Origin of the sequence: Salmonella sp. SJTUF15591 (assembly GCF_043356435.1) — a bacterium.
GTDB classification, from domain to species: Bacteria; Pseudomonadota; Gammaproteobacteria; order Enterobacterales; family Enterobacteriaceae; genus Salmonella; species Salmonella enterica.
This window is the reverse complement of the sequence record NZ_JBEUJO010000001.1, coordinates 401,507-515,590: the sequence shown is the minus strand read 5'-3', so window position 1 is coordinate 515,590 and position 114,084 is coordinate 401,507. Positions and strand designations below refer to the sequence as shown.

Below are 114,084 nucleotides of genomic sequence, written 5' to 3'. Positions count from 1 at the left end.
TGATGTGTTGGCAGCCCTGTCTTTGGTACGACGCGCGCGTTAATCCCCCATGAGGAAACGTGGGCCAATACCTGGTGGTTGTCTGCGGGGGTTGCGATACAAGAACGTTTTTGGGTGATGGGGATATAAGCGTGGCGGAATAGCGGCTGGAGAGACGTGGTTTCGCTTCCCATCTTCCGGTTCATTCGTTAGCATACTGTTTCGCAGCTAAGCGTAAATGTTTTCAGGAAGAGGTTAATGTGTTCGCGGAGTATGGTGTTCTGAATTATTGGACGTACCTGGTCGGGGCGATTTTTATCGTTCTGGTGCCGGGGCCGAATACGCTTTTTGTGCTTAAAAACAGCGTAGGACGCGGGGTTAAAGGAGGATATCTTGCCGCATGCGGCGTGTTTATCGGCGATGCGATATTAATGTTTCTGGCGTATGCGGGCGTGGCGACGCTGATCAAAACAACGCCGGTTCTGTTTAACATTGTTCGCTATCTCGGCGCGTTTTATCTGCTCTACCTTGGCGCAAAAATCCTTTACGCTACGCTGACCTCAAAGGGGCGTGCGGCGACGGAAACGGTAGTTCCTTTTGGCGCTATTTTTAAGCGTGCTTTAATTCTTAGCCTGACGAATCCTAAAGCTATACTTTTTTATGTTTCCTTTTTTGTGCAATTTATTGACGTTACTGCGCCGCATACTGGGGTGTCATTTTTTATTTTGGCCACCACCCTTGAAATCGTCAGTTTTTGCTATCTGAGCTTTTTAATTCTTTCTGGCGCTTTTGTAACCCACTATATTGGTACCAAAAAGAAACTGGCAAAAGTGGGCAATTCTTTGATTGGCCTTCTTTTCGTCGGATTTGCCGCCCGGCTGGCAACGCTCCAGTCTTAACCCCCTGAACCCGTCGACAACGGCGGGTCATTGCTCTCCTTTCGGTTTTATCGCGTGGAAAACAGCAAAATAGTAACCAATAAATGGTATTTAAAATGCTGTTTTTGGAGCGTAACCTTTTTACGACAGCGATGAGATTATCGTTGAGTAACCTGCGGGAAGAGGGAAGCAAATGCGGCAAATTCCACAAAATCATATCCATACACGTTCCACGCCATTCTGGAACAAAGAGACGGCGCCTGCCGGAATTTTCGAACGCCACCTTGATAAGGGAACGCGACCCGGCGTTTATCCTCGTCTCTCGGTGATGCAGGGGGCGGTCAAATATCTCGGATACGCTGATGAACATTGCTCTGAGCCGGAAGAGATCATGGTGATCAATGCCGGCGAGTTTGGCGTGTTTCCTCCGGAAAAGTGGCACAATATTGAGGTCATGACGGATGATACCTATTTTAACATCGACTTTTTTGTCGCGCCGGAAGTACTGATGGAAGGGGCGACCTCACGAAAAGTCATTCATGCCGGGAGAGAATAATAATGGGAAAAGCTACTTATACCGTCACGGTCACGAATAATAGCAACGGCGTCTCTGTGGACTATGAAACGGAAGCACCGATGACGTTGCTGGTACCTGAAGTTGCAGCAGAAGTTGTGAAGGATTTGGTCAATACCGTGCGTTCCTACGATACCGAAAACGAACACGACGTTTGCGGTTGGTAAGGATCTTGTAGTATCTATTTGATATAAAGTGATTCTTTAAATGAGAAGCCGCATCGCGCGTCGCCAGCGTGATGCGGTTTTTGCGTATTGAAAAGCGCTGTTTATTTACATCAGACATGGGTTGAAAAGAAACATTAAGAAAACATTAAGAATATCGCATTGTTTGCTAATGAGAGCGTATTCATAAAACTTATGATTGGGTATTAAAAACCAGAAGAGTCTTATAATCATGAAACTCGATACCCGATTAACTTCGTCAGCACTTACTCTTGCGCTTGCCGCTGTGGTCATCCCGTTTACGGCGGACTGGCAATTGCCTTTGCTTAACGGCGTGGTGGTCCGATGGATTGAAAACGGACAAGCGTTATGGTTACTGTTTGGGGCGCTATTTACCGCCTGGTATATACGGCCACTTTCCCGTCCCGAAGGGGCAAAGCAGTTTTGGCTATGGGCTGTTGTCTGGTGGGTGGTGCTATTGGGTAGAAGCACCAGTTGGGGGCGTGACTATTTCCCTGACGAGCCGCGTATGCTGTTCAGAACGATTTCAGTGCTATTAATTGCTGCGTTGGTATTGCCAGTCCTGTTTTCTGCCGGGCTACGTAAGGAGATTGTTCGTCGCCTACGGGACGCTCCTCTGCCATTGTGGCTGTTTACCGTGACGGCATGTTCATATCTGATTTCCGACACTGTCGAGCATCATCGGTGGTTGTCGCCGATATTCCTGCATAACGCTCGTTACACGGATTTGATTGAAGAGCTTTATGAAGTGCCATTTATGATCGGTTTGTTTATGGTGACCGTGGGGTTTATGCAGCAGGACAAGCAGGATGAATGTACGGCGCTGGAGATGACCCCGTATCACGCAAAATAGCGCGGCTGAAAAAGACCATGAATTCGGCATGGGATAGATAGCGGTTAGCAAAAAAAGCCCGCACTCGGTGAGGCGGGCAAATAATACTGGAAGCAATGTGAGCAATGTCGTACCGAACAGGTGGGTTATAAACTCAACCACTCGGTATTGATAAAGATAATCGTTATCATTAATGATTGCAACCCTGATATTTATGCGCTTTTATCCACGACGCTAAAAGGTGATGGACATCACAAACTTCACTTTCCTGACGATGTGCTATTCTTTTTAACGGCAAATAAACCGCTAACGTTAAGACATAAGTGAGGAAAAAATGGGCATTCTTTCATGGATTATTTTTGGACTTATTGCGGGTATTTTGGCTAAGTGGATCATGCCAGGTAAAGATGGCGGCGGATTCTTTATGACGATCATTCTGGGGATCGTTGGTGCGGTAGTCGGAGGATGGATCAGTACGTTCTTTGGCTTTGGCAAAGTGGATGGTTTCAACTTCGGCAGCTTTGCAGTCGCGGTGATCGGCGCGATTGTCGTGCTGTTAATCTACAGAAAAATCAAAAGCTAAACGCAGAACTTTCAGAGATAATAAAGGCTACGACAGGTAGCCTTTATTATTCAAAATGAATTTACCACCAGCCCAGTTCGGTACCCGCCGCCGCAATTAGCGCGATGCCCATCAACACCATCGTTGTTTTCCTCATGGTTATGCTCCCGGCGCGGCGTAACCGCCAATAAAAAACCATGCCAAAAATAATATTGCCGTAATGAAAATGACGACAGGGAAGAGGATACCCACTCTCATGCTATTACCTTCACTGTTCAGGGGGCGCCAGAATAGCAGGGTTTTCTCAGCGACAAAAGGTCGGTTGCTTTGTGACAGGGCGTGGTTATTACTGACTTAACCCGGGATAAACACCCACTAAAGCGCTGACAGAAAGTATGGAAATAGCGTACCCGCCAGGTTATCCTGGACAAAATATCGCTTTAAGGAGTCGTTATGAAATTTACGTGGATTGCGTTGCCAGGCGTATTGCTGCTGAGCGCTTGTTCATCGTCGCAACCCAACGCCCCCCGACCGCCGCGTATTGGGATGCCTAATCCGGCAGCCGTCTACTGTGAGCAACAGGGCGGTACGCTGATGCCGGTGCAGACCCCACAAGGCGTGCGTTCCGATTGCAAATTGCCCAATGGCGAAATCATTGATGAGTGGACATTATGGCGCAGAGAGCACCCTGATACGAAAAAGTGACAACCTGCGGTCCGACGGGATATGATTAAGAACAATCTGATAATGAGTTTCATGCGGCGCAAGAAAATATGTTTCAGTTAAAGCCGGGCGCGTTGGCAATAGTTATTGGCGCTAAAACACCCGCCGGACGGCAGAATATTGGTAAATCGGTTGAGCTATTTTGCCTGTGTCAACCCGGAGATGAATTCATTAACCCGGTAAATGGACACGTCACCTTACTGCCGAAAGAAGCGCCTCGGGCGCTGTGGCTGGTCACGGGCGATGTAGCCTCCGCCGATGGTCAGCACGGTTTTGCCTGGGTGCGGGCAGAACATTTGATGCCGTTGTCCCCGGACAGACAACCAGGCCAGGCGGCGGCACGACAATCACAGCTCTCGTAGCCACTCTGCCAGCACAATGGCATGGTTCTGGCGAGTATCTTTAGCGGCGTATAGCAACGTTAGCGGTTGGTGTCGGGCAATATCCGCCAGCCGTTTGCCTTCTTGATGCTGTTGCGCAAGTTCTGCCCGGTATTGCTGCGCGAAGTGGTTAAAATCAATCAGTTCGCTATGAAAGGCTTTGCGCAATTCGGTGGAGGGCGTAATGGCCTTATTCCATTCATCATAGACCAGCGCTGCTTTTTTAATGCCGCGCGGCCATAGCCTGTCAACCAATACCCGATAACCATCGTCTTTTTCCGCCGGGAAATAGACGCGCTTACACTGGATTCGCATTTTTCCCTCCTGTGTTGGTGTCGCTTACGGTACTTTTGTCGGATAGCGGTAATGATTTTAATGGATCAGGCCTGATAAACGAAGCGTCATCAGGCATTCAAGTGGGTATCAGGTTTATTTATGACGCTATCTCTCGATCGCGTCCGGCGTAGAGGCCGAAAATCGCCATGATGATAGCCAGAACCGTTACGCCCGATAGCGGCAGATACCAGCTACCGCTGGCATCATGAAGTTTTCCCATGACGGGCGGCCCACATGCCGCCAGTAAATACCCGACCGACTGCGCCATGCCGGAAAGCGCCGCCGCCTGATGCGCCGAACTGGCGCGCAGGCCGATAAACGTCAGGCCGAGGATCATCGTCGCGCCTGAACCGAAGCCGAACAGTAGCGTCCAGATGACAGCCTGGCCCGGCACAAACCAAAGCCCCGCCGCGCCCACTGCGCACAATAGTGAGACCAGCGCGGCAATCCAGCGTTGATCGTTAAAGCGATGCAAAATAAGCGGAATAGCTAACCCAGGCGCTGCGGTCGCCAGTTGCAGCAGGCCATGTAGCGATCCTGCCTGTGCTTCGCTGTAACCGTGGCTGATGAGTATTGTTGGTAACCAGCCGATAATCACATAATAAATCAGTGAGTTAAGTCCCAGAAACAACGTAACTTGCCAGGCTAAAGGCGAACGCCAGATACCACGTTCATGTAATGCCCGGGAGCTACTCAGGTTAGCTGAGCGGGTAGTGCGCCACTGCGGCAACCAGATAAGAAACGCCAACAGCGGAAACAGCATCAGCATTAACAGCGCGCCGCGCCAGCCAAAACCGTGCAACGCCAGCGGAACCACCAGCGCGGACCCCAACGCGGCGGCGGCGCCCATCGTCAATGAATACGCGCCCGTCAGCCTGGCGACATGTTGTGAAAAATCGCGCTTAATCAATCCTGGTAGCAGCACATTACCCAGCGCTATCCCGCACCCAATAATGGCAGTTCCGGCAAACAACAATGCAGCGGAGGGCAGGGAGCGGAGGGCAATACCCGCGCAAATCAGCAGCATTGCGGCAAACAGACTGCGTTCCATCCCAAACCGGCGGGCAATACCGGCCGCCAGCGGCGAAACCAGTGCAAACGCCAGAAGCGGCAAGGTTGTTAGCAGGCCCGTCTGGGCGGTGGAAAGACCGTAATCCGAACGGATTGTCTCCAGCAACGGCGCAGCGCCGGTAAATGTTACGCGCAGCGTAGTGGCTATCATCAAAATACCGGCAATCAGTAAAGCGCCCTGTTTGCCGCGTGGTGAAAGGGCTGTCGTCATCGTTTTCTCATCTCGTCAGGCGAGGCGATACCTTAACAGTTTTTACTGTTTGGATGAATCAAGCTAAAATGACAATTTATCGCTAAAATCGGACAATATAATGATTGGCCTGAGACTGGACGGTTACGATCCCGACCTTCACCACGATGCCGCTGTGGCCTTTTGTATTCGCGCCAGGGATGATGAACTGTTTAGCCCTAGCCATCAGCATCGCAAGGGACAGTTGATTCTCGCTCTGCACGGCGCGATCACCTGTGAGGTGGAAAATGCGATGTGGATGGTTCCGCCCCAGTATGCCGTCTGGCTCCCCGGCTCGCTGCCGCACAGTAATCATGTGACCGCAGGGGCGGAACTGTGCTTTTTATTTATTGAACCTGCAGCGGTCGTCATGCCGGAGCGTTGCTGCACGCTGAAAATTTCGCCGTTATGCCGGGAGTTGATTTTGTCGCTGGCGCGCAGAACCGATTCCGAAAGAGCGCAAATGCCAACGCAGCGCCTTATTCAGGTGTTGTTTGATGAACTGCCGCAGCAGCCGCAGGAACAATTGCAATTACCGGTATCGGGGCATCCGAAAATCCGCCAAATGGTTGAGACAATGGCGCAGGAGCCCGCGCGATGGAATACATTAGGGCAGTGGGCCAGCGTATTCGCGATGAGCGAGCGTAACCTTGCCCGGTTGGTCGTCAAAGAGACGGGACTAAGCTTTCGTCGCTGGCGTCATCAGTTGCAATTAATCCTGGCGCTACAAGCGCTGATCGCGGGACGTAATGTACAGCAGACGGCGCAAATGCTGGGTTATGATTCCACCACGGCATTCATTACCATGTTTAAAAAAGGCCTGGGGCAGACGCCAGGCCAGTATCTGACGGGCGAGTTACTGCTTCCCCACAATTAAAGAGACCAGCCCCGCCGCAATCAGTGGGCCGACCGGCACGCCGCGAAACAGCGCGACGCCAAGTACCGTACCGACCAGCAGCCCGGCGACGAGCTGCGGTTGGTTTCCCATCAGCGTAATGCCGCGGCCGCCCAGCCAGGAGACGAAAACGCCGACGGCAATCGCGACCAGCGATTTCCAGTTCACAAAAGAGTGGATCAATGTGGAGGGCGGTAGGGTTCCGCTGGCGATGGGGGCCATCACGCCGATGGTCAGAATGATAATCCCGACGGTGAGTCCCTGTTTTTCAATCCAGGGAAAAAAGGTATTCAACGGGGTTACGCGGACAATAATCAGCACCAGAATTGAGACGGCGACAGTGGTGTTGTGGCTGATAAATCCCAGAGCTGCCAGTCCGAGCAGGATCAGCAGAGTGACATCAAACATTATGGTTTCCTTGCCAAAAAGTAAGCCTGACTACTTTACGCCCAAACGGCAAAGCGCACAGGCCTTTTTAACGATTGATGCGGATTTCAGGCAACTGCCTGAAAGACAATCTCTACGTGAAAAACGGCGTTGTCATTAAATTGCCATCAACGCCGCGTATTGCTAACAGGTGAACCGTCATTGTTGACTTCCTGAGGATACAATTATGTACGATCCACCGTTTCTTGAAGCGCTGATGATTACGGCGTCGTTTTTCGCCATTTTTATCATTATCGTTGTGTCTGTATTGCTCCTTGAAGGGGAAGGGGACTAAGCCGTTGGCGATGACTGAAAGCGGCGGAAGACTGCCAGTTCTGGTCGGGCGATGCGCAGATAGTCCTGTGTATTCATAATGACTGATTTTTCCAGCAGGCCGGCATTAAAGGCAATTTCATCGAAACGCTCAAACAGGAGCGGATCGGCGATCAGTTTCAGATTGGGGTGAAAACTGAAAGGCGGGATCGCGCCAAAAACGCAGCCGGTCAGCATATCGACTTCCGCCGGGCTGGCAAGGGAAGCGCGTAAGCCGCCCAGATGTGAAGCAAGCTGAGAGAGGTCGGCTTGCTGATCGGCCGCCAGAATAGCAAGAACGTGCTGGTTGACGCCGTTGCCTTTGACTTTACAGACCAGCGCTTTTGCGCCCTGGCCCAGCGCAGTACCGCGTATTTCAGATACCGCTTCGCATTTCCCTACCGCTTCATGGTTCACCACACGATAGCGCGCGTTCTCCTGGGTTAATAAAGCCACTAAACGTTGGTGTGTAGCGACACCCTTCGCGACTTCAGTCATTTCGGCCATTTCTCACTCCTGGTGCAATATGAACATTTACTGCGAAGCACTATGATGAACGATGTTGTTTTTGTTGTTTGTTCAGATAGAGCTGCGCATCGGAAGCCTGGTAGGCATCATTAATCGTATCATTGGGCTGCATATTATAAATCCCGGCAGAAAAATGGACTGTCTTATCCGGTGCGATAATTTGCAGGTTACGAATAATACGCTCCGGCAGATGGATAGCCAAATCCGCCGCGTAATCAACAAGAATAATACAGAACTCATCGCCGCCGAGGCGAATGGCGTAATCGCTTTTACGAATCGATGTTTTAATCGCTTTCGCCAACAGGGTAATAATTCGGTCGCCTTCCTGGTGCCCCTGGGTATCGTTGATCAGTTTTAACCTATCGCAATCAATAGCGACAAATGTCACCGGCGTCCCGGCATTGACCAGGCGTTGCAGTCGCTGTTCCAGCTCCGGTGTTAATATTTTACGGTTGTAAAGCCCGGTCATGGCATCGCTAATATTTTCGCGTGTGACGTTACGATAAAGCCGAAAGTGCATCCGTACCATATTAAGCAGGAGCGCCGTTGCCAGTAAGTAAAAGGCCAGCGCTTTCCAGGACGAGACAAGGAAATAGGTTAAATCAAGGGACAACGAAACGCGCAGTCCACCCGGGATATCATGGCTATAATTCACATATTGAAACAGATTATTTTTGCTTTGATTAATAATAATTTCTTTTCCGGAGTCCATATCCTTTAGTGTTACGTTAAGATAACGCCAAACCAGCGGACGATCCTGGGTATAAAAAATATTTTTTAAATTATCCTGGTTAACATCCACCATCACGATACCTTTTAACGTTCCCGCCAGATAGACTGGCGTTAAAAAGCTCATGACGTTTTCCTGGGTAATATCATCCATGTAAATACTTGAAATAACCGTACGGCCGGTAAAAAGTTTATCTATATCTTTTCTGTTAATACCCATTGTGCCTTTTTGTAAAAAAGTCCAACGATGCATGGCGAAGCGCCGTGAGTTGATTAAATCATAGAAATAGACATAATGTTTATTTAAATCAACGTAATAACGGAATTTAAGCTCCAGTGTGCCCAGCCCGTGACTGTGGTCGTCCTGCGAACGGTTGATGCTTACCGCCTGATCAAACGCAGGCAGTAAAAGGGCGTCATCAAGATTATCGGTACACTGTGTAGCGGCGGTTTGCAGGGTACCATGTAGCGCCGGATAATTATGCCGGGTCAGGTTGACACCGTGCGTACCGTTAATAGCCTCAAAGGCGTCGCAAAACGCGCGGCGTTTTTCTGCAGTGACGGGGTCTCCCGGCGCTTCAAAAGTTCGCATCAAATGTGCGGCGATGCTCTGATTCTGGTACTTATCGTACAAAAACGACGAATCGGCTCTCTCCATGATATAACGCATATAGGCATTCATTGCCCTGTCGCTGGCAATAAGTTCGTAAATCAGGAAGGACGATGTCAAAACGATGACGCTTGCCGAGATAAAGTGCCTGAGCGCTTTATGATGCAAATTCATGATGAACTACAGCCCTGAAAGTCGGATGCGTTAGTTTACCATAGCGATGAGAATTCCTCTAATAGACTGTTTAAAAATAAAACGTGTTGATGTTATGGAATAAAAATCATTCTCGATTTAATAAACCAATTAATACGCTTTGTTTATATTTTCAGGTGTGACTATTGTGATAAAAACTAAATTTTTAACCAACAATACTGATCTATTTGTGACAAAAAGAAAATAACCTTTATTATGATGATGAAAGGAGTGTGAAGTGGTAAGGATAATAATTTACTTCCGTTCTGAGGCTCTATGAAACGATTTAAAGAGATGGCTGTGATTTTATTTTTTGCATTACTGGCAGCAGGTTTTACGTCGTCGGCGATGGCGGATGATCCTTTTTCACATGTTTTGGATCATGTTTTTGATAAAGTCCCTGCCTGTCACATTGTTCCTCCTGGAGTGGGGCAACCAGGACATTTGGGGCCTTGGTCTTGGCCTTGGTGTTATTAACATGATGGAATTCTATTAATGGGTTAAATTACCCGATATGCTGGAATACCTTCATTCAGACTATTCGTGGGTAATTGCTTCAGTCATAAAAACCGAACACCAGGCTTATTAAAACCCGCCCGACATATGAACGGGCGGATTTATTTATGCGCTTTGATTGGCGCTCTGTTTCTGAAACAATTCGCGGAATACCGGATAAATATCCTCCTGATCGCGAATATGCTGCATGGCGAAGTTATCGAACGTCGCCTGCAGATGTTCATACTCGCGCCATAAGGTCTGGTGGGCGCGGCGGGTAATCTCGATATAGCTGTAATAGCGCACTACCGGCAGCAGTTTTTTCGCCAGAATCTCATGACACAGCGGTGAATCGTCGGCCCAGTTATCACCGTCTGACGCTTGCGCCGCATAGATGTTCCACTGCCCCGGGTCGTAGCGCTCTTTAACCACTTCATCCATGAGTTTAAGCGCGCTGGAGACAATCGTCCCGCCGGTCTCTTGCGAATAAAAGAACTCATGTTCGTCCACTTCCTTCGCCTGGGTATGGTGGCGGATATAAACCACTTCTACGTTCTTATATGTTCGGCTCAAAAACAGATAGAGCAGAATGTAAAAACGCTTGGCCATATCTTTGGTTGCCTGGTCCATCGAACCCGAGACGTCCATCAGACAGAACATCACCGCCTGGCTGGAGGGCTCAGGCCGTTTTTCATAATTTTTATAGCGTAAATCAAAGGTGTCGATAAACGGCACTCGCTCGATTTTAGCCCGTAGTTCGGCAATCTCCCGACGTAATCGCTCCTCTTCAAGCAGTTGCGCTGGTTCGCTGTGGCTGATGGTCTCCAGTTCCGTTTCCAGGGCGTGCAGTTCGCGGCGTTTTCCTGCCGTCATTGCTGTACGGCGCGCCAGAGAGTTTTGTAGCGAACGTACCACGCTGATATTGGCCGGTACGCCGTTTGAGGTGAAACCGGCGCGGTGAGTTTTATACTCGTTAAGCTGGCGATGCTGGTTTTTCTTCAGATTAGGCAGCGCTAAATCTTCAAAGAGCAGATCCAGATACTCATCTTTTGAAATCTGAAAAACAAACTCATCCTGGCCTTCGCCGTCCTGGCTGGCCTGACCTTGACCGCTACCGGAACCGCCGCCGCCACCGCCTTGCGGACGCTCAATGCGATCATTCTGGATAAAGTGATCGTTACCCGGATGGACGCGATGGCGCAGACCGCCGCGCCCCTGATGAAACATCGGTTCGCTAATATCATCGGTTGGAATAGAGACGGACTCTCCGCTGTCGACATCGGTCACAGAGCGTTTATTAATCGCTTCGGAAATCGACTGCTTAATTTGTGCTTTATAACGACGCAAAAAGCGCTGGCGATTCACCGTGCTTTTATTTTTGCCGTTAAGACGTCGGTCTATGAACCAGGTCATATGCCCCCCGTACTGCCAACTGAGCGCCTGTTCTGTCAGTGCCGGATAGCGCTAACGCTTAGCCAGTCTACAGAACATTACTTTGTAGGCCCGGTAAGCGCAAGCGCCACCGGGCATTAACATCACGACGATTTACGCACGCGCAGGTACCACTCGCACAGCAAACGAACCTGCTTACGGGTATACCCTTTCTCCATCATCCGATCGACAAAGTCGTCATGCTTTTTCTGCTCGTCAGTCGACGTTTTGGCGTTAAAAGAAATGACCGGCAACAGCTCTTCAGTATTGGAGAACATTTTTTTCTCAATCACCGTGCGCAGCTTCTCGTAACTGGTCCAGTTTGGATTACGGCCGCTATTGTTGGCTCTGGCGCGCAGGACAAAGTTTACTATCTCATTACGGAAATCTTTCGGGTTACTGATACCCGCTGGTTTTTCAATTTTTTCCAGTTCGGCGTTCAGCGACTCGCGATCGAACAGTTGACCGGTATCCGGGTCGCGATACTCCTGATCCTGAATCCAGAAATCCGCATAAGTCACGTAACGATCAAAAATGTTCTGCCCGTACTCAGAATAAGATTCGAGATAGGCCGTCTGGATCTCCTTGCCGATAAATTCGGCGTATTTCGGGATCAGGTAGCCTTTCAGGAACTCCAGATAACGCTCAGCCTGCTCCTGCGGGAACTGCTCGCGCTCGATTTGTTGTTCCAGAACGTAGAACAGATGTACCGGGTTTGCCGCCACTTCCGCATGGTCGAAGTTGAATACGCGGGAGAGGATCTTAAAGGCGAATCGGGTGGAGAGACCGTTCATCCCTTCGTCCACACCCGCATAGTCGCGATACTCCTGGTACGATTTAGCTTTGGGGTCGGTATCTTTCAGGCTTTCACCGTCATAAACGCGCATTTTCGAGTAAATACTGGAATTTTCCGGCTCTTTCAGGCGGGAAAGAATCGAGAAGCGCGAAAGCGTTTCCAACGTGCCCGGCGCGCAGGGCGCATGAGCCAGCTCGCTATGATTAAGCAGTTTCTCGTAGATTTTGATCTCTTCGGAGATTCTCAGGCAATAAGGCACCTTCACAATATAGACACGGTCGAGGAACGCTTCGTTATTTTTATTGTTACGGAAAGTCACCCATTCAGATTCGTTTGAGTGGGCAAGTATGATGCCATTAAAGGGCAGGGCGGAAATACCTTCCGTACCATTGTAGTTACCTTCCTGAGTTGCGGTCAGCAAGGGGTGCAGCACCTTAATAGGCGCTTTAAACATCTCGACGAACTCCATGATCCCCTGGTTAGCGCGGCACAGCGCGCCAGAGTAACCATACGCATCCGGATCGTTCTGGGCGTGATGTTCGAGTTTACGAATATCCACCTTGCCGACCAGCGCCGAAATATCCTGGTTGTTTTCATCGCCGGGTTCCGTTTTGGCGATGGCAATCTGCTCCAGAATGGAGGGCCAGACTTTCACCACGCGGAATTTAGTAATATCGCCGCCAAACTCATGCAGGCGTTTGGCCGCCCACGGGGACATAATCGTACCGAGATAGCGGCGCGGAATACCGTACTCTTTTTCCAGAATCTGCGCGTCTTCCTGCGGATTAAACAGGCATAACGGATGATCGTTGACCGGACTACGCTCGCCGTTGGCGCTTAAAACATAAATTGGCACGCGCTGCATTAGCGATTTCAGCCGTTCAGCGAGCGATGATTTGCCACCCCCCACAGGTCCCAGCAAATAGAGAATTTGCTTCTTCTCTTCCAGCCCTTGCGCCGCATGTTTCAGATAAGAGACAATCTGTTCAATCGCGTCTTCCATGCCGTAAAACTCTTCAAACGCAGGATAGCGAGCAATAACCCGGTTGGAGAAGAGTCGGGAAAGTCGGGGTTCCTGGGCAGTGTCGACCATATTAGGCTCGCCGATAGCCATTAATAGCCGCTCTGCCGCGTTGGCATAAGCACTGCGATCTTGCCGACAAATGGTAAGAAAATCCTGCAGTGTGAACTCTTCGTCCTTGGCAGCTTCGTAACGCTGGCGATAGTGATCGAATATATTCATGATATGCCATCCTTTCGTTTTTTCGCACATGTTAAGAGCCGTTCATATGAATAGTAGAGGCTCCCGGAAGAGGTAGACTGAACGCCGTCTCTGCTAAGGAAAAAAGCAACTCTCATGCCATTTTATTGGTCAGAAGATCAACGTGTCCGGTGATACACCTTCTTAACATTAAGCGTAGATGGCATTTGCAAAACTTGCCTGTACGCGTCAGTGGATTTCGATGACATATCAATAACTCATCAGGTAGAAAAGGCTGGTGGATATCAGAAAAAGCGTTCCCGGTCACATAACGATCATCAGCCGATCATCTGAAAATAATCGGTGGTGGTGATATTAAACGGTTACATTGTGTAAAATAGTTGGGCTTACAGGTATTGGCGGTTACACTTTTGCCGCAGAACATTTGAATAAGGAATTATGGATTGTGACCAAACTTAAACTTCTGGCTCTTGGCGTGTTTATTGCAACATCCGCCAGCGTCGCGCACGCTGAAAGCAACCTGACGTTGGGCGCAGGCGTTGGTGTGGTTGAACACCCTTATAAAGATTACGATAGCGATGTTTATCCGATACCGGTCATCGCTTATGAAAGCGAAAACTTCTGGTTCCGTGGTCTGGGCGGCGGGTACTACTTGTGGAATGACAATGCCGATAAGTTGTCAATCATGGCATACTGGTCCCCGATGTACTTCAAACCGGGCGACAGCGATGACCATCAGTTGCGTCGTCTGGACAGGCGTAAAAGTACTATGATGGCGGGCGTTTCTTACGCGCATCACACCCAGTATGGATTCCTGCGTACCTCACTGGCAGGGGATACGTTAGATAACAGTAACGGTATTGTCTGGGATCTGGCCTGGCTGTATCGGTATACCAATGGCGGGCTGACCTTAACGCCAGGTATCGGGGTTGAATGGAATAGCGAGAACCAGAACGATTACTATTACGGCGTATCACGTAAAGAATCTTCACGTAGCGGCCTGCGCGGCTATAACCCGAACGATAGCTGGAACCCGTATCTTGAACTTAGCGCTAACTATAATTTCGCCGGTAACTGGAGCGTATATGGTACTGCGCGCTACACCCGCCTGTCGGATGAAATTACCGACAGCCCGATGGTGGATAAATCCTGGACCGGTATCCTTTCTACTGGCGTGACCTATAGATTCTGATTGATTGAATTTGCCGGAAAAACCATGACAAAGCCTGCGTTATGCAGGCTTTGTGCTGTCTGAAACGCGAACATGGCGGCTTGCATAAATGCGCTGTTGACCGGGGATGGCGCAGCCTTACGTGATTTATACTTTGTTACATCAATTTAAAAAACTAGCCTTTTATATGAAAAATCCAGGTGATTACAACTGCGCTAACAATTAGCGTAATAATTGTTGCAATGCTGGCTGATATCGCCCTGTCACGTCCCGCTTATGCTATACCCATTCTTCACAGCGAGTAAGACGAATGAGCATAGTATTCAATACCGTAGCCAAGCCCAGCGGCAGTCTGTGTAACTTATCCTGCAAGTACTGTTTCTATCTTGATAAACCCCGGGGCCAGCGCGTCATGTCTGACGATGTGCTGGAGACGTATATCCGCCGGGTAATTGATGATACGCCATCCTCAGAGGTCTCGTTTTGTTGGCAGGGGGGAGAGCCGACGCTATGCGGTCTTTCTTTTTATCAAAAAGTGGTGTGCTTGCAGCAACGCTATGCCAACGGCAAAACTATTTACAACAGTCTGCAAACCAATGGCGTATTAATCAATGAAGAGTGGGCGGCTTTCTTTGCGCAGCACCAGTTCCTGATTGGTATATCGATTGATGGGCCGCAAGTCGTTCATGATAATTACCGGAGAACGCCGTCAGGGCGGGCGTCTTTTTCCCGAGTCGTTAATGCTATCCGCCTTCTGCAGGCAAATGATGTCGAGTTCAACACGCTCACTGTCGTGAATGATGCGTCATGCCGTCATGGCAACGCTATTTATCATTTTTTGACGCAGGAACTGGAAAGTAAACACCTGCAATTTATTCCCATTGTTGAGCCGCTCGCGCAAAAAGCGCAGCGTTCTTTGACGTTATCTGACAATGAGGATTCGCCTTCGCTGATGCCCTTTTCCGTTACGCCTGAAGGGTGGGGCGCCTTTATGTGCGATGTTTTTGATCAATGGATACGTCACGATGTCGGACGCATATTCGTACAGCTTTTTGACAACTTACTTGGCGTCTGGATGGGGGAGCCCGCCACGCTTTGTACGATGCAGTCGACCTGCGGGCAAAGTTTGCTGGTGGAGCAGAATGGCGACGTGTTTAGCTGCGACCATTTTGTTTTTCCCGCCTATAAACTGGGCAATCTGCAGCAACACTCTTTAGAAGAAATGGCGGCCTCTCCTTTTCAGCAGCAGTTTGGCGCGGCTAAAGCAAACCTTTCCTCACGCTGCCAGAACTGTACGTGGCGCTTTGCCTGTCACGGCGGTTGTCCGAAACATCGAATTTGCATGGACGGCGGCGAACGGCAAAATTATCTCTGTAAAGGATATCTGGAGTTCTTTCAACATGTGACGCCCTATATGAATGTGATGCGTCAATTATTACTGAATCAGCGACCCGCCGCGCATATTACCCGCATCGTCGACATGATTGCGGATGACGTTCGTCTGTGACAAGAAAATCGCCCCCTTGCGCGGTATGATGCCGGACATTACCGTAGGGTCTAAGAGTCCTGTATTGTTTTACCGTCGAGTGACATTGAAAAGGAAATGAAATCAGTGAAAAACGTAACGTTTTGCGGGCAGGTGACGCTTCCTGCCATCGGACAGGGAACATGGTATATGGGCGAGCGCGCGGATCAACGTCAGCGCGAGGTTTCGGCGCTGCGCGCGGGGCTGGATTTGGGGTTACGCCTTATTGATACAGCGGAAATGTATGCCGACGGCGGGGCGGAAAAGGTCGTGGGCGAGGCGCTGGCAGGGCGACGCGATGAGGCATTTCTGGTGTCAAAAGTGTACCCGTGGAACGCTGGCGGCCAGAAGATAGTTGCCGCCTGTGAAGAAAGCCTGCGTCGTCTGAAAACAGATTATCTCGATCTCTATCTATTGCACTGGGCCGGAAGCTTTTCATTCGAAGAGACCGTTGAAGGTATGGAGCGGCTAATCGCGCAGGGGAAAATTCGCCGTTGGGGAGTCTCTAATCTTGATTATGACGATATGCAGGCGCTGTGGCGCATCCCCGGGGGACAGCAATGCGCGACAAATCAGGTGCTCTATCATCTGGCGTCACGCGGTATTGAGTATGATTTATTGCCGTGGTGTCAACAACAGCGAATGCCAGTGATGGCCTATAGCCCGCTGGCGCAGGCTGGCCGGTTACGTAGCGGTTTACTGAATCATCCGGTGGTGAATGAAATTGCGCAAGCGCATAACGCTACGGCGGCGCAAATCTTACTGACGTGGGTGATTGCGCATCCGGGCGTGATGGCGATCCCGAAAGCCGGAAGTACAGAACACGTGAAGCAAAATGCGGCGGCGCTTGAGATCGCCTTGTCAGCAAACGAACTTGCCTTACTGGACAACGCCTGGCCTGCGCCAAAAGGGAAAACCGCGTTGGATATGGTGTGACGCCGGATAAAATGTGTAAGCGCCGCCATCCGGCAGGTCATGCCTGATGGCGGCTGACGCCTTTCAGATCCTATAGCAACGCCGTTATCCATTCACTTTTAGCGTTTAGCGACGCAGATAGTCTGCGCCAGACGAGAGGGTTTTTCTTCTGTGGCTTGTTGCGGCGCAGTAGCGTAAACCGTTTCAACGCAGACAAACGTTTTATAGCCGTCATCCGGCATGTCGCCCATGCTGACGGACAACGCCGGGCCAGGGTTCCAGCCTACGACGTTAAGGTGATGGTGGTGGACTACATCAATCGTGCGGTTTAATGTCGCATCGTGGATCACGCTACATGCTTCAGGATTGAGGTAAACGCGATCGGTACGGTCCGGAAAGGTTTGTATACCGTCGGTCAGGACACCTTCTTTAGCGTCGTTAACTTTATCAATAAACCGATCGCCGAGTCCGCTGACCTTAACGTTGGCGATGTCGCCAACGTTAAAATAGCTGTGGAGCGCGGATGTGGTTGCAAACTCGCCATGCGCTTCCAGTTCAATTTCACAGGTTTTGCCCACTTTAAAACGTGCCAGCAGCGTGAAATCGTGCGGCCAGTATTTCCGGGTGGCCTCACTGCTTTGCAGCTCAAATGTCAGCATTACGCCATTATCATCTTCATTATGCGCTTTTAGCGCCCACGGTAGATTACGCGCAAAGCCGTGTGACGGCAGACCCTGTTGAGCCGCAGGTCCAAACCAGGGCCAGCAGATCGGTACGCCGCCGCGTAGCGCCACGCCGGTTTTGAAAGGCGTATTATTACTGAGCCACAATACCTCTTCCTCGCCAACGGGTTTCCAGGAGAGAAGGTGCGCGCCCTGTAATGCAAAAGAGGCTTTAACCTGCGGATGGTCAACGACGATCAGATCCAGGTCATCAAGCTGACGACGGGAAAGGACAGGGGTAAGCTGTTCGATAACCGGGAGGGCAAAAATTTTATTAATCATTACGCAATCCTCTTAACCCTAAATAATTCGAGTTGCATGACAAGGCGCTTGTGCCTTGACCAGTGCTTGCGCTGGCCCGTAGAGGCGAGGCCGCAGGCCGAGTAACGCGGCAAGTGAACGACAAATTCATCGGGAACGAATTTGAACAACCGTAGGTAATCTCCGGCCAGGGACATGGACATCCCTGATTCATCCCGATAAGTTCGACTTCCGTCAGTGATTCGGGTGAGAAAGCATAGCCAACACACCTGCAACTTGAAGTATGACGGGTATATCTTTAAGCAAAAAAAAGAGCGACCTGAGTCGCTCTTACCAATGACTGTGTCATCTCAACTTATTTGGAGATGTGAGCAATCAGGTCCAGTACTTTGTTGGAGTAACCGGTTTCGTTATCGTACCAGGAGACCAGTTTCACGAAGTTGTCGTTCAGCGCGATGCCTGCTTTAGCATCGAACACGGAAGTGCATACTTCGCCGTTGAAATCGGTAGATACAACGTCGTCTTCGGTGTAACCCAGAACGCCTTTCATTTCGCCTTCGGCAGCAGCTTTAACAGCAGCTTTGATCTGCTCGTAGGTAGCCGCTTTTTCCAGACGAACGGTCAGGTCAACAACGGATACGTTCGGAGTAGGAACGCGGAACGCCATACCGGTCAGTTTGCCATTCAGTTCCGGCAGTACTTTACCTACCGCTTTAGCAGCGCCAGTAGAGGACGGGATGATGTTCTGAGATGCGCCGCGGCCGCCGCGCCAGTCTTTGTGAGACGGGCCGTCAACGGTTTTCTGGGTTGCGGTAGTCGCGTGAACAGTAGTCATCAGACCTTCGATGATGCCGAAGTTGTCGTTGATAACTTTAGCCAGCGGCGCCAGGCAGTTGGTGGTGCAGGAAGCGTTGGAAACGATGTCCTGGCCTTCGTATTTGTCAAAGTTAGCGCCTTTAACAAACATTGGGGTGTTGTCTTTAGACGGACCCGTCAGAACCACTTTTTTCGCGCCAGCGGTGATGTGTTTACGCGCGGTTTCGTCAGTCAGGAAGATACCGGTAGCTTCAGCCACTACGTCAACACCAACTTCGTCCCATTTCAGGTTAGCCGGATCGCGTTCAGCGGTAACACGGATTTTTTTACCGTTAACGATCAGATGACCGTCTTTCACTTCAACAGTACCGTCGAAACGGCCGTGAGTGGAGTCATATTTCAGCATGTATGCCATGTACTCTGCGTCTAACAGGTCGTTGATTGCAACGATCTCGATGTCAGAACGTTTCTGAGCAGCACGGAAAACAATGCGACCGATACGGCCAAAACCGTTGATACCTACTTTGATAGTCATATATTCCACCAGCTATTTGTTAGTGAATAAAAGGTTGCCTGTAAAATTACAAAAACCTTACGCAGCGTCAAGCGGAATCGTGTCAATCATTGCGACAAATCAATCCTCTGCACAACCTTTGCGCGGCTGATTCGCCTCACTCTTCCTTTCGGCTTGAAACCACATGGGGGCGCCGCCCCGAATTTTAAAGGGCAACCGAGATAATAATGTGACACCAGTCACGATTCGTGAGCCGCCATTTCGCAATGATCAAGTTTAGAACAAAAGTTGGTACTGAGGTGTTAATGTTTTGTTAGAATCGGTCAGGCAATGTGAGCACGTTTAAAGTGAGATGTGAGCAAATGGCTAACCAACCTTCAGCAGAAGAACTCAAGAAAAAATTGTCCGAAATGCAATTCTACGTGACGCAGGATCGTGGCACAGAACCGCCATTTACCGGACGCCTGCTACATAATAAACGCGATGGGGTTTATCACTGCCTGGTCTGTGATACGCCGCTTTTTCACTCCCACACCAAATACGATTCAGGCTGCGGCTGGCCTAGCTTTTACCAGCCTGTCAGCGAAGAGGCGATTCGTTACATAGACGATTTCTCTCATGGCATGCAGCGTGTCGAAATTCGTTGCGGAAACTGTGATGCGCATCTCGGACACGTTTTCCCGGACGGGCCGCAGCCAACCGGTGAGCGCTATTGCGTTAATTCGGCCTCGCTGGCCTTTTCTGACGAGAAAAACGGCGATCAACTGAAAGGCTGAAAAAACGATTCAGCAAATTATTCCACAGGAGCGGACACATCATGAATCTTGATGAGATCATTAACAGCATGACGCCGGAAGTGTATCAACGTTTATCCACCGCCGTTGAGCTGGGTAAATGGCCGGATGGCGTGGCGTTGACGCCGGAACAGAAAGAAAACAGCCTGCAACTGGTGATGCTATGGCAGGCGCGGCACAATACCGAAGCGCAACATATGACGATCGATACTCACGGTCAGATGGTGATGAAAAGCAAGCAGCAGCTCAAAGCGGATTTCGGTATTACGTCAAAGCCGATTGCGACATTGAAAATGCAGTAACGGCAGCCGGATAAGAGGTAGCCGCCATCCGGCGGTTTCATTGCCGATGCGTTGTGCTTACCGGGCCTGCACATTGCTGTCAGGCACAGGCCCGCCATATTTTTACGAATAACGCTTAATGTCCAGCGAGTCCGCCAACTGTGTCGCTAACTGATTATTGTCATCGGTGCCTTATTCCCAGAACATTGCGCCAGCCAGCCCGCGCTTTTTAATCTGTTTCGTTAGAAGCGCTCTCCAGCCTGCGTTGAGCTTTGCCTGGTAGCGACGCTGACGTGACGTATCCGGCCCAAAGATCTATGCAATGGTCTCACCGTTGCGTGATGTATTGACCGGATACGATACCTGCTCCGCTACCTGGCGACAGCCTGGCCCTGCGTCTCTTCCCAGTCTGCCAGCGTATACAGCGTCGCGCCTGCCGCCGCCATCTCCATAAACGCGTGTGCGCTATCCTGCGGGTGAATATTCACGCCGCGACAGCCATCGGTGATAACGTTAACGGCATAGCCCAACTCTAGCGCATCCAGCACCGTAAATTTTACGCAGTAATCGGTCGCCAACCCCATCACGATAAGCTCGGTAACGTCATGCTCGCGAAGCCAGGTATCAAGGGTAGTTTTCTGCCGATGTTCGTTGTCAAAAAACGCGCTGTAGCTATCAATCAGCGGGTTTTCACCCTTATAGATGCAGGCGTCAATCGCATGTTGGTTAAGCAGGGGATGTAACGCCGCGCCGTCGGTATGTTGAACGCAGTGATCCGGCCAGAGCGTTTGCGGCAGCCCGTCCAGCTCTCCCTGACTATAGGGTTCCGCCTGATGCTGGCTGGCGAAGCTGCCATGCTGCGCGGGATGCCAGTCCTGGCTGGCCAGCACCGGAATCTGCCGGGGCTGGCACCAGTCAATAAGAGCGTTGGCGATGTCGATGGTGCTGTCGCCTTCCGCTACAGCCAGCGCGCCGCCGGCGCAAAAGTCATTTTGCAAGTCGACCAGTAATAAGGCCTGGTTTGTCATTATCTTCTCCTTGTCGTCGGGATTTTTTAATCATCCGGCGTCAATTCACCACGCAAGTTTTGCGCCATCGCGCTACGAATCGCCTGAGTGTCCAGACCCTGGCTTAACAAATAATGCAGTTTGGTTAAGGTGGCTTCGACGGTCATATCGGCACCGCCAATCACGCCAGCGTGCGCCAGCGCATTACCGGTAGCGTACCCGCCCATATTGACTCGCCCTGACATGCATTGCGTCAGGTTAACCACCACGATGCCGCGCGAACTGGCCTCTTTCAGCTCCTGTAAAAACGCTTTATTTTGCGGCGCGTTGCCTACGCCATAAGAGCGCAGAATCAGCGCTTTTACCGGCTGACGCAGAAAGTTACGTACTACCTCGGCGGAAATCCCCGGATAAATCGTCACTACGCCTATCGGCTGCGGCGTAATAGGGTGAACGATTAATTCACCAGAACCGTAGGGCGCGGGAGGCGTATTTAAACGGCGAATGTGAATTCCTGCTTCCAGCAAGGGCGGCAGATTGGGAGAGGCAAAAGCGTCAAACCCATCCGCATGGGCTTTGGTCGTGCGATTGCCGCGGAACAGACGATTATTAAAAAACAGCGTTACTTCATTAATAGGGTAGTTGGCGGCGACATAAAGCGCATTCAGCAAATTAATTTGCCCGTCGGAACGCAGCTCAGCCAGCGGAATTTGTGACCCTGTCACAATAACCGGTTTACCCAGATTTTCCAGCATGAAAGAGAGCGCCGATGCGGTAAACGCCATCGTGTCGGTGCCGTGCAGAATAACAAAACCGTCATACTCATCGTAGTGCGCTTTGATATCTGCAGCGATATGCTGCCAGTCTTCCGGCGTCATATCTGATGAATCCATCAGCGGGGCATATTCATGGATGGTAAAATCCGGCATCTCCGGGCGGTGGAATTCCGGCATCAGCGCCAGCTGACGCTGAAGGTGCCCGGACACCGGGATATACCCTTTATCTGAGCGCTGCATACCGATAGTACCGCCGGTATAGGCAACGTAAATTGATTTCTTTTGCATGATAATGTTCAGTCGTGTCGCGAAGGACGTATTAATGATTATCGGATGGCGGCTATGAGCAGACGCCGCCATCCGGTATGGCTATTGATGAAGCATTAGCGCACGTTCGCGCAAGTCAAACAGAACGCATAACGGTTTTGCGGATCGTTAAATGCCGCCAGTTTATCCCCCTCGGCCTTCACCGTGTTGGCGGCGGAAACGAGCGGCGCCGGGAGCATCGCCTGAATGGCCTCCGGCAGCATGGCGCGTACAGATCCGGTCATACTGTCCATGACCATATCAAGGACAGTCGGTTCGTCCTGATAGTAATCAAGATGCCACTGTTTCAGTTTCGCCAGCTCCGCCGCTTTGGCGACGGCGTCGTCAAAGTCGCCGAGACTGTCCACCAGACCATTGGCTTTCGCGTCTTCTCCGGTCCAGACATGGCCTTGAGCGATTTTGTCAATCTGCTCCGGCGTACGCTTACGCGCGTCTGCCACCAGCGTGATAAAGCGTTTGTAGCCGTACTCAATACTGAGTTGCATCATCTGCTGCACTTCCGGTGACAGCGCTTTGGTCATCGAAATATCCGCCAGCGGCGAGGTGGAAACGCCGTCGCTGTGTACGCCAATCGACGACAGGCTGTTTTCTACCGTATTAATTACGCCGAAGATGCCAATTGAACCCGTCAGCGTGCTGGGGCTGGCCACGATATAGTTTGCCGGCGTAGAGATCCAGTAACCGCCGGAGGCCGCCATACCGCCCATTGAGACCACCACCGGTTTGCCAGCTGCTCTTGCCGCCGCCAGTTCGGCGCGGATAACTTCGGAGGCGTTGACGCTACCGCCTGGGCTATTGACGCGCAGCACAATCGCTTTCACTTTAGGATCAAGGCGTGCGTCGCGGATCTGCGATGCCGTAGTGTCGCCGCCGACATTCCCTGGCGTTTCTTCGCCATCCATAATCGCGCCATTGGCGAAAATAACCGCAATAGTACCGCCGGTATCCGCAGGCGTTTTCAGCGAATAATCGTAATAGCTGATCGCGCGATAGTTATTTTCGGTTTTGCTCCAGCCAAACTGCTTCGTCAGCGCTTTTTCAACATCTGCGCTGGAGGCGAGGGCGTCCACCAGTTTATGGTCGAGCGCATATTTGGCGGTGTCGCCGCCCACGCTGGTTAACCCGTCGATAATAGCCTGCGCGCCGGGGAAGAGTTGTTGCGGCGAAATCTGGCGATTGGCAGAAACGGTATGCAGGTAGTTCTGCCACAGTTCGCCTATCCAGCGGCTGTCGGCCTCGCGGGCGGCGGGCGACATATCGTCGCGGATAAACGGCTCGACGGCGGATTTATAGGTGCCGACCCGGAAAACGTGGGTAGAGACTTTCAGTTTATCCAGCAGCGTTTTGTAGTACAGGCCATTCGTAGCGAAGCCGTGAAGATCTACCTGACCCTGTGGGGAAAGCCAAATTTTATTGGCGAAACTGGCGAGGTAATACTGACCCTGGCTGTAGTTTTCACCCACGGCGAAAACCGGTTTGCCGCTATCGCGGAATTCGCGCAGCGCTTTACCGATATAGCGCATTGACGGCTGATCGGCACCGGTGAAGTTTTTCAGATCCAGAACGATACCCGTGATGTTACGGTCATCTTTCGCCTGACGAATAGCGTTGACGATGTCAAACAGGGAGTTTTCCTGCAGACGGTCGGAGCTGGCGCCAAATAACTGGCGTCCCAGCGCGCCCAGACGGTGATTGGTGGAGGGTTTATCCACAATGACGCCGGAAATATCCAGCAGCAGAGCGCCGCGCGCGGTTTGCTCACTGTTGCTGCCGTTACCGATCTGCATCCAGATCCCAACGCCCACCAGGACCAGAAAAATAAAGAACAGGTTGAGTACCATTTCACGGACGAAGTTCAACACTCGCCACGTCCATTTAAAAAATCCGGCAATAAATCGCCACAGGGTTCGCATGTATTCTCCCTATCTGAGTAACAACGCTTGTACCTTGGTGAGGATAAAGCATTAAGATGTGGCTATCGTAATGACCCATCAGGCAGTTGTCAGCAGGAATCACTGCCTGCGCTGTAACAAAATCTGCTCCCGTGTTAATTTTGTGAATAAATATCATTGCTGGAGTTAATCAAATGGATGCACTAGAACTGCTGGTCAACCGTCGTAGCGCCTCTCGTCTCGCAGAACCGGCGCCTGTCGGAGAGCAATTACAGAACATTCTGCGGGCGGGAATGCGTGTTCCCGATCATAAATCTCTACAGCCATGGCGTTTTTTTGTGATTGAAGGAGAGGGGCGCGACCGCTTCAGCGCCGTACTTGAACAAGGCGCTGTCGCTGCCGGGGGCGATGAGAAAGCGATCGAAAAAGCGCGTAATGCGCCGTTTCGCGCGCCGCTGATCATTACCGTGGTGGCGAAATGCGAAGAAAACCATAAGGTTCCGATGTGGGAACAGGAGATGTCTGCCGGATGCGCGGTGATGGCGATGCAAATGGCGGCGATTGCGCAAGGGTTTAATGGTATCTGGCGTAGCGGCGCATTAACGGAGAGCGCTATCGTGCGGGAAGCCTTTGAGTGCCGCCCGCAGGATAAAATTGTTGGTTTTCTCTATCTCGGCACGCCGCAGCTCAAAGCGTCAACGACGATCAGTACCCCCGACCCCACGCCGTTTGTGCGTTATTTCTGACGCTGAGGGATAAAACTGTCTGGATTCTGAGCAAAGGCGCGGTAATTCAGACAGTGATACTTACCACATCAGGGAATGAGCGCTACCATAGCGCGAATGCAATGACAGGAGATGTCCATGAGCGAGCAAGCCATTCGTTTAACGCAATACAGCCACGGCGCTGGTTGCGGTTGTAAAATTTCCCCTAAAGTGCTGGAGACTATCCTGCATAGCGAGCAGGCGAAGTTCGTCGACCCGAACCTGCTGGTGGGTAATGAAACCCGCGATGATGCGGCGGTTTACGATCTGGGTAATGGCACCAGTATCATCAGCACCACCGACTTCTTTATGCCGATAGTCGACAACCCGTTTGATTTTGGCCGCATTGCGGCAACAAACGCCATCAGCGATATTTTTGCGATGGGCGGCAAACCGATTATGGCGATCGCGATCCTTGGCTGGCCGATTAACACCCTGTCGCCCGATATTGCGCGTGAAGTGACCGAGGGGGGGCGCTTTGCCTGCCGTCAGGCCGGTATCGCGCTGGCGGGCGGACACTCTATTGACGCCCCGGAGCCGATCTTTGGTCTCGCGGTCACAGGCGTAGTGCCGACCGAACGGGTGAAGAAAAACAGTACCGCGCAGGCGGGATGCAAACTCTTTCTGACCAAACCGTTGGGGATTGGCGTGTTGACCACCGCCGAGAAAAAATCGCTGCTTAAACCTGAACATCAGGGGCTGGCGACGGAAGTCATGTGTCGGATGAACGTTGCTGGCGCGGCGTTTGCCAATATCGACGGCGTAAAAGCTATGACTGACGTTACCGGTTTTGGCCTGCTGGGGCACCTGAGCGAGATGTGCCAGGGCGCAGGCGTGCAGGCGCTGCTTTGCTATCAGGACATCCCTAAACTGCCGGGCGTGGAAGAGTATATTGCTCTGGGCGCCGTACCGGGCGGCACAGAGCGCAACTTCGCCAGCTATGGTCATCTGATGGGCGACATGTCGCGTGAAGTTCGTAGCCTGCTGTGCGATCCGCAAACGTCAGGCGGTCTGTTGTTGGCGGTAACGCCGGACGCCGAAGACGATGTTAAAGCCACCGCGGCGGAATTTGGTATCGATCTGACCGCGATTGGCGAACTGGTCGAGGCCCGCGGCGGTCGCGCTATGGTTGAGATTCGTTAACCTGATGCGGTTGTTTATTGCCGAAAAACCGAGTCTGGGGCGCGCCATTGCGGATGTGCTGCCAAAACCGCACCGTAAAGGCGATGGTTTTATTGAGTGCGGAAACGGGCAGGTCGTCACCTGGTGTATTGGTCATTTGCTGGAACAGGCGCAGCCGGATGCGTATGACAGCCGTTATGCGCGCTGGAATCTGGCTGACCTGCCTATCGTGCCGGAAAAATGGCAGCTTCAGCCTCGTCCTTCCGTCACCAAACAGCTCAATGTGATTAAGCGCTTTTTGCATCAAGCCGGTGAAATTATTCACGCCGGCGACCCGGATCGCGAAGGACAGCTTCTGGTTGATGAAGTGCTGGATTATCTCCAGCTTCCTGCCGAAAAGCGCCAGCAGGTGCGGCGTTGTCTGATAAACGACCTTAACCCGCAGGCGGTCGAGCGTGCTATCGACAGGCTGCGGGCGAACAGCGACTTCGTGCCGCTGTGCGTCTCCGCGCTGGCGCGAGCGCGAGCGGACTGGCTGTATGGCATTAATATGACCCGCGCTTACACGATCCTGGGCCGGAATGCCGGCTATCAGGGCGTGTTATCCGTGGGACGCGTGCAGACGCCGGTACTGGGGCTGGTGGTGCGGCGAGACGAAGAGATTGAGAACTTCGTCGCCAAAGACTTCTTTGAAGTGAAGGCGCACATCGTTACGCCTGCCGAGGAGCGTTTTACCGCTATCTGGCAGCCGAGCGAGGCGTGCGAACCTTATCAGGATGAAGAGGGGCGCTTGCTTCATCGTCCGCTGGCGGAGCATGTAGTGAACCGAATCAACGGTCAGCCCGCGCTGGTAACCAGTTATAATGATAAACGGGAATCAGAATCCGCGCCGCTGCCGTTTTCGCTCTCGACGCTACAGATTGAAGCCGCTAAACGCTTTGGCCTGAGCGCGCAAAACGTGCTTGATATTTGTCAGAAGCTATATGAAACCCACAAACTGATTACCTATCCGCGTTCCGACTGCCGTTATCTGCCGGAAGAACACTTTGCCGGACGGCAGGCGGTCATGAACGCGATTAGCGTCCACGCCCCGGATTTACTGCCGCAGTCTGTGGTTAATCCTGATACGCGCAATCGCTGCTGGGATGACAAAAAAGTGGATGCGCACCACGCGATTATCCCGACGGCGCGCAGTTCTTCTGTCCATCTGACGGAAAACGAAGCGAAAGTGTACACCCTGATTGCGCGTCAGTATCTGATGCAGTTCTGCCCGGACGCGGTGTTTCGTAAATGCGTTATTGAACTGGAAATCGCCAAAGGGAAATTTGTCGCCAAAGCGCGTTTTCTGGCGGAGGCCGGTTGGCGGACGTTACTGGGCAGTAAAGAGCGCGACGAGGAAAACGACGGTACGCCGCTGCCGGTTGTCGCCAAAGGTGATGAGTTGCTGTGTGAAAAGGGGGAAGTGGTCGAGCGCCAAACCCAGCCGCCGCGTCATTTCACCGATGCGACATTGCTTTCCGCGATGACCGGAATTGCCCGCTTCGTGCAGGATAAAGATCTGAAAAAGATTCTGCGCGCGACCGATGGGCTGGGGACGGAAGCCACGCGCGCCGGGATTATCGAGCTGCTGTTCAAACGTAGCTTTCTGACCAAAAAAGGGCGCTATATTCATTCTACCGATGCTGGCAAAGCGTTAATACATTCGCTGCCGGAAATGGCGGCCCGTCCAGATATGACCGCTCACTGGGAATCTGTTTTGACGCAAATCAGCGAAAAACAGTGCCGTTACCAGGATTTTATGCAACCGCTGGTCGGCACGTTATATCAGCTGATCGAGCAGGCTAAGCGCACGCCGGTGAAGCGCTTCAGAGGGATAGTCGCGCCAGGCGGTGGAGACAAGAAAAAGAGCGCGCCGCGTAAGCGAGCGGGCAAAAAAAGCCCGCCTGCTGAGGAGACAGGCCGTCAGACCGAATAAGCGTAAAGCCATCTGGCCTGACGACGGGATTAAATGACGCCCTGCGCCAGCATGGCGTCGGCGACTTTCACGAAACCGGCGATGTTGGCGCCCTGAACGTAGTTGGTATGCTTATTATCGCCGCCGTACTCGACACAGGCGTGGTGGATATCCAGCATAATGTGATGCAGACGGGCGTCCACTTTCTCGGCTTTCCAGCTCAACCGCGCGGCGTTCTGCGCCATTTCCAGCCCCGATGTCGCCACGCCGCCCGCGTTGGCGGCTTTACCCGGCGCAAACAGTACGCCTGCCTCAAGGAAGAGATCGGTCGCTTCAATCGTGGTTGGCATATTTGCCCCTTCCGCCACGGCTTTTACGCCATTGGCAATCAGTACGCGCGCGGCGTCAACGTCCAGTTCGTTCTGCGTCGCGCATGGCAGGGCGATATCCACCGGTACGCTCCAGGGCTGCTGGCCTTCCAGATAGGTTAAGCCAAACTCACGGGCGTAGTCAGCGACGCGACCGTCACGGCTGGCTTTAATTTCACACAGACGCGCCAGCTTCTCTGGCGTGAAGCCACTTTCATCGACCACTGTCCCGCTCGAATCCGACGCGGTAACCACGCGCGCGCCAAAGGCCATCGCTTTCTCAATGGCGTATTGCGCTACGTTGCCGGAGCCGGACACGGCGACGCGCATCCCTTCGAAACCAAGACCATGACGTTTAAGCATCGCTTCAGTGAAGTAGACCAGGCCATAGCCCGTCGCCTCCGGGCGAATCAGGCTTCCGCCGAAGGAAAGCCCTTTGCCGGTGAAGACGCAGGCGCTGTTATTGGAAAGCTTGCGCATCATTCCCGCCATAAAGCCCACTTCGCGCCCGCCCACGCCGATATCCCCGGCAGGTACGTCGGTATCCGGCCCTAAATGGCGATACAGTTCAGTCATCAGCGCCTGGCAGAAACGCATCACTTCGCCTTCGCTTTTCCCTTTCGGATCGAAATCACTGCCGCCTTTACCGCCGCCCATCGGCAACGTGGTGAGGGCATTTTTAAAGGTTTGCTCAAAGCCGAGGAACTTAAGGATGGAAAGGTTTACCGAAGGATGAAAGCGCATACCGCCTTTATAGGGGCCGATAGCAGAGTTGAACTGCACGCGCCAGGCGCGATTTACCTGCACCTGGTTTTTGTCGTCCAGCCACACTACGCGAAACTGAATTACGCGCTCTGGTTCAACCAAACGTTCCAGTAAAGACATGTGGCGGTAACGGGGGTTTTGTTCAAGAAACGGCCACAGGGTGGTCATGACTTCACGGACGGCTTGCGCGAACTCGGTTTGATGCGGGTCGCGCTTTTGTACATGGTTGAGGAACGATTCCAGAGAACATGTCTGATCCATAGATATAAAAACCTCTTATATATTAATGTGGTTGTATTTGCGTTTTATCAGAATATGTATTTGCAGTTTTCGACTATACCATCAGCAATGTGACGGTAAGCAAGAAAAAAATGACGCTGCTAAGTAAATTCATAACGGGGCGAGGGTCATAACTAAAAGCGATGACAAAAGAGGATTAAAGTTTTCACGGCGGCTTACCGTTATACTGAGAATATGCTTAGAAAAATAAGGAAATCCTATGCGCCGAAGCCTCGTGGTCGCCGTGATGGCGATAATGCCAATGGTCGGGCTGGCAAACCAGAACAGTCGTCCTGATATTCAGGTGAATGTCCCGCCGGAAGTTTTCAGCACGCGCGGTCAGTCGTCCCAGCCCTGCATTCAGTGCTGCGTTTACCAGGATCAGAATTACTCCGAAGGTGCGGTAATAAAAGTGGAAGGCGTCTTGCTCCAGTGCCAGCGTGACGAAAAAACCATCAGCACGAATCCGTTAGTCTGGCGTCGCGTAAAGCCATAAACGCCTGCAATAGCGGAATATCCGCCGGGGCGAGGGGGTACTCCAGCGCCTCTTCCGGCGTACACCAGGCTAATGCCTGATGTTCCAGCGCACGTATCAGACCGTTAAAAGCAGGCACATGCCAGGCGTGCAAATGAATTCGTCGGCCAGACACGTCGCGTTGATGGCTGGCGATATAGACGCCGGGCGTGGCGTCAATCCCTAACTCTTCGCGTAGCTCGCGGACAAGCGCCTGCGGCTGGGTTTCGCCGGGTTCGACTTTACCGCCGGCAAACTCCCATAAACCGGCTTGATCCGCATGAGCTGGGCGCTGGGCCAGCAGAATTTTGCCGTCGCGTTCAATGATGGCGGCAACAACATCGAGTTTTTTTATCATTGTCGTTAAGGTCGTTATTCCTGCCGGGAAGCGTCGCGCTATCCCGGCCTTACGGTTAATCAGAAAGCGGAATCAAACACGAAACGTCGCCCAGACCGGCGCATGGTCGGAGGGTTTTTCCATACTGCGAATGTCGTAGTCTATACCGGTTTCTGCGCAACGTTCCGCCAGCGGAGCGCTTGCCAGCAAGAGGTCGATACGCAGCCCGCGATTATCCACGAAACCTTTTGAGCGGTAATCAAACCACGAAAATTTATCCATCGTTTGCGGATTCGCCTGACGGAACGTGTCCACTAATCCCCACTTCAGTAACCGCGACATCCATTCACGCTCCTCCGGCAGGAAGGAGCATTTACCGGTACGCAGCCAGCGTTTGCGGTTCTCTTCGCCGATGCCAATATCCAGATCGGTCGGGCTGATATTCATGTCGCCCATAATTAATACCGGATTATCGCACTTGAGTTCCGTTTCAAGATAGTTTTGCAAGTTCTGGTAAAACTGCGCTTTCGCGGGGAACTTCAACGGATGATCCCGGCTTTCCCCCTGCGGGAAATAGCCGTTAATGACGGTGATATTACCCAGCGGCGAGGGGATTTCCGCCATGATAATGCGGCGTTGCGCCTCTTCGCCATCATCCGGGAAACCGCGTCTGACGGAAATGGGCGTGGCTTTTGTTAGCAGCGCGACGCCGTAATGGCCCTTTTGTCCATGATAGAAAACGTTATAGCCCAGCTTCGCGACCTCTTCGAGCGGGAACATTTCGTCGTGGACTTTTGTCTCCTGTAGACCGATCACATCGGGCTGGTGTTTTTCGACAATCGCTTCAAGCTGATGGGGACGGGCGCGCAGGCCGTTGATATTAAAAGAGACAAATTTCATAGTCACTGCCACTTTGCAAGGTGAATCGTGTTGGGATGGTAACAGAAATTTTACCGGGTGACTGCCACTCATCGTCAGATTCGGCCAATGGAAGCATGTGGTGTTTTCTATAGCGCGAAAATGGCACGGTTTGCGTGCAGATGCGCCAGAACGGGGCGGTAATTTCCAGTAAATTTCGTATAAGATCACAATTCCAGAATTATATTTGGCAACTGAATAATATTTCGCTTTTTCCTCTTTTTAGCCACCGATTATGCGGAAATATTCACTTTTCATGCAGTAAAAGTGAATATCGCTACGCTGTAACCCATTGATTTACCGTTTATCACCTCTGTTTATGCAATGTTAACGCTGGCTGGCACGAATGCTGCAATCTACATTTACAGCGCAAACACTCATATTAATTAACATATAAATAACTTTATTTTTACCAAAAGAGGTCGCTATGTCTCTGTCAGTTACGCGTGAAAACTTTGATGAATGGATGGTGCCAGTATACATTCCCGCGCCTTTTATTCCTGTACGCGGAGAAGGCTCACGCCTGTGGGATCAGCAGGGGAAAGAGTACATTGATTTTGCTGGCGGGATCGCGGTCAACGCCTTGGGACATGCGCATCCGGCGCTGCGCGAGGCGTTAAATGAACAGGCGAATCGCTTCTGGCATACCGGGAACGGTTACACCAATGAACCGGCGCTGCGACTGGCGAAAAAACTGATCGACGCGACCTTCGCCGAACGCGTTTTCTTTTGTAATTCAGGCGCTGAAGCAAATGAAGCAGCATTAAAACTGGCGCGCAAATATGCCCACGATCGTGTCGGCAATCATAAAAGCGGCATTGTGGCCTTTAAAAACGCGTTCCATGGTCGCACGCTCTTTACCGTCAGCGCTGGCGGTCAACCCACCTATTCACAGGACTTTGCGCCGTTGCCGCCGGATATTCGTCATGCAGCCTATAACGATCTGAACTCCGCCAGCGCGCTAATTGATGACAATACCTGCGCCGTGATCGTAGAGCCTGTGCAGGGCGAGGGCGGCGTGATCCCCGCCACGAAAGCTTTTTTGCAGGGGCTGCGTGAATTGTGCGACCGGCATCAGGCGTTACTGATTTTTGATGAGGTGCAGACGGGCGTCGGACGTACCGGCGAACTGTATGCATATATGCATTATGGCGTTACGCCCGATATCCTGACGACTGCTAAAGCGTTGGGCGGCGGCTTCCCGATCGGCGCGATGCTGACCACGCAAGACTATGCCAGCGTTATGACGCCAGGCACCCATGGCACCACCTACGGCGGTAATCCGCTGGCGACGGCAGTTGCCGGAAAAGTACTGGATATCATCAATACGCCGGAGATGCAAAACGGCGTCAGACAGCGCCACGATGCGTTTATTGAACGTCTAAATACCATTAATGTACGTTTTGGCATGTTCAGTGAAATTCGCGGGCTGGGGCTACTGCTTGGCTGTGTGCTACAGACGGAGTTTGCCGGAAAAGCCAAACTCATCGCCCAGGAAGCGGCAAAAGCAGGCGTGATGGTGCTCATCGCCGGCGGCGACGTGGTGCGTTTTGCGCCAGCGTTAAATGTGAGCGACGAGGAGATAGCCACCGGGCTTGATCGTTTTGCCCTGGCGTGCGAACGCCTTCAGACGGGAGGCGCATCATGCGGGTGATTCGTCCTGTCGAACATGCGGATATCGCCGCGCTGATGCAGCTTGCAGGCAAAACGGGCGGCGGCTTAACCTCGCTACCGGCAAATGAAGCGACGCTGGCGGCCCGCATTGAACGCGCGCTAAAAACCTGGTCCGACGAGCTGCCAAAAGGCGAACAAGGGTATGTATTCGTTCTCGAGGACAGTGAAACGGGTGAGGTCGGCGGGATCTGCGCCATTGAGGTCGCGGTCGGTCTTAACGACCCCTGGTATAACTATCGTGTCGGTACGCTGGTTCATGCCTCCAAAGAGCTGAATGTATATAACGCGTTGCCAACATTATTCCTGAGTAATGATCACACTGGCAGCAGTGAGCTTTGCACGCTGTTTCTCGATCCCGAATGGCGTAAAGAGGGTAACGGCTATCTGTTGTCAAAATCGCGCTTTATGTTTATGGCCGCGTTTCGCGATAAATTCAATGAGAAAGTGGTGGCGGAAATGCGCGGCGTCATTGACGAGCACGGTTATTCTCCCTTCTGGCAAAGTCTCGGCAAACGCTTTTTTTCTATGGATTTCAGCCGGGCGGATTTCTTATGCGGTACCGGGCAAAAAGCGTTTATCGCCGAGCTGATGCCCAAACATCCTATTTATACTCACTTCTTATCTGAAGAGGCACAGGCCGTGATTGGCGAAGTCCACCCGCAAACGGCGCCAGCCCGCGCGGTGCTGGAAAAGGAAGGTTTTCGCTATCGCCACTATATCGACATCTTCGACGGTGGGCCGACGCTGGAGTGTGATATTGACCGCGTGCGGGCTATTCGTAAAAGCCGACTGGTCGAAGTCGCGGAAGGGCAACCCGCGCCTGGCGACTATCCGGCATGTCTGGTCGCCAATGAAAACTATCACCACTTTCGGGCCGCGCTGGTGCGTGCCGATCCGCAGACTTCACGACTTGTACTTACCGCCGCGCAGTTGGATGCGCTGAAATGTCGCGCGGGCGACCACGTTCGGCTGGTACGCCTTTGCGCTGAGGAGAAAACCGTATGACGCTATGGATAAACGGCGACTGGATAACCGGTCAGGGCGAACGCCGCCGCAAAACGAACCCGGTGAGCGCGGAGATAATTTGGCAGGGGAATGACGCTAATGCGGCACAGGTCGCCGAGGCCTGTCAGGCGGCGCGCGCGGCGTTTCCTCGCTGGGCCAGACAGCCTTTTGCCGCACGGCAGGCTATCGTAGAGAAATTTGCCGCCCTGCTGGAGGCGCATAAAGTCGATCTCACGGAGGTCATCGCGCGTGAAACCGGTAAACCGCGCTGGGAGGCGGCGACGGAAGTGACGGCGATGATCAATAAGATTGCCATCTCGATTAAGGCTTACCACGCCAGAACAGGCGAACAAAAAAGCGAACTTGTCGATGGCGCCGCGACGTTGCGCCATCGTCCTCACGGTGTGCTGGCGGTATTCGGCCCTTATAACTTTCCCGGCCATTTACCGAATGGCCATATTGTGCCCGCGTTGCTGGCAGGCAATACGCTGATCTTCAAACCTAGCGAGCTAACGCCATGGACCGGGGAAACGGTAATAAAACTCTGGGAACGGGCCGGGCTACCGGCAGGCGTTCTTAATCTGGTGCAGGGCGGCCGGGAGACCGGACAAGCGCTGAGTTCGCTCGACGATCTCGACGGACTGCTGTTTACCGGCAGCGCCAGTACCGGATATCAGCTTCATCGCCAGCTATCCGGCCAGCCGGAAAAAATACTGGCCCTTGAAATGGGCGGAAACAATCCGCTCATTATTGAGGATGTGGCAAATATAGATGCGGCGGTACATCTGACGCTGCAATCGGCGTTTATTACCGCCGGACAGCGCTGTACCTGCGCGCGACGCCTTCTGGTAAAACAGGGTGCGCAGGGAGATGCATTTCTGGCGCGGCTGGTTGACATCGCCGGACGTCTGCAGCCCGGCAGATGGGACGACGATCCGCAGCCGTTTATCGGCGGACTGATTTCAGCGCAGGCGGCACAGCATGTGATGGAGGCCTGGCGTCAACGAGAGGCATTAGGCGGTCGCACGCTACTGGCGCCGCGGAAGGTCAAAGAGGGAACCTCTCTGCTGACGCCTGGCATCATTGAGCTGACGGGCGTCACGGATGTGCCGGATGAAGAGGTGTTTGGTCCGCTGCTGAACGTCTGGCGTTATGCGCATTTCGATGAGGCGATTCGTCTGGCGAATAATACCCGTTTTGGTCTGTCGTGTGGGCTGGTGTCGACGGATCGCGCGCAGTTCGAACAGCTCTTGCTGGAGGCGCGGGCAGGGATCGTTAACTGGAATAAACCGCTCACCGGGGCAGCGAGTACTGCGCCGTTTGGTGGTGTCGGCGCGTCTGGCAACCATCGGCCCAGCGCCTGGTATGCCGCCGATTATTGCGCCTGGCCGCTGGCCAGTCTGGAATCTCCCGAACTGACGTTGCCTGCGACATTAAGCCCCGGCCTCGACTTTTCTCGCAGGGAGGCGGTATGACGGCGCATGAAGTTAATTTTGACGGGCTGGTGGGGCTTACGCACCATTATGCCGGGCTATCCTTCGGCAATGAGGCATCGACCCGCCACCGTTTTCAGGTGTCGAATCCTCGTCTGGCGGTAAAGCAGGGGCTGCTAAAGATGAAGGCTTTGGCGGATGCCGGCTTTCCCCAGGCGGTGATCCCGCCGCATGAGCGGCCTTTTATTCCGGCGTTGCGTCAGCTCGGCTTCACGGGGAGCGATGAGCAGATTCTGGATAAGGTTGCGCGTCAGGCGCCACGCTGGCTTTCCAGCGTGAGTTCCGCGTCGCCAATGTGGGTTGCGAATGCGGCGACGGTTTGCCCATCGGCAGACGCGCTGGACGGGAAAGTTCACCTGACGGTGGCGAATTTAAACAATAAATTTCATCGCGCTCTTGAGGCGCCTGTTACCGAAGCGCTGCTACGCGCCATATTTCGCGATGAAAGCCAGTTTTCAGTGCATAGCGCGTTACCGCAGGTCGCATTATTGGGAGATGAAGGCGCGGCGAATCATAACCGTCTTGGCGGCGAGTATGGTTCGGCAGGCGTGCAGCTTTTTGTCTATGGGCGCGAAGAGGAGAATGAAATACGACCCGCTCGTTATCCGGCGCGCCAGAGCCGCGAAGCCAGCGAGGCCGTGGCGCGTCTTAATCAGGTGAATCCGCAACAGGTTATCTTCGCTCAGCAAAACCCGGAGGTCATCGATCAAGGCGTATTCCATAATGATGTCATCGCCGTTTCGAATCGACAGGTATTGTTTTGTCACGAAGCGGCGTTTGCCCGGCAGAAAGTGCTCATTAATCAGTTGCGTACGCGCGTTGACGGTTTTATGGCGATAGAGGTGCCCGCCGGAGAGGTTTCTGTATCAGATGCTGTGGCGACCTACCTGTTTAATAGTCAGTTGTTAAGCCGTGACGACGGCTCAATGCTGTTAGTGTTGCCGCGGGAATGTCAGGATCATGTCGGCGTCTGGCGCTATCTGAATAAGCTGGTGGCGGAGGATAACCCCATCAGCGCGATGCAGGTGTTTGATTTGCGAGAAAGTATGGCTAACGGCGGCGGGCCGGCCTGTCTGCGATTACGCGTGGTGTTAACAGAAGAAGAACGACGGGCGGTGAATCCAGCGGTAATGATGAATGACGCTCTGTTTACGGCCCTTAACGCGTGGGCGGATCGTTATTATCGCGATCGCCTGACCGCCGCCGATCTGGCCGATCCGTTATTATTGCGAGAAGGCCGGGAGGCGCTGGATGTGTTAACGCGTCTGCTGGATTTGGGGTCGGTTTATCCTTTCCAGCAAACGGGGGCGGCTGATGGATAACTTTCTGGCGTTGACGCTAAGCGGCACGACACCACGGGTGACGCAGGGGAAGGGCGCGGGTTTTCGCTGGCGCTGGTTAAGCCATGGTCTGCTTGAACTCACGCCCGATGCGCCGGTCGACCGCGCGTTAATTCTTTCTGCGGGGATACACGGCAATGAAACCGCGCCGGTCGAGATGCTGGATAAGCTGCTGTCGGCGCTGTATTCAGGCAGCTTGACGTTAACGTGGCGAGTGCTGGTGGTACTCGGCAATCCGCAGGCGCTGGCGGCGGGAATACGCTATTGTCACAGCGATATGAACCGTATGTTTGGCGGGCGTTGGCAGTCCTTTGCCGAAAGCGATGAAACGCGGCGGGCGCGTGAGCTGGAGCTAAGTCTGGAGACCTTCTTTTCATCTGGCCAGGCGCGGGTACGCTGGCATCTGGATCTGCATACCGCCATTCGTGGCTCGCATCATTTGCGTTTTGGCGTATTGCCGCAGCGCGACCGCCCGTGGGAGGCGGATTTTCTGGCGTGGCTGGGCGCGGCAGGACTGGAGGCGTTGGTATTTCATCAGGCGCCAGGCGGTACGTTTACGCACTTTAGCTCTGAACATTTCGGCGCGCTTTCCTGTACGCTGGAGTTGGGAAAGGCGTTGCCGTTTGGGCAAAACGATCTGACGCAGTTCAGCGTAACCTCGCAGGCGTTGTCGGCGTTGCTGAGCGGTGTCGAAACGTCAACCTCGTTTTCGCCGCCGCTACGCTATCGGGTGGTGTCGCAAATCACGCGTCACAGCGATAAGTTCGCGCTTTATATGGATGCGCAAACGCTGAATTTTACTGCCTTTGCGAAGGGAACGTTGCTGGCCGAGGAGGGGGATAAGCGCGTGACGGTGACGCATGACGTTGAATATGTTCTCTTTCCTAATCCCTCTGTCGCCTGCGGATTGCGGGCTGGATTAATGCTGGAAAGACTTCCCTGATAAATGTCCCTGTAAGCTCACGTTAGGATTACAGGGATGATTTGGGACACAGTTTCATGCTATTACGGATTATTCCTGGAGAATTGCTTTATTAATAAGCGTTGCTGCGTTATAGTTCTGCATAATTTCTGCTATATCATGCTGTTGTATATTTCTCTTTCAACTCTGCGCAATTTATTCTTTTTTTCTTCACAATTGGCGAAAAAGTGTTTTTTATACTTTCATTGTTTTACCGTTGTTATGACTAATTGACGCTAAGACGGTTAAAGTTAATCACGACAACACGGCGCTGTTTTAAATATGCCGTAAAAATAACTGAAAGGAAGGATGGAAATATGCGTAAACTGACTGCTCTATTTGTTGCCTCTACCCTGGCGATGGGTGCTGCGAATCTGGCTCATGCCGCCGAGACTACCACCGCCGCGCCAGCGGATGCGAAGCCAATGATGCAGCATAAAGGTAAATTTGGCCCACATCACGATATGATGTTTAAAAACCTGAACCTGACGGACGCACAGAAGCAACAAATTCGCGACATTATGAAAGCGCAGCGCGAGCAAATGAAACGTCCGCCGCTGGAAGAGCGTCGCGCCATGCATGATATTATTGCCAGCGATACCTTCGATAAAGCCAAAGCCGAAGCGCAAATTACGAAAATGGAAGCGCAGCGCAAGGCCAATATGCTGGCGCATATGGAAACCCAGAATAAAATTTATAACGTTCTGACGCCGGAGCAGAAAAAGCAATATAACGCTAATTTTGAGAAGCGTCTGACAGAACGCCCGGCGCAAGAAGGTAAAATGCCTGCTGCGGCAGAATAACTTTCCGCATAATTTAAGACCGCCGGTCTTGTCGACAACACAATCGTTGAGGTGGACAGGATCGGCGGTTTTCTTTATGACTGGCGACAGTCGGTGTGCAGTTCAATGATCTCATATTGACCTGACATTAGTGGCTTACAGAGAATTTTATAGCCATCCTGATCAAAGCCCGCAGGGGTACGCACCAGGGTGGCAGCCTCATCCAGCGAGGGTACCGCCCCCAGCCATAACCAGTTGTTGATAATGTGGAACTGGGTCATTTGTGGGCGGCTCTCTTTTAACGCGATAGCGCCTTTCCAGGGCCAGCAAACCACACGTAACCGTTCCAGCGAGGCCTGCAGACGAAGAAAATGCGCCTGCGGGGTTTCTTGCCCACAACACGCGCCAGCGCAGCGCTTCAGCGCGAAACGAAAACAGGCGCGCCCACGGTTTACCGGTTCAAGCCCCAGCAGGCCATAACACAATTTTTGTTCATCGGCGAGGTTCTGTAAGCTTTGCAGCGCTGCCCGACGGTTGGCGAAGAGCCCAAACAGGTTCGGCTCATGGGAAAAATCGACGCTGCGGGCGGAAACGACCTCAATCTTTTGTTCGCTCAACTGTAGAGAGCAAAGCTGGCGATTACGCCGTAACCGCTTGTTAAACAGCGGCTGTTGTTCTTTGATCAGCCGCGCCTCCAGCAGCAACGCGCCCATTTCCCCAGCGGTGCAGATCCAGCTTATCCGCCGCGCCTGTCGCAGCATAGCGGCCTCGTCAGGCGTTCGCAGATGTGAGAGCACCCGGCTGCGAATATTTACGCTTTTACCGATATAAAGCGGCAGCGTATCGCTTTCGCTATGAAATATATAGACGCCCGGTAAGGCTGGCGCTTCGCTGAGGAAAGGACGTAAATGTTCTGGATATTCGTAAATGGCCGCTGCTTCAAACTCAAGGCGGGGGGCTGATTGACGCCGTACCACAGTGATCTCCGTTAACTGGTTATTCATCCAGTATAACAGCGGATGGGTGATTAAAAAAGAGGCTGGGAAGAGAGGAGGCCGGATAGACGAGCGATATCCGGCACAACAGTAGAAGTACGCTTACTTTTTCCAAAAGTCGTCGAATACCGTAATCGGCAAACGGCGCTTATGTTCAGTTTTTACATACCAGCCTTCGATAGTTTTAGCGATGGCGGAGTCCAGCGTTTTGCCTTCCAGGTAATCGTCAATATTGTCATACGTTACGCCCAGCGCGGCTTCATCAGGCAGTGAAGGGCGGTCGTCTTCCAAATCGGCGGTGGGGACTTTTTTATACAGATGCTCAGGACAGCCCAGCGCTGCGAGAAGCTGTTTGCCCTGGCGTTTGTTAAGGCGATGAAGCGGGTTAATATCGGTACCGCCATCGCCATATTTGGTGAAGAACCCGGTTATCGCTTCCGCCGCATGGTCGGTGCCCACCACGACGCCGTGAGTCATACCGGCGATGCTATATTGCGCTTTCATTCGCTCACGCGCTTTTTCATTGCCGCGAACAAAATCGCTCAGCTCAATTCCCGCTTCGCGCAGCGCCTGCTCGCTGGCGAGGACGGCGCCTTTAATATTGACGGTGAGTACTCTGTCCGGCTGAATAAAAGCAATGGCGTCCTGGCAATCCTGTTCATCGGCCTGCACGCCATAAGGCAGACGAACGGCGATAAACTGCAGCGCATTATCACCGGTCTCTTCCCGCAATTCGGCGATAGCCATCTGGCTGAGTTTCCCGGCCAGCGTCGAATCCTGCCCGCCGCTGATGCCTAACACCAGCGATTTCAAAAAGGGATAGGTTTTCAGGTACGCTTTAAGAAAATCCACGCTGCGGCGAATTTCTTCTTCAGGGTTGATATGCGGTTTCGCGCCAAGCGCCTGGATTATCTCTTGCTGCAGAGTCATTTAACCCCCTTCGACATTAAAAAAATGAATCTTTACCCTGTTAAAGCTAACCCTTCGCCGCTGAAACGACAAGGTTTGGCGGGCTAAGCGGTGTTTAAAACAACATATCGCTGCGTTAGAGAATTTTCCGAAAGACTTTTTGTGGCGAGGCGCGGCTTGAAAAATGTTCTGATGTATTCCAGGCTTACATAACACGCTGATAAACAAGAGGACGGAAAATGAACAAGAACGTAGCAGGAATTTTAAGCGCAGCGGCGGTAATGACTATGCTGGCAGGCTGTACGGCGTATGATCGTACAAAAGACCAATTTGTTGAGCCTGTCGTTAAAGATGTTAAAAAAGGAATGAGCAGGGCGCAAGTTGCGCAGATTGCGGGCAAACCGTCATCTGAAGTGAGCATGATTCATGCGCGTGGTACCTGTCAGACCTACATCCTGGGTCAACGTGATGGTAAAGCGGAAACCTACTTTGTTGCGCTGGATGATACCGGGCACGTGATTAACTCCGGCTACCAGACCTGTGCGGAGTATGACACTGACCCACAGGCGCCGAAGCAGTAACAACTGTACATTGCCTGAACATTCAAGGAAACCGGCCTGCGAGCCGGTTTTTTTGTGCCTGCCATAACCTTATTTATTATCGCGAATTATTTGCCCGAAATGTGAGGGGGGTCATAACGCCAGGTCAATGAGAGACAATTTAGTGGGTCAAGGAAATACCATCCGGCGGTCCGATCCCGTATACTCATTTCAGCCACCTAAAAAAGTAAATCCGGTTACGCAAGTCGCCCAGAGTATGGATGCAGGTTGAGGCTTGCGGCGTATCTGGTTGACAGATAATCGCACATGAGGAAGGTTTTTATGGAAAAGAAACACATTTATCTGTTTTGTTCTGCGGGCATGTCAACGTCGTTACTGGTATCAAAAATGCGCGCTCAGGCTGAAAAATATGAAGTGCCGGTGATTATTGAAGCATTCCCTGAAACCCTGGCCGGTGAAAAAGGCCCGGCAGCGGACGTCGTGTTATTAGGCCCGCAAATTGCTTATATGCTCCCCGAAATTCAGCGTTTATTACCCGGTAAACCGGTAGAAGTCATTGATTCAATGTTGTACGGCAAGGTAGATGGCTTAGGCGTGCTTAAAGCTGCGGTAGCGGCAATTAAAAAAGCCGCCGCGAATTAATTATTTTTTAATTTTTCCCGTCAAAGAGTTATTTCATACACTAACCGCAATATTTTATTGCGGTATTTAAGGGTATTTTTCTATGAGTAACGTTATTGCTTCACTTGAAAAGGTACTCCTTCCTTTTGCTGTAAAAATAGGAAAGCAGCCACACGTTAATGCAATCAAGAACGGCTTTATTCGTTTAATGCCATTAACCCTTGCGGGGGCGATGTTTGTATTAATTAATAACGTTTTCCTGAGCTTTGGGGAGGGGTCGTTTTTTTATTCTATGGGCATTCGGCTTGATGCCTCAACCATTGAAACACTTAATGGATTGAAAGGCATCGGCGGGAACGTCTATAACGGCACATTGGGCATTATGTCGCTCATGGCGCCATTTTTTATCGGCATGGCGCTGGCGGAAGAGCGCAAGGTTGATGCGCTGGCCGCCGGACTGCTCTCCGTGGCGGCATTTATGACCGTAACGCCGTATAGTGTCGGCGAGGCCTATGCCGTAGGCGCTAACTGGCTGGGCGGCGCGAATATTATCTCCGGTATTATTATTGGCCTGGTGGTCGCGGAGATGTTTACATTTATTGTCCGGCGTAACTGGGTGATTAAGCTACCGGACAGCGTACCGGCTTCGGTGTCTCGTTCATTCTCAGCATTAATTCCCGGCTTTATTATTCTCTCTATTATGGGGATTATTGCCTGGGCGCTGTCTAATTACGGTTCTAACTTCCATCAGATTATTATGGACACTATCTCTACGCCGCTGGCATCGCTGGGTAGCGTGGTAGGGTGGGCATATGTCATTTTTGTACCGCTGCTGTGGTTCTTTGGTATTCATGGTTCGCTGGCGCTGACCGCGCTGGATAGCGGCATCATGACGCCCTGGGCGCTGGAAAACATCTCTATTTACCAGCAGTATGGCTCCGTCGATGCGGCGCTGGAAGCCGGTAAAACGTTCCATATCTGGGCGAAACCGATGCTGGATTCTTATATCTTCCTCGGTGGTAGCGGCGCAACGCTGGGTCTGATCATCGCTATCTTCCTGGCATCTCGTCGCGCGGACTATCGCCAGGTGGCAAAACTGGCGCTGCCGTCAGGTATCTTCCAGATTAACGAACCCATCCTGTTTGGCCTGCCGATTATTATGAACCCGGTGATGTTTATCCCCTTCATTCTGGTTCAGCCGATTCTGGCGGCGATTACGCTGGTGGCTTACTATTTGGGTATTATTCCGCCGATTACCAATATTGCGCCGTGGACCATGCCAACCGGGTTGGGGGCGTTCTTTAACACCAACGGCAGTGTCGCCGCGTTGCTGGTTGCGCTATTTAACCTGGCGGTCGCTACCCTGATTTATCTCCCCTTCGTGGTGGTGGCTAACAAAGCGCAGAACGCCATCGAGCAGGAAGAAAGCGAAGAAGATATCGCTAACGCACTGAAATTCTAAACTCCGCGCCGGCATGGGATGCCATGCCGGGCTGAATCAGAGGAAAGACTATGTTTGATCTTGAAAATGTTGTAGATAACCAGACTGCGGCTGAGGAACTCGAAGAAGTCGTTATGGGGCTTATCATCAATTCTGGTCAGGCGCGCAGCCTGGCATATGGCGCGCTCAGAAAAGCGAAAGAAGGCGATTTTGAGGCGGCGAAAGCGATGATGGACCAGTCGCGCATAGCGCTCAATGAAGCGCATCTTGTGCAGACAAAACTCATCGAAGGCGATCAGGGCGAAGGCAAAATGAAAGTCAGTCTGGTCCTGGTTCACGCTCAGGATCATTTGATGACATCAATGCTGGCTCGTGAACTGATCGCCGAGTTGATTGAGCTCCATGAGAAACTGAAATAACAGGGGGCGGATGATGCAGCTACAGGTTAACGCAACGGAAATCAAAACGGTTTATGAGCAGCAGCTCTTCAATGGCAAAAATTTCCATGTGTTTATCTATAACAAGACGGAAAGCGTCACCGGGCTGCATCAGCACGACTATTATGAATTTACCCTGGTATTAACCGGACGTTATTACCAGGAGATTAACGGGAAGCGTGTGCTGCTGGAACGTGGAGATTTTGTTTTTATCCCGGTGGGGTCGAATCACCAAAGTTTCTATGAGTTTGGCGCAACGCGTATTCTGAACGTAGGAATTAGTAAACGTTTTTTTGAACAGCATTATCTTCCGTTACTGCCGTTTTGTTTTGTGGCATCGCAGGTATACAGGGCGAATAGCACCTTCCTTACCTATATTGAAACGGTGATTGCGTCGTTGAATTTTCGCGGCAATGGGCTCGACGAATTTATCGAAGTGGTGACATTTTATATTATAAACCGCTTACGTCATTACCGCGAAGAGCAGGTTTATGATGATATTCCACAATGGCTGAAAGCAACCGTGGAGATAATGCATGATAAAACGCAGTTTGGCGAACATGCGCTGGAAAATATGGTGCGCCTGTCGGCAAAATCCCAGGAGTATCTGACGCGCGCCACCCGACGTTATTACAGCAAAACGCCGATGCAAATCATTAATGAGATTCGCATTAATTTTGCCAAGAAACAGTTGGAAATGACCAACTATTCGGTTACGGATATTGCTTATGAAGCCGGGTATAGCAGTCCAAGTCTGTTTATTAAAACGTTTAAGAAGATGACCTCATTTACGCCGAATAGTTATCGGAAACGATTGACGGAAATTAATGAGTAACGGTTTGCATTGCTCGATTAATTACATTTCACGCTTGCCCCAATAGCGCGGGGAACGTCACGCTATTTCTTACGAGCGGGCATAGCGTAATACATATCAGTGTCATGCACTGAAGGGAGATATTATGAGCCAGAAATTAAAAGTCGTCACTATTGGTGGCGGGAGTAGCTACACCCCTGAATTACTTGAAGGCTTTATTAAACGCTACCATGAATTACCTGTCACCGAATTATGGCTGGTTGACGTTGAAGACGGGAAAGAGAAGCTGGGCATTATTTATGATCTCTGCCAGCGAATGATTGATAAAGCAGGCGTTCCGCTAAAATTGTATAAAACGCTGGATCGCCGGGAAGCGCTGAAAGACGCTAATTTTGTCACTACCCAGCTACGCGTTGGTCAACTCAAAGCCCGTGAGCTGGACGAGCGTATCCCGCTTAGTCACGGCTATCTGGGGCAAGAAACCAACGGCGCTGGCGGTTTATTTAAAGGGTTGCGTACCATTCCGGTTATTTTTGACATCATTAAAGATGTTGAAGAATTATGTCCGAATGCGTGGGTCATTAACTTTACTAATCCGGCAGGGATGGTGACGGAAGCGGTTTATCGTCATACCAACTTTAAAAAGTTCATTGGCGTATGTAATATTCCTGTCGGCATGAAAATGTTTATTCATGACGTGCTGGCGCTGAATGAGACTGACGATCTTTCCATTGACCTGTTTGGTCTAAACCATATGGTCTTTATTAAAGATGTGCTGGTGAATGGCACCTCACGGTTCGCAGAATTACTGGATGGCGTGGCGTCCGGTCAGTTGAAAGCGTCAACCGTAAAAAATATCCTTGATCTGCCGTTTAGTGAAGGATTGATTCGCTCGCTGAACATGCTGCCGTGCTCTTATTTGTTGTATTACTTCAAGCAAAAAGAGATGCTGGCGATTGAAATGGGCGAATATTACAAAGGCGGCGCGCGCGCTCAGGTCGTACAGAAAGTGGAGAAACAACTCTTCGACTTGTACAAAAATCCTGAGCTAAACGTGAAGCCGAAAGAGCTTGAGCAACGCGGCGGCGCTTATTATTCCGATGCCGCTTGTGAAGTCATTAACGCTATTTATAATGACAAGCAGACTGAGCATTACGTTAATATTCCACATCATGGGCATGTCGAGAATATCCCGGCGGACTGGGCGGTGGAAATGACCTGCATTCTGGGACGCAATGGCGCGACGCCGCACCCGCGTATCACCCGTTTTGACGAAAAAGTGCTGGGGCTTATCCACACGATTAAAGGATTTGAGGTCGCGGCCAGCAATGCGGCGCTGAGCGGAAACTTTAATGATGTTCTGCTGGCGCTTAACCTGAGTCCGCTGGTGCATTCCGACCGCGACGCAGAAGTCCTGGCGCGTGAGCTCATTCTGGCGCATGAAAAATGGCTGCCTAATTTTGCCGCTTGCATCGAAGCGCTTAAAGGTAAGCACCACTGACAGAGGTAGGCTATGGAACGCGTGTTGATTGTGAATGCCGATGATTTTGGCCTGAGTAAAGGGCAAAATTACGGCATTGTTGAAGCATATCGCAACGGCGTTGTGACCTCCACGACGGCGCTGGTCAATGGCGAGGCTATTGACCATGCGGCGCAGCTTAGCCGCGAGCTGCCTGCGCTTGGGGTGGGAATGCATTTTGTTTTGACGTTAGGCAAACCGGTGTCAGAGATGCCGGGCCTGACGCGAGACGGCCTGTTGGGGAAATGGATCTGGCAAATGGCGGAGGAGGATACGCTTCCGCTGGATGAAATTGCGCATGAACTGGCGTGTCAGTATCAGCGTTTCATCGACGTATTTGGCCGCGAGCCAACGCATCTCGACAGTCACCATCATGTGCATATGTTCCCGCAAATTTTCCCCATCGTCGCCCGCTTTGCGGCGCAGCGCGGGATTGCGTTACGTATTGACCGCCAGACGGTGTTGAACGCAGACGATCTGCCGTCGGATTTGCGCAGCACTCAAGGATTTAGTAGTGAATTTTACGGCGAGGAGATCACCGAAGCGTGCTTTTTACGCATTCTGGATGCCTCGGCGCATCGAGGAGAAGCCTCTCTGGAGGTGATGTGTCATCCGGCGTTTGTGGACAACATTATTCGCCAGAGCGCCTATTGTTACCCCCGCTTAACTGAACTGGAGGTGTTGACGTCTGCGTCACTCAAGGCAGCGATTGCAGAACGTGGATATCGTCCTGGCAGTTTTCTTGATATTTAGCTCCTGAGTTTGCGGCGCAAGAATGCGCCGCATTTTTTGCCGTTTATGCAGGAATCGCGTTAATTTTCCCCGCACGCGACCAGACACGGTGTGCCGCCATCAGCGTCAGCAGAGTGTCCATAAAGTGGTGGTCAACGTTATCTGCCTCAACAAGTCCTTCTTCCCCCTGGCTATCAATGTTTAAAAGCGCCTTAAACCGTCGGGCGTCGCCTGCCAGTGCGATGGGCTTCAGATGTTTGTAGGCTTCCAGAAGGTAGTAGCGGGCATCGCCGCAACTCTCGATATCGGCAATATTGCCGCACGGTACTATTACTGCATCGACCGTTAGCGACGGCGCGCCGGCAAAGGTTGCCGCAATAGTTAATGTTGAACCGTCATCAGCCGTTACTTCACCCATCCGTGAATAGAGCAGTTTTGCGTGGACGCCTTTGGCTTTTAAAGCCTGCAAAATGGTCAACAGTTCGGCGGCGTTAACCTTGTCGTTCAGCAGAATAGCGACCACGCGACCTTTAACATCGCCGTCCGGCACCGCATACAGGCTGAGCGCCGGATCTTTTTTCAGACCGTTGACATCAGGAGGCGGGGCAATTTGCGTTTGCTCATGGGTGAGTGCAAAACCGAGATTATGCGCGACGCCCTCAGCCAGCGTAACATCAATATGCGCTAACTGATCGACCACCCGCTCCCGAATATACGCGCGGGCGACTTTACCCAGTTCAAAGCTGAACGCGTCAATAATATGCTGCTGTTCTATCGGCGTCTGACTGAGCCAGAACAGGCGAGGATGCGAGTAATATTCACCGAAAGAGGGGCTGCGTTCGCGGATTTTATTGCCATCCACGCGTTCCTGGTATGATTCGAAGCCGCCGCGTTTTGGCGCTGGCGGCGTTTCGCGTGGCCAGTTGTCATTAATGGAGTTTGGTTCATAGTTCGCCGGATTGGTGTCGATATCCATCCGGTGCATACCGTCACGCTGGAAGTTATGGTAGGGGCAGGTAGGGCGGTTAATCGGAATTTCGTGGAAGTTTGGCCCGCCCAGACGACTGATTTGCGTGTCGGTATAAGAGAACAGACGCCCCTGTAACAGCGGATCGTTGGTAAAATCAATGCCGGGAACAATATGCCCTGGATGAAATGCCGCCTGTTCGTTTTCAGCGAAAAAGTTATCCGGATTACGGTTTAACACCATTTTGCCGACGCGTTGTACTGGCACCAACTCTTCCGGAATCAGTTTGGTCGGATCGAGCAGATCAAAATCGAATTTAAATTCATCCTCTTCGGCAATGAGTTGTAGGCCCAGCTCGTATTCCGGGAAATCGCCCGCTTCGATGGCCTCCCACAGATCCCGGCGGTGAAAATCCGGATCGCGACCGGTCAGTTTTTGTGACTCATCCCATACCAGCGAGGCTTTACCTGCCAACGGTTTCCAGTGGAAACGGACAAAGGTCGCTTTCCCTTGCGCATTGATCAGACGGAAGGTGTGAATGCCGAACCCTTCCATCGTCCGATAACTCCGTGGAATACCGCGATCCGACATTGCCCACATGACGTTGTGCAGCGTCTCAGGCTGTAAGGAAACATAGTCCCAGAAGGTGTCGTGCGCGCTCTGTCCTTGCGGAATAGCCCAATGTGGTTCGGGCTTAACGGCGTGCACAAAATCCGGAAACTTATGCGCATCCTGGATAAAAAAGATCGGCGTGTTATTACCGACGAGATCGAAAATTCCCTCTTCGGTATAAAATTTGGTCGCAAAACCGCGGATATCCCGTACGGTATCAGCAGACCCCGCGCCGCCCTGTACTGTCGAAAAGCGAACAAAGACCGGGGTAATTTTCTGTGGATCGCACAGAAACGCGGCTTTCGTGATGTCGCTCAGGTCTTTATATGGCTGGAAATAGCCGTGCGCTGCAGATCCGCGGGCGTGAACGATCCTCTCCGGGATACGCTCATGGTCAAAGTGGGTAATTTTCTCGCGCAGGATAAAATCTTCCAACAGCGTAGGGCCACGGCTGCCGGCGCGAAGAGAATTTTGATCGTCGGCGATGCGCACGCCCTGATTGGTGGTCAGCGCATAATTTTCGCTGCCTTTACGAAAGGCGTCGAGGGCAGTGAGCTTATCATTCGCGGTCTCGGGCGCTTTTAAGCTGCCGGGGGCCGTTGGTTGCGCGCCCGGCGGCGTCGGTTCTGGCGTGGGGCGATGTGAACCGTCTGACGGCGCCAGGGAGTCCAGGCCGGGCTGTGATTCACGGGTATCATGCACGGGGGACTGATGGGGGGATTTTTCATTATGCGACATTGAACTCGTCTCCTGCTTTCATCACTGAAATGGGCGTGGTAGTAGTCAAAATCACTCTAACTATAGAACATTTCAGCAATTATGCCGGGGGAGAGCGGAACGGCAGACAGGGTATAACGGGGAAATCGCACGCGCGGAACAGGACGTCGGGGGCGAAGATCGGCTAAAATAGTGTTTTTCTGATTTTTAGCCTTAGAGCCTATCCCAGTAGGCGTTATTGGCGCAGCCAGTTTGGACACGGACAGCGCGCAAAAACCGGAGCGTACACGTAGTACGTGAGGATTTTGAGCACTGCCCAGGACCAAAATGGCAAGTAAAATAGCCCTAATGGGATAGGCTCTTAGCCTCTTTTAGTGAAGCATTAATGATGAAACCTCTTCGCCAGCAAAATCGCCAGATTATTAGCTATATTCCGCGTGTTGAACCCGCGCCGCCGGAACATGCGATAAAAATGGATACGTTTCGCGACGTCTGGATACTGCGCGGTAAATATGTTGCCTTTGTTCTGACGGGGGAGTCATTTCAACGGTCGCCCGCCTTTAGCGTGCCAGAATCGGCGCAACGTTGGGCGAATCAGGTTCGCCAGGAAAACGAAATCGCTGACTAAGAAAAAAACAAAACGCCGGTACTGGAGACCGGCGTTTTTAGTGACAGACATTTTGAGTTGCCGATCGTCGTGTCTCAGACGATGTGAACGCCCGATAATGTATTATCGATGCGCCAGTTCGGCGTCTTCTTCGCTATCGAGAATGGTTTTATCGGTCTGCTTCAGCCACTGGCTGGTCAGCGTACCCGCGGTCATTGAGCCGCTCACGTTCAGTGCGGTACGGCCCATATCAATCAACGGTTCGACGGAGATTAACAGCGCGACCAGCGTGACCGGTAAGCCCATGGCAGGCAGCACAATCAGCGCGGCGAAGGTCGCGCCGCCGCCAACGCCGGCAACACCCGCCGAACTTACGGTAACGATACCCACCAGCGTGGCTATCCATACGGGGTCTAAGGGGTTGATGCCGACCGTCGGCGCAACCATTACCGCTAACATTGCAGGATAAAGACCGGCACAACCGTTTTGGCCGATGGTCGCGCCAAAAGAGGCAGCAAAGCTGGCGATGGACTCCGGCACGCCCAGGCGGCGGGTTTGCGCTTCGACATTAAGTGGAATGGAGGCGGCGCTGGAGCGGCTGGTAAAGGCAAATGTCAGCACCGGCCACACCTTGCGGAAATATTTCAGCGGGCTAATCCCGTTCACGCCCAATAGTATGCCGTGAACCACAAACATTATCGCCAGACCAAGATATGACGCTACCACGAAGCTTCCAAGCTTAATAATGTCCTGCAGATTGGAGCCGGCAACCACTTTCGTCATCAGCGCCAGTACGCCATAAGGCGTAAGTTGCATCACCAGACGCACCAGCTTCATCACCCAGCTTTGCAGGGTATCGATAGCAACAAGCACACGCTCGCCTTTTGGCGCATCATCTTTCAGCAGTTTAAGCGCGGCCACGCCCAGGAATGCGGCGAAAATCACCACGCTGATAATAGACGTAGGATTGGCGCCAGTCAGATCCGCAAACGGATTTTTCGGTACAAAAGACAGCACCAGTTGCGGCACGCTGAGATCGGCCACTTTGCCGACATAGCTCGTCTCAATGGCATTCAGACGCGCGGTTTCCGCTCCGCCCTGAACCAGACCTTCCGCCGTCAGTCCGAACAGATTGGTGACCAGCACGCCCACCAGCGCTGCGATAAGGGTAGTAAACAGCAGCGTGCCGATAGTCAGAAAACTGATTTTCCCCAATTGAGAGGCGTTATGCAGTCGTGCCACGGCGCTTAAAATAGAGGCGAATACCAGCGGCATCACAATCATTTGTAGCAATTGCACATAACCGTTGCCGACAATATTGAACCACTGAATGGAGTCTTTTAACACCTGACTGTCAGCGCCATAAATGGTGTGCAGGGCCAGACCAAAGATCACGCCCATCACAAGGCCGACAAGCACTTTTTTAGCCAGACTCCACTGTTTATGACGGGCCTGCGCCAGTACAAACAGCAGAATGACGAACACCGCAATGTTCGCAATTAATGGAAAATTCATCCCCGTTCTCCTGATTTTTTTATTATGAAGCGCTGTGTTTTAGCGATTCTGTTCGCGCAAGATTAGCAGAACTGTGAGCTGGCTCTTATATTCAAATGGAATGGTTTATACCAAAAATGACTTTGGCGTTGATTTACTAATCAATCTGGTGATTTATAAAACGATTGAACTGCATTTGCAGGATGGTGATCATCTGCGAAGACCAGCGTATGACGTTGTTTTCCGGCATGGATTGCGGCATCCACACCGCCCAGGCAAACAACGCCATACATAAAAATCGCTCCAGTTGATTGCCCTTGCGCGGCGCCAGAATAGGCAGGCGGAAACGCCAGCGACACGGCCACAGTAAGGGAACGCCTGCGGGGGTAAGCATATCCGCGACGATATGGCTTAAATAGCCGAGTACCATGCCTTGCAGCGCATCCGCCGGGATAATCCACGTATCCGGAACCTTGAGATAAAAGGTCGCCAGTAGGGCAAAGACCGCCAGCAGACTATGGGTAAACCCCCGGTGACCGAATGCGCGGGCGATCGGTTTCGATACCCATTTCAGGCGCTGGCCAAGAAAAGATTTGGGGTGGTCGATATCCGGCAGCAGACAGGTCAAAATAGCCGAAGGAATAATATGCCACCAGTCGCCGTGCGCAAGGACGGGCGTTAACTCGGCATTCTTGGCGAAAACCGCGCTGGCTATAGAAAAAAGAAGGTGTCCTTCCGCCGTCATGATAAAACCCATCAAACTGTCAATTCATACAGTATAGGGTTTTTATACAGTAGGCGGAAGTGGTGACGTTGTAACTCTTTGTCTCTGTCAAAGCCGCTTGCCGTCTGGTTCAGCGGCTAATTGCCCGTTGACTTTGTTTCGGAAACATCTTAACCGAGTAGATGCGCCGCCGTCAGCTCTGTCAGTGAGTTAAGTTTGACATTCGCCAGCGCAAAGCGCGGATCATGCTGGTTTTCTTCTGCTGGCACCACAATGGCGCGCATTCGCGCCGCCTTTGCCGCGATTAAACCATTCACCGAATCTTCCAGCGCCACGCAGGTTAATGGATCAACGCCTAGTTTGGCCGCACAATCCAGATAGACCTGCGGGTGCGGTTTGCTGTAGGGCAATTTTTCCGCAGAAGCCAGCGCGTCAAAACTGTCGCGCAGTTCGAACATGGTGAGCACTTTTTCCAGCATATGCAGCGGCGATGCCGAGGCAAGCCCCACTAATAGCCCCTGCGCTTTACACAGCGCCACGGCCTCGCGCACACCCGGCAAAAGAGGGCGCGTCTCTTCGATAAGCGTAATCGCGCGGGCAATAACACGGTTTGTCACTTCCTGGCGATCGGGGCCGTTCCACGGTTGCTGCGCAAACCAGAGATCGACAACCATATCAATGCGTAGCCCAAGCGTGTCTGGCAGTTCATGGCGCCGAGTAATATCTACGCCTAAACTTGCCATCACGTCCAGTTCAGCGCGATCCCAGAGCGGTTCGGAATCGATCAGTAGTCCATCCATATCGAAAATTGCAGCAAGAATTTGACGTGGGGTTGACATCACAACCTCTCCTGTTGAGATTAAAAAATAACGAATTAAGCGTTCATTATGACCATGTTCTTAGTATATCGCCCTTAAAGATCAGGCGAAAACGGGAATCAACAGGTAGACTTAGGCCAAAACGACGCGTCTTTATCAAGGGGAACTCATGACGTATCAACAAGCTGGACGCATTGCAATCCTAAAAAGAGTTGTTGGGTGGGTTATTTTTATTCCGGCACTGCTTTCCACGCTCATCTCAGTCCTTAAATTTATGTATGCGCACAGTGAAAAGCAGGAGGGGATAAATGCGGTAATGCTGGATTTTACCCACGTAATGATAGACATGATGCGCGTGAATACGCCGTTTCTGAATGTTTTTTGGTACAACTCGCCGACGCCGAATTTTCAGGGAAGCCTGAATATCGGTTTCTGGCTCATTTTTATTCTGATTTTTGTCGGGCTGGCGATGCAGGATTCCGGCGCCAGAATGAGCCGCCAGTCACGTTTTTTACGTGAAGGCGTGGAAGATCAGTTGATCCTGGAAAAAGCAAAAGGCGCGGAAGGGCTAACGCGTGAGCAGATAGAGTCACGTATCGTGGTGCCGCACCATACCATCTTTTTACAGTTTTTCCCGCTCTATATTTTGCCGGTCATTATTATCGTGCTCGGCTACTTTTTCTTTTCCTTGTTAGGCTTCATGTAAACTGAAAAATGCCGGATAGCCCGTATCCGGCATGGGCTGTACCTATACCGCAAGCAGCCGATCCATCGCTTTTTGCGCAGTAGCCAGGTGCTGACCGCCAAACAGCCTTGCCCGATTAAGCAGGGTGTAGAGCTGGTAAATCGGCTGCCTGTCGAGAAAATCCAGCGGTAGCGGCGAAACGGACTGATAGCCATCATAAATCTGCGGTGGCTGATCGGTATGCAGCGGTAGCATCGCCAGATCGCATTCTCTGTCGCCCCAATAGCAGGCTGGATCGAAGATATAGGGGCCGTCAGGGCCAAGCGCGCAGTTCGCCGACCATAGATCGCCATGCAAAAGAGAAGGCTGCGGTTGATGCGACGCCAGATGTTGCTGAACATGTTCAACAATGGCGTCAATATTACCAAAGGTAATGCCTTTTTCCGCGGCGAGTTCAAGTTGCCAGCCAATGCGCTGTTCGGCGAAAAAAGTCGACCAACGGCGTTGCCAGGTATTCGGCTGCGGCGTGGTAGAGAGCGCGTTGTCAAAATCGAGGCCGAATTGAGGTTGATCGCTCCATTGGTGCAGGCGCGCCAGCTGTTGTCCAAGAATAAACGCATTATGAGCATCCAGCGGGCGGGGCGAGAGGTAGTCCATGACTAAAAAGCTGTAATCCCGATCCGAACCTACCGCCCATACCTTAGGCACAACAACGGTTTTACTGCGGGAGAGCAGCTCCAGCTGATCGGCTTCAGCGGTAAAACCGCGAAGCATTTCTCGTTCATCGCACTTTACGAAAAAATCATGGCCTGCATAACGTAAATGCCATGCGGCATGAACTTCTCCGCCTGGCAGTTCATTACGCAGTTCGATTTCGCCTTCACCGACTTGCTCGCTTAAAAGACGACTGATAGCTTGCCACATAATGTCTCTCCCCACGTTGTCTGCCAGATCATAAGGTTAGCGCAAAAATGCGGTTGAAAAATACGAACTAACGCACATCGCGGACGCGCCGCGGCGGGAATGGCACTTATTGTGCGTTTTTACTCCACGCCTCCCAGGTCGCCACGGTAATGTCGACATCCTTATCTAACGCGCTTTTCGCAAGTCCGGCGACAAGCGCTTTGATTTCATCAGCGCTCTGAGCGCTAACAAAGCCAAACGTATTGGTACCGAGCTCATGCACATTCCCTTCATCGTCCGTTAATGTCAGCAAAAAACCGCTGCGCGTCAGATGATTATTGAGTTCGTTAATCTCGGTCAGGGAATCTTCATGGAAGGTTACGGTAATAACATAACGGGTAATATCGCCACTGGCCATCGTTCACCTCGTTGGGAGCAACTGTGTTTTTAACAGCGGCGGATGCGCCGCCCGTTAACCGATTTTCCGGTATCCCCCTCGCCGAGGGGGATACGATTATTGCGCGGAAAGATAGGCGTATATTTTTTGGGTATCGTCACGAGAACACAGACGCGTACCTTGATTGAGCGTAGCAGCGCTGCCTGCCGCCACACCGAAGCGCACCATCTCTTCCAGCGACGCGTCTTGCGCCAGTTTTAACGTCATCGCGCCCACCATACTGTCGCCTGCGCCAACAGTACTTTGACTTTTCACCGGGGGAGGAACAACCTGGATGCAATTCTCACTGTCTATGCCCAGCGCCCCTTGCGGCCCCAGAGAGACCACTACCCGGCGAGCCTTGCCGCTTTGCACTAATTCCTGGGCCGCTTTACGCACATCATCAGGCTGCGTCAGATCGCGATTAACCAACGCGCTCAATTCTTTCAGGTTAGGTTTCACCAGTTCGATATCGCCAAGCGCCAACGCAGCGGTGAGCGCGTCGCCAGAGCTATCAATAATGCAGCGAATGCCTTGCTTCTGCGCGGCGGAAATCAGTTGCGTGAGTTTCTCGACCTTAACGCCGGGTGGAAGGCTGCCGCTGATAACCAGAATTGCCCCGGATTCAATTTCCAGTACCTGTTCTTCAAGCTGGCGAAATTCGTCATCGTCCAGCGTGGCACCGGGCATAACAAAACGATATTGTTCGCCGCTGGACTCGACGTGGACGTGCAGGTTCTGACGCGTCCAGTCTTTCGCATCGACGGTAGACACGGGGACATTTTCGTCAGCCAGTAGTGCGACCAGATGTTCGCCGGTAGCGCCGCCAGCCGGGAAAATTGCGGTCGCGGCGCCGCCAAGATGCGCAATGGCGCGAGCGACATTAATACCCCCGCCGCCGGGTTCGAATACCGGCGCGGAGCACCGCAGTTTACCTTCGGGATAAATTTGCGGCGTGATTGTTGCGCTATCGAGAGAGGGCGCAAGCGTCAACGTATAGATACGTACCATCGTTACCTCCTGTTAGGCTGATTTCAGTCTGGCACTTAATCCCCGGAAAGTGAAGGAATTAACAATATGATTTTCCGGATCTTTATTTAAAGAAGTACGATGTAAAGTTATATAAATAAATGAATGCTTCGGGAGGGTTCTTATTCAAAAAATGAAATAGTAATTGATTGCTATGTTATTCGGGGCTTCTTATAATTCGCTACCTTTCCAGGGGCGTTTGTCATTGATCCCTATGAAAGTTTCCGGGACCGTCGTGGTCTCTTTTTTAGTTGTACGGACTCTATATAAATGAAGCTTTTGAAGGCAGTACCCGCTGTAGTTATGCTGGCGGGTGGCGTGTTCGCGTCTCTGTATGCCGCCGCCGATGATTCCGTTTTTACTGTCATGGATGATCCCTCTACCGCGAAAAAACCTTTTGAAGGTAATCTGAATGCGGGCTACCTTGCTCAGTCAGGCAATACTAAAAGTTCTTCCTTAACGGCTGACACAGCGATGACCTGGTATGGACAACGTACCGCCTGGTCATTATGGGGCAATGCCAGCAATACCTCCTCTAATGATGAACGCTCTTCAGAAAAATATGCGGTAGGCGCGCGTAACCGTTTTAATATGACGGATTATGATTATACCTTTGGCCAGGCCAGTTGGCTGACAGACCGTTTCAACGGTTATCGTCAGCGCGACGTACTGACCGCCGGTTACGGGCGGCAGTTCCTTAATGGTCCAGTGCACAGCTTCCGTTTTGAATTCGGTCCAGGGGTTCGCTATGACGAACATACGGACGATACCACTGAAACGCAGCCGTTGGGTTATGCTTCCGGCAGCTATGCCTGGCAGTTAACTGACAATGCTAAGTTTACACAGGGGGTGTCAGTATTTGGCGCAGAAGACACCACACTAAATTCGGAAACAGCCCTCAATGTCGCCATTAACGAACATTTTGGTCTAAAGGTGGGGTATAATTTAACGTGGAACTCGCAGCCGCCTGAATCAGCGCCTGAACATACCGATCGCCGCACTACGGTAACGCTGGGCTATAAGATGTAATATTGCGCCGGGTTACGTTACGTAACCCGGTTATTCCGTGGTGACGCCTCAGAAGAAGAAGGTGATGTCGCCGTTGATATAAGAATAGTCGTCTCCGGTGCGAAATTCCGACGTGACTTTGTTTAAAGAAAGAGAAAATGCGACGGGAGAATAGCCGATGGTGGCACCGACGCGATATTCATCCACGGTTTTATTAATATCCACCGTTTCCATTTTTGTTTGCAGCGTTTTCCCCTGTAACGTGTAGTTTTTATCAACTTCCCTGCGCTCAACGCCAGCAAATACTTTATAGATCAATCCCTCTTTTTGAGTGTGTATTAACCCTCGGCGGGACAGTAACCCAAACCCATTATCAGAGTTGAAGGTCTTATCATTTCCCAGCGCAACGGTTGCGCCGTACCCCAAATACTGGAAGAGATTGCCGCCGACAGCAGAGACTTCTGGATAGAAGCCCACATTGACACCTAGAATATCAATAGCTGGCGTAAGGGACACCATTCCTTTTGCCGTGTAACCATAACGGTTTTCAATTTGATCCTGCCAGGCAGGGTATTTTTCTGCGCCTATTATTCGATGCGCCCGATTCTGAACCTCCTGACCGCCTGCGTCAGGACCAATAACGCCAATATCGGTACCTAAACGATAACGTAACCAATTGGTGGCTAATGAATTCCACTCCAGTCCGGTATGAAGAAAGGCGCTGAACGCGCGGTCGCCTTTGACGGCTTCAGACTTTCTCTTATTGGCGCCTGATGGAGAATAAATATCTTGCGCGATATGAAAAGAGAGTTGACTGGCGTCAGTGAGATCGTGGCTGTAGCCTAAAAAGAGCCCGGCAGTATAATCACCCCGGTCTGCAGCCTTGTGCCCATAAAGGGCATTTAAGGATGGTTGAAATATACCTGCATCATCATTCGCCACTGAAATAGCAAGGCTACTGGCATTGGCCATTGTGGTCGTACTGAGTATGGCGGCAATCATCGTTGCGCAATAGCTGTATTTGTTCACTTTTTACCCCTGAATATGAAAGTGAATACTCTTATCTTTACAAAGTAATAAGCACAGCAGCATGATGCGCAGTGCTTATTAAACCTTTAAATATAACTAAACTCCTGCCAGCAGCGAGTCATTGAGAGGATACGTTGCCTTAATGTTGAAAAATGGTGTTGAAAAACATGCGCCAGATATTATTGAATATCCATTTTTCATTCGCTATCTGAGTGCGAGAAATTATTGGCTTCACGATTATGCATATAATACGATGTTTTTTGGTATCAATATGAATATCACGTTGTGTTCTTTTGAGCTCATTTTCTATGATGGCTTCGATGTTTATCTGTTATTAATTTTTACCGTGATAGTGTTGTCTTTAATGATGAGAGTATCTAACGGCTGTCAGGGTAATATAACCAAATTATTACTATCTGAATTATTAGGGCAGTTATTATTAAGGAAGCAAAAGTGAATAAGACCATTAATCTGCTAAAATTACTGCCCGTAGTATTATTAAGCGCATGTACTACATCGTATCCTCCCCAGGATACAACATCGGCACCCGAGTTACCCCATCGTAACGTACTCGTTCAGCAACCTGATAACTGTAGCGTTGGCTGTCCTCAAGGAGGAAGTCAACAAACAATCTATCGCCATGTCTATACGCTCAATAATAATAGCGCCACGAAATTTGCCAACTGGGTTGCCTATAGCGTGACAAAGACCAGCCAGGCAAGCGGTCGCCCGCGGAACTGGGCGCAGGACCCCGATTTACCGCCCTCGGATACGTTGGCCCCTTCGGCCTATAAAAATGCCCATACGCTATTAAAAGTCGACAGGGGACACCAGGCGCCGTTGGCAGGATTGGGCGGCGTTTCGGACTGGCCGTCGTTAAATTATTTATCGAATATTACGCCGCAGAAATCCGCCCTGAACCAGGGAGCATGGGCTGCACTGGAAAACCGGGTGCGCGAACTTGCCAAACAGGCTGATGTATCTGTAGTGCACGTAGTGACCGGCCCCCTTTTTGAGCGGCATATCGCCACATTGCCAGAAGATGCGACGGTAGAAATTCCCAGCGGGTACTGGAAGGTTTTATTCACCGGAACGGCGCCGTCAAAAAGTGAAGGAAATTACGCTGCGTTTATTATGGATCAGAATACGCCCCGTTCGGCGAATTTTTGCGACTATCAGGTTACCGTGGAGGCTATCGAACATAAAACGAAGCCAGTGCTGACGCTGTGGTCTGCCTTGCCTGAAGCGGTAGCCAGCGAGGTGAAAACAACAAAGGGGAGTCTGGCGCAGAGGTTAGGTTGTCGATGAGAAGCGCTATACAGCGCGTGGAAAGATAACGGAGAAACTCTGTCAAGGGCCTTGATTTGCTACAGAGTGATGCAATCTCCCTTTTTTTAGTGTTACCATCGTCATGCCGGACGAAAATAGCGATTTTCGTCTGTGTCGAAGGTTGTGCGCCAATTTAGCAATGGTTGGCTAGATGGATACACAACTCACTGTCAATAAATTCATTTTCTCTTTGTATGTGATCTTGCGTATGGGTCACCACTGCAAATAAGGATATTACATGCCTGTTATTACTCTTCCTGATGGCAGCCAACGCCATTATGACCACCCTGTAAGCCCGATGGATGTTGCTCTGGACATTGGTCCTGGCCTGGCGAAAGCCACCATTGCGGGCCGTGTGAATGGCGAGCTGGTTGATGCTTCCGATCTGATTGAAAATGATGCGACGCTTGCCATCATCACCGCAAAAGATGAAGAGGGTCTGGAGATCATTCGTCACTCTTGCGCGCATCTGTTAGGTCACGCTATCAAGCAACTTTGGCCGCACACGAAAATGGCGATCGGCCCGGTTGTCGACAACGGTTTTTACTATGACGTTGATCTTGACCGCACGCTAACTCAGGAAGATGTCGAAGCGCTCGAAAAGCGGATGCATGAGCTCGCCGAGAAAAATTACGACGTTATCAAGAAGAAAGTCAGCTGGCACGAAGCGCGTGAAACCTTCGTGAAGCGTGGTGAAAGCTACAAAGTCGCTATTCTTGATGAAAATATCGCCCATGATGATAAGCCAGGCTTGTACCATCATGAAGAATATGTCGACATGTGTCGTGGTCCGCACGTGCCGAATATGCGTTTCTGCCATCACTTTAAACTAATGAAAACTGCCGGCGCATACTGGCGCGGTGACAGCAATAATAAGATGCTGCAGCGTATTTACGGTACGGCATGGGCAGATAAAAAAGCTCTGAACGCTTATCTGCAGCGCCTGGAAGAGGCCGCAAAACGCGACCATCGTAAAATTGGTAAGCAGCTCGACCTGTATCATATGCAGGAAGAAGCGCCGGGCATGGTGTTCTGGCATAACGACGGCTGGACTATCTTCCGCGAGCTGGAGGTCTTTGTTCGTTCTAAACTCAAAGAGTACCAGTATCAAGAAGTTAAAGGCCCGTTCATGATGGACCGTGTGCTGTGGGAAAAAACCGGGCACTGGGACAACTATAAAGATGCGATGTTCACCACGTCCTCAGAAAACCGCGAATATTGCATCAAGCCGATGAACTGCCCGGGCCACGTTCAGATCTTTAACCAGGGTCTGAAATCCTATCGTGATTTGCCGCTGCGTATGGCGGAATTCGGTAGCTGCCACCGTAACGAGCCATCAGGCGCGCTGCATGGTCTGATGCGCGTACGCGGCTTTACGCAGGATGATGCGCATATCTTCTGCACCGAAGAGCAGATCCGCGATGAAGTTAACGCTTGTATTCGTATGGTCTACGATATGTACAGCACCTTTGGCTTCGAGAAGATCGTCGTCAAGCTTTCCACTCGTCCTGACAAGCGTATCGGCAGCGATGAGATGTGGGATCGTGCTGAGGCGGATCTGGCAGTTGCGCTGGAAGAAAATAATATCCCGTTTGAGTATCAACTGGGTGAAGGCGCATTCTACGGTCCGAAAATTGAATTTACCTTATATGACTGCCTCGATCGTGCATGGCAGTGCGGTACAGTACAGCTGGACTTCTCCTTACCGTCTCGTCTGAGCGCCTCCTATGTAGGCGAAGACAACGAGCGTAAGGTGCCGGTAATGATTCACCGTGCGATTCTTGGGTCGATGGAACGCTTCATCGGTATCCTGACCGAAGAGTTCGCTGGTTTCTTCCCGACATGGCTCGCGCCTGTTCAGGTAGTCGTGATGAATATTACCGATTCGCAGTCTGAATACGTTAACGAATTGACGCAGAAACTACAAAATGCGGGCATTCGTGTAAAAGCAGACTTGAGAAATGAGAAGATTGGCTTTAAAATCCGCGAGCACACTTTACGTCGTGTCCCTTATATGTTGGTCTGTGGTGATAAAGAGGTGGAAGCAGGCAAAGTTGCCGTTCGCACCCGCCGCGGTAAAGACCTGGGCAGTCTGGACGTAAATGACGTGATTGAGAAGCTGCAACAAGAGATTCGCAGCCGCAGTCTTCAACAACTGGAGGAATAAAGTATTAAAGGCGGAAAACGAGTTCAAACGGCGCGTCCGAATCGTATTAATAGCGAAATTCGCGCGCAAGAAGTTCGCTTAACAGGTCTGGAAGGCGAGCAGCTTGGTATTGTGAGTCTGAGAGAAGCTCTGGAAAAAGCTGAAGAAGCCGGAGTAGACTTAGTCGAAATCAGCCCTAACGCCGAGCCGCCGGTTTGTCGTATAATGGATTACGGCAAATTCCTCTATGAAAAGAGTAAGTCTTCTAAGGAACAGAAGAAAAAGCAAAAAGTTATCCAGGTGAAGGAAATTAAATTCCGTCCTGGGACAGATGAAGGCGACTATCAGGTAAAACTCCGCAGCCTGATTCGCTTTCTCGAAGAGGGCGATAAGGCCAAAATCACGCTGCGTTTCCGCGGTCGTGAAATGGCCCACCAGCAAATCGGTATGGAAGTGCTTAATCGCGTGAAAGACGATTTGCAAGAACTGGCAGTGGTCGAATCCTTCCCAACGAAGATCGAAGGCCGTCAGATGATCATGGTGCTTGCTCCTAAGAAGAAACAGTAAGGCCTTCAAGTAACAATTCTGTGAAGCCTTCGGGCTTCACAGGTTTTGTTCGCCTATGTTTCGTTTATTAACAATGCGAAGTGGAAGTTATTAAAATGCCAAAAATTAAGACCGTACGCGGTGCTGCTAAGCGCTTCAAAAAAACCGGTAAAGGTGGTTTTAAGCACAAGCACGCTAACCTGCGTCACATTCTGACCAAAAAAGCGACTAAACGTAAACGTCACCTGCGTCCGAAAGCCATGGTTTCTAAAGGCGATCTGGGCCTGGTTATCGCGTGCCTGCCGTACGCATAAGCCGTTAACGTTTTTAACTTTTTAATTAGAATAGATACAGGAGAGCACATATGGCTCGCGTAAAACGTGGTGTAATTGCACGCGCACGTCACAAGAAAATTTTGAAACAAGCCAAAGGCTACTACGGTGCGCGTTCTCGCGTATACCGCGTTGCCTTCCAGGCAGTTATCAAAGCTGGTCAGTATGCTTACCGTGACCGTCGTCAACGTAAGCGTCAGTTCCGTCAACTGTGGATTGCGCGTATCAACGCAGCAGCACGTCAGAACGGTATTTCTTACAGCAAATTCATCAACGGCCTGAAAAAAGCCTCTGTTGAAATCGACCGTAAGATCCTGGCTGATATCGCCGTATTCGACAAAGTCGCGTTCACCGCGCTGGTTGAAAAAGCGAAAGCAGCTCTGGCATAAGCCAGTGAAAAGAGGGAGCCTGGCTCCCTCTCTTTTATTTACTGTTCAGTGAGTTGACAATTGACCTGTAACCCTTTTCAATAAAGGATATTCGGTTTTACCACATAAGGTAACGCAAGCATGAACGCTGCTATTTTCCGTTTCTTTTTTTACTTTAGCACCTGATCCCAGGAGGCTAGCGCGTGAAAAACGAAACGAAAAACAGCGCAAAAAAGCCTCCTGATGGAGGCTTTTTTTGTATCTGAAATCGAGAGATTACGTCCAATGAACCGGTGTCTTCACCGACACAATGAGGAAAACCATGTCACATCTCGCAGAGCTGGTTGCCAATGCAGCGGCCGCCATTAACCAGGCGTCAGATGTTGCCGCGTTAGACAATGTACGCGTCGAATATTTGGGCAAGAAAGGGCATTTAACCCTTCAGATGACTACCCTACGCGATCTGCCGCCGGAAGAGCGTCCGGCAGCCGGGGCAGTCATTAACGCCGCGAAAGAGCAGGTACAACAGGCGCTTAACGCACGTAAAGCCGAGCTGGAAAGCGCAGCGCTTAACGCCCGTCTGGCCGCTGAAACCATCGATATCTCCCTGCCGGGGCGCCGTATTGAGAACGGTGGTCTGCATCCGGTCACGCGTACCATTGACCGTATTGAAAGTTTCTTCGGCGAGCTTGGTTTTACCGTAGCGACTGGCCCGGAAATTGAAGATGACTACCATAACTTCGATGCGTTAAACATTCCGGGTCATCACCCGGCCCGCGCCGATCATGATACCTTCTGGTTTGACGCGACCCGTTTGCTGCGGACCCAGACGTCTGGCGTCCAGATCCGGACGATGAAAGCGCAGCAACCGCCGATCCGTATTATTGCGCCGGGCCGTGTATACCGTAATGACTACGACCAGACGCATACTCCGATGTTCCATCAGATGGAAGGTCTGATTGTTGATACCAACATCAGCTTCACCAACCTCAAAGGTACGCTGCACGACTTCCTGCGTAATTTCTTTGAGGAGGATCTGCAGATTCGCTTCCGTCCTTCTTATTTTCCGTTTACCGAACCTTCTGCGGAAGTGGATGTGATGGGTAAAAACGGCAAATGGCTGGAAGTGCTGGGCTGCGGGATGGTGCATCCGAATGTGCTGCGTAATGTCGGTATCGATCCGGAAATCTATTCTGGCTTCGCTTTTGGTATGGGGATGGAACGTCTGACCATGTTGCGTTATGGCGTCACCGACCTGCGTTCATTCTTCGAAAACGATCTGCGTTTCCTTAAACAGTTTAAATAAAGGCAGGATAAAACAATGAAATTCAGCGAACTGTGGTTACGCGAGTGGGTTAACCCGGCAATTGATAGCGATGCGTTGGCTAACCAGATTACGATGGCTGGCCTGGAAGTAGACGGCGTTGAGCCGGTCGCGGGAAGCTTCAATGGCGTTGTGGTTGGGGAAGTGGTTGAGTGCGCCCAGCATCCGAACGCTGACAAATTGCGTGTAACGAAAGTCAACGTTGGCGGAGAACGCCTGTTGGATATCGTCTGCGGCGCGCCAAACTGTCGTCAGGGGCTGAAAGTAGCGGTGGCCACCATTGGCGCTATTCTGCCGGGCGATTTCAAAATTAAAGCGGCGAAACTGCGCGGCGAACCGTCTGAAGGGATGCTGTGCTCCTTCTCCGAACTGGGGATTTCCGACGATCACAGCGGCATTATCGAACTGCCGGCGGATGCGCCGCTGGGTACCGATATCCGTGAATACCTGAAGCTCGACGACAATACCATCGAAATTAGCGTCACGCCGAACCGTGCGGATTGCTTAGGTATCATCGGCGTTGCGCGTGATGTGGCGGTACTGAACAAAGCGCCGCTCCAGGAGCCTGAAATGGCGCCGGTTACGGCAACCATCAGCGATACGCTGCCGATTACAGTAGAGGCCGCTGATGCGTGTCCACGCTATCTTGGCCGGGTGGTAAAAGGTATCAATGTTAACGCGCCGACGCCGCTGTGGATGAAAGAGAAACTGCGTCGCTGCGGTATTCGCTCCATCGATGCGGTGGTTGACGTCACGAACTATGTGCTGCTCGAACTGGGTCAGCCAATGCATGCTTTCGATAAAGATCGCATTGATGGCGGTATTGTCGTGCGGATGGCAAAAGAGGGTGAAACCGTCGTCCTGCTGGACGGTAGCGAAGCGACGTTAAATGCGGACACGCTGGTGATCGCCGATCACCATAAGGCGCTGGGGATAGCCGGTATTTTTGGCGGCGAACATTCCGGCGTGAACGGCGAAACGCAAAATGTGCTGCTGGAGTGTGCGTACTTTAATCCGCTGTCTATCACCGGTCGCGCTCGCCGCCACGGTCTGCATACCGATGCGTCTCACCGCTACGAGCGCGGGGTGGACCCGGCGCTGCAATATAAAGCGATAGAGCGCGCTACTCGTCTGCTTCTTGATATCTGTGGCGGTGATGCGGGTCCGATAATTGATGTGAGCAACGAAGCAACGTTGCCGAAACGCGCCACCATTACTCTGCGTCGCAGTAAACTGGATCGCCTGATCGGGCATCATATTGCGGATGAGCAGGTCAGTGATATTCTGCGTCGTCTGGGCTGTGAAGTGACCGAAGGGCAGGACGAGTGGAAAGCCGTGGCGCCGACCTGGCGTTTCGATATGGAGATTGAAGAAGATCTGGTGGAAGAGGTGGCCCGCGTTTACGGCTATAACAATATTCCGGACGAGCCAATCCAGGCCGGTTTAATCATGGGAACGCACCGTGAAGCCGATCTGTCGTTGAAGCGGGTTAAAACCATGCTGAACGACAAAGGCTATCAGGAAGTGATTACCTATAGCTTTGTCGATCCTAAAGTACAACAGCTCATCCATCCAGGCGCAGAAGCGCTGCTGCTGCCAAACCCTATCTCTGTTGAGATGTCGGCGATGCGTCTGTCTCTGTGGAGCGGATTGTTGGCGACGGTGGTCTATAACCAAAACCGTCAGCAGAATCGCGTGCGTATTTTTGAAACCGGTTTACGTTTCGTTCCGGATACACAAGCCAATCTGGGTATTCGACAGGATCTGATGCTGGCTGGCGTGATTTGCGGTAACCGCTATGATGAGCACTGGAACCTGGCAAAAGAGACCGTTGATTTCTATGATTTGAAAGGCGATCTGGAAGCAGTATTGGATTTAACCGGCAAACTGGGTGATATCCAGTTTAAGGCGGAGATGAATCCGGCTCTGCATCCGGGACAGTCTGCGGCGATTTATCTGAAAGATGAACGTATTGGTTTTATTGGGGTTGTTCACCCTGAACTGGAACGTAAACTGGATCTGAATGGTCGTACGCTGGTGTTTGAACTGGAATGGAATAAGCTCGCAGACCGTATCGTGCCGCAGGCGCGGGAGATTTCACGCTTCCCGGCCAACCGTCGCGATATTGCGGTTGTTGTTGCAGAAAACGTTCCCGCAGCGGATATTTTATCCGAATGTAAGAAAGTTGGCGTAAATCAGGTAGTTGGCGTAAACTTATTTGACGTGTACCGCGGTAAGGGTGTTGCGGAGGGTTATAAGAGCCTCGCTATCAGCCTGATCCTTCAGGATACCAACCGTACACTCGAAGAAGAGGAGATTGCCGCTACCGTCGCCAAATGTGTAGAGGCATTAAAAGAGCGATTCCAGGCATCATTGAGGGATTGAACCTATGGCGCTTACAAAAGCTGAAATGTCAGAATATCTGTTTGATAAGCTTGGGCTTAGCAAGCGGGATGCCAAAGAACTGGTTGAACTGTTTTTCGAAGAGATCCGTCGTGCTCTGGAAAACGGTGAGCAGGTGAAACTCTCTGGTTTTGGTAACTTCGATCTGCGTGATAAAAATCAACGTCCGGGGCGTAACCCGAAAACGGGTGAAGATATTCCTATTACAGCACGGCGCGTGGTGACCTTCAGACCCGGGCAGAAGTTAAAGAGCCGGGTCGAAAACGCTTCGCCCAAAGAAGAGTAATCAGATCCAGGCATAACATCCATCAGGGTGTATTGCGGCAGATACGCTGCCATCCCGAAAGTAGATCAGCGGGATGACAGCGTATCTGTCAGCCTGAAAGATGACCCGTATAACTAAAAAGGCCGCATTGCGGCCTTTTTTCTTTCAAGTAAAGGATACCCACCGTAAAATCACGCTACCTCTTTTCAGCTGAATGGATAACATGCTGACTTTTGCCCGCCAACAACAGCGACGAAACGTTCGCTGGCTTCTGAGCCTGTCACTGCTGGTGCTACTGGCTACACTTCTGAGCTTATGCGCAGGCGAACAGTGGATTGCCCCCGGTGACTGGTTAAGCGCCCGGGGGGAACTGTTTGTCTGGCAAATTCGCCTTCCCCGCACGCTTGCGGTATTGCTGGTTGGCGCTGCGCTGGCGCTATCTGGCGCCGTGATGCAGGCGCTGTTTGAAAATCCACTTGCTGAACCGGGCCTGCTCGGCGTTTCGAATGGGGCCGGTGTTGGGCTTATTGCCGCCGTCTTACTGGGGCAGGGGCAACTGCCAGGATGGGCGCTGGGGCTGTGCGCTATAGCCGGCGCGCTCATTATTACGTTAATCCTGCTGCGTTTTGCGCGTCGCCATCTTTCTACCAGCCGCTTGTTGTTGGCGGGCGTCGCGCTAGGCATTATCTGTAGCGCGCTGATGACGTGGGCTATCTATTTTTCCACCTCTTTCGATCTGCGGCAATTAATGTACTGGATGATGGGAGGATTTGGCGGCGTTGACTGGCAGCAGAGCTGGCTAATGATTGCGCTCATCCCGGTACTGATCTGGATATGTTGCCAGTCGCAACCGCTGAATATGCTGGCGCTAGGGGAAACCTCGGCGCGGCAGCTTGGCCTGCCGCTGTGGTTCTGGCGCAATTTGTTGGTCATCGCCACCGGCTGGATGGTGGGCGTCAGCGTGGCGATGGCGGGGGCGATTGGTTTTATCGGTCTGGTTATTCCGCACATCCTGCGTTTATGTGGTTTAACCGATCACCGGGTTTTACTTCCCGGCTGCGCGCTGGCCGGGGCTATCGCCCTGCTATTGGCTGATGTGGTCGCCCGACTGACGCTTGCGTCAGCTGAACTGCCTATCGGGGTGGTCACCGCCACATTGGGGGCGCCAGTGTTTATCTGGCTGCTGCTCAAATCCGCGCGTTAGCGCATCGGTAAACAACTGCTTTCATCATTCGCAGTCTATGATTAAAGGCTAACGATGAAACCCGCTATTCTACCGACATTAGGGAGACACCATGCAAAACTCGCTTCTTAATACTCACGTTACGACGATTGATGGAGAGGTCACTACACTTGAAAAATACGCCGGAAAAGTGCTGCTCATTGTAAACGTCGCCTCCAGATGTGGCCTGACGCCGCAATATGAACAGTTGGAAAATATCCAGAAGGCGTGGGCAGATCAGGGGTTTGTCGTGTTGGGTTTTCCCTGCAACCAGTTTATGGGGCAGGAGCCAGGCAGCGAAGAGGAGATTAAAACCTATTGTGCCAGCACCTGGGGCGTCACGTTCCCGATGTTCAGTAAAATTGATGTGAATGGCGACGCGCGCCATCCGCTGTATCAAAAACTGATAGCCGCTGCGCCAACGGCAGTCGCGCCGGAGAAGAGCGGCTTTTACGAACGGATGGTAAGCAAAGGGCGTACGCCACTCTATCCGGATGATATTCTGTGGAATTTTGAAAAATTTTTGGTAGGCCGGGATGGTCAGGTGGTACAGCGTTTTTCGCCGGATATGACGCCTGAAGATCCTATTGTGATGGAAAGCATAAAAATCGCGTTGGCAAAATAATGTCTCAATTGATGCAATTAAAGGATGTCGCCGAGAGCACCCGCCTGGGGCCGCTTTCCGGCGAAGTAAGCGCAGGAGAGATCCTTCATCTTGTCGGGCCGAACGGTGCCGGGAAAAGCACGCTACTGGCGCGTATGGCAGGGTTAACCTCCGGCGAGGGGAGCATCAGGTTTGGCGGAGCGCCGCTGGAGGCATGGGCGACGGCAACGCTTGCCCAACACCGCGCTTATCTTGCGCAACAGCAAAATCCGCCGTTCGCTATGCCGGTCTGGCATTACCTGACATTGCATCAACCTGATAAAACGCGAACCGGGCAGCTTAACGAGGTGGCCGATATGCTTGGATTGGGCGACAAACTGGGGCGAAGCGTGAATCAGCTTTCCGGTGGCGAGTGGCAGCGTGTTCGCCTTGCTGCCGTTGTACTACAAATTCATCCCGACGCTAATCCGGTCGGTCAATTATTGCTGCTTGATGAGCCGATGAACAGTCTCGATGTTGCGCAACAAAACGCTTTGGATCGGGTGTTACATCATTTGTGTCAGGCAGGAATTGCGATTGTGATGAGTAGCCACGATCTGAACCACACGCTGCGCCATGCGCATAAAGCCTGGTTACTAAAGCGCGGTAAACTCATTGCCTGCGGCCGCCGGGAAGAGGTGCTCACCCCCTCTTATCTGGCGCAAGCCTACGGTCTGCGCTTTCGACGACTCGACGTCGAGGGGCATCCAATGCTCATTTCGGCCACTTAAGTAAAATCGTTTCTTGAAAAGCAGGTAATTTCGACGCTAAATTAATACCAAAATAAAAACAGAGGATTGTTGCGGCATGCGTTTTTGGCTTCTTGTTATCACAGCATTGTTCCTGGCAGGATGCAGTACTCATCGGGCACCGGCGCCAAATGCCAGATTATCAGACTCCATTACCGTCATTGCGGGTCTGAACGATCAGTTGCAGTCCTGGCGCGGTACGCCATACCGTTACGGCGGCATGAGTCGCAGAGGCGTGGACTGTTCCGGCTTTGTGGTAGTCACTATGCGCGACAAGTTTGATTTGCAGTTGCCTCGTGATACGCGTGAACAATCAAAAATCGGCACCAGAATCGATAAAGATGAATTGCTGCCCGGAGATTTGGTTTTCTTTAAAACCGGTTCGGGCGAAAGTGGTTTACATGTTGGTATTTACGATACAAATAATGAGTTTATTCATGCCTCTACCAGTCGTGGCGTGATGCGTTCATCGCTGGATAATGTGTACTGGCGAAAAAACTTCTGGCAGGCACGGCGAATTTAACCCCGCAGACGATATAAATTTTATAGTCTATTTTTAACATATCGCCGGTTGAACTTATGACATCTGTTGTCATCATATATAATGATATAACCGTAGCATTTACAAACGTACTTTTATTAAAAACGGGCGTGTTCACGCCCTGTTAAAAGTACAAGATTGAATATTGGTTTATAATCAGAGTAAGTTAAAAAAAGGAACCGGTTCACCGGTAAACAAGAAAAATGATGACGCTTCAATTAGTATCTGAAGTTACGTCTGTTTCCGTCCGTAGTGACTGGATGGCGAATAGCGCCCTAACCATGGGACTGGCGTAATGATTGCTTCACTTGATGAGCTTTACCATTCCGAACTCTTTTTCCTTCCCGTCATGGATGAAAACGCTCGGCTTGTTGGTTTAGAGATTATTGCAACGTTTGCCGCTGAAGACGGCGCCGTGCGGATGCCGACTGAGTTGGTAGCGCCTCGCCTTTCGGTGGAGGAACAATACTGTCTGTTTGTTGAAAAACTGGCGTTGTTAGAAACCTGTCAGCACTTTTTTATTCAGCATAAACTTATTGCATGGCTTAATTTACCGCCTGCAATTAGTGACTTATTATTATTAGATAGCGAACTTTTTTCCCGGGCAGCGCGCTTTCCGTTTCTTGAATTAGCTATAAATGAGAATTATCCTGGGTTAAACTAGGGCAAAAACAATGAAACGTTAGCTAATCTGGCAATGCATTTCCCATTAATGCTGGCAAATTTTGGGGCAGGCGAGGCGTCGACTAAAGCTATTTTCGATGGGCTTTTCAAACGAGTCATGTTGGATAAAAATTTTATTCAGCAGCGAGCTGAAATGATCTCATTCGAACCATTCATGCACGCCATCGTTGCCCAGATCTCCTCCAGCTGCGAGTCGCTGATGATTGCCGGTATTGATACTGAGGCGATGTTTGCGCGCGCAGCGCCATTGGGGTTTAGCGCATTCCAGGGCGGACTATGGCCTCCGGTGCCGGTAAGCCAGCTCATTAAACTCGTTCAGCGATAACCTTTCTGTTTGCCGGTGTTTAACCGGTGATTAACCGTCTACACTGAAGACAGGAGGCCCTATGACCCTGTCTTTTACTGCCCGTTGGCGCGATGAACTGCCAGCAACGTATACCGCGCTTTTACCCACACCGTTAAAAAATGCGCGACTGATTTGGTATAACGACGAACTGGCGCAGCAGTTAGCCATTCCCGCGTCGTTATTTGACGCTACTAATGGCGCTGGCGTTTGGGGCGGCGAAACCTTATTACCCGGTATGTCGCCTGTCGCGCAGGTATATAGCGGGCATCAGTTCGGCGTCTGGGCGGGGCAGCTCGGCGACGGACGCGGTATTTTGCTGGGCGAACAGCTTCTGGCGGATGGCTCGACCCTCGACTGGCATCTGAAAGGCGCCGGATTAACACCCTATTCGCGAATGGGGGATGGACGCGCCGTCCTGCGTTCAACCATACGAGAAAGTCTTGCCAGCGAAGCCATGCATTATCTGGGTATTCCCACTACGCGCGCGTTATCTATCGTAGCCAGCGATACGCCGGTTCAGCGAGAGACGCAGGAAACGGGCGCGATGTTAATGCGTCTGGCGCAAAGTCATATGCGTTTTGGTCATTTCGAACATTTCTACTACCGCCGTGAACCGGAAAAAGTTCAGCAACTGGCTGATTTCGCTATTCGTCATTACTGGCCGCAATGGCAGGATGTCCCGGAAAAATATGCTTTGTGGTTTGAAGAGGTGGCGGCGCGTACCGGAAGACTCATCGCCGAGTGGCAAACCGTCGGTTTTGCGCACGGTGTTATGAATACGGATAACATGTCGATTCTGGGGCTGACCATCGACTATGGTCCCTTTGGTTTTCTCGATGACTACGATCCCGGCTTCATTGGTAACCATTCCGATCATCAGGGACGTTACCGCTTCGATAATCAACCGTCGGTGGCGCTGTGGAATTTACAACGTCTGGCGCAGACGTTAACCCCTTTTATTGAGATCAACGCGTTAAACAGAGCGCTGGATCGCTACCAGGACGCGTTGTTAACGCACTATGGGCAGCGAATGCGCCAGAAGCTGGGGTTCTTTACCGAGCAAAAAGACGATAACGCTTTACTGAATGAATTGTTTAGTCTGATGGCGCGCGAAGGGAGTGACTATACCCGTACATTTCGGATGTTAAGCCATACGGAGCAACAGAGCGCTTCCTCGCCGTTGCGGGATACGTTTATCGATCGCGCGGCGTTCGATGCCTGGTTCGACCGCTACCGGGCGCGATTGCGCACAGAGGCGGTGGATGACGCGCTGCGCCAGCAGCAGATGCAACGCGTGAATCCTGCGGTTGTGTTGCGCAACTGGCTGGCGCAACGCGCGATAGATGCGGCTGAACAAGGAGACATGGCGGAACTGCATCGGTTGCATGAAGTTTTACGTCAACCTTTTACCGATCGAGATGATGACTATGCCAGCCGACCGCCGGAGTGGGGAAAACGGCTGGAGGTCAGTTGTTCAAGTTAGCCAGATGCCAGCAGCATCGTCTGCTGGCGGAGCGTTATTTGGTTAACAGTAGCTTACCAGCCTGAGTTTTACGCAACAGATACTCCTGACCATTGTGATCGATAATGACTTTGCCGTCCGGACCTAATAGCGCCTGACTGTTGACGCGCCGTTCAGCGGCAGGGAGAAGCGTTTCATTGTCCATTTCCTTAGGGTGAGGCAGCTCGGTGTTATCCATACGCGACATGCTATTTATTAATAATCAAACTCACAATGATTATTATTATCAATAATTAATGCGATAACAGCAAGTGCTAATTCTGTGGAGTGATATACGCGCGCGGAGAGAAAAGGGCGGGTAACGCATCGAAGAAACGCCCATCCCGGCAGGATGGGCGAGCTATTAAAAGCGGCTGTCTACCGCCGCGGCAAGTTTTTCCAACAAAACTTCCGTATCTTCCCAGTTCAGGCAGGGATCGGTAATGGACTGACCATAGATTAATGGTTGACCGCTGATAATTTTTTGCGTGCCTTCCCGTAAAAAACTCTCTGCCATAATCCCGGCAATTGCCGTGGAGCCATTACGAATCTGCTGGCAAATATCATCACATACCTCTAACTGGCGGCGATGCTGTTTTTGACAGTTGCCGTGGCTGAAGTCGACGACCAGATGTTCCGGCAGATCAAATTCATGCAACGTGTCGCAGGCGGCGGCAATATCTTCAGCGTGGTAGTTCGGTTTTTTACCGCCGCGCATGATGATGTGCCCATACGGGTTGCCACTCGTCTGGTAGATAGTCATCTGTCCGTCTTTATCCGGCGAGAGAAACATATGGCTGGCGCGGGAGGCGCGAATAGCGTCAACGGCAATGCGAGTATTGCCATCCGTACCATTTTTAAAGCCGACCGGACAAGAGAGCGCAGAAGCCATTTCCCGATGGATTTGGCTTTCGGTGGTACGCGCGCCAATCGCTCCCCAACTGATCAGATCGGCAATAAACTGGCCGGTGACCATATCAAGAAACTCTGTGGCGGTCGGTACTCCCAGTTCGTTCACCTGCAATAGCAAGCGACGCGCCAGTTCAAGCCCATAATTGACGCGGTAACTTCCATTCAAGTCAGGATCGGAAATCAGGCCTTTCCATCCCACGACGGTGCGCGGTTTTTCAAAATAGGTGCGCATGACGATCTCCAGACGCGCCTGATGCTTTTGGCGTTGTGCCTGGAGCTGCGTCGCGTATTCCATGGCAGCATTCAGATCGTGAATCGAACAGGGGCCAATGACGACCAGTAGCCGTGGATCTTCACCATTTAAAATCTTTTCTATCCGGCGTCGGGAGTCGGTAACGTGACTGGCGACGGAGGACGATACAGGATACCGCTGCGCGAGTTCGGTCGGTGTTACCAGGCTGTCGATACGCGCAGTACGGAGTTCGTCGGTTCTGTTCATTACAAGTCTCAGAAATTTGTTGCTTCAACGGCAGGACTACCGGGAAGTGATGGGCATCACGATAAACCAATCCCTGCTGATTTCAAGTGCGAGGCGTGTCACACCTCGCAGGCAGAACGGCATGATAACAAAAACCAACCCATTAAACTAGTTTGCTAGTACATCCTGCGGTTAAGCCCCATAATGTCGAGAATTTTGGTGGCTATCTCTTCAACGGAATAATTGGTGCTGTTCAGGCAGGGGATCTGATTCTTACGATACAGCGCTTCGACCTCCGCCACTTCCATGCGGCACTGACGCAACGAGGCATAGCGACTGTTTTCACGGCGTTCTTCGCGAATTGCCGCCAGGCGTTCAGGGTCAATTGTCAGGCCGAACAGTTTATGTTGTAGCGGTTTTAACGATGTGGGCAGCGTCAAATTATCCATATCATCGGCGATGAAAGGGTAGTTAGCCGCACGAATACCGAATTGCATTGCCAGATAGAGGCTGGTGGGCGTTTTTCCACAGCGCGAAACGCCAAGTAAAATGACCTGGGCCTGATCGAGGTTGCGCAATGAAATGCCATCATCATGCGCCAGGGTATAATCGATAGCTGCAATACGGGCGTCATACTTGTTCAGGTTACCCGGATTAAGCCCATGAGTACGATGAGCGATCGGCGTCGGATCCAGTTTCATCTCCTGCTGAAGCGGCGCCACCAGCGCCTGGACGATATCCTGGCAGAAACCTTCGCTCTGTAAGATGATGGCGCGAATTTCAGGTAAAACAATCGAGTAAAACACCAGCGGGCGAACGCTGGTTTGCTGATAAATGGCGTCAATTTGGTCTTTGACGGCGCGGGCGCGACTTTCGTTTTCCACGAATGGCAGCGTGATGCTGCTGATCGTCACCGGAAACTGCGACATAACCGCGTGACCCAGGACCTCGGCGGTGATGGCGGTACCATCAGAAATATAGAAAACATGGCGATCAACAACATTATCCATTCTGTTCATCCTGAAGAGTAAACATAATTATCTGAAAGCATAAATTAAAAGTAACGGGAAACGTATAACTTGTCGCTTATTTTATAAAATGACAGACACTTTTTATAATTAATGAAAAGTGTGTTTCATTTCCTGGAAACGCAGTTTATACCGGGGGTGATTAAGGGAATGCCGTGCTATGCGCGGGTTTGCGCAACTACGTAAACAATCTGAAAAAATGAAAAAATAAATTTGCTTGAACGATTCACCGTTTTTTTCGCGGGTTTAAGTATGCCAGGATAAATACGCAACTATGTGTTTCTTAAACTCGTTCATTTATCACAAAAGGATTGTTCGATGTCCAACAATGGCTCGTCACCGCTGGTGCTTTGGTATAACCAACTCGGCATGAATGATGTAGACAGAGTTGGGGGCAAAAATGCCTCCCTGGGTGAAATGATTACTAACCTTTCCGGCATGGGCGTATCCGTTCCGAATGGTTTTGCAACCACTGCCGATGCGTTTAACCAGTTTTTGGATCAAAGCGGCGTAAACCAGCGCATTTATGAGCTGCTGGATAAGACAGATATTGATGATGTCTCCCAGCTGGCGAAAGCGGGCGCGCAAATCCGCCAGTGGATTATCGACACTCCTTTCCAGCCGGAGCTGGAAAACGCCATCCGCGATGCCTATGCGCAGCTTTCGTCGGATGATGAAAATGCCTCTTTTGCCGTGCGTTCCTCCGCCACGGCGGAAGATATGCCAGATGCTTCGTTTGCGGGTCAACAGGAAACGTTTCTTAACGTTCAGGGCTTCGACGCGGTGCTGGTGGCAGTGAAACACGTATTTGCTTCTCTGTTTAACGATCGCGCCATCTCTTATCGCGTTCACCAGGGATATGATCATCGCGGCGTAGCGCTTTCCGCTGGCGTGCAGCGGATGGTTCGCTCCGATCTCGCCTCGTCAGGGGTGATGTTCTCTATCGATACCGAGTCCGGCTTTGACCAGGTGGTCTTTATCACCTCGGCATGGGGACTGGGTGAAATGGTGGTGCAGGGCGCGGTTAACCCGGATGAATTTTATGTCCATAAGCCAACCCTGGCGGCAGGCCGTCCGGCCATCGTACGCCGCACCATGGGGTCGAAAAAAATCCGCATGGTTTACGCCGCCACCCAGGAGCACGGCAAGCAAGTGAAGATTGAAGATGTGCCGCAGGAACAGCGCGACATTTTCTCGCTCACCAACGAAGAAGTGCAGGAACTGGCGAAACAAGCGGTGCAGATTGAGCAGCACTATGGTCGTCCGATGGATATCGAATGGGCGAAAGACGGTCATACCGGTAAGCTCTTTATTGTGCAGGCACGTCCGGAAACCGTGCGCTCCCGTGGCCAGGTGATGGAGCGTTATACGCTACATGCGCAGGGGAAAATCATTGCCGAAGGTCGTGCTATTGGGCATCGTATCGGCGCAGGTACGGTAAAAGTTATTCACGATATCGGCGAAATGAACCGTATTGAGCCTGGCGATGTGCTTGTCACCGATATGACCGACCCGGACTGGGAACCGATCATGAAAAAAGCGGCGGCGATTGTCACTAACCGTGGCGGGCGCACCTGTCACGCGGCGATTATCGCCCGCGAATTGGGCATTCCGGCGGTAGTCGGCTGCGGCGACGCCACCGAACGCATGAAAGATGGCGAAAAAGTAACCGTCTCCTGCGCAGAAGGTGATACCGGTTATGTGTATGCCGACATGCTGGATTTCAGCGTAAAAAGCTCCAGCGTAGATACCATGCCAGAGCTACCGCTGAAGGTCATGATGAACGTCGGCAACCCGGACAGGGCATTTGACTTTGCCTGCCTGCCGAATGAAGGTGTAGGTCTGGCGCGACTGGAATTCATCATTAACCGTATGATTGGCGTTCACCCGCGTGCGCTGCTGGAGTTTGACGACCAGGATGCCGCGCTGCAAAACGACATTCGTGAGATGATGAAAGGGTTTGACTCGCCGCGTGAATTTTACGTTGGTCGACTGACGGAAGGGATCGCGACGTTAGGCGCCGCCTTCTACCCGAAACGCGTCATCGTTCGCCTGTCTGACTTTAAATCCAACGAATACGCCAACCTGGTCGGCGGCGAACGCTATGAGCCGCATGAAGAAAACCCGATGCTGGGCTTCCGCGGCGCGGGTCGTTACGTCGCAGAAAGTTTCCGCGATTGTTTTGCGCTGGAATGCGAAGCGGTGAAACGCGTGCGCAACGATATGGGCCTTACCAACGTCGAAATCATGATCCCGTTCGTGCGGACGGTCGACCAGGCGAAAGCGGTCATCGAAGAGCTGGCGCGCCAGGGGCTTAAACGCGGCGAGAACGGGCTGAAGATCATCATGATGTGCGAGATCCCGTCCAATGCCTTGCTGGCTGAACAGTTCCTCGAGTATTTTGATGGCTTCTCGATTGGTTCTAACGACATGACGCAGCTGGCGCTGGGGCTGGATCGCGATTCCGGCGTGGTGTCTGAACTGTTTGACGAGCGTAACGACGCGGTGAAAGCGCTGCTGTCGATGGCGATCCGCGCGGCGAAAAAACAGGGCAAATATGTTGGAATTTGTGGTCAGGGTCCGTCCGACCATGAAGACTTTGCCGCCTGGCTGATGGAAGAGGGGATCGACAGCCTGTCGCTGAACCCGGACACCGTGGTCCAGACCTGGCTGAGTCTGGCGGAACTGAAGAAGTAGTGTAATACCGGATGGCGGCGTTAACGTCGCCATCCGACAATTTACACCGCGGTGTGCTCCTGGCGCAGCCGCTCAATAATATCCTGCCGCAACAGAAACTTCTGCACTTTGCCAGAGGCGGTTCTGGGCAGTTTTTCTACGATGACGATCCGTTCCGGATATTTATACTTCGCTACCCGTTTTCGACTGAAAAAAGCGATCACCTCTTCCAGCGTCAGCGAAAGGTGCGGCGGTTTTAAGACCACATACGCGCATGAACGTTCGCCTAAGCGTTCATCAGGCATAGCAACGACGCAAGCATCGTGTATGCGAGGGTGCTGTAGCAAAATATCTTCGACTTCGCGACTGCTGATATTTTCACCTCCACGTATAATAATATCCTTTTTGCGCCCGGTAATTTTGATATAACCGTCTTCATCCATGCGGCAGAGGTCGCCGCTGTAATACCAGCCCTCATTATCCAGTGCGCGGGCGGTAAGTTCCGGCTCGTCCAGGTATCCCATAAAAACGTTCGGCCCGCGCGAGGCTTCTTCGCCTTCGTGGCCTGCTGGAAGCGTATTGCGATCTTCATCCACGATTTTAATTTCTACACCGGTGGCGGCATAACCATCGGTGTTCATCATGCGTGAAGTCGAATCACCCAGATTAACCATCGAGTGTGGAGAACTTTCTGTAGAACCGTAAATACTCAATAATTTGATACCGCGCTGCTGGCAGTCGCGGGCAACCTTTTTGGGAATAGTCGTGCCGCCGCATAAGAAGAATCGCAGTGAGGAGAGGTCGGCAGGCTGTTGCTCAACGGCACAAAGCAGATCGTAAATAAACGGCGTCGCGCCTGACATACAGGTACAGCGTTGCTGCGCTAATAAGGTAAGGCAGGCTTCTGGGGTAAAGATGTCCAGCAATACGCTACGCGCCCCGATTAAAAAGGGCGCGGTGACGCCGTGTAAAAATCCGGTGGCGTGGCCCAGTGGCGCAGGCATCAGGAACACATCTTGCCAGGTTAAATTCAACCGCGCGCAATACGCCCGTTCGCTGGCAAGAATATTATTGTGGGTCAACATCACCCCTTTCGGCATTCCTTCTGTGCCGGAGGTAAACAGCACTGCCGCCAGTTCATCACCGTGAATGTTAATGTCTGACTGCAACGGTTCGCTGCGGTCGATGATTTGACTAAGCGCAAGCGCTGTGGTGGCAGGCGCCAGTTTATCCACGCCGACAATATGCGTCAGATGGCGCAGTTGATTTTGTAGCGGAAGGATAAGATCGACCGGACGATTCTGTTTGAACACGGTGGGGGCGAAGAATATTTTAGCCTGACATTTGTTCAGCACCCAAACCAGCTCTGCTTCTCGCCAGGCGGGAAGTAGCGGGACAGATACCGCGCCCGTTTTCAGGCAGGCCAGATAAATGAGGGTAAACTCACACCAGCCCGGAAGCTGAAAGGCCACGCGATCGCCCGGTTGAATCCCCTGAGACAGTAACCAGTTTGCCAGGCGGCTTGCCGCGCAGTCGAGTGCGGCGTAGGTCCAGGACGCGCCATGATTATCGACCACGGCGATTTTATCGGGTACGGCGTGTGCGGTTTGCCGCCAGTAGTCGCCCAGTGAAGCATCGCCCCAGTAGCCGGACTCGCGATAGGTTTTCCGCCTTGCGGCGTCAAACGTTAATGTAACACTCATTGACTTGTTCTCTATTAATACAAATGACGTAATCTCCGGGGGCAAGCCGAATAAGACGCCGTAGCGTCGTTATCCGGTGTTTCAGAGCGTCAGCCGTAGCGAAACTCAACGCCGAACGTTCCCGCCGGGTATTCCCATTTTTCGAGAAGAGTATTGCCGCAGAGAACCCTGCAGGTCCCGCATTCCAGGCAGCCCGCGGAGTCAAAATGAATATTTCCCGCATCGTCCAGCTTATAGAGTCCGGCAGGGCAGGCTTTTATTAATTTATTAAACTCCTGCATGTCAGGCGAGGAGCGCAAAATGATATGTGGGTGTCCTTCATCTACGTAAAATTTATTTACGCCCAATTTGACGTCAACATTCACCTTATTGTCCGAACTCATAATGCCGTAGCCCCTTTTATGCCGTCTTTTAATAGATTCACCAGTCCAATTTTTTTCGCATGTGACAGGATAGTTTTACGCAACGGTGGGACTGGACCGCCATCAACGGTGAACAGATCGCCCACAATGTTTGCCGCCATTCGCGGGTACTCGGTAAAAAGCCGTGGGTTTTCCATTAATCCGGGGAGTTTGCGGAAATGCCGCATATCGCGTAACACGCCGTTTTTCTCCAGCGCGCGTTTGTAACCGGCAAGGCTCGCGGCGGAAAAATCTTGCCGCGCTTTAGCGTCAATGGCGGTTTGAGCGGCCGCTTGCGCGGACGCGATGGCTAAATCCATGCCGCGGACGGTATAACCGAGATTCAGGCAAAGACCGGCGGCGTCGCCGACAATCATCACGCCGTCATTTACCAGCTCCGGCATCATTGCTATGCCGCCTTCGGGCACCATATGAGCGGAGTATTCGAGCAGCGTTCCCCCCTGAATCAAAGGGCGTATTGCCGGATGCTGTTTAAAATCTTCCAGCATTTGCGGTACGCTTTTGGTCGCGTGAGCAATGTCGCCCAGGCCACATACCAGCCCCAGAGAAACCGAATCGCGGTTGGTATAAAGAAATCCGCCGCCCATGAGCCCGTTGGAGGGCGCGCCAGCGAATAACCAGGCGGCGCCTTCATGGGACGCCAGATTAAAGCGCTCTTCAATAAGTGCCGGAGAGAGCCCAATCAACTCTTTTACGCCGACGGCATAGTGATGCGCAGAAGAGACAGGCACCATGTCCAGTGAACGGCCCAGCATGGAATTCACGCCGTCCGCGAGAATCACAATATTCGCATCCAGAATATCATCCCCGGCCTGAACGCCAGTGACGCGATTGCCTTCACGTACCAGAGCGTCGACCCGTACACCTGGGATAAACTGCGCGCCAGCCTGTTCCGCCTGCGCCATTAGCCACGGGTCCAGTTTGTTGCGCAGTACGGTATATGACGTAAGGGGCGGAGTAGGGGGCGCGCGGTGAAAATCAAGTGTGACGGCGCTTTCTTCGGTTAAAAAGGAGATTTTTTCACGGGTAACGACGCGTTCGATGGGGGCGGACGTTGCGAATCCCGGCATAATACTTTCGATACTGTGAGCGTAGAGCCGGCCACCGGTCATATTTTTGCTGCCCGCGCTGTTTCCGCGTTCAATAACCAGTACATCCAGTCCCGCTTTTGCCATCACATACGCGGCGACCGTTCCTGCTACGCCTGCGCCCACCACAATAGCGTCAAATTTATCATCCGACATGCTTTATGCTCCTTTCCCGCCGTATCGACGACGGGAGATGTGCGTTGAAAAAGGAATTAGCGGCTTAACTGGTCGATGAGGGCAGGAACAACCTTATAGATATCGCCCACCAGACCATAATCGGCATAATTGAAAATGGGCGCGTTTTTATCTTTGTTTATTGCGACAATAATTTTTGCGCCGTTTCCACCCACCATATGTTGAATTTGGCCGGAAATGCCCAGCGTCAGATAGAGATCGGATTTCAACAGAACGCCGGATACGCCAATATAACGCTCACGTTCCATCCAGTTTTCACCTTCCGCAATGGGGCGGGAACAGCCCACTTCTGCGCCGAGGACGGTCGCCAGTTTATGCACCATATCCAGATCGCTTTGCGCCGCCAGGCCTCGTCCTACGCCGATGACCCGTTTGGCTTTGCTCAAATCGACGCTGCTTAACGATTTCGCGCGCCGCTGCTGGCACAATACCTCGTGGCGTGGGGCAATATATGCCAGCGTGGTCTGCGGGCAAGTATGACCGGGGAGAGGGGCGGCGGGTTCCAGCACGCCGGGTGCCAGCGTAATAATCGCCTGCGGACTGTTTAATTTCTCTTTGCCGAAAGCAAGTCCGCCGTACATGCGATGCTCTGCGTGTAGCGTCCCGTCGAGGAGGTCAATAGATGTCGCGTCGTTCACCATCACGGCGTCAAGCTGGATGCTCAGCCGGGCGCCAAGCGCTTTACAGCGCTTGGTCGCCGCCATGAGCAGTAGCCCATTTTTGTCGCCTAATAACGAGGCCAGCGTTTCGGCATAGTTTTCCACGCGCTGCAAATTCGTATGCGATTCAAGAATGACTATCTCATCAGCGCCAAGCGCTTTCACGTAGTCGATCTCCGTGTTTCCTTGCACGATGGCGTAAACTTTTTCTCCCCACTGCCGCGCGCCGGTCATTAATTCGGCATAACGCTCTACGTTATCGCTAAATACCCATACGTTAGCTAAATGATTCATGATAATTTTTCTCCGTTGGGCTTAGTTCAGGGATTTTTTCAAATGGTCGGCCAGTGCGGTGATGGCTTCCGGCGAATCGTTATCGAGAATGATATGCTTGCGTTCTGTCTGCGGCGGTACCGAGATGGCGACCAGTTCCGCCAGTGGCGTGGTTGGGGTCCAGTGGATATCGCTCGCCAGCCACGACGTAACGGCTTTTTTCCCGGCGCCGAGAATGGCTTTCATTGACGGGATGCGTGGAACGTTAATATCTGAGGTCACGCAAAGCACCGCGGGCAGCGTGAGCTCGATAATTTCAACGTCTTCTTCCAGTGTGCGTTCAACGATGATTTTGTCGCCGTCGCGTTGAATATGGCTTACTGCGTTGATGACGGGGAGTTTCAGGAGTTCGCCAGTCAGCAGGCCCACCTGTTGGGCATAAATATCGCCGGAGCCCTCCCCAAAGAGCAGCAGGTCAAAGCCGATTTTCTCCGCCGCGGATGCTAGCGCCAGCGCGGTTTCTTTGGGCAGGGCGTGCTCCAGCTGCGCATCCTGAACCATAAAAAGCGCATCTGGCCCGCGGGATAACACATCTTTGCGGACTTTTGAATTTTGTAACAGAGAGCCGCCGACGGTGAGCGCGGCGATCTCGTCGCCATCGCCAGCTAACTGCGCGGCGGCCTCAATTGCATTTAAATCAAACTGGCTGATTTTGGCCTCGGCACGATCAAAATTGAGCGAATGCTCCGGGGTCACGGTAATGTCCTGTTCTTCAGGCACCAACTTAAAGCAGGTTATTATTTTCATTGCATCTCCAGTGAGTCGCGTGCGGATAAGTAACGTAAATCTGACTGAAAATAGTCTGCGGCAGTCTGAAGAGGTTTACGATGGGTCAATCTGTTTTCCTTGCCAACAATCTTGCACAAAAAATCTGCGAACAGAGAATCGTTAGCAACCATCTGAAAAGGGCGTCATAAAAATATAAATACGGTAGTGAGAATAATAAGTGCGAAGCATATCATCATTTTTTAACATGAAACGTGCGATGTTGTTTCTGTGAGGTTAAAAGAAAACATCAAAGATATGTCGGCTATGTATTTTTGTCTGATAATACGCTATCGACAGGTAATCTGAGCTGTCTGCAAAAGAACATAATATCTTGCATTCGGAACGAATAATCTTGTTTTGCTGGTAATCTCCACGGTTGTACAACACTGACGCTCGCTTTATTTTATCCTGGTTATCTTTTTAAACCTGACAGAGGTTATTATGTATCAGCGCTGTTTTGACTCCGCCGCGGAGACGATTTTTGAACAGGACAAGACCCCTCGATTTTCACGTTTTGTCATTAGCGATGATCCAAACTGGGAGTCTGGCCATCATATGCATGATAATGAAACAGAGCTTATTTACGTCAAAAAAGGGATAGCCAGGTTAATTATTGACTCTTCACTCTACGTCGCGCATGCGGACGATATTGTCGTCGTTGAGCGGGGGCGGCTACACGCTGTAGCATCCGACAGCAATTCGCCGGCTACCACCTATACCTGTGCGCTGTATGGGTTTTGTTTTCCAGGTTGGGAAGAAAACCAACTATTGCAGAGTCATTCCTGTCCGGTGGTTTCCGTGGTTCAGGGAAAAAGGTCATTAAAAGTATCTTTAATGAATTAAGCGTGTTACTTCCGCAGGGGAAAAACGTATTGGCTTCCTCTGTATACGATGCATTTGCTTACACTCTGACCGCACTTTACTATGAAAATTTTAAAAATGCCTATCGTTCTGAACAAGGCTACATTAAAAAAGATGTATTAATTAAGGATGTACTTGTTTATCTCAATAATAATTATCGTGAGAAAATCACGCTTGACCAGCTATCGAAAAAATTTCGCGCCAGCGTCAGTTATATATGCCATGAATTTGCCAAAGAATATCATATATCCCCTATCAACTATGTTATTCAACGACGTATGACCGAGGCCAAGTTTGCGCTGACAAACACTGAGTCGCCACTGGCAGAAATTTCATGGCGGGTAGGATATGAAAATGTGGACCATTTTGCCAAATTGTTTATGCGGCATGTAGGATGTTCTCCCAACGATTATCGTAAGCAATTTAAAAATAGTCTGGTTGAGCAGGCGTATTTGCTGCCAAATACCTGACGGCGAAATTTATCTGATTTATTCGGCCTGATGCCGTAAAGCAGTCAGGCCGAATAAGACGTTCCGGTACGATCCTTACTTGTTCTGATAGTCTTTCAGAATCTGGCGTCCTGCCACATAGATCATAATTTCATCCGTGCCGCCACCGATACGTTCGCAGCGAACATCGCGCCAGAAGCGGGAGACACGGGCTTCGTCAGTATAACCAAGCCCACCCATAATCTGAATCGCATCGTCAATCACTTCCATCGCTGTGCGTGCGCAGTACAGCTTAGCCAGCGCGGCGCTGGTACGCAGTGACTCTTCCCGATCGGCTTGCCAGGCGACTTTCAACACCATATTGCGCATGTTTTCGATTTTGATGGCCATTAACGCCAGCTTTTCCTGGATCATCTGGTTATGGCCGATGGGTTTACCAAAGGCGATACGCTGGTTGGCGTAACGGGCGGCATCTTCAAATGCGCATTCGGCGAAACCTGTACTGCGCGCCGCATTAATCAAACGCTCCATTTCAAAATTGTACATGACATTGAGGAAACCCATGCCTTCTTCACCGACCCGGTCGCTTTCGTCCACCTCGACATTATCGAGATAAACTTCGCATGTACTCAACATGTGCCAGCCAATTTTGTGCAGCGGATTAATCTTTATGCCCGGTTTATTTGAGTCCACCCACCAAAGCGTGAACGCTTTTTTAGGATCTTTTGGCTCCGTATCGCGCGCCAGAACCAGCATGTAAGGATATTCTTTTGCACCGGTGATAAATGTTTTTTGGCCGTTAAGATAAACCTTGCCGTTTTTACGCGTCCAGGTTGTTGTGGCGCTATTATTATCAGAGCCCGCGCCAGGTTCTGTTAAGGCTAGCGCATATGCTGGATCGCCGGTGGCCAGAGTACTTTCTGCTGTTTTACGCAGTTGTTCTGCGGAACCAAAACGGCGCATACTGTGAATGCATTGGCCGTTGGTAATCAAAAAGGCCGGAGCGCCGCATTTTGAGATTTCCATCAGCGCCAGCATTTGCGTTACATAGTCAGCCGGAATGCCGCCGAATTCTTCCGGGACGCCCAGCATCGAAATACCGTTTTCCGCCAGCGCCTGCATAAATTCTTTGGGATAGGTGCCCGTTTGATCGCAGGTACGGAAATACTCTTCCGGAAAATTGCTGGTGATTAACTCGCGAATACTGGCCAGTAATAGTTCTTGTTCTTCAGTTAATGAAAAATCCATATTTGTACTCCTTTTAATGTGTTGCGTCAGGAAGCGTGAATCCCATAGTGCTATCGGTAAATAATCTTGTGTCCATCAGTTTTAAATCTGGTGAGATAACCGGTGAAAAATCCATCTTGTCAAGAATATCCCGTTGCAGATCGACGCCAGGCGCAATTTCAATTAAATGCAGGCCATCTTGTTTGAGAGTGAAAACCGCACGTTCAGTGATGTAACGCACATCTAACCCGCGCTCAAGCGCAATTTTTCCACTGAACGTAATTTCCGGCAGTTCGCTGACGAATTTTTTGACGCGACCTTCCTGCAGAATATTTAATTTGCCATCGGTAATTTCAGTTTTTAAACTTCCGGCCGTCAGAGTTCCGCAGAAAATAATTTTTTGCGACGTTGCGCTAATATCGATAAACCCGCCGGTGCCCATAATTTTGCCGTTGAATTTATGTACACCGACATTACCGTGTTGATCCACTTCGGCAAAACTTAAATAGCAGACATCGAGCCCACCGCCGTGATAAAAATCAAATTGTGAGGTCATATCAAGGATCGCGCGGGTATTGACATTGGCACCGAAGGCCACGCCCTGAGAGGTAATACCGCCCACCGGGCCTGTTTCCACGGTCAGCACGAAGTCATCGGCGCAGCCTTCCTCGCGAGCGACCAGACCAATACCGTCGGCAATGCCTACGCCCACATTGCCTACCGCGCCTTTACGCATTTCAAACAGCGCGCGTCGGGCTACCAGCTTGCGCTGATTAAGGGGTAGGGTAAGCTGCGTACTATCATCAAGAGTGAAATCCCCGGAGATAAATCGGTTCACCGGCGCGCCGCCATACAGTTGCGTCTGGTCGGCGTCGACAACCACAATATCCACCAGATAGCCGGGAATACGCACGGATTTTGGATGCAGCGTGGCTTTTTTTACCATTTTCTGCACCTGCATCATTACAATACCGCCATTATTGTGAACGGCCTGGGCGATCACCAGCGCATCAAGATACATCACCTCATCTTCAAATGATGCATAGCCTTCGCTGTCGCAGGTGGTGGCGCGGATAAAAGCCACATTAGGCGCTATCGCTTTATAATAGAGATATTCTTTATTATCGATCTCTACCAGCTTAATGAGATCTTCTTTAGTCACGTCGTTTAATTTTCCGCCCTGTTGGCGAGGGTCGACAAAGGTACCAATACCGATATCGCTCAGAATACCCGGCTGGTGTGCGGCGCTGGCGCGCAGCGTCTGGGTTAATACGCCTTGTGGGTAGTTATAGGCGGCGATTTTATTTTGTTCAGCCAGTTCAGAAATACGGGGAGATTGCCCCCAATGTCCGCATAGCGCCCATTTTACCAATCCCTCCTGCGCCAGCGGGCTGATGCCGCGATCGGCGCGGTCACCTAATCCGGTAGGGCTAATAATAGATAAATCTCGTGGTGACTGGGTTGTTTGATATTTATCTGCCAGTGCGGTAATTAATGTTGTCGCTTCGAGAATACCGCCGCCAGCGCCCAGAATACATAAAGTGGCCTCATCTGGAATATAATTTACTGCTTCTTGTGCAGAGAGCACGGGAACGCGGCCATTAATGCGTGATGGCTTATTGAGTTTCATATTTACTCCACTATTATCCCTGAAAGCAATATCGATATAACCGTGTTAAGGTAATAAAGACAGCGGCTTTCAATGAATATGGAACATATTCATATCAGATAACTATTTATTTTATTGTGGCAGAAAGAGAATATTCCGCCACACGATAAAGTATTACGCCTGGTGCAATATAGTTAATACGGTACGCAGATCGGCTACCGATATTTGTCCCGGCGCAGATGCTTTTTTCACCGCGCCAAACGTTGCTGCAGAACCGAACACTTCGCCGGCAAGACGAGATATTACCCCGGTTTTCGACATCGACATGGTAATAATGGGACGATCCGCATAGCGCTCCTGCATTTCTACAGTGGCGGTAAGTAAGGTCAGGACATCGGCTTTAGTCTGCGGCATGACGGCGATCTTCGGAATATCGGCGCCCAGTTCCTGCATTTTACGCAGACGCTGAACAATCTCTTCCGCTGCGGGCGTTTTATGAAAATCATGGTTAGACATGATCACCGCAACATTGTGTTGATGAGCATAGCCGACGGTGGCTTTCACCTCATCGTCGCCGGTAAAAAGCTCAAGATCGATCATATCGACCAGACCGCTGTCAACCGCTGCACGATTCAGAGCGATATACTGTCCGGTGGTTAGCGCCTGTTCGCCGCCTTCTTTCGCGCTGCGGAAGGTAAATAGCAAGGGTTTATCGGTAATAATCTCCCGGATGGCACCGGCGGCCTCAAGTACGCTTTCCGCCGTTGTCACGTTGGCAAAATGGTCAACGCGCCACTCCAGAATATCGAAATCCGCTTCACGGTAGGCGAGTGCTTCCGATTTCACATCGGTAATGGTTTTTCCCATTAGCGACACAATGATCTTTGGCGCGCCTTCGCCAACCACGAGATCTCTTACAGTTACGGTTTTCATTTGGTACCCTTCATTGTCATTCGTCGCAATTATAATTTTACCGGTCAGGCTGTGAATCCCATCACCTGCTTCACATAGTCCAATGGAAATGCTTTTCCTGTCCACAGTTCAAACTGTTCGGCTCCTTGCCATAACAACATGCCGTAACCATCAATTGTTTTGCAACCAGCTTGTTGCGCCTGCTGCAATAACTTTGTCATATGCGGATTATAAACACATTCGGTGACCAGCAATTCAGGGCGGAGCAGGGAAACATCGCCGATCAGGGATTCGTTCTCCAATGGTTTCATGCCAACTTTGGTGCCGTTCGTCAGAATATCTGCGCTGGCAAGCGCTTCAGTAAAAGCGTGCTGATCGGCAAGATCGGTGACGGTAACGACGCAATCGGTGTTTTCATTCACCCGCTTCGCAAAGGCAACCGCTTTTTCGAAAAAGTCATCTTTACGGTTAAACAGTTTAATTTCCTTAATGCCTTCAATGGCTGCCTGGGCGCCAATGGCGGTAGCCGCGCCTCCCGCGCCGAGCAGCACCATGGTTTTTCCCCGAATATCGAAACCGCTTTCTTTAATTGCCCGAATATGGCCCGTACCATCCGTGTTGTAGCCGCGTAGATAGCCGTCATCGTTAACAATGGTGTTGATAGCGCCAACCAGTTTTGCTGCTGGCGTTAATTCATCGACATACTCACACGCGAGCTGTTTGTTTGGCATGGAGACGCCCGTACCGCGCATTTTTAATGCTTTCAGTCCTTCAATGGCGCTGGCAAACGTCGTGTTATCCACTTCGAAAGCCATATAGGTATACGGTAGCCCCGCTTTTTCTAACGCTTTGTTTTGCATTTCGGGCGATAAGCTATGACGGATAGGATACGCCATAAGACCAATTAATTCATATTTTGCGGTAACATCCATTTTATACTCCTTAATAAGTGGACAGTGCAGAGCAGGGCGCATGCCTGTTGCGCATCGTTAACATTTTTACTGGAAATAACGCTCGCCAAATCGGACATCGTTTTGCGGGATCTTAAATACGCGATAATAGCGAATAAATACAATAATGGCGGTGATAAATGTCAGTAGTGCAAAGGCAAAATCTAACAAAATGATATATTGCAGGCCAATAGTAGAGAGATAACCGGTAATCAGTGGGATAAGAAAGTTAGCAACGCCCCCCATCATCATATATATACTGGTGACTTTAGCTTTACTCTTAGGGAAAAATTCCGACATTACCGATACACCTAATTGTAAAATACCTCCAGCAGCGGAAAAACCAATCACGAAGGCGCCAGCATTACAGATCAGTGGAGAGGGATACAGGTAAATTGCCGCAGCGGTGAGTGTCGCCAGCCCGGCATTGAAAACATTGGCCCAGATAGGGCGAACCATTTTTTTCAGCAATGCGGCAAAAATAAACACGCAAACCAACGATCCCATACTGTAATAAGAGATGGTTTTCAGCGCGTCGGATTCCGCCATTCCGGCGAAGGCCATCGCATATTTAGGCATCCAGACCACAATCACATAGAAGGTTGAGAACGCGGCGACGCCAAATAAAACGGAAGCTACGCCTTCCAGCCAGACGAGGGGAGTACTGTTCATCTGGGGTAATTCTTTCGCAATACTGGCATCGACAAGTTGGCTGGGAAAACGGCTTTTCAACAGCATCAACGTGATGAGGACGAAAAGGATACCGGGGATTACCACCGCGTAGCCGTACCAGATATGGTTGACTAACAAGGCGCTGACAATAAGGGGATAAATCATTTGCCCAAAAGAGACCATCGCTTTAACCAGAATAACTGCCGAGCCCGATGCTTTGGGAAAACACTCCATTAATGCAGGGTATCCGCCGGTATCCAGCGCGGAGTTCGCCACGCCGACACACACCGCTAATATGAAAGCGATCATCAGGTTAGGACTGGCGGGAATACCGAAGAAAAACAGCATATATAGTACGGCGCCAAGCAGTATTATTGCCCGACGGCCAAATTTATCGGACAGTACGCCAAAGAATAAAATACTGACCAGACGGCCAAGACCAATGCCAGAGATTAAATAGGCGATACCGGCACTATCCGTGGAGAATTTCTGTGCAAGGGAGGTCATGTTCTGGGCTAGTGTAATAACACTCATGCCGTGGAGAAAGTAACTAAAATAAATGCAGATAACAGCCAGCAAATATGGCATGTTGCGAGCCTTGTTCTGAGACATTTGTTCACAGCTCCTTGCTGATGGTTTGATTCAATGTCCTGCTTATTACTGCTTTACTACATGCAGCGATCGTTCAGTAACACTATAAGTCGGTACTGTCGTTATATGTACATAACATGGCGTTTAAAATGCCAGGTTTATTGCATTGATAGCATTTCATTTGTTAGCCAGGAAATATAAAAATTGCTGCGAATTTGTTGTTTAACACATATAACTCGTGATGCTCATCGCAATTTTTCTGATAAGTGTGAAGATAATGAATAATAATTAACACGAAAATTACATTTTTTGTTTCCAGGTGATAATGGCTAACGTTTTATTTTGCATAGCAAGGCAATAATATTGCAGTTGGCACGCTAACATTTATTGCGCAGTTGACGCTGCTTCAGCGTGATGTTGTGATTCAGCCCGACTTCGATAACCGATGAACAGCGCGAGGAGAAATCCCGCTGCGGCGATACCGGTATCAAACCACATAATATGTGCAATGCTCATTTCTGAAATCCGCGCTGTGATCAACGGAATAGTGAACGTCGCGATACTGCCGGCGCTGTAATAAATGCCGGTCGCTTTACCTTTCTCCTGTGGAAAACGGGCCGCCATCAGCGTCAGGCCGATTTGTACTACGCCACCGGCGGAAGAGAATCCAATGACGAATGCGAAGATCATAACAACATAGGCCTGAGGATGCAGGCAGACCGTCAGAAGCGCAATAAAAGAGATAAAGGTATAAAACATCAATAATGTGGTAGAGCGAATTGTTTTTCTGACCAGCGGGGCGGTTATAAAAACACACAGTAGCGAGCCGCAGGTATAAATACTTAACAGTTTGATGGATTGGGTATACGACATTCCTGCGACGAACTGTCCATACTGCGCCAGCCACTGGCTGATAAGGTAAAAGGTTGCCATCGAGATATAGCCATAAAGGGTGTAGCTGATAAGATCGATGAGGGAGCAATGATGTACGCCTGCGACAGGCGCTTGCGAGATTTTGGGTTTCAATATCCGACCTGGATAGGGTGGAAAAGGACAGCGTAATAAAAACAGAGCATTAATAAGCATGATCGCCCCGGCAAGCAGGAAGGACCAGCCAAACCACATATTAGCCCAGACTAATAAACTGATAATAATGGGCAACAAGAATTGCCCGCCAGAGACAAATGCTTTAATCAGAATATTTGCCGTACTGGGGGAGCGAGGGAAGGCTTCCATCAAACTGGGATAGGTACCTGCATCTAAAAAACTGTTGGCCATACCCGCTAAAAAGCCACAGGCATAAGCGACAAAAATCGTCTGAGCATAAAGAATGCCAATGAAAAAAATCAGGTAACAGGCGGTCCCCAGAATGATAAAAGGACGGCGACCAAAGCGATCGGAAAGCATACCGGCGATTAACAAAACGCTTAGCCGGCCAATACCAAGCGAAGAGATCACAATAGATACGCCTGCGGCACTGGTATGCCATTGCTGTTCAAGCGATGACATGTTCAGGCTCATCAGGATAACCCCCATGCCATGTACAAAGTAATTAAAATACAACCCTACAGCGGTAGGGAAATAACGATTTTTCATATTATCTGACTCAGAGATGCCGCCTGAACGTTACAGTGGTATACACAGGCAGGAAGCATATTGGATAGGGTGACAAGTCAATGTCGTGATTGTGTGGTTTTCTATCCGGTATCAATACGATGCGGCGATAAAGTTTACGTCTAACACAGCCGCTCCAGATCATGTGCGAAAAGTTCGGCAGCAACAGATTGATAAATTTTCCACTCGATAAAATCCCCCTCTGTATAAATGGACTGAAAAGAAGATAAATCAGGGAAGTAACGCATTGTATTATTGCCGATGCGGTTATTTATTTTGTCAACAATGGCGTTAATTCGTCGCTGTCTCTTGGCTTTCATTTCCTTTAGCCTGGCAATGATTTCTGGAGAGATGGGTATGTCGCCAGCTTCCCATCGTTGCCAGGTTGCCGAATTATTATCCTGGGTGATATAGATTGTGCATTCTTCAATCGTCATATCAAAAATACGCCGTAGTGCTTGTAGTTCTAACGCGTTCATCATTTTTTAGGCTTTTATATGAAAAAAGTGATGCTATAAATAGCACCACCGACACCGTTTCGACTTGAACAGAATCACACTATTTTGTGCAATATTATTTGTTCGTTGCAGATATCGCGGTGTTGAAGGGAAACGGGAGCTGGCTTATGTAACAATGCAGCGAAAAAAGTTAAAAAAAAAGCCCATCGTAGGAGACGGGCAAAGACTACACACAGCAATTCGTTGTTTCACTCAGGGGATTTCCATGCTTATAAATCAATGTGTTGATTTATAACCGTGTGCTAATAGTAGGCATGAGCACTTTTTGCGTCGATCAGATTCGTCTCAATAGTTTAAAAACTGTAACGGATTTGCGACAGAAATGAGATGCGGCGGGGAACAGACCGGCGAATCAAAATGGGGTGTGCGTTGAATTGATAAACGTCGCTAAAGCATCGGGCGGCAATGCCGCCCGACGGGATTATGACTGCTTGTTGGCTTCCTCGATATCATCCAACTCTTCAAGGATCTCCTCTGGTTCATTCGTCGGCGCCGGAACTTCATGTACCCATGCGGAGAACAAACGCCAGGTCACGGCCAGAAGCACCGGTCCAATAAACAGACCAATCATACCGAATGCAATCAGGCCGCCGATTACCCCGGAAAGGATCAGAAGCAGCGGTAAATCGGCGCCCATGCGGATGAGTACCGGGCGAATCACGTTATCCAGAGTGCCGACGACGGCGCTCCAAACCAGCAGCACGGTGCCCCAGGTGGTGTCGCCTGTCCAGTAAAGCCAGATAATGGCTGGAATCAATACCGGCAACGGCCCCAACTGAACCAGACACGAAAGGATCATCACTACCGTCAACAGAGTAGCGTAAGGCACGCCGGAAATCGCCAGCCCGACGCCGCCAAGTACCGCCTGTACCAGCGCGGTGACCACCACGCCAAGCGCCACGGCGCGGATCGCCTGGGCAGCCAGCAGAACCGCCGCATCGCCGCGTTTAGCCGCGAGACGACAGGCAAAATGGCGTATTCCCATCGCCACTTGTTCGCCGCGCCAGTAAAGCAGGGCGCTAAACAACAGCATCAGGGCGCAGTGCATCATAAAGCGTCCGATATGCGCCGCCTGACCGACAAACCAGGTCGTGGTTGTGCCGATATAAGGCCGCACTTTCGCCATAATAGCGCTACCGCCCATATCCAGCAGGCTATGCCATCCGGCATACAGTTTGGCGCCAACTAACGGAATATTATTTAACCATGCCAGATCGGGTAGCGTCATATCGCCGCCGGTCACTGCATGGATGAGCGGGCCGCTACCATCGACAATGCTGTTCACCAGCAAGGCGACGGGAATAACGAAGAGCAGCACTAACAGCAGCGTCATGACCAATACGGCAAGCGAGCGGCGGCCCCACAATATTTTTTGTAATTTCAGCAAAACGGGCCAGGTCGCGATAACAATCGTACCTGCCCATGCAAACCCCAAAATAAAAGGCTGTACTATCCACAAACAGGCCACAATCATGATGGCTAAAAACAGCACCGATAGCAGCACTTGCGCAATATCCCTGGGCTGACGAACATTTACCATAAATACTTTTCACCTTTGTCTTTGCGCCAGAACGTTGGCGCGACGTGAACATGCAAACCACACCCTATAATGATGAGCAATTTCAGCGGTTTTTAACAGGCCGATTCTGCATGTAATTCTGTTGGGCGCACAGGAAAAAAATGTGATACAACAAATAACGCAACACGCAAACGATTAAGCATCCCTTCCTGTGCGTAGACCGCTCGCGCTCGCCGGGTTGGGCGCCACCGTTCACAACATAGACCGCAGGAAAAGGTCAATATAATGATTCCACAAATTTCTCAGGCACCCGGCGTCGTTCAGCTGGTGCTCAATTTTTTGCAGGCGCTGGAGCAGCAAGGGTTTACGGGCGATACGGCAACCAGCTATGCCGACCGTCTGACAATGTCGACCGACAACAGTATCTACCAGCTTCTTCCCGATGCTGTTGTGTTTCCCCGTTCTACGGCGGATGTCGCGCTTCTTGCCCGTCTGGCGGCGGAGCCGCGCTTTACGTCGCTGATATTTACCCCTCGAGGCGGCGGTACTGGCACGAATGGCCAGGCGCTAAACCAGGGCATTATTGTTGATATGTCCCGCTATATGAACCGCATTATTGAAATTAATCCTGAAGAGGGATGGGTGCGGGTAGAGGCGGGAGTGATAAAAGATCAGCTTAATCAAGCGTTAAAGCCGTATGGCTATTTTTTTGCGCCGGAACTTTCCACCAGTAATCGCGCCACGCTTGGCGGTATGATTAATACCGATGCCTCTGGTCAGGGTTCGCTGGTCTATGGAAAAACGTCAGATCACGTCTTAGGCATACGGGCCGTATTGTTGGGGGGCGATATCCTTGACACGCAATCGATGCCCGTAGAGCTTGCCCGGACGCTGGGTGAAAACACGACGACGCCAGGCCGCATCTATCAGACCGTCTATCAGTCCTGCCTGGAAAACCGTCAACTTATCCTCGATAGCTTTCCAAAGCTCAATCGCTTCCTGACAGGCTACGATTTACGCCACGTCTTTAACGATGACATGACCCGCTTCGATCTCACCCGCATCTTAACGGGGTCGGAAGGGACGCTGGCGTTTATTACTGAAGCCCGGCTGGATATTACCCCAATACCCAAAGTCCGCCGTCTGGTGAATGTAAAATACGACTCCTTTGATTCCGCGCTGCGTAACGCCCCTTTTATGGTTGATGCGCGCGCCTTATCCGTCGAGACGGTCGATTCCAAAGTCCTTAACCTCGCGCGGGAAGATATTGTCTGGCACTCCGTTAGCGAATTGATTACCGATGTGCCGGATAAAGAGATGCTTGGCCTGAATATCGTGGAATTCGCGGGTGACGATGAAGCGCTTATTGACGGACAGGTCGAGGCGCTGTGCCACCGGCTGGATGGCCTGATGGCGCGTGCGGAAGCGGGCGTGATCGGCTGGCAACTTTGTACCGATTTGACGGGTATTGAGCGTATTTACGCGATGCGTAAAAAAGCGGTAGGGCTGCTGGGTAATGCGAAAGGCGCTGCCAAACCGATTCCTTTTGCGGAAGATACCTGCGTGCCGCCTGAACATCTGGCCGATTACATCGCCGAATTTCGCGCCCTGCTGGATGGTCATGGCTTAAGTTACGGCATGTTCGGCCACGTGGATGCCGGGGTGCTGCATGTGCGTCCGGCGCTGGATATGTGCGATCCGCAGCAGGAACTGTTGATGAAACAGATCTCCGATGAGGTCGTCGCGCTGACCGCCAGATACGGCGGGCTGTTGTGGGGCGAGCATGGAAAAGGTTTTCGTGCGGAATACAGCCCGGCCTTTTTCGGCGAAGTCCTGTATGGCGAGCTGCGCAAAATAAAAGCGGCTTTTGATCCGCATAATCGACTTAACCCGGGTAAAATCTGTCCGCCGCAGGGGATAGAGGCGCCGATGATGAAGGTGGATGCGGTAAAACGCGGCACATGGGATCGGCAAATCCCGCTGGCGGTACGGCAGACCTGGCGCGGCGCTATGGAGTGTAATGGTAACGGCCTGTGCTTTAATTTCGATGCGAAAAGCCCGATGTGCCCGTCGATGAAAATTAGCCTTAACCGGATCCACTCGCCGAAAGGGCGGGCGACGCTGGTACGGGAATGGCTCCGTCTATTGGCCGATCGCGGCGTCGATCCGCTGAAGCTGGAAAAGGAGTTGCCGGAAAAACGCGCCAGCTTACGCACGCTGATTGCCCGCACCCGGAATAGTTGGCACAAACGCAAAGGCGAGTATGACTTTTCCCATGAAGTTAAAGAGGCCATGTCCGGCTGTCTGGCGTGTAAAGCCTGTACGACCCAGTGTCCGATTAAAATCGATGTTCCGGAGTTTCGTTCACGTTTCTTACAGCTTTACCATACGCGTTATCTGCGTCCGGTACGCGATCATCTGGTGGCGACGGTCGAGACCTACGCGCCGCTGATGGCGCGTGCGCCAAAGACCTTTAACTTTTTTATTAACCAACCGGTAGTTCGTAATCTGGCGAAAAAACATATCGGTATGGTGGATTTACCTCTGCTCTCTGCCCCTTCGTTGCAACAGCAACTGGTGGGCCATCCGTCCGCCAATATGACGCTTGAGCAACTGGAGCGCATGAGCGCCGAGCAAAAAGCGAAAACGGTACTGGTGGTTCAGGACCCGTTTACCAGCTACTACGATGCCCGGGTCGTGGCGGACTTTATCCGCCTGGCGGAAAAACTGGGCAGGAGGCCGGTATTGTTACCGTTCTCGCCGAATGGTAAGGCGCAGCATATTAAAGGTTTTCTTAATCGCTTTGCGAAAACGGCGAAAAAAACCTCTGAGTTCCTTAATCGGATCGCCGCGTTGGGGATGCCGATGGTGGGCGTCGATCCGGCGCTGGTTCTGTGTTATCGCGACGAATACAAACTGGCGCTGGGCGAACAGCGCGGCGATTTTCATGTGTTGCTGGTGAATGAATGGCTGGCGCAGGAAATAAATGCAAGACTGTCCGTCGAGGTGAGCGGCGAACCGTGGTACTTTTTTGGTCATTGTACGGAAGTCACGGCTTTACCCGGCGCGCCTGCGCAGTGGGCCGCCATCTTTGCCCATTTTGGCGCGAAGCTGGAAAATGTCAGCGTAGGCTGCTGCGGTATGGCGGGCACTTATGGACATGAACTCACCAATCATAAAAATTCGCTGGGAATTTATGAGCTATCCTGGCATCAGGCGATGCAACGTTTACCGCGAAACCGTTGCCTGGCAACCGGTTATTCCTGCCGAAGCCAGGTTAAACGCATTGAAGGTACGGGCGTGCGTCACCCGTTGCAGGCATTACTGGAGATTATAGGTTGATCTGGAAACGTGAAGTGACCCTCGATGCGCTTAATGCGATGGGGGAAGGGAATATGGTTGGCCTGCTTGATATCCGCTTTGAGCGTATTGGGGACGATACGCTGGAAGCGACAATGCCCGTCGATCATCGCACCAAACAGCCGTTCGGCTTGCTGCATGGCGGAGCGTCTGTGGTGCTGGCGGAAAGTATCGGCTCGGTCGCAGGTTATCTGTGTACGCAGGGGGAGCAAAAGGTGGTGGGGCTGGAGGTGAATGCCAACCATGTACGGTCGGCGCGTCAGGGGCGCGTACGAGGCGTCTGTAAAGCGTTGCATACCGGGGCTCGGCATCAGGTCTGGCAGATAGAGATCTTTGATGAACAGGGACGTCTGTGCTGTTCTTCGCGCCTTACTACGGCGATTGTGTGACGTTGTCACCATAAAAGTGTGATGCATATTGCTTTTGGTCAAAATGTGCGCAGAAAAAGGTGATATACTGTGCACGTTTACACATAAGCGAGGATGATATGTCTACTGATTTAGACCCAACCCAACTGGCGATTGAATTTTTACGCCGTGATAAAACCGAACTTTCTCCCGCGCAGTATTTGAAGCGTTTAAAACAGCTGGAGTTAGAGTTTGCCGATCTCCTCACCCTCTCTGCAACCGAACTGAAAGAAGAGATCTATTTCGCCTGGCGGTTGGGCGTGCATTAATAAAGTCTGTGTAGGCCGGATAAGGCGTTAGCCGCCATCCGGCTATGTTACCAGGCAATCTCACCAGACCCTGTCCCCAGGTAATAGATAACCCCCTTGATTTTGTTTAAAAAAAATACAGATCGCCATTTGTGCTAAAAAGGCGCGCGCTCTTTATGAGATTATTCTTATGCCCCTTCAAGAGCTAAGCCATTAAGAGTGCCGGAGATAAGCGCCGGATGGGGCCGGAACCCTTAAGCCTGTATTGAACAGACTTAAGGGTTTTTCTTTTCCGGGCGCGTAAAAAACTAAGGTCTGTCAATAACCGTTGGCATGTCGTCAGCCGTATGATTATTCAAAATACGGTTAGCCAGCACACCTGACATCATCGATCCGTTAACGTTCAGAGCCGTACGGGCCATATCAACGATAGGTTCGATGGCAATAAAAATACCGACCAGCGCAACGGGAAAATTCAACGTCGACAGGACAATCAGCGCCGCGAACGTACCACCGCCGCCGACGCCGGCTACGCCAATAGACCCTAGCGCAATGGCAGGCAACATCGCGGCCAGAAAATGCAGCGAGAGCGGATCAATGCCGATGGTGGGCGCAATCATCGCTACCATAATAGCCGGATAAATCCCGGCGCAGCCATTTTGCCCCATACTGGAGCCAAACGAGGCGGAAATATTGGCAATGGTGCTTTGTACGCCAAATTTTTCCTGGGCGGAAATGGCCAGCGGGATAGAGGCTGCGCTGCTGCGGGAAACAAACGCAAAGGTTAAGACGGGCCAGACCATTCTGAAATAACGCGCTGGATTATTACCGCTGAGGATCAGCAAAATGGCATGCACGATAAACATCATGAAAATCGCGATGTAACAGGCGCCGATAAAACCAAGTAAGCTGGCGAATTGTTCAAAGTGGTATGATGAAAATACGGTAGTCATTAATGCCATGACGCCATAGGGCGTTAATGCAATAACGATACGTACCATCTTCATGACCCATATCTGAATAGCGTTAATGCCTGCGCTTAATTTCTGACCTTCTTCCGGCGCCTCTTTTTTGACCTTTAACAGGGCGATCCCCGCTATTAGCGTGAAGATAACGATGCCGATAACGGAAACACTTCTGGCCCCCGTAAGATCAAGAAAAATATTAGTCGGAATCAGCGATGTCACTAACTGGGGAATCGACACCGCGGCAGTCTTATTGACTTCTTCCGTAGTTAACATTGACGGCATGTGCACAAAAGCGCTGGCGTCAAGCCCCAGCACATGAGCGGTCAGTAATCCAATAAAACCGGCAACCATCACCAGGCATAACATGCATCCGACGATCGTCAGCGACATTTTTCCGATGCCGGCGCTATTTTCCAGTTTATTGATGGCGGAAAGAATAGAAATAAAAATTAGCGGTATAGCGACCAGTTTTAACAGGTGGACGTAACCATTGCCGACGATGCTGTACCATTCGATAATAGTTTTAGTGTGATTTGCTGAAATAAAATGCAGGGATAAACCAATAACAGCCCCTAAAAAGATAGCGATAAAAACGCTTTTCGACAGGGAATCGCTTTTTTGATTAATTCTCAAGATGACCCACGAGAAAACCAAAAAAAGTGCGATATACGCGAGCGTAACAACCATATTTTAAGCCTCTTGCCTCATTCAGCACCTGAAATGCCGGAAAGAGTTTACATAAACCTATAGCTCAAACTGAGTTATAGAACCGCAGCGGATTATAAAGAGCGCAACGCCAGGTATCCATACAAAAAATGGGGTTCTGACCTCGCCGCCCGGCAATGTCGGCAGCCTATTAATTAAATAGTCATTTTCTATACATCTTTTCGTTTTTGACCTGCCAGAACGGTTAATATCTTATAAATCATTACTTATCAAAAAGTTAAGCGATTTTTTGTCTGTCGTATGACCTGACGGACAGGGTCTATGCTTAATAAAAGGCGCTCAATATAACCATTTGTTGGAAAGCCCCTGCGGTTAAGGGGTTGAAGTGATAATCATTATCACTAACATGCTGTTATATCCTGGTGATTTAGAACGCGAGGTAACTCTATGGAATTGCATTCAGGCACGTTTAACCCGGAGGACTTCCCCTGGCAAGGGCTGACGCTAACGCCAGCGGCGGCAGCGCACATACGTGAACTGGCAGCAAAGCAGCCGGGCATGTTGGGCGTGCGGTTAAGCGTAAAACAGACGGGATGTGCCGGATTTGGCTATGTTCTGGATACCGTTCGGGAGCCGGATAAAGACGATCTGGTTTTTGAAGCCGAAGGCGCAAAGCTTTTCGCACCGTTACAGGCGATGCCTTTTATTGACGGAACAGAAGTGGATTACGTGCAGGAAGGGCTGAACCAGTTATTTAAATTTCATAACCCCAAAGCCCAGAATGAATGCGGCTGCGGCGAAAGTTTTGGGGTATAGGCGGTACTATGTCTCGTAATACTGAAGCAACGGAAGAGGTCGGCATCTGGACAGGCGGACGCCTTAATTACAAAGAAGGATTTTTCACGCAATTACCCACTGATGAACTGGCAAAAGGCATCAGCGAAGAGGTGGTGCGCGCGATTTCCGCAAAGCGTAACGAACCTGAGTGGATGCTGGAATTTCGTCTCAATGCCTATAGAGCCTGGCTGGACATGGATGAACCGCACTGGCTGAAGGCGCACTACGATAAACTGAACTATCAGGACTACAGCTATTACTCTGCGCCATCATGCGGAAACTGCGACGATAACTGCGTTTCCCAGCCGGGAGCCGTACAGCAAACGGGCGCGAATACCTTTTTGAGTAAAGAGGTTGAAGACGCCTTCGAGCAGCTTGGCGTTCCGGTTCGCGAAGGGAAAGAGGTCGCCGTCGATGCGATTTTTGACTCGGTCTCCGTAGCGACCACATACCGTGAAAAACTGGCGGAACAGGGCATTATTTTCTGTTCTTTTGGCGAAGCGATACACGATCACCCTGACCTGGTCAGGAAATATCTTGGCACCGTCGTGCCGGGGAACGATAACTTTTTTGCCGCGCTGAATGCGGCAGTCGCTTCCGATGGGACATTTATCTATGTTCCCAAAGGTGTGCGTTGCCCGATGGAGTTATCCACCTATTTTCGCATTAACGCCGAGAAAACCGGTCAGTTTGAGCGCACGATTCTGGTGGCGGATGAAGGCAGCTATGTGAGTTATATCGAAGGCTGCTCCGCGCCCGTACGCGACAGTTATCAGCTCCACGCCGCGGTAGTGGAAGTCATCATCCATAAAGATGCTGAAGTAAAATATTCCACCGTACAAAACTGGTTCCCGGGCGACAACAATACGGGCGGCATTCTGAACTTTGTGACCAAGCGGGCGTTGTGCGAAGGGGAAAACAGCAAGATGTCGTGGACCCAGTCGGAAACCGGTTCGGCGATTACCTGGAAATACCCGAGCTGTATCCTGCGCGGTGATAATTCTATCGGCGAGTTCTATTCCGTTGCGCTGACCAGTGGACATCAGCAGGCTGACACCGGCACCAAAATGATCCATATCGGTAAAAACACGCGCTCAACCATTATCTCAAAAGGCATTTCCGCCGGCCACAGCCAGAACAGCTACCGTGGGCTGGTAAAAATTATGCCGACGGCAACCAACGCCCGAAATTTCACCCAATGCGACTCCATGTTGATTGGCGCGGACTGCGGCGCGCATACGTTCCCGTATGTTGAATGCCGCAATAACAGCGCGCAGCTGGAGCACGAAGCGACAACATCACGCATCGGTGAAGATCAGCTTTTCTATTGTTTGCAACGCGGTATCAGCGAAGAAGACGCTATTTCGATGATCGTCAACGGTTTCTGCAAAGACGTTTTCTCGGAACTACCGCTGGAGTTCGCCGTTGAAGCGCAAAAACTGCTGGCGATTAGCCTTGAGCACAGCGTCGGTTAATGATGAAGGAAAAACCATGTTAAGCATTAAAGATTTACAGGTCAGTGTGGAAGAAAAAGCGATTTTGCGTGGCCTGAATCTGGAGATTCGCCCCGGCGAAGTTCATGCCATTATGGGGCCGAACGGTTCCGGGAAAAGCACGCTCTCCGCCACTCTGGCTGGACGTGAAGATTATGAGGTCACCGGCGGCTCGGTTACGTTCAAAGGTAAAGATCTGCTTGAACTGTCGCCGGAGGAACGGGCGGGCGAAGGGATTTTTATGGCCTTCCAGTACCCGGTAGAAATCCCCGGTGTCAGTAACCAGTTTTTCCTGCAAACCGCGCTGAATGCCGTGCGCGCCTACCGCGGGCAGACGTCGTTGGATCGCTTTGATTTTCAGGATCTGATGGAAGAAAAGATCGCATTGCTGAAAATGCCGGAAGATTTACTGACCCGTTCGGTAAACGTCGGTTTTTCCGGCGGGGAGAAAAAGCGCAATGATATTTTGCAAATGGCGGTGCTGGAGCCGGAACTGTGCATCCTTGATGAGTCTGACTCCGGACTGGATATCGATGCGTTGAAAATTGTGGCGGAAGGCGTCAACGCGTTACGCGACGATAAACGCGCTTTTATTATCGTGACCCACTATCAGCGCATACTGGACTACATCAAGCCTGATTACGTCCATGTCCTCTATCAGGGGCGAATTGTCCGATCCGGCGATTTTACTCTGGTCAAACAACTGGAGGAGCAGGGTTATGGCTGGCTTACCGAACAGCAGTAAAGCGCTACAGCAATGGCAGCATCTCTTTGAGGAAAAAAGAGAAAGTCGAACTGCGCAGGCAAGACAACATTTACAACAGATGTTACGTCTGGGATTGCCGACGCGTAAACATGAAGACTGGAAATACACGCCGCTGGAGGGCTTAACCCATAGCCAGTTTATCCAGCAGTGTGCGACTATCAGCGCCGCACAGCGTGATGCGTTGGCGCTGCAAATCGATGCCGTGCGGCTGGTGTTTGTCGATGGTCGGTTTATGCCAGAGCTCAGTGATAGCACGCAAAACAGCGGATTTGACGTTAGCGTCAGGGATGAGCGCCAGACGCTTACCGCGCCGGTACATCCCGAGGTTTTTCTGCATCTGACGGAAAGCCTGGCGCAATGTGTTACGTATATACAGGTCCGGCGAAATCAGCGTCCGACCAGGCCGCTACTGTTAATGCATATCACGCAGGGCGTGGATGGCGACGAGCTGAATACCGCGCATTATCGCCACCATCTGGCGCTGGCGGAAGGCGCGGAAGCGACGGTTATTGAGCATTATGTCAGCCTTACAGCGGCAAAACATTTTACCGGCGCGCGTCTGACGATGAACGTTGCAGACAATGCGCAACTGCGTCATATCAAACTGGCGTTTGAAAATGCGTCCAGCTATCACTTTGCGCATAACGATCTTCTGCTGGCGACAGACGCCTCGGCGTTTAGCCACAGTTTTCTGCTGGGCGCCGAAGTACTACGTCACCACAGCAGCTCACAACTGAATGGCGAAAACGCGACGCTTCGACTGAATAGTCTGGCGATGCCGGTGAAAAATGAAGTCTGCGATACGCGGACATGGCTGGAACATAACAAAGGTTACTGTAACAGCCGCCAGTTGCACAAGACCATCGTCAGCGACAAAGGACGCGCGGTCTTTAATGGCCTGATTAACGTGGCGCAACACGCCATTAAAACCGACGGCCAGATGACCAATAATAACCTGTTGTTGGGGAAACTGGCTGAAGTCGATACCAAACCGCAATTAGAGATCTATGCCGATGACGTGAAGTGCAGCCACGGCGCGACGATCGGGCGTATTGACGATGAGCAGATGTTTTATCTGCAATCACGCGGCATCAGGCAGCAGGAGGCGCGGCACATGATTCTTTACGCGTTTGCCGCAGAGTTAACGGAAGCTATCCATGATAGCGCCCTTAAACAGCAGGTGCTGGCGCGAATCGGCCAGCGACTGCCCGGAGGCCTGGTATGACATTTCCTGTAGAAAAAGTACGGGCGGATTTTCCCATACTGCAGCGTGAAGTTAACGGCCTGCCGCTGGCTTACCTGGACAGCGCAGCCAGCGCTCAAAAACCCAATCAGGTGATTGACGCTGAATCTGCCTTCTACCGTCACGGCTATGCTGCGGTACATCGAGGTATCCATACGTTAAGCGCACAGGCGACCGAAAGCATGGAGAATGTGCGTAAGCAGGCGTCGCGGTTTATTAACGCCCGCTCCGCAGAAGAACTGGTGTTCGTGCGCGGTACGACGGAGGGCATTAACCTTGTCGCCAACAGTTGGGGAACGGAAAATATTCGCGCCGGGGATAACATTATTATCAGCGAGATGGAGCATCACGCCAACATCGTTCCCTGGCAGATGCTGTGCGAGCGTAAAGGCGCCGAACTGCGCGTGATCCCATTGCATCCTGACGGTACGCTGCGGCTGGAGACCTTAGCTGCGCTGTTCGATGACCGGACCCGACTGCTGGCCATTACCCACGTTTCCAATGTGCTGGGGACGGAAAACCCACTGCCGGACATGATTGCGCTGGCGCGCCAGCATGGGGCGAAAGTGCTGGTGGATGGCGCCCAGGCCGTGATGCACCATGCTGTTGACGTCCAGGCGCTGGACTGCGATTTTTACGTTTTCTCCGGCCATAAACTTTACGGGCCGACCGGCATCGGCATTCTGTATGTTAAAGAGGCGTTGCTGCAAGAAATGCTGCCGTGGGAAGGGGGCGGGTCGATGATCTCGACCGTCAGCCTGACGCAGGGAACGACATGGGCGAAAGCGCCCTGGCGTTTTGAGGCGGGAACGCCGAATACTGGCGGCATCATCGGTCTCGGCGCGGCGATTGACTATGTGACGTCGCTGGGACTGGATAAGATTGGCGATTATGAGCAGATGCTGATGCGCTATGCGCTGGAGCAACTGGCGCAGGTGCCTGATATCACGCTGTATGGTCCGGCGCAGCGGTTGGGCGTCATCGCGTTTAATCTGGGTAAACACCATGCTTACGACGTCGGTAGCTTTCTTGATAATTACGGTATCGCGGTACGAACGGGACATCACTGCGCAATGCCGCTCATGGCCTGGTATGGCGTGCCGGCAATGTGCCGGGCTTCGCTGGCGATGTATAACACCCATGAAGAAGTGGACCGACTGGTGGCAGGATTAACGCGTATCCACCGCTTATTGGGATAACAGTGAGGTTTTATGGCTGCGCTACCGGATAAAGAAAAATTGCTGCGTAACTTTACGCGTTGCGCTAATTGGGAAGAGAAATATTTATATATTATTGAGTTGGGGCAGCGCCTGGCGGAGTTAAATCCGCAGGATCGCAATCCGCAAAATACGATTCATGGCTGTCAGAGCCAGGTGTGGATAGTGATGCGGCGAAACGCCAACGGCATTATCGAATTGCAGGGCGACAGCGACGCGGCGATCGTTAAAGGCCTTATGGCGGTGGTATTTATTTTGTACCACCAAATGACGGCGCAGGATATTGTGCATTTTGATGTCCGGCCATGGTTCGAAAAAATGGCGCTTACACAGCACCTCACGCCTTCTCGTTCTCAGGGGCTGGAAGCAATGATTCGCGCAATTCGCGCTAAGGCCGCCACTCTTAGCTAAACTGTACAGACAGCGTTCTACCTGATGTCAAATCCTTTGTCGGACGGCGACGTCGCTTTATCCAGAGTGGACAGAGCGTATATTTTGTTGTTCTGATAAGCGAAGCGCTACCAGTCGTCGCAGAGGGCATCACCAGGAATACAGGAGGTTTGGTATGAAACGTGCGTCTTTCATTACGCTAACTATTATCGGCGCGTATAGCGCGTTACAGGCAGCCTGGGCGGTTGATTATCCATTACCGCCCGAAGGCAGCCGTCTTATTGGTCAGAATCAAACCTATACCGTACAGGACGGTGATAAAAACCTGCAGGCTATCGCCCGGCGTTTTGATACGGCGGCGATGCTCATTCTTGAAGCGAACAATACGATTGCGCCGGTGCCTAAGCCCGGTACGCTAATTACCATTCCCTCGCAGATGCTATTGCCGGATGCGCCCAGGGAAGGCGTTATCGTCAACCTCGCGGAGCTACGGTTGTATTATTACCCGCCGGGAGAAAACCGTGTTCAGGTGTATCCCATCGGCATCGGTTTGCAGGGGCTGGAAACTCCCGTCATGGATACCCGGATAGGGCAAAAGATCCCCAACCCGACGTGGACGCCGACGGCGGGCATACGCCAACGTTCGCTTGAGCGGGGGATCACGCTGCCGCCAGTGATCCCTGCCGGGCCAAATAACCCGCTGGGACGCTATGCGCTGCGTCTGGCGCACGGTAATGGGGAATATCTCATTCATGGCACCAGCGCGCCGGATAGCGTGGGTCTGCGCGTGAGTTCCGGTTGCATTCGCATGAACGCGCCGGACATCAAAGCGTTATTTGCGCAGGTCAGAACGGGGACGCCGGTAAAAGTGATTAACCAGCCGGTGAAATTCTCTGTCGAGCCGAATGGCATTCGTTATGTAGAGGTACACAGGCCGCTATCGCCGGAAGAAGAGCAAAACGTGCAGACGATGCCCTACGTGTTGCCTGCGGAATTTACCGCGTTCAGAAACGCGCAAGGGGTGGATAGTCGCCTGGTCGATAAGGCGCTATACCGGCGAGCCGGGTATCCTGTCAGTGTGAGCGCCGGGCAGACGCCAGCGGTAAATACGACCGCAGTCGAATCCGCTCAGAACGGTTTTGTCGGGGAAGAGGGGCAAACGCGCGCGACGCAGTAGCCTTCGCAGTAAATGACGGACAAAAAAATGGCGCACGATGTGCGCCATTTTATATCGTGCGTCAAATCATTTACAGATGCGGAATACTTTGTTGTCCAGACGTTGGTTCGCGCGAGCAGCATCGTCTTTAGCAGCCTGAACGTCGGAACGCATTGCATTTACGTCATTACTCAGTTGCTCAACTTTAGCGCTCAGCGTCTGTACATCGGAAGACAACTGATCGATTTTAGCGTTGCTGGAACAACCTGCCAGTAACGTGGAACCCAGAACTACTGCACCTAAGATCAGCTTGTTAGTACGGGTCATAACAATAACCTTATACTTTGTGTGGTTATATAGGTAAAAAAAATGGCGCACAATGTGCGCCATTTTTATTACGCAGGTACTATTACTTACGGTATTTAGTAGCCTGGTTGTCCAGACGCTGGTTAGCGCGAGCTGCGTCGTCTTTAGCAGCCTGAACGTCGGAACGCATTGCGTTCACGTCGTTGCTCAGCTGGTCAACTTTAGCGTTCAGAGTCTGAACGTCAGAAGACAGCTGATCGATTTTAGCGTTGCTGGAGCAACCAGCCAGCAGAGTAGAACCCAGGATTACCGCGCCCAGTACCAGTTTAGTACGATTCATTATTAATACCCTCTAGATTGAGTTAATCTCCATGTAGCGTTACAAGTATTACACAAACTTTTTTATGTTGAGAATATTTTTTTGATGGGAATGCACTTATTTTTGATCGTTCGCTCAAAGAAGCATCGAAATGCATGAAAGTCCCTAAAAAACCGAAAGAAAACAGGGGGCTTCCATCGGATTCTTCTTAGATAATCCGCAATTAGATAGTAAAATCCGATTTGATTTTTTTATTAATAGTGGCTATCGATTAAATAAAAAAAGCGCCGGAAGGGCGCTTTTTTAAACAAATTAATTCACACAACAATTATTACAGTACGTGAACAGAGGCGGTGTTAGTGGTGCCGCTTGGAACCAGCGCGCCGGAGACCATCACTACGACGTCGCCTTTCTGGGCGAGGCCGCTTTGCAGGGCGACATCTTTGCCCAGACGGTAGAAATCATCAGTAGAATTGATTTCTTTTACCAGCTGCGATACCACGCCTTTGCTCAGTACTAACTGACGGGCGGTCACTTCATTGGTGGTCAATGCCAGGATGGTGGCGTCCGGGAAGTATTTACGCACGGCGCGAGCGGATTTACCGCCCTGGGTCGCTACCACGATCAGCGGCGCTTCCAGTTTTTCGGCGGTTTCTACCGCGCCGCGGCATACTGCTTCCGTAATGCGCAGTTTACGGCTGTCGTTGTTGTAGTCCAGACGGCTGTTCATGACACGGTCGGTACGTTCGCAGATGGTTGCCATGATAGAAACGGCTTCCAGCGGGTATTTCCCTTTTGCGGATTCGCCGGACAGCATAACCGCATCCGTACCGTCGAGGATGGCGTTCGCAACGTCGCCTGCTTCTGCGCGGGTCGGACGCGGATTTTTGATCATAGAATCCAGCATCTGAGTCGCGGTGATCACGACTTTACGTGCGCGGATACATTTTTCGATCATCATTTTCTGCGCAAAGATCACTTCTTCAACCGGGATTTCTACGCCCAGGTCGCCACGCGCAACCATGATGCCGTCAGAAGCTTCGAGAATTTCATCGAAGTTGTTCAGGCCTTCCTGGTTTTCGATCTTAGAGATAATCTGGATGTTTTCGCCGCCGTGGGCTTTCAGATGCTCGCGAATTTCGACAACGTCAGAACGTTTACGGATAAAGGACGCAGCAACAAAGTCAACGCCCTGTTCGCAACCGAAGATCAGGTCCTGTTTGTCTTTTTCAGCCAGCGCCGGCAGCGCAATAGAAACGCCCGGCAGGTTAACGCCTTTGTTCTCGCCCAGATCGCCGTTGTTCAGCACCTTACAAATGACTTTATTGCCTTCGATGGCGGTCACTTCCATACCGATCAGACCATCGTCAACCAGGACGGTGTTGCCAACGCTCAGGTCGCTGGTGAAGCCTTCATAGGTGACGGCAACGATTTCATTATTACCGACCACGGATTTGTCGGTGGTAAAAGTAAAGGTTTGACCCGCTTTCAGCGAAACGTCGTTACCGCCTTCCAGTTTAATGGTGCGGATTTCTGGTCCTTTAGTATCAAGCAGAATAGCGGCTTTTTTACCAGTTTTGCTCATCACGTTGCGCAAGTTCTGGATACGCTGACCGTGTTCTGCATAATCGCCATGAGAGAAGTTCAGACGCATCACGTTCATGCCCGCGTCCAGCATTTTGCTTAACATCTCTTCGGATTCGGTTTTCGGACCGATAGTACAAACAATTTTCGTCTTTTTCATGACAGTCTTAGTCTTTAAGTTGAGGAGGATATGGAAATCTGGCTTCGGGCGCGCACGGCCCGGAAGCTAAGCCTGTGTTGCTAAAGTGATGATGCCTCGCTCTAAGGATAGGTGACATCGAAAGAGCGTGCAGAGGAATGTGTGCTCGCGTTTCAGCCCAACGGGAAGGGGATAATTTTAGTCGTTGAGTTTTACAGTCCAATGCGCTGAAACCATTCAAGAGACAATTGGCGCGCATTATACGCTGAAATTTACAAAAAAGGAAAATGAAAACCCTGTTTCAAAAGACATCTGTGCAGATTCACAACGGTTTGTTATTACGCTGTTTACGATGTCGCTGGCGATGACGCCGCCCGAACAGGGGCGGCGTTGCGCAACAGCTGGTGTTGTTGCGCATAATGTCAATCGAGCAACTTTTTGCCTTCCAGGTCGATGGCGATGTTTTGGTTGTGTGCTTTTCGGTAGCACAGTATCGCTATCCCGATCGCCGCCCAGCTAATTCCGAGTATCAGAGCGTGAATGTTCATGTTTAAACAGACGTAGCCGATGACGATCATCCCCATGATCGGCGAAATGACATGGGCGAAAATGCGCCGCTGGGCTTTCATCCGGAAATTGAACAGGATAAACACACATAGGTTCACGACAAAAAAAGCGAAAAGCGCGCCAAAGTTCACCAGCGTGGAGATAGATTCAATCTTGCCGGAAAACAGGTAGCTGAGCAGCAGGGTGACGCCGCCGGTAAACAGAATGGCATAATCCGGCGTTTTACGCGTGGTATGGACGTGAGCGAGGAAGGCGGGCAACATTCGGTCGCGCCCCATTGAAAATAGCACTCTGGACACCGCCGTTTGCGCGGTAATAATGTTGCCGACGGCGCACACAAACGCCACAATGATGGAAAACGCCACTTTGAGCCAGATACCGCCAACGTTGCCGGCAATGGTGAAAAATGCTTCATTCGTCGCATTACCTTCCGCGAAGCGGTCGACATTACCGGTGGCGAACGCCGCAAACGCCACAACGATAATAAACAGTACCGTCGCCAAAACTAACGCCAACAGCGTTGCTTTACTGACGGCGCGTCCCCCGCCTTCGCTTTCTTCACTTAATGTACTGATAGCGTCAAAGCCGAGAAAGTTCAGCGCCGCCACCGAAATCGCCGTCGCGATGAGCCCAGGAGTGAACCACTGTGAATTGAAAAAAGGCCGGAAGGAAAGCGTTATCTGACTACTGTCCAGCATCATCAGACGGACAATGAGTAGCACGAAAATCGCCAGAATACCGAGTTGAATAAAGACCAGTAACTTATCGAATTTCGCCGTTTGCTGTATCCCGAGATAGTTGACTCCGGTGCCAATAGCCACATAAATCAACGGCCAGACCCAGACAGGGATTTGCGGTAAAATAGCGTGGACCGCGACACCGCCCAGCACAGCTACGAGCGTAGGGAACAAAAGATAATCCAGCAGTAATATCCATCCGGTCAGAAACCCTACGGCGGGATTAATGCATACGCCAGCATACGCATAGGCCGAACCCGACGAGGAGATATGCTGCGATAAGGTAGAGTAGCTGTACGCGGTAAAAAACATCGCGATCGCGCCAATAATATAAACCAGCGCAACCATACCGTGCGAAAGATTATAAACGACGCCATAAAGAGAGACTGGCGCGATAGGCACCATAAACACCAGACCATAAAGCACTAAATCGGTAAGAGACAATTTTTTGACTTTTTTCATGATAAATACCTTAATGGCTTTTTATGCCAGGTCGCGTAAAAACGCGCTTACCGCTGCGAGGCAGGGCGCGATATTTTCTTCATGTGGGTTATGGCTGCTGCCGGGAATAGTGACCGCGCGGCAGTCTGAAATGTGAGAGAGCAGCGGAGAGACGACGCGCTCGGTTGCCTGATCGTTTTCGCCGCGCAGTACCAGAACAGGACAGCGTATCTGGCACAAATGGGGCGTAATATCCCAGTCGGCAAGTTTGCCATTTGCCGCCAGTTCATTGGTTCCCCATAAAATGTGATAACCCGTAGGGTCGGCGGCGAACTGCGCATTAGATCGCTGAACATGAACGGCTTCTTCCGCGAGGGTATAAACGTGCCTGGCATAATAAGCGACCAGCTGTTCCGGTGGGTTTTGATAAATGACGGCGGGCATAATGACGTTTTTGATATCGTCATCGGACATTGGCGTCAGAGCGTTAAAGAGCCGTATGGCTTCCTGTTGCCACAGGGCGATACTGGCCGGCGAACTGGCCAGTATCGTCCCGCGAAGCCCGGCAGGCTGTAAGCAGGCGTGCTCTGCGGCAAGCATTCCGCCCCAGGAATGTCCCAGTATCGAATACCCGTGCCCAATACCCAGGTGATGAATTAATTGGGTTAATTGACGGAGATAACGCGCAATAGTCCAGAAAGACGCGTCGGCATGAGGAAAATGCGTTGAACGACCGCAACCATATTGATCGTAAAATATTACCATGCGCCCGTCATCAGCCAGACGGCGATAATTTAATAAATAATCAAAGCCGCCAGAAGGGCCGCCGTGAAGGATAATGAGCGGCGTGAGTAATGATTTTCTGTCTCCATAAATCCGATAGCTTGTCAATATGTTTTCAGAAAACATTTCGCCATAGAGATAAGTATCATTCATATTCTTAATGACTCAGTGTGTGGCAGGGCAGGCGAAATTTATATTCGCCTGGATAATATTATTTTTTTATTGTGTGTAAAACATTACACCAGAAGGTGGCGTAATGTTCCCATTGCAGAAACAGCGGACTTCCCCAGTGCGGCGAACAATCACTGGCAAAGCAACATACTTTCCCTTTATGGTAAGTACCCATAACTAACAGTGGATCGCCATTAATTTCAGCAAGGACCTGACTATTTTCTTTGGCGATAAGCTTGTTATAGCCCAACAGCGGCGGCCATTCGCTAAATGGCTGGGTAATAACATGCTCTACCGCAGTATTTACTGCTTTACATCCTTGCGGTAGTTCTACGCGGTCATCTACATCCAGCATATCAACCGGCAATACCTCCGCCAGAACCGTATTTTTATAATTGGCTTTTGCTTCTATTCCCGTAAAGGATAAATACCCGCCGATCATCAACAGACCGCCGCCCTCAGCAACATAATCGGCGATAAGTTGTAATGCATCAGGAATAATGTCCATATTATAAAAGGTTCTGTTTTGTAGCAGGAACGTATTGCTACCGATATCACTGATGACGATCGCATCATAGCAGGCTAATGCTTCGGCGGTTTGTGGAAAACGAGTTTGCACAATATGGGCAGGCATGTAGTCCACATCGATATTACCCTGGCGTAAGCAGGATAATAAATAGTCTGCGCCTTCTTCGTATTTGCTCGATGTAAAGCTATCAAAACCTTTAGAGTGAATCATATGAATGTGCCAGGATTCGCCAATAAATAAAATTTTCATTATGTCACCTGTTAATTAATGTGAATGACTTTATTAGATTGGGTACGCATTCGATGTAAAACCTGCAAGTGCTGAGGCATACTCGACGCACCGACTTGTTCCACCGCCAGAGAAGCGAAAGCGGAGGCATATTGAATGGCTGCGACCATGTCTGCTTGTCGCGCCAGCGCGGCGGCTAAGGCGCCATTAAAAGCGTCACCGGCCCCGGCGGCATCTTTTACCACGGCGCTCCACGCAGGAATATACAACGTGCGGGCGTGCTCACAGAGCAGAGAGCCACGGGCGCCAAGGGTAATGATGACTTTTTTCACCCCGGATTGCAGAATAATATTTCCGGCTTTTTTCGCATCATTAATATCAGTAATGGTTACACCGGATAAAAAAGAGGCTTCAGTTTCATTCGGCGTGATGATGTCAATATCAGATAATAAATGCGTCACCTGTTTCGTATAGGGGGCAGGATTCAGCATGATCATTTTATTTTCTTGTTTGCCCAGGCGGATAAATTCAGTCAACGCTTCAATGTTCGTTTCGAGCTGCATTAACATAACGTCAGACTCGGCGATATAACGGTGTTGCTCGTTAATCTCTTGCGTGGTGAGCATCATATTGGCGCCAGGGTAGATGGCGATAATATTATCGCCATCCACGGCGGAGACATAGATCAATGCGCTACCGGTGGGCGCTTTATCTGTTTGATACGCGCTGTATGAGGTGATGCCTGATTGAATAATATGATTCATAGCAAATGCGCTGAACTGATCTTTGCCCACTTTAAAAATAAAATGCGCCGCAGCGCCGGCATTGTTTGCCGCTAAAGCCTGGTTGGCTCCTTTACCGCCAGGATAGAATCCAAATTGACTGGCCAGAATGGATTCTCCGCTTTGTGGAAACCACGGCACGGTTGCTGAAACATCAATATTGAATGAGCCTAAAACACACACCTTGCCTGCTTTTTTTGTGTTTTCCCGGCGCAGTTTTGCATCCTGATGGATTGGCGTGGCGATAGTGCTGGAGATATCAATCTTATTTTCAGTGATAAGCTTACTCAGCGCGTCACGGTTTAAAATCCCTCCGCCATAGCAACGCTGAAGCATACCTGATTTCTGGAAATAGCGTAGATCGGAACGAATAGTCTCCTGGCTAACCTTATAAAGGTCTGAAAGTTTACTGACGCTAACACTATTATCCTTTATCAGTAAATTAATGATGGCATGACGTCTTTCTTCTTTAAACATATTGCCTCCGGGTAGTGAGTTGAATTGTATTTATGGCAATGTTGTCATGCGGTGAATTCAATCACAGATTATGCGGTCAACCGGAAGTAACCCCAAATGAATGTCAATAATCAGAAGCGCAGCCAATGTGTTAAATATTAATTGCTTACAGAAGGGGAAAATAGTTTTGTGAGTGTTGTCATATATTTTCTATGTAATATGACGGGGTGAACGTAAAATAGTTGGGCTTGCACGATTCAGTGAGTATATGCAGCCGGACAGCGTTCGCTTATCAGTCGCTACCCTCGACGAAATAAGACGATATCGCTCTCCGGCCCTGGGGTTATATACGCTCGATTTTTGCCGGCAGCCCCTGACGTACCGCCGCACCGGAAACCCAGTCGAGCCAGGTGTTGGTAATGGTTCTTGTCGGATCGGCAAAGCCCAGATCGTTAAGATTTATGCCTGCCCTGATTTGTGGATCATACGGCATAGGCACGCCATCCAGAGAGTGCTGCGTTGCGCCCATCTCGCGGTGGCCATATCCGTGTTCGATGGCGATGACGCCTGGCATCACGCCATTTAACAAACTGATTTGCGCCACGACCTGACCGCCCGGCGTAATGATCCGTACCCGATCGCCATGTTGCAGTCCATAACGCTCGCCGTCTTGCGGATTCAGCGCCACCAGGTTTGCTGGCTTCACATGGTGTAAGCGTGGGATGACGGCTGTTGAGCTGGACATGGTATTTGATTTAAATGAAATCAGTTTCAGCGGCCATTGCCCAATGGGAAACTGGTCGTCAATCGCACGACCATCTGACAAACGCGCCGGATACCAGACCGGGCAACCGCTGAAACGCTCCCCGGTGATGGCGTGACGGTGGGCGGCGACATCTGCATTCCAGATCTGTAAGGGTTTTTTCCACGCGTTACCTAACCGTTGCTCCGTATAGCCGCTATCCTCGGGCGCAAACCGGCCGCCACGC

At 51.2% G+C, this 114,084-nt stretch carries 113 protein-coding genes, 1 other RNA gene, 2 pseudogenes and 1 other annotated feature (2 of these 117 only partly in view); of the genes and pseudogenes, 64 read left to right on the top strand and 52 right to left on the bottom strand.

Annotated elements, in window-relative coordinates:
- The 6 genes from ABVM99_RS02540 to ABVM99_RS02515 form a co-directional block, all read left to right on the top strand.
- Positions 1–43, top strand: partial view of a chorismate mutase gene (locus tag ABVM99_RS02540; RefSeq protein ID WP_000617982.1) — the 3' portion only. Its footprint begins 503 nt before the window's first position; 43 of the gene's 546 nt are visible here — the last part of the coding sequence; the start codon falls outside the window, past its left edge; it ends in the stop codon at positions 41–43.
- A 196-nt stretch (positions 44–239) separates the two neighbouring features.
- A complete protein-coding gene (gene leuE / locus ABVM99_RS02535) occupies positions 240–878 on the top strand; it encodes a leucine efflux protein LeuE (protein WP_000457190.1) in 639 nt (212 codons plus the stop codon).
- A gap of 172 nt (positions 879–1,050) precedes the next feature.
- On the top strand, positions 1,051–1,413 hold the full coding sequence (gene yeaR / locus ABVM99_RS02530; protein ID WP_001248993.1) for a DUF1971 domain-containing protein YeaR: 363 nt from the start codon (positions 1,051–1,053) through the stop codon (positions 1,411–1,413).
- Positions 1,414–1,415: 2 nt separating this feature from the next.
- Entirely contained in the window at positions 1,416–1,598 is a 183-nt protein-coding gene (locus ABVM99_RS02525; RefSeq protein ID WP_000513733.1) for a DUF1869 domain-containing protein, read from the top strand.
- 229 nt (positions 1,599–1,827) lie between these two features.
- The gene (locus ABVM99_RS02520) at positions 1,828–2,469 is read left to right on the top strand and encodes a hypothetical protein (protein WP_052938198.1); all 642 of its coding nucleotides are present in this window, start codon (positions 1,828–1,830) and stop codon (positions 2,467–2,469) included.
- A gap of 313 nt (positions 2,470–2,782) precedes the next feature.
- Complete coding sequence (locus tag ABVM99_RS02515; RefSeq protein WP_000512149.1) at positions 2,783–3,031, top strand: GlsB/YeaQ/YmgE family stress response membrane protein; 249 nt, start codon at positions 2,783–2,785, stop codon at positions 3,029–3,031.
- Between the two features lie 138 nt (positions 3,032–3,169).
- Here the strand turns inward: ABVM99_RS02515 and ABVM99_RS02510 are convergent, their stop codons facing one another.
- Positions 3,170–3,268 (bottom strand): YoaK family small membrane protein, encoded by a 99-nt coding sequence (locus ABVM99_RS02510; RefSeq protein WP_001589065.1) that lies wholly within the window; start codon positions 3,266–3,268, stop codon positions 3,170–3,172.
- Positions 3,269–3,463: 195 nt separating this feature from the next.
- Between ABVM99_RS02510 and ABVM99_RS02505 the strand changes: the two genes are divergently transcribed.
- Together ABVM99_RS02505 and ABVM99_RS02500 are read left to right on the top strand one after the other, a co-directional pair.
- Positions 3,464–3,715, top strand: a complete 252-nt coding sequence (locus ABVM99_RS02505; RefSeq protein WP_000673492.1) for a DUF333 domain-containing protein — start codon at positions 3,464–3,466, stop codon at positions 3,713–3,715.
- Positions 3,716–3,783: 68 nt separating this feature from the next.
- Positions 3,784–4,095, top strand: a complete 312-nt coding sequence (locus ABVM99_RS02500) for a hypothetical protein (RefSeq protein WP_000487126.1) — start codon at positions 3,784–3,786, stop codon at positions 4,093–4,095.
- On the opposite strand, the gene ABVM99_RS02495 is transcribed toward ABVM99_RS02500, so the two are convergent.
- Together ABVM99_RS02495 and ABVM99_RS02490 are read right to left on the bottom strand one after the other, a co-directional pair.
- Positions 4,081–4,428 (bottom strand): DUF488 domain-containing protein, encoded by a 348-nt coding sequence (locus ABVM99_RS02495; RefSeq protein ID WP_001222527.1) that lies wholly within the window; start codon positions 4,426–4,428, stop codon positions 4,081–4,083. The genes ABVM99_RS02500 and ABVM99_RS02495 overlap by 15 nt on opposite strands.
- A gap of 118 nt (positions 4,429–4,546) precedes the next feature.
- Positions 4,547–5,731: a CynX/NimT family MFS transporter gene (locus ABVM99_RS02490; RefSeq protein ID WP_000205342.1), complete on the bottom strand. Its 1,185-nt coding sequence runs from the start codon at positions 5,729–5,731 to the stop codon at positions 4,547–4,549.
- Positions 5,732–5,831: 100 nt separating this feature from the next.
- On the opposite strand from ABVM99_RS02490, the gene ABVM99_RS02485 reads away from it, so the two are divergent.
- Positions 5,832–6,626, top strand: coding sequence for a helix-turn-helix transcriptional regulator (locus ABVM99_RS02485; protein WP_000579801.1), 795 nt, complete (start codon positions 5,832–5,834; stop codon positions 6,624–6,626).
- Here the strand turns inward: ABVM99_RS02485 and ABVM99_RS02480 are convergent.
- Positions 6,606–7,052, bottom strand: coding sequence for a DUF441 domain-containing protein (locus ABVM99_RS02480; RefSeq protein ID WP_000460698.1), 447 nt, complete (start codon positions 7,050–7,052; stop codon positions 6,606–6,608). The genes ABVM99_RS02485 and ABVM99_RS02480 overlap by 21 nt on opposite strands.
- Before the next feature lie 205 nt (positions 7,053–7,257).
- On the opposite strand from ABVM99_RS02480, the gene yoaI reads away from it, so the two are divergent.
- Positions 7,258–7,365 carry a small membrane protein YoaI gene (yoaI, locus tag ABVM99_RS02475; RefSeq protein ID WP_000272239.1) on the top strand — a complete coding sequence of 36 codons (108 nt, stop codon included), beginning with the start codon at positions 7,258–7,260 and terminating at the stop codon, positions 7,363–7,365.
- Here the strand turns inward: yoaI and ABVM99_RS02470 are convergent.
- Together ABVM99_RS02470 and dgcJ are read right to left on the bottom strand one after the other, a co-directional pair.
- Positions 7,362–7,880 carry a YbaK/prolyl-tRNA synthetase associated domain-containing protein gene (locus ABVM99_RS02470; protein WP_161397179.1) on the bottom strand — a complete coding sequence of 173 codons (519 nt, stop codon included), beginning with the start codon at positions 7,878–7,880 and terminating at the stop codon, positions 7,362–7,364. The genes yoaI and ABVM99_RS02470 overlap by 4 nt on opposite strands.
- Positions 7,881–7,929: 49 nt before the next feature.
- Positions 7,930–9,423 carry a diguanylate cyclase DgcJ gene (dgcJ, locus tag ABVM99_RS02465; RefSeq protein ID WP_017440988.1) on the bottom strand — a complete coding sequence of 498 codons (1,494 nt, stop codon included), beginning with the start codon at positions 9,421–9,423 and terminating at the stop codon, positions 7,930–7,932.
- 294 nt (positions 9,424–9,717) lie between these two features.
- On the opposite strand from dgcJ, the gene ABVM99_RS02460 reads away from it, so the two are divergent.
- A complete protein-coding gene (locus ABVM99_RS02460) occupies positions 9,718–9,918 on the top strand; it encodes a hypothetical protein (protein ID WP_016705258.1) in 201 nt (66 codons plus the stop codon).
- A 144-nt stretch (positions 9,919–10,062) separates the two neighbouring features.
- Here ABVM99_RS02460 and ABVM99_RS02455 read toward each other — a convergent pair whose 3' ends face one another.
- Both ABVM99_RS02455 and yeaG read right to left on the bottom strand, forming a co-directional pair.
- The gene (locus tag ABVM99_RS02455) at positions 10,063–11,349 is read right to left on the bottom strand and encodes a YeaH/YhbH family protein (protein WP_000219714.1); all 1,287 of its coding nucleotides are present in this window, start codon (positions 11,347–11,349) and stop codon (positions 10,063–10,065) included.
- A gap of 122 nt (positions 11,350–11,471) precedes the next feature.
- Positions 11,472–13,406 carry a protein kinase YeaG gene (yeaG, locus tag ABVM99_RS02450; RefSeq protein ID WP_001518010.1) on the bottom strand — a complete coding sequence of 645 codons (1,935 nt, stop codon included), beginning with the start codon at positions 13,404–13,406 and terminating at the stop codon, positions 11,472–11,474.
- Between the two features lie 424 nt (positions 13,407–13,830).
- Here yeaG and ABVM99_RS02445 point away from each other — a divergent pair, with 424 nt between their 5' ends.
- The 3 genes from ABVM99_RS02445 (at position 13,831) to ABVM99_RS02435 (ending at position 17,017) form a co-directional block, all read left to right on the top strand.
- Positions 13,831–14,577, top strand: a complete 747-nt coding sequence (locus ABVM99_RS02445; protein ID WP_000163762.1) for a MipA/OmpV family protein — start codon at positions 13,831–13,833, stop codon at positions 14,575–14,577.
- A gap of 289 nt (positions 14,578–14,866) precedes the next feature.
- Positions 14,867–16,063, top strand: coding sequence for an anaerobic sulfatase maturase (locus ABVM99_RS02440; protein WP_023194980.1), 1,197 nt, complete (start codon positions 14,867–14,869; stop codon positions 16,061–16,063).
- A 96-nt stretch (positions 16,064–16,159) separates the two neighbouring features.
- Positions 16,160–17,017 (top strand): aldo/keto reductase, encoded by an 858-nt coding sequence (locus tag ABVM99_RS02435; RefSeq protein ID WP_000843751.1) that lies wholly within the window; start codon positions 16,160–16,162, stop codon positions 17,015–17,017.
- Positions 17,018–17,115: 98 nt separating this feature from the next.
- Here ABVM99_RS02435 and ABVM99_RS02430 read toward each other — a convergent pair whose 3' ends face one another.
- Both ABVM99_RS02430 and gapA read right to left on the bottom strand, forming a co-directional pair.
- On the bottom strand, positions 17,116–18,000 hold the full coding sequence (locus ABVM99_RS02430) for a D-hexose-6-phosphate mutarotase (RefSeq protein ID WP_000608662.1): 885 nt from the start codon (positions 17,998–18,000) through the stop codon (positions 17,116–17,118).
- A gap of 334 nt (positions 18,001–18,334) precedes the next feature.
- Positions 18,335–19,330, bottom strand: a complete 996-nt coding sequence (gene gapA / locus ABVM99_RS02425; protein ID WP_000153505.1) for a glyceraldehyde-3-phosphate dehydrogenase — start codon at positions 19,328–19,330, stop codon at positions 18,335–18,337.
- Positions 19,331–19,671: 341 nt separating this feature from the next.
- Here gapA and msrB point away from each other — a divergent pair, with 341 nt between their 5' ends.
- Together msrB and ABVM99_RS02415 are read left to right on the top strand one after the other, a co-directional pair.
- On the top strand, positions 19,672–20,085 hold the full coding sequence (gene msrB, locus ABVM99_RS02420; protein WP_001519539.1) for a peptide-methionine (R)-S-oxide reductase MsrB: 414 nt from the start codon (positions 19,672–19,674) through the stop codon (positions 20,083–20,085).
- Positions 20,086–20,126: 41 nt separating this feature from the next.
- The gene (locus ABVM99_RS02415; protein WP_001046864.1) at positions 20,127–20,405 is read left to right on the top strand and encodes a YeaC family protein; all 279 of its coding nucleotides are present in this window, start codon (positions 20,127–20,129) and stop codon (positions 20,403–20,405) included.
- A 350-nt stretch (positions 20,406–20,755) separates the two neighbouring features.
- Here the strand turns inward: ABVM99_RS02415 and pncA are convergent, their stop codons facing one another.
- The 3 genes from pncA to sppA form a co-directional block, all read right to left on the bottom strand.
- Positions 20,756–21,412, bottom strand: coding sequence for a bifunctional nicotinamidase/pyrazinamidase (gene pncA / locus ABVM99_RS02410; RefSeq protein WP_023194573.1), 657 nt, complete (start codon positions 21,410–21,412; stop codon positions 20,756–20,758).
- A gap of 26 nt (positions 21,413–21,438) precedes the next feature.
- Positions 21,439–22,455: an asparaginase gene (ansA, locus tag ABVM99_RS02405; protein WP_001170134.1), complete on the bottom strand. Its 1,017-nt coding sequence runs from the start codon at positions 22,453–22,455 to the stop codon at positions 21,439–21,441.
- A gap of 95 nt (positions 22,456–22,550) precedes the next feature.
- Complete coding sequence (gene sppA, locus ABVM99_RS02400; RefSeq protein ID WP_001259874.1) at positions 22,551–24,407, bottom strand: signal peptide peptidase SppA; 1,857 nt, start codon at positions 24,405–24,407, stop codon at positions 22,551–22,553.
- Positions 24,408–24,580: 173 nt separating this feature from the next.
- Here sppA and ABVM99_RS02395 point away from each other — a divergent pair, with 173 nt between their 5' ends.
- The 3 genes from ABVM99_RS02395 (at position 24,581) to topB (ending at position 28,247) form a co-directional block, all read left to right on the top strand.
- Positions 24,581–25,132 (top strand): NAD(P)H nitroreductase, encoded by a 552-nt coding sequence (locus ABVM99_RS02395; protein WP_000339311.1) that lies wholly within the window; start codon positions 24,581–24,583, stop codon positions 25,130–25,132.
- Positions 25,133–25,249: 117 nt separating this feature from the next.
- Positions 25,250–26,293: a selenide, water dikinase SelD gene (selD, locus tag ABVM99_RS02390; protein WP_001294900.1), complete on the top strand. Its 1,044-nt coding sequence runs from the start codon at positions 25,250–25,252 to the stop codon at positions 26,291–26,293.
- A gap of 4 nt (positions 26,294–26,297) precedes the next feature.
- Positions 26,298–28,247 (top strand): DNA topoisomerase III, encoded by a 1,950-nt coding sequence (gene topB / locus ABVM99_RS02385; protein WP_017440991.1) that lies wholly within the window; start codon positions 26,298–26,300, stop codon positions 28,245–28,247.
- A 29-nt stretch (positions 28,248–28,276) separates the two neighbouring features.
- On the opposite strand, the gene gdhA is transcribed toward topB, so the two are convergent.
- Positions 28,277–29,620: an NADP-specific glutamate dehydrogenase gene (gdhA, locus tag ABVM99_RS02380; RefSeq protein ID WP_000372865.1), complete on the bottom strand. Its 1,344-nt coding sequence runs from the start codon at positions 29,618–29,620 to the stop codon at positions 28,277–28,279.
- Between the two features lie 238 nt (positions 29,621–29,858).
- On the opposite strand from gdhA, the gene ABVM99_RS02375 reads away from it, so the two are divergent.
- Complete coding sequence (locus tag ABVM99_RS02375; protein WP_001254682.1) at positions 29,859–30,134, top strand: YnjH family protein; 276 nt, start codon at positions 29,859–29,861, stop codon at positions 30,132–30,134.
- Here ABVM99_RS02375 and ABVM99_RS02370 read toward each other — a convergent pair.
- Both ABVM99_RS02370 and xthA read right to left on the bottom strand, forming a co-directional pair.
- Positions 30,094–30,510 (bottom strand): pyrimidine (deoxy)nucleoside triphosphate diphosphatase, encoded by a 417-nt coding sequence (locus tag ABVM99_RS02370; protein WP_000592137.1) that lies wholly within the window; start codon positions 30,508–30,510, stop codon positions 30,094–30,096. The genes ABVM99_RS02375 and ABVM99_RS02370 overlap by 41 nt on opposite strands.
- A gap of 72 nt (positions 30,511–30,582) precedes the next feature.
- Entirely contained in the window at positions 30,583–31,389 is an 807-nt protein-coding gene (xthA, locus tag ABVM99_RS02365; protein WP_000673954.1) for an exodeoxyribonuclease III, read from the bottom strand.
- Between the two features lie 445 nt (positions 31,390–31,834).
- Here xthA and ABVM99_RS02360 point away from each other — a divergent pair, with 445 nt between their 5' ends.
- From ABVM99_RS02360 to spy, 6 genes are all read left to right on the top strand, one after another.
- On the top strand, positions 31,835–33,061 hold the full coding sequence (locus tag ABVM99_RS02360; protein WP_000059488.1) for an aspartate aminotransferase family protein: 1,227 nt from the start codon (positions 31,835–31,837) through the stop codon (positions 33,059–33,061).
- The gene (gene astA / locus ABVM99_RS02355) at positions 33,052–34,086 is read left to right on the top strand and encodes an arginine N-succinyltransferase (RefSeq protein ID WP_001263885.1); all 1,035 of its coding nucleotides are present in this window, start codon (positions 33,052–33,054) and stop codon (positions 34,084–34,086) included. The genes ABVM99_RS02360 and astA overlap by 10 nt, the downstream gene beginning before the upstream one ends.
- Entirely contained in the window at positions 34,083–35,561 is a 1,479-nt protein-coding gene (gene astD / locus ABVM99_RS02350; protein WP_023195011.1) for a succinylglutamate-semialdehyde dehydrogenase, read from the top strand. Before astA ends, astD begins: the two co-directional genes overlap by 4 nt.
- On the top strand, positions 35,558–36,901 hold the full coding sequence (astB, locus tag ABVM99_RS02345) for an N-succinylarginine dihydrolase (protein ID WP_000123949.1): 1,344 nt from the start codon (positions 35,558–35,560) through the stop codon (positions 36,899–36,901). Before astD ends, astB begins: the two co-directional genes overlap by 4 nt.
- Positions 36,894–37,862, top strand: coding sequence for a succinylglutamate desuccinylase (gene astE, locus ABVM99_RS02340; protein WP_023194606.1), 969 nt, complete (start codon positions 36,894–36,896; stop codon positions 37,860–37,862). The genes astB and astE overlap by 8 nt, the downstream gene beginning before the upstream one ends.
- A gap of 335 nt (positions 37,863–38,197) precedes the next feature.
- A complete protein-coding gene (spy, locus tag ABVM99_RS02335) occupies positions 38,198–38,683 on the top strand; it encodes an ATP-independent periplasmic protein-refolding chaperone Spy (protein WP_001229001.1) in 486 nt (161 codons plus the stop codon).
- Between the two features lie 74 nt (positions 38,684–38,757).
- On the opposite strand, the gene cho is transcribed toward spy, so the two are convergent.
- Positions 38,758–39,639 (bottom strand): excinuclease Cho, encoded by an 882-nt coding sequence (cho, locus tag ABVM99_RS02330; protein WP_023194607.1) that lies wholly within the window; start codon positions 39,637–39,639, stop codon positions 38,758–38,760.
- 120 nt (positions 39,640–39,759) lie between these two features.
- On the bottom strand, positions 39,760–40,587 hold the full coding sequence (nadE, locus tag ABVM99_RS02325; RefSeq protein WP_000174982.1) for an ammonia-dependent NAD(+) synthetase: 828 nt from the start codon (positions 40,585–40,587) through the stop codon (positions 39,760–39,762).
- 218 nt (positions 40,588–40,805) lie between these two features.
- Here nadE and osmE point away from each other — a divergent pair, with 218 nt between their 5' ends.
- The 7 genes from osmE to chbG all read left to right on the top strand — a co-directional run bounded on the left by osmE (position 40,806) and on the right by chbG (position 46,711).
- Complete coding sequence (gene osmE / locus ABVM99_RS02320; protein ID WP_001039301.1) at positions 40,806–41,147, top strand: osmotically-inducible lipoprotein OsmE; 342 nt, start codon at positions 40,806–40,808, stop codon at positions 41,145–41,147.
- Between the two features lie 300 nt (positions 41,148–41,447).
- Complete coding sequence (gene chbB / locus ABVM99_RS02315) at positions 41,448–41,768, top strand: PTS N,N'-diacetylchitobiose transporter subunit IIB (RefSeq protein ID WP_000412161.1); 321 nt, start codon at positions 41,448–41,450, stop codon at positions 41,766–41,768.
- Positions 41,769–41,850: 82 nt separating this feature from the next.
- A complete protein-coding gene (gene chbC / locus ABVM99_RS02310; RefSeq protein WP_000073063.1) occupies positions 41,851–43,209 on the top strand; it encodes a PTS N,N'-diacetylchitobiose transporter subunit IIC in 1,359 nt (452 codons plus the stop codon).
- A gap of 50 nt (positions 43,210–43,259) precedes the next feature.
- Positions 43,260–43,607, top strand: coding sequence for a PTS N,N'-diacetylchitobiose transporter subunit IIA (gene chbA / locus ABVM99_RS02305; protein ID WP_000459883.1), 348 nt, complete (start codon positions 43,260–43,262; stop codon positions 43,605–43,607).
- Positions 43,608–43,617: 10 nt separating this feature from the next.
- The gene (gene chbR / locus ABVM99_RS02300) at positions 43,618–44,460 is read left to right on the top strand and encodes a transcriptional regulator ChbR (RefSeq protein WP_000983393.1); all 843 of its coding nucleotides are present in this window, start codon (positions 43,618–43,620) and stop codon (positions 44,458–44,460) included.
- 124 nt (positions 44,461–44,584) lie between these two features.
- Complete coding sequence (locus ABVM99_RS02295; protein WP_052938196.1) at positions 44,585–45,940, top strand: 6-phospho-beta-glucosidase; 1,356 nt, start codon at positions 44,585–44,587, stop codon at positions 45,938–45,940.
- A gap of 12 nt (positions 45,941–45,952) precedes the next feature.
- Entirely contained in the window at positions 45,953–46,711 is a 759-nt protein-coding gene (gene chbG, locus ABVM99_RS02290) for a chitin disaccharide deacetylase (protein ID WP_000442730.1), read from the top strand.
- Between the two features lie 43 nt (positions 46,712–46,754).
- On the opposite strand, the gene katE is transcribed toward chbG, so the two are convergent.
- The gene (katE, locus tag ABVM99_RS02285; protein ID WP_000019102.1) at positions 46,755–49,007 is read right to left on the bottom strand and encodes a catalase HPII; all 2,253 of its coding nucleotides are present in this window, start codon (positions 49,005–49,007) and stop codon (positions 46,755–46,757) included.
- Between the two features lie 364 nt (positions 49,008–49,371).
- Between katE and cedA the strand changes: the two genes are divergently transcribed.
- On the top strand, positions 49,372–49,614 hold the full coding sequence (gene cedA / locus ABVM99_RS02280; protein ID WP_000977510.1) for a cell division activator CedA: 243 nt from the start codon (positions 49,372–49,374) through the stop codon (positions 49,612–49,614).
- A gap of 102 nt (positions 49,615–49,716) precedes the next feature.
- Here the strand turns inward: cedA and tcyP are convergent, their stop codons facing one another.
- The 3 genes from tcyP to hxpB all read right to left on the bottom strand — a co-directional run bounded on the left by tcyP (position 49,717) and on the right by hxpB (position 52,650).
- Positions 49,717–51,108 (bottom strand): cystine/sulfocysteine:cation symporter, encoded by a 1,392-nt coding sequence (tcyP, locus tag ABVM99_RS02275; protein ID WP_001010654.1) that lies wholly within the window; start codon positions 51,106–51,108, stop codon positions 49,717–49,719.
- A gap of 136 nt (positions 51,109–51,244) precedes the next feature.
- Positions 51,245–51,844 carry a metal-dependent hydrolase gene (locus ABVM99_RS02270; protein ID WP_000505804.1) on the bottom strand — a complete coding sequence of 200 codons (600 nt, stop codon included), beginning with the start codon at positions 51,842–51,844 and terminating at the stop codon, positions 51,245–51,247.
- 137 nt (positions 51,845–51,981) lie between these two features.
- Complete coding sequence (gene hxpB, locus ABVM99_RS02265; RefSeq protein ID WP_000106847.1) at positions 51,982–52,650, bottom strand: hexitol phosphatase HxpB; 669 nt, start codon at positions 52,648–52,650, stop codon at positions 51,982–51,984.
- Positions 52,651–52,798: 148 nt separating this feature from the next.
- Here hxpB and ABVM99_RS02260 point away from each other — a divergent pair, with 148 nt between their 5' ends.
- Entirely contained in the window at positions 52,799–53,335 is a 537-nt protein-coding gene (locus tag ABVM99_RS02260; RefSeq protein ID WP_000222158.1) for a YniB family protein, read from the top strand.
- Between the two features lie 42 nt (positions 53,336–53,377).
- Here the strand turns inward: ABVM99_RS02260 and ABVM99_RS02255 are convergent, their stop codons facing one another.
- The 3 genes from ABVM99_RS02255 to pfkB all read right to left on the bottom strand — a co-directional run bounded on the left by ABVM99_RS02255 (position 53,378) and on the right by pfkB (position 55,664).
- Positions 53,378–54,238: a fructosamine kinase family protein gene (locus ABVM99_RS02255; RefSeq protein ID WP_001649733.1), complete on the bottom strand. Its 861-nt coding sequence runs from the start codon at positions 54,236–54,238 to the stop codon at positions 53,378–53,380.
- Between the two features lie 106 nt (positions 54,239–54,344).
- Positions 54,345–54,635, bottom strand: a complete 291-nt coding sequence (ghoS, locus tag ABVM99_RS02250; RefSeq protein WP_000146133.1) for a type V toxin-antitoxin system endoribonuclease antitoxin GhoS — start codon at positions 54,633–54,635, stop codon at positions 54,345–54,347.
- 96 nt (positions 54,636–54,731) lie between these two features.
- Positions 54,732–55,664: a 6-phosphofructokinase II gene (gene pfkB, locus ABVM99_RS02245; RefSeq protein WP_000251697.1), complete on the bottom strand. Its 933-nt coding sequence runs from the start codon at positions 55,662–55,664 to the stop codon at positions 54,732–54,734.
- A 288-nt stretch (positions 55,665–55,952) separates the two neighbouring features.
- On the opposite strand from pfkB, the gene ABVM99_RS02240 reads away from it, so the two are divergent.
- Complete coding sequence (locus tag ABVM99_RS02240) at positions 55,953–56,711, top strand: YdiY family protein (protein WP_000770981.1); 759 nt, start codon at positions 55,953–55,955, stop codon at positions 56,709–56,711.
- A gap of 48 nt (positions 56,712–56,759) precedes the next feature.
- On the opposite strand, the gene ABVM99_RS02235 is transcribed toward ABVM99_RS02240, so the two are convergent.
- A complete protein-coding gene (locus ABVM99_RS02235) occupies positions 56,760–57,719 on the bottom strand; it encodes a lipid A deacylase LpxR family protein (RefSeq protein WP_023195094.1) in 960 nt (319 codons plus the stop codon).
- 142 nt (positions 57,720–57,861) lie between these two features.
- On the opposite strand from ABVM99_RS02235, the gene ABVM99_RS02230 reads away from it, so the two are divergent.
- From ABVM99_RS02230 to selO, 16 genes and pseudogenes are all read left to right on the top strand, one after another.
- Positions 57,862–58,176, top strand: coding sequence for a hypothetical protein (locus tag ABVM99_RS02230; protein WP_023195093.1), 315 nt, complete (start codon positions 57,862–57,864; stop codon positions 58,174–58,176).
- Entirely contained in the window at positions 58,173–59,027 is an 855-nt protein-coding gene (locus ABVM99_RS02225) for a DNA/RNA non-specific endonuclease (protein WP_001044094.1), read from the top strand. Before ABVM99_RS02230 ends, ABVM99_RS02225 begins: the two co-directional genes overlap by 4 nt.
- 259 nt (positions 59,028–59,286) lie before the next feature.
- Positions 59,287–61,215: a threonine--tRNA ligase gene (gene thrS, locus ABVM99_RS02220; RefSeq protein ID WP_023195092.1), complete on the top strand. Its 1,929-nt coding sequence runs from the start codon at positions 59,287–59,289 to the stop codon at positions 61,213–61,215.
- Positions 61,216–61,218: 3 nt separating this feature from the next.
- The gene (gene infC, locus ABVM99_RS02215) at positions 61,219–61,761 is read left to right on the top strand and encodes a translation initiation factor IF-3 (protein ID WP_001574431.1); all 543 of its coding nucleotides are present in this window, start codon (positions 61,219–61,221) and stop codon (positions 61,759–61,761) included.
- A gap of 95 nt (positions 61,762–61,856) precedes the next feature.
- Complete coding sequence (rpmI, locus tag ABVM99_RS02210; RefSeq protein ID WP_001124225.1) at positions 61,857–62,054, top strand: 50S ribosomal protein L35; 198 nt, start codon at positions 61,857–61,859, stop codon at positions 62,052–62,054.
- 50 nt (positions 62,055–62,104) lie between these two features.
- Complete coding sequence (gene rplT, locus ABVM99_RS02205) at positions 62,105–62,461, top strand: 50S ribosomal protein L20 (RefSeq protein ID WP_000124850.1); 357 nt, start codon at positions 62,105–62,107, stop codon at positions 62,459–62,461.
- Positions 62,462–62,576: 115 nt separating this feature from the next.
- Positions 62,577–62,700 (top strand) — a sequence feature (Phe leader region).
- A complete protein-coding gene (gene pheM, locus ABVM99_RS02200; protein ID WP_001386830.1) occupies positions 62,582–62,626 on the top strand; it encodes a pheST operon leader peptide PheM in 45 nt (14 codons plus the stop codon). Its footprint overlaps the feature before it by 45 nt.
- A gap of 62 nt (positions 62,701–62,762) precedes the next feature.
- The gene (gene pheS, locus ABVM99_RS02195) at positions 62,763–63,746 is read left to right on the top strand and encodes a phenylalanine--tRNA ligase subunit alpha (RefSeq protein ID WP_000018570.1); all 984 of its coding nucleotides are present in this window, start codon (positions 62,763–62,765) and stop codon (positions 63,744–63,746) included.
- A gap of 15 nt (positions 63,747–63,761) precedes the next feature.
- Positions 63,762–66,149, top strand: a complete 2,388-nt coding sequence (pheT, locus tag ABVM99_RS02190) for a phenylalanine--tRNA ligase subunit beta (RefSeq protein ID WP_000672402.1) — start codon at positions 63,762–63,764, stop codon at positions 66,147–66,149.
- Between the two features lie 4 nt (positions 66,150–66,153).
- A complete protein-coding gene (gene ihfA, locus ABVM99_RS02185; protein ID WP_001229266.1) occupies positions 66,154–66,453 on the top strand; it encodes an integration host factor subunit alpha in 300 nt (99 codons plus the stop codon).
- Between the two features lie 202 nt (positions 66,454–66,655).
- Positions 66,656–67,636, top strand: coding sequence for a vitamin B12 ABC transporter permease BtuC (gene btuC, locus ABVM99_RS02180; protein WP_023195090.1), 981 nt, complete (start codon positions 66,656–66,658; stop codon positions 67,634–67,636).
- A 91-nt stretch (positions 67,637–67,727) separates the two neighbouring features.
- The gene (locus ABVM99_RS02175; RefSeq protein WP_001181565.1) at positions 67,728–68,279 is read left to right on the top strand and encodes a glutathione peroxidase; all 552 of its coding nucleotides are present in this window, start codon (positions 67,728–67,730) and stop codon (positions 68,277–68,279) included.
- On the top strand, positions 68,279–69,028 hold the full coding sequence (gene btuD / locus ABVM99_RS02170) for a vitamin B12 ABC transporter ATP-binding protein BtuD (protein ID WP_000080607.1): 750 nt from the start codon (positions 68,279–68,281) through the stop codon (positions 69,026–69,028). Before ABVM99_RS02175 ends, btuD begins: the two co-directional genes overlap by 1 nt.
- Positions 69,029–69,104: 76 nt before the next feature.
- Positions 69,105–69,569 carry a C40 family peptidase gene (locus ABVM99_RS02165; protein ID WP_001213256.1) on the top strand — a complete coding sequence of 155 codons (465 nt, stop codon included), beginning with the start codon at positions 69,105–69,107 and terminating at the stop codon, positions 69,567–69,569.
- A gap of 313 nt (positions 69,570–69,882) precedes the next feature.
- Positions 69,883–70,596 (top strand): annotated as a pseudogene (ydiV, locus tag ABVM99_RS02160) (anti-FlhDC factor YdiV).
- Positions 70,597–70,657: 61 nt separating this feature from the next.
- The gene (selO, locus tag ABVM99_RS02155; protein WP_023195584.1) at positions 70,658–72,100 is read left to right on the top strand and encodes a protein adenylyltransferase SelO; all 1,443 of its coding nucleotides are present in this window, start codon (positions 70,658–70,660) and stop codon (positions 72,098–72,100) included.
- A gap of 34 nt (positions 72,101–72,134) precedes the next feature.
- Here selO and hemP read toward each other — a convergent pair whose 3' ends face one another.
- From hemP to ppsR, 3 genes are all read right to left on the bottom strand, one after another.
- Entirely contained in the window at positions 72,135–72,326 is a 192-nt protein-coding gene (gene hemP / locus ABVM99_RS02150; RefSeq protein WP_000089118.1) for a hemin uptake protein HemP, read from the bottom strand.
- A gap of 156 nt (positions 72,327–72,482) precedes the next feature.
- Positions 72,483–73,529, bottom strand: a complete 1,047-nt coding sequence (aroH, locus tag ABVM99_RS02145) for a 3-deoxy-7-phosphoheptulonate synthase AroH (RefSeq protein WP_001082196.1) — start codon at positions 73,527–73,529, stop codon at positions 72,483–72,485.
- Positions 73,530–73,684: 155 nt separating this feature from the next.
- Entirely contained in the window at positions 73,685–74,518 is an 834-nt protein-coding gene (gene ppsR / locus ABVM99_RS02140) for a posphoenolpyruvate synthetase regulatory kinase/phosphorylase PpsR (protein ID WP_023195583.1), read from the bottom strand.
- 336 nt (positions 74,519–74,854) lie between these two features.
- Between ppsR and ppsA the strand changes: the two genes are divergently transcribed.
- A complete protein-coding gene (ppsA, locus tag ABVM99_RS02135) occupies positions 74,855–77,233 on the top strand; it encodes a phosphoenolpyruvate synthase (RefSeq protein WP_000069340.1) in 2,379 nt (792 codons plus the stop codon).
- A gap of 41 nt (positions 77,234–77,274) precedes the next feature.
- Here ppsA and fadK read toward each other — a convergent pair whose 3' ends face one another.
- The 5 genes from fadK to ABVM99_RS02110 form a co-directional block, all read right to left on the bottom strand.
- Positions 77,275–78,915 (bottom strand): medium-chain fatty-acid--CoA ligase, encoded by a 1,641-nt coding sequence (gene fadK / locus ABVM99_RS02130; RefSeq protein WP_023195119.1) that lies wholly within the window; start codon positions 78,913–78,915, stop codon positions 77,275–77,277.
- A gap of 89 nt (positions 78,916–79,004) precedes the next feature.
- Positions 79,005–79,298 carry a ferredoxin family protein gene (locus ABVM99_RS02125; protein ID WP_000093362.1) on the bottom strand — a complete coding sequence of 98 codons (294 nt, stop codon included), beginning with the start codon at positions 79,296–79,298 and terminating at the stop codon, positions 79,005–79,007.
- Complete coding sequence (locus ABVM99_RS02120) at positions 79,295–80,581, bottom strand: FAD-dependent oxidoreductase (protein ID WP_001523819.1); 1,287 nt, start codon at positions 80,579–80,581, stop codon at positions 79,295–79,297. The genes ABVM99_RS02125 and ABVM99_RS02120 overlap by 4 nt, the downstream gene beginning before the upstream one ends.
- Before the next feature lie 56 nt (positions 80,582–80,637).
- Entirely contained in the window at positions 80,638–81,573 is a 936-nt protein-coding gene (locus ABVM99_RS02115) for an electron transfer flavoprotein subunit alpha (protein WP_001728262.1), read from the bottom strand.
- Positions 81,574–81,594: 21 nt separating this feature from the next.
- Positions 81,595–82,359, bottom strand: coding sequence for an electron transfer flavoprotein (locus ABVM99_RS02110; protein WP_000692095.1), 765 nt, complete (start codon positions 82,357–82,359; stop codon positions 81,595–81,597).
- 462 nt (positions 82,360–82,821) lie between these two features.
- Between ABVM99_RS02110 and ABVM99_RS02105 the strand changes: the two are divergent.
- Positions 82,822–83,711 (top strand): annotated as a pseudogene (locus ABVM99_RS02105) (AraC family transcriptional regulator).
- A gap of 75 nt (positions 83,712–83,786) precedes the next feature.
- Here the strand turns inward: ABVM99_RS02105 and ABVM99_RS02100 are convergent.
- The 9 genes from ABVM99_RS02100 to ydiK all read right to left on the bottom strand — a co-directional run bounded on the left by ABVM99_RS02100 (position 83,787) and on the right by ydiK (position 93,323).
- The gene (locus tag ABVM99_RS02100) at positions 83,787–84,938 is read right to left on the bottom strand and encodes an acyl-CoA dehydrogenase (RefSeq protein WP_000347819.1); all 1,152 of its coding nucleotides are present in this window, start codon (positions 84,936–84,938) and stop codon (positions 83,787–83,789) included.
- Between the two features lie 13 nt (positions 84,939–84,951).
- Positions 84,952–86,547, bottom strand: a complete 1,596-nt coding sequence (locus ABVM99_RS02095; RefSeq protein ID WP_000773598.1) for an acyl CoA:acetate/3-ketoacid CoA transferase — start codon at positions 86,545–86,547, stop codon at positions 84,952–84,954.
- A 153-nt stretch (positions 86,548–86,700) separates the two neighbouring features.
- Positions 86,701–87,459 (bottom strand): type I 3-dehydroquinate dehydratase, encoded by a 759-nt coding sequence (aroD, locus tag ABVM99_RS02090; protein ID WP_000860224.1) that lies wholly within the window; start codon positions 87,457–87,459, stop codon positions 86,701–86,703.
- 44 nt (positions 87,460–87,503) lie between these two features.
- On the bottom strand, positions 87,504–88,370 hold the full coding sequence (gene ydiB, locus ABVM99_RS02085) for a quinate/shikimate dehydrogenase (protein ID WP_000383488.1): 867 nt from the start codon (positions 88,368–88,370) through the stop codon (positions 87,504–87,506).
- A gap of 66 nt (positions 88,371–88,436) precedes the next feature.
- Complete coding sequence (locus tag ABVM99_RS02080) at positions 88,437–89,672, bottom strand: MFS transporter (protein ID WP_000081211.1); 1,236 nt, start codon at positions 89,670–89,672, stop codon at positions 88,437–88,439.
- 363 nt (positions 89,673–90,035) lie between these two features.
- Complete coding sequence (locus ABVM99_RS02075) at positions 90,036–91,247, bottom strand: MFS transporter (protein WP_000797666.1); 1,212 nt, start codon at positions 91,245–91,247, stop codon at positions 90,036–90,038.
- Positions 91,248–91,387: 140 nt separating this feature from the next.
- Positions 91,388–91,747 carry a YdiL family protein gene (locus ABVM99_RS02070; protein ID WP_000980451.1) on the bottom strand — a complete coding sequence of 120 codons (360 nt, stop codon included), beginning with the start codon at positions 91,745–91,747 and terminating at the stop codon, positions 91,388–91,390.
- Positions 91,748–91,914: 167 nt separating this feature from the next.
- Positions 91,915–92,022: antisense sRNA RprA (rprA, locus tag ABVM99_RS02065), an RNA gene on the bottom strand.
- Between the two features lie 182 nt (positions 92,023–92,204).
- On the bottom strand, positions 92,205–93,323 hold the full coding sequence (gene ydiK / locus ABVM99_RS02060; protein WP_000248615.1) for an AI-2E family transporter YdiK: 1,119 nt from the start codon (positions 93,321–93,323) through the stop codon (positions 92,205–92,207).
- Between the two features lie 264 nt (positions 93,324–93,587).
- On the opposite strand from ydiK, the gene ABVM99_RS02055 reads away from it, so the two are divergent.
- The 3 genes from ABVM99_RS02055 to ABVM99_RS02045 all read left to right on the top strand — a co-directional run bounded on the left by ABVM99_RS02055 (position 93,588) and on the right by ABVM99_RS02045 (position 97,338).
- A complete protein-coding gene (locus ABVM99_RS02055; protein ID WP_000612922.1) occupies positions 93,588–96,644 on the top strand; it encodes an FAD-binding and (Fe-S)-binding domain-containing protein in 3,057 nt (1,018 codons plus the stop codon).
- Entirely contained in the window at positions 96,641–97,051 is a 411-nt protein-coding gene (gene menI / locus ABVM99_RS02050) for a 1,4-dihydroxy-2-naphthoyl-CoA hydrolase (protein WP_000637930.1), read from the top strand. The genes ABVM99_RS02055 and menI overlap by 4 nt, the downstream gene beginning before the upstream one ends.
- A gap of 98 nt (positions 97,052–97,149) precedes the next feature.
- Positions 97,150–97,338 (top strand): YdiH family protein, encoded by a 189-nt coding sequence (locus tag ABVM99_RS02045; RefSeq protein WP_001537749.1) that lies wholly within the window; start codon positions 97,150–97,152, stop codon positions 97,336–97,338.
- Positions 97,339–97,625: 287 nt separating this feature from the next.
- On the opposite strand, the gene ABVM99_RS02040 is transcribed toward ABVM99_RS02045, so the two are convergent.
- A complete protein-coding gene (locus ABVM99_RS02040; protein WP_023195029.1) occupies positions 97,626–98,972 on the bottom strand; it encodes an L-cystine transporter in 1,347 nt (448 codons plus the stop codon).
- A gap of 426 nt (positions 98,973–99,398) precedes the next feature.
- Between ABVM99_RS02040 and sufA the strand changes: the two genes are divergently transcribed.
- From sufA to ABVM99_RS02005, 7 genes are all read left to right on the top strand, one after another.
- Positions 99,399–99,767, top strand: coding sequence for a Fe-S cluster assembly scaffold SufA (gene sufA, locus ABVM99_RS02035; RefSeq protein ID WP_000418973.1), 369 nt, complete (start codon positions 99,399–99,401; stop codon positions 99,765–99,767).
- Between the two features lie 8 nt (positions 99,768–99,775).
- Positions 99,776–101,263: a Fe-S cluster assembly protein SufB gene (gene sufB / locus ABVM99_RS02030; RefSeq protein WP_000089375.1), complete on the top strand. Its 1,488-nt coding sequence runs from the start codon at positions 99,776–99,778 to the stop codon at positions 101,261–101,263.
- Positions 101,264–101,279: 16 nt separating this feature from the next.
- Positions 101,280–102,026, top strand: coding sequence for a Fe-S cluster assembly ATPase SufC (sufC, locus tag ABVM99_RS02025; RefSeq protein WP_000948904.1), 747 nt, complete (start codon positions 101,280–101,282; stop codon positions 102,024–102,026).
- A complete protein-coding gene (gene sufD, locus ABVM99_RS02020; RefSeq protein WP_023195439.1) occupies positions 102,001–103,272 on the top strand; it encodes a Fe-S cluster assembly protein SufD in 1,272 nt (423 codons plus the stop codon). The genes sufC and sufD overlap by 26 nt, the downstream gene beginning before the upstream one ends.
- A complete protein-coding gene (gene sufS, locus ABVM99_RS02015; RefSeq protein ID WP_023195438.1) occupies positions 103,269–104,489 on the top strand; it encodes a cysteine desulfurase SufS in 1,221 nt (406 codons plus the stop codon). Before sufD ends, sufS begins: the two co-directional genes overlap by 4 nt.
- Before the next feature lie 12 nt (positions 104,490–104,501).
- Positions 104,502–104,918, top strand: coding sequence for a cysteine desulfuration protein SufE (gene sufE / locus ABVM99_RS02010; protein WP_000729470.1), 417 nt, complete (start codon positions 104,502–104,504; stop codon positions 104,916–104,918).
- Between the two features lie 154 nt (positions 104,919–105,072).
- Entirely contained in the window at positions 105,073–106,074 is a 1,002-nt protein-coding gene (locus tag ABVM99_RS02005) for a L,D-transpeptidase family protein (RefSeq protein ID WP_017441005.1), read from the top strand.
- A gap of 66 nt (positions 106,075–106,140) precedes the next feature.
- Here the strand turns inward: ABVM99_RS02005 and ABVM99_RS02000 are convergent, their stop codons facing one another.
- The 8 genes from ABVM99_RS02000 to ttrA form a co-directional block, all read right to left on the bottom strand.
- On the bottom strand, positions 106,141–106,380 hold the full coding sequence (locus ABVM99_RS02000; RefSeq protein ID WP_001727727.1) for a major outer membrane lipoprotein: 240 nt from the start codon (positions 106,378–106,380) through the stop codon (positions 106,141–106,143).
- Positions 106,381–106,462: 82 nt separating this feature from the next.
- Positions 106,463–106,699, bottom strand: a complete 237-nt coding sequence (lpp, locus tag ABVM99_RS01995; protein WP_001082307.1) for a murein lipoprotein Lpp — start codon at positions 106,697–106,699, stop codon at positions 106,463–106,465.
- Between the two features lie 310 nt (positions 106,700–107,009).
- Positions 107,010–108,422, bottom strand: a complete 1,413-nt coding sequence (gene pykF / locus ABVM99_RS01990; protein ID WP_000751447.1) for a pyruvate kinase PykF — start codon at positions 108,420–108,422, stop codon at positions 107,010–107,012.
- Between the two features lie 401 nt (positions 108,423–108,823).
- Positions 108,824–110,167, bottom strand: a complete 1,344-nt coding sequence (locus ABVM99_RS01985) for an APC family permease (RefSeq protein WP_000756094.1) — start codon at positions 110,165–110,167, stop codon at positions 108,824–108,826.
- 21 nt (positions 110,168–110,188) lie between these two features.
- Positions 110,189–111,082: a proline iminopeptidase-family hydrolase gene (locus tag ABVM99_RS01980; RefSeq protein ID WP_001000508.1), complete on the bottom strand. Its 894-nt coding sequence runs from the start codon at positions 111,080–111,082 to the stop codon at positions 110,189–110,191.
- 58 nt (positions 111,083–111,140) lie between these two features.
- Complete coding sequence (locus ABVM99_RS01975) at positions 111,141–111,878, bottom strand: glutamine amidotransferase (protein WP_023195775.1); 738 nt, start codon at positions 111,876–111,878, stop codon at positions 111,141–111,143.
- A gap of 11 nt (positions 111,879–111,889) precedes the next feature.
- Positions 111,890–113,116, bottom strand: a complete 1,227-nt coding sequence (locus ABVM99_RS01970; RefSeq protein WP_000471822.1) for a PfkB family carbohydrate kinase — start codon at positions 113,114–113,116, stop codon at positions 111,890–111,892.
- A 322-nt stretch (positions 113,117–113,438) separates the two neighbouring features.
- Positions 113,439–114,084, bottom strand: the 3' portion of a protein-coding gene (gene ttrA / locus ABVM99_RS01965; protein WP_023195776.1) for a tetrathionate reductase subunit TtrA. The gene runs 2,417 nt beyond the window's last position; the window shows 646 of its 3,063 coding nt (coding positions 2,418–3,063); its start codon lies off the right edge, out of view — the gene reads right to left on this strand; its stop codon occupies positions 113,439–113,441.

Coding starts and splice junctions, on each gene's coding strand:
- yeaR (WP_001248993.1), top strand. CDS start 1,051: ATGCGGCAAATTCCACAAAATCATATCCATACACGTTCCACGCCATTC.
- ABVM99_RS02525 (WP_000513733.1), top strand. CDS start 1,416: ATGGGAAAAGCTACTTATACCGTCACGGTCACGAATAATAGCAACGGC.
- ABVM99_RS02520 (WP_052938198.1), top strand. CDS start 1,828: ATGAAACTCGATACCCGATTAACTTCGTCAGCACTTACTCTTGCGCTT.
- ABVM99_RS02515 (WP_000512149.1), top strand. CDS start 2,783: ATGGGCATTCTTTCATGGATTATTTTTGGACTTATTGCGGGTATTTTG.
- ABVM99_RS02510 (WP_001589065.1), bottom strand. CDS start 3,268: ATGAGAGTGGGTATCCTCTTCCCTGTCGTCATTTTCATTACGGCAATA.
- ABVM99_RS02505 (WP_000673492.1), top strand. CDS start 3,464: ATGAAATTTACGTGGATTGCGTTGCCAGGCGTATTGCTGCTGAGCGCT.
- ABVM99_RS02500 (WP_000487126.1), top strand. CDS start 3,784: ATGTTTCAGTTAAAGCCGGGCGCGTTGGCAATAGTTATTGGCGCTAAA.
- ABVM99_RS02495 (WP_001222527.1), bottom strand. CDS start 4,428: ATGCGAATCCAGTGTAAGCGCGTCTATTTCCCGGCGGAAAAAGACGAT.
- ABVM99_RS02490 (WP_000205342.1), bottom strand. CDS start 5,731: ATGACGACAGCCCTTTCACCACGCGGCAAACAGGGCGCTTTACTGATT.
- ABVM99_RS02485 (WP_000579801.1), top strand. CDS start 5,832: ATGATTGGCCTGAGACTGGACGGTTACGATCCCGACCTTCACCACGAT.
- ABVM99_RS02480 (WP_000460698.1), bottom strand. CDS start 7,052: ATGTTTGATGTCACTCTGCTGATCCTGCTCGGACTGGCAGCTCTGGGA.
- yoaI (WP_000272239.1), top strand. CDS start 7,258: ATGTACGATCCACCGTTTCTTGAAGCGCTGATGATTACGGCGTCGTTT.
- ABVM99_RS02470 (WP_161397179.1), bottom strand. CDS start 7,880: ATGACTGAAGTCGCGAAGGGTGTCGCTACACACCAACGTTTAGTGGCT.
- dgcJ (WP_017440988.1), bottom strand. CDS start 9,423: ATGAATTTGCATCATAAAGCGCTCAGGCACTTTATCTCGGCAAGCGTC.
- ABVM99_RS02460 (WP_016705258.1), top strand. CDS start 9,718: ATGAAACGATTTAAAGAGATGGCTGTGATTTTATTTTTTGCATTACTG.
- ABVM99_RS02455 (WP_000219714.1), bottom strand. CDS start 11,349: ATGACCTGGTTCATAGACCGACGTCTTAACGGCAAAAATAAAAGCACG.
- yeaG (WP_001518010.1), bottom strand. CDS start 13,406: ATGAATATATTCGATCACTATCGCCAGCGTTACGAAGCTGCCAAGGAC.
- ABVM99_RS02440 (WP_023194980.1), top strand. CDS start 14,867: ATGAGCATAGTATTCAATACCGTAGCCAAGCCCAGCGGCAGTCTGTGT.
- ABVM99_RS02435 (WP_000843751.1), top strand. CDS start 16,160: ATGAAATCAGTGAAAAACGTAACGTTTTGCGGGCAGGTGACGCTTCCT.
- ABVM99_RS02430 (WP_000608662.1), bottom strand. CDS start 18,000: ATGATTAATAAAATTTTTGCCCTCCCGGTTATCGAACAGCTTACCCCT.
- gapA (WP_000153505.1), bottom strand. CDS start 19,330: ATGACTATCAAAGTAGGTATCAACGGTTTTGGCCGTATCGGTCGCATT.
- msrB (WP_001519539.1), top strand. CDS start 19,672: ATGGCTAACCAACCTTCAGCAGAAGAACTCAAGAAAAAATTGTCCGAA.
- ABVM99_RS02415 (WP_001046864.1), top strand. CDS start 20,127: ATGAATCTTGATGAGATCATTAACAGCATGACGCCGGAAGTGTATCAA.
- pncA (WP_023194573.1), bottom strand. CDS start 21,412: ATGACAAACCAGGCCTTATTACTGGTCGACTTGCAAAATGACTTTTGC.
- ansA (WP_001170134.1), bottom strand. CDS start 22,455: ATGCAAAAGAAATCAATTTACGTTGCCTATACCGGCGGTACTATCGGT.
- sppA (WP_001259874.1), bottom strand. CDS start 24,407: ATGCGAACCCTGTGGCGATTTATTGCCGGATTTTTTAAATGGACGTGG.
- ABVM99_RS02395 (WP_000339311.1), top strand. CDS start 24,581: ATGGATGCACTAGAACTGCTGGTCAACCGTCGTAGCGCCTCTCGTCTC.
- selD (WP_001294900.1), top strand. CDS start 25,250: ATGAGCGAGCAAGCCATTCGTTTAACGCAATACAGCCACGGCGCTGGT.
- topB (WP_017440991.1), top strand. CDS start 26,298: ATGCGGTTGTTTATTGCCGAAAAACCGAGTCTGGGGCGCGCCATTGCG.
- gdhA (WP_000372865.1), bottom strand. CDS start 29,620: ATGGATCAGACATGTTCTCTGGAATCGTTCCTCAACCATGTACAAAAG.
- ABVM99_RS02375 (WP_001254682.1), top strand. CDS start 29,859: ATGCGCCGAAGCCTCGTGGTCGCCGTGATGGCGATAATGCCAATGGTC.
- ABVM99_RS02370 (WP_000592137.1), bottom strand. CDS start 30,510: ATGATAAAAAAACTCGATGTTGTTGCCGCCATCATTGAACGCGACGGC.
- xthA (WP_000673954.1), bottom strand. CDS start 31,389: ATGAAATTTGTCTCTTTTAATATCAACGGCCTGCGCGCCCGTCCCCAT.
- ABVM99_RS02360 (WP_000059488.1), top strand. CDS start 31,835: ATGTCTCTGTCAGTTACGCGTGAAAACTTTGATGAATGGATGGTGCCA.
- astA (WP_001263885.1), top strand. CDS start 33,052: ATGCGGGTGATTCGTCCTGTCGAACATGCGGATATCGCCGCGCTGATG.
- astD (WP_023195011.1), top strand. CDS start 34,083: ATGACGCTATGGATAAACGGCGACTGGATAACCGGTCAGGGCGAACGC.
- astB (WP_000123949.1), top strand. CDS start 35,558: ATGACGGCGCATGAAGTTAATTTTGACGGGCTGGTGGGGCTTACGCAC.
- astE (WP_023194606.1), top strand. CDS start 36,894: ATGGATAACTTTCTGGCGTTGACGCTAAGCGGCACGACACCACGGGTG.
- spy (WP_001229001.1), top strand. CDS start 38,198: ATGCGTAAACTGACTGCTCTATTTGTTGCCTCTACCCTGGCGATGGGT.
- nadE (WP_000174982.1), bottom strand. CDS start 40,587: ATGACTCTGCAGCAAGAGATAATCCAGGCGCTTGGCGCGAAACCGCAT.
- osmE (WP_001039301.1), top strand. CDS start 40,806: ATGAACAAGAACGTAGCAGGAATTTTAAGCGCAGCGGCGGTAATGACT.
- chbB (WP_000412161.1), top strand. CDS start 41,448: ATGGAAAAGAAACACATTTATCTGTTTTGTTCTGCGGGCATGTCAACG.
- chbC (WP_000073063.1), top strand. CDS start 41,851: ATGAGTAACGTTATTGCTTCACTTGAAAAGGTACTCCTTCCTTTTGCT.
- chbA (WP_000459883.1), top strand. CDS start 43,260: ATGTTTGATCTTGAAAATGTTGTAGATAACCAGACTGCGGCTGAGGAA.
- chbR (WP_000983393.1), top strand. CDS start 43,618: ATGATGCAGCTACAGGTTAACGCAACGGAAATCAAAACGGTTTATGAG.
- ABVM99_RS02295 (WP_052938196.1), top strand. CDS start 44,585: ATGAGCCAGAAATTAAAAGTCGTCACTATTGGTGGCGGGAGTAGCTAC.
- chbG (WP_000442730.1), top strand. CDS start 45,953: ATGGAACGCGTGTTGATTGTGAATGCCGATGATTTTGGCCTGAGTAAA.
- katE (WP_000019102.1), bottom strand. CDS start 49,007: ATGTCGCATAATGAAAAATCCCCCCATCAGTCCCCCGTGCATGATACC.
- cedA (WP_000977510.1), top strand. CDS start 49,372: ATGATGAAACCTCTTCGCCAGCAAAATCGCCAGATTATTAGCTATATT.
- tcyP (WP_001010654.1), bottom strand. CDS start 51,108: ATGAATTTTCCATTAATTGCGAACATTGCGGTGTTCGTCATTCTGCTG.
- ABVM99_RS02270 (WP_000505804.1), bottom strand. CDS start 51,844: ATGGGTTTTATCATGACGGCGGAAGGACACCTTCTTTTTTCTATAGCC.
- hxpB (WP_000106847.1), bottom strand. CDS start 52,650: ATGTCAACCCCACGTCAAATTCTTGCTGCAATTTTCGATATGGATGGA.
- ABVM99_RS02260 (WP_000222158.1), top strand. CDS start 52,799: ATGACGTATCAACAAGCTGGACGCATTGCAATCCTAAAAAGAGTTGTT.
- ABVM99_RS02255 (WP_001649733.1), bottom strand. CDS start 54,238: ATGTGGCAAGCTATCAGTCGTCTTTTAAGCGAGCAAGTCGGTGAAGGC.
- ghoS (WP_000146133.1), bottom strand. CDS start 54,635: ATGGCCAGTGGCGATATTACCCGTTATGTTATTACCGTAACCTTCCAT.
- pfkB (WP_000251697.1), bottom strand. CDS start 55,664: ATGGTACGTATCTATACGTTGACGCTTGCGCCCTCTCTCGATAGCGCA.
- ABVM99_RS02240 (WP_000770981.1), top strand. CDS start 55,953: ATGAAGCTTTTGAAGGCAGTACCCGCTGTAGTTATGCTGGCGGGTGGC.
- ABVM99_RS02230 (WP_023195093.1), top strand. CDS start 57,862: ATGTTGAAAAATGGTGTTGAAAAACATGCGCCAGATATTATTGAATAT.
- thrS (WP_023195092.1), top strand. CDS start 59,287: ATGCCTGTTATTACTCTTCCTGATGGCAGCCAACGCCATTATGACCAC.
- rpmI (WP_001124225.1), top strand. CDS start 61,857: ATGCCAAAAATTAAGACCGTACGCGGTGCTGCTAAGCGCTTCAAAAAA.
- rplT (WP_000124850.1), top strand. CDS start 62,105: ATGGCTCGCGTAAAACGTGGTGTAATTGCACGCGCACGTCACAAGAAA.
- pheS (WP_000018570.1), top strand. CDS start 62,763: ATGTCACATCTCGCAGAGCTGGTTGCCAATGCAGCGGCCGCCATTAAC.
- pheT (WP_000672402.1), top strand. CDS start 63,762: ATGAAATTCAGCGAACTGTGGTTACGCGAGTGGGTTAACCCGGCAATT.
- ihfA (WP_001229266.1), top strand. CDS start 66,154: ATGGCGCTTACAAAAGCTGAAATGTCAGAATATCTGTTTGATAAGCTT.
- btuC (WP_023195090.1), top strand. CDS start 66,656: ATGCTGACTTTTGCCCGCCAACAACAGCGACGAAACGTTCGCTGGCTT.
- ABVM99_RS02175 (WP_001181565.1), top strand. CDS start 67,728: ATGCAAAACTCGCTTCTTAATACTCACGTTACGACGATTGATGGAGAG.
- btuD (WP_000080607.1), top strand. CDS start 68,279: ATGTCTCAATTGATGCAATTAAAGGATGTCGCCGAGAGCACCCGCCTG.
- ABVM99_RS02165 (WP_001213256.1), top strand. CDS start 69,105: ATGCGTTTTTGGCTTCTTGTTATCACAGCATTGTTCCTGGCAGGATGC.
- selO (WP_023195584.1), top strand. CDS start 70,658: ATGACCCTGTCTTTTACTGCCCGTTGGCGCGATGAACTGCCAGCAACG.
- hemP (WP_000089118.1), bottom strand. CDS start 72,326: ATGTCGCGTATGGATAACACCGAGCTGCCTCACCCTAAGGAAATGGAC.
- aroH (WP_001082196.1), bottom strand. CDS start 73,529: ATGAACAGAACCGACGAACTCCGTACTGCGCGTATCGACAGCCTGGTA.
- ppsR (WP_023195583.1), bottom strand. CDS start 74,518: ATGGATAATGTTGTTGATCGCCATGTTTTCTATATTTCTGATGGTACC.
- ppsA (WP_000069340.1), top strand. CDS start 74,855: ATGTCCAACAATGGCTCGTCACCGCTGGTGCTTTGGTATAACCAACTC.
- fadK (WP_023195119.1), bottom strand. CDS start 78,915: ATGAGTGTTACATTAACGTTTGACGCCGCAAGGCGGAAAACCTATCGC.
- ABVM99_RS02125 (WP_000093362.1), bottom strand. CDS start 79,298: ATGAGTTCGGACAATAAGGTGAATGTTGACGTCAAATTGGGCGTAAAT.
- ABVM99_RS02120 (WP_001523819.1), bottom strand. CDS start 80,581: ATGTCGGATGATAAATTTGACGCTATTGTGGTGGGCGCAGGCGTAGCA.
- ABVM99_RS02115 (WP_001728262.1), bottom strand. CDS start 81,573: ATGAATCATTTAGCTAACGTATGGGTATTTAGCGATAACGTAGAGCGT.
- ABVM99_RS02110 (WP_000692095.1), bottom strand. CDS start 82,359: ATGAAAATAATAACCTGCTTTAAGTTGGTGCCTGAAGAACAGGACATT.
- ABVM99_RS02100 (WP_000347819.1), bottom strand. CDS start 84,938: ATGGATTTTTCATTAACTGAAGAACAAGAACTATTACTGGCCAGTATT.
- ABVM99_RS02095 (WP_000773598.1), bottom strand. CDS start 86,547: ATGAAACTCAATAAGCCATCACGCATTAATGGCCGCGTTCCCGTGCTC.
- aroD (WP_000860224.1), bottom strand. CDS start 87,459: ATGAAAACCGTAACTGTAAGAGATCTCGTGGTTGGCGAAGGCGCGCCA.
- ydiB (WP_000383488.1), bottom strand. CDS start 88,370: ATGGATGTTACCGCAAAATATGAATTAATTGGTCTTATGGCGTATCCT.
- ABVM99_RS02080 (WP_000081211.1), bottom strand. CDS start 89,672: ATGTCTCAGAACAAGGCTCGCAACATGCCATATTTGCTGGCTGTTATC.
- ABVM99_RS02075 (WP_000797666.1), bottom strand. CDS start 91,247: ATGAAAAATCGTTATTTCCCTACCGCTGTAGGGTTGTATTTTAATTAC.
- ABVM99_RS02070 (WP_000980451.1), bottom strand. CDS start 91,747: ATGATGAACGCGTTAGAACTACAAGCACTACGGCGTATTTTTGATATG.
- ydiK (WP_000248615.1), bottom strand. CDS start 93,323: ATGGTAAATGTTCGTCAGCCCAGGGATATTGCGCAAGTGCTGCTATCG.
- ABVM99_RS02055 (WP_000612922.1), top strand. CDS start 93,588: ATGATTCCACAAATTTCTCAGGCACCCGGCGTCGTTCAGCTGGTGCTC.
- ABVM99_RS02045 (WP_001537749.1), top strand. CDS start 97,150: ATGTCTACTGATTTAGACCCAACCCAACTGGCGATTGAATTTTTACGC.
- ABVM99_RS02040 (WP_023195029.1), bottom strand. CDS start 98,972: ATGGTTGTTACGCTCGCGTATATCGCACTTTTTTTGGTTTTCTCGTGG.
- sufA (WP_000418973.1), top strand. CDS start 99,399: ATGGAATTGCATTCAGGCACGTTTAACCCGGAGGACTTCCCCTGGCAA.
- sufB (WP_000089375.1), top strand. CDS start 99,776: ATGTCTCGTAATACTGAAGCAACGGAAGAGGTCGGCATCTGGACAGGC.
- sufC (WP_000948904.1), top strand. CDS start 101,280: ATGTTAAGCATTAAAGATTTACAGGTCAGTGTGGAAGAAAAAGCGATT.
- sufD (WP_023195439.1), top strand. CDS start 102,001: ATGGCTGGCTTACCGAACAGCAGTAAAGCGCTACAGCAATGGCAGCAT.
- sufS (WP_023195438.1), top strand. CDS start 103,269: ATGACATTTCCTGTAGAAAAAGTACGGGCGGATTTTCCCATACTGCAG.
- sufE (WP_000729470.1), top strand. CDS start 104,502: ATGGCTGCGCTACCGGATAAAGAAAAATTGCTGCGTAACTTTACGCGT.
- ABVM99_RS02005 (WP_017441005.1), top strand. CDS start 105,073: ATGAAACGTGCGTCTTTCATTACGCTAACTATTATCGGCGCGTATAGC.
- ABVM99_RS02000 (WP_001727727.1), bottom strand. CDS start 106,380: ATGACCCGTACTAACAAGCTGATCTTAGGTGCAGTAGTTCTGGGTTCC.
- lpp (WP_001082307.1), bottom strand. CDS start 106,699: ATGAATCGTACTAAACTGGTACTGGGCGCGGTAATCCTGGGTTCTACT.
- pykF (WP_000751447.1), bottom strand. CDS start 108,422: ATGAAAAAGACGAAAATTGTTTGTACTATCGGTCCGAAAACCGAATCC.
- ABVM99_RS01985 (WP_000756094.1), bottom strand. CDS start 110,167: ATGAAAAAAGTCAAAAAATTGTCTCTTACCGATTTAGTGCTTTATGGT.
- ABVM99_RS01980 (WP_001000508.1), bottom strand. CDS start 111,082: ATGAATGATACTTATCTCTATGGCGAAATGTTTTCTGAAAACATATTG.
- ABVM99_RS01975 (WP_023195775.1), bottom strand. CDS start 111,878: ATGAAAATTTTATTTATTGGCGAATCCTGGCACATTCATATGATTCAC.
- ABVM99_RS01970 (WP_000471822.1), bottom strand. CDS start 113,116: ATGTTTAAAGAAGAAAGACGTCATGCCATCATTAATTTACTGATAAAG.